Here is a 115,343-nt window from a genome sequence, read left to right as displayed (position 1 = left end):
TTCGTATTTTTTTACAAATCCTTCTGGAAATTGCATGCAGGTTTATTTCCTTTCATAGATATAGGATTGAATCTCATCTTTCATCTCGACTGGCACCATCATAACGGCCTGTCGTGTTTGAAAATCGACTTCCTCACCAGCAATCGTAAGAACCTTATAACCCAAACTCTCACCGAGGATGCTTGCAGCTGCATAGTCCCAAGGTTGTAAATAAGTGATATAAGTTAAAAGTCGACCTGACAGCACCTTTGCAAAACTAATAGCAGCACTGCCATACACTCGTGTCCCAAGTGCAGCATTTCCCAAATCTGCCAAGCCCCATTCGTTGCTTTCTAGCATACCAGAATTACCAGCTACCAAAAATTCTCTCAAGGGTTTCTTTTTAAAGACTGGCAAAGGTTGATCATTACGACAGGGCGGAAAATCTCCTCCACCATGATAGCAGTCACCTTTCATAACATCATAGATAATCCCAAATTTCCCAACACCATCCTCAAAATAGGCTAGCATAACGGCAAAATCTTCACCTTGTGCAACGAAGTTGTTGGTCCCATCAATGGGATCGATAATCCAAACAGAACCTTTTTCTACTGCTGCAAGCAGGCAACCTTCTTCTGCACAAAATAAATCATCGGGATAACGAGATCGAATTTTCTTAATGAGTAAGGCTTGAACTTCTTTATCTAACTTAGTGACCAAATCTGTAGGCGAAGATTTTCTCTCAACATGGAGATCTTCTTTCATATGCTGGAGAATATACTCTCCAGCCTCCCTAACAATTTCTTTGGCAAATGTAAATTTATTTTCCAAGTGAAATCTTCCCTTCTCCTTTTTCTTTTGCCAATTGGACTGCACGGTAGAAAGAATATCCACTAACTGCTTCAAATTCACGTCCCAAACGTTTTTCTTCACTCTTACTTGGAACGACTGACTTGAATATCTTGTAGGAATCTAAAAGATTTTTTGCTTCTACCTTAGTTTCATAGGCAGCTTCAACATCATTAAAAAAAGAAAGCACTGAAGCAAGTTCTTCAGTGCTCCACGACAAATCTAGTGGGTAACTATACTGTTTATTCATCTAATTAATACCAGCTCTCAATGTAGCCTCTTTCAATTCTTGCTTACGATAACTACGAGGAAGAAACGCACGAATCTCATCTTCATTAAAGCCAATCTGCATACGTTTATCATCAATGATAATAGGACGACGCAAAAGACTAGGGTATTGCTCAATTAAACTAAGCAACTCCGTCACCGAGATACTTTCCACATCGATATTTAACTTTTGGAAAATTTTTGAACGAGTTGAAATGATGTCATCGGTACCGTTTTCGGTCAAGGAAAGAATTTGTTGCAACTCTTTTCTTGATAAAGGACTGGTCATAATATTGTGCTCTTGGAAAGGCACCTTATGATTATCTAGCCAGGCCTTTGCCTTACGACATGATGTACAACTCGGTGATAAAAATAGTGTAATCATGCTATTCTCTTCTTTGCATACTTTTCTCACTCTATTATACAAAAAAATAAAGCGCTTGACTAGTTATTTCCGTAAAAAAACCTATTTTTTCAAGAAAAATAGGTTTTTCGCACATTCTTTTAAAACATTTTTATGCATTTATTCTTTTAATTGCCTGTTTTTCGACTTTTAAGATACATAAATCCAAAAATCAATTCATACAAGCAGAAAAATAAAAGAAAGGCATGAAGAAAAAAGTCCTCTGGTAGGATGAGAATGACTGGATCTTTTGCTGGATCAAAGAGCCAAGTATCATCTCCTACAAAAAGAATTTGATGAAACAATGTAAAGAATTGTTCAAAACCAATGAAGACACCAACTAACCCAAGTACCAAAGGTAAAGACAGCATAATCAAGAGGCCTCTGCGATAAAGAGATAGAAAACCTTTCTGAATGACCTGCTTCCAAAAAAGATAGAAAACCGGTAAAGTTGCTACTGCTACGCCTTGGGCTAGATGAAAGAGCCCCTTGACAACTGCAAAATGATGGATGCCTGAAGCAGAAGAAGGAAAATCTGGCATTTTCAATGCTTGATTCAATGGATTGGTCAAATAATCCATCAAAACATTAAAGTTATGCTGGATTGTCTGAGGGTGGAAAGGAACACGACTGGTTAGGTGTAACCAAGAAATTTCCAGAGGGTAAACCAACCAAGCTAGATAAATGGTCAATAAAATAGAAAGCGAAAGGAGGAAAAGGAGACTTCCTCCAAAAATTAACTTAGTTTTCATCGAAATTCCACTCCGCTAGACTTGAGAGAACATGGGTTGGGGCGATTGGTAGGTTTGCTACTTCTTCAGGTTTTGTAAATCCTGTCGTAACCAAAAGGGTAGGAATTCCATTGTCAATACCAGCTCGAATATCAGTCAGGTAATTATCGCCCACCATGACAATTTCTTGGCGCTCAAGTCCTAGGTGTTCAACAGCCTTATCCATAATAATCGCGTTTGGTTTTCCAATATAAACTGGTTTTACGCGAGTTGCTGCTTCTAGAAGAGTAATCAGTGAACCAGCACCAGGTAAAAGTCCACGTTCTGTTGGAATATTCAAATCTGGGTTGGTGCCGATAAAATGAGCACCTTTATGAATAGCTAGGGTTGCCGTAGCAAATTTTTCATAGTCTACTTGCCAGTCCAAACCAACAACAACATAGGCTGGATTTTCTTTATCTTCAACATAACCAGCTGCTTGAATAGCTTCCTTGAGCCCTGCTTCTCCAATCACATAGACTGTCTTTTCAAGCCCTAAATCATTCATGTAATCAATAGTCGCTAAGGTTGCAGTATAAATTGTCGATACAGGTGTGTCGATGTTAAAGTGATTGGCTAACATCTCCTGAACACTCTCAGGTGTACGAGTGGTGTTATTTGTTACAAAGAGATAAGGAATCTCTCTTTTTTGCAATTCATGAACAAAAGCTTCACCTGCTAGGATTCTATCTTTCCCCTTATAGATTGTTCCGTCTAAATCAATTAAATAACCTTTATAAGTCATACATTTCCTTCTAATCTTTTTTAATTTCTTGCCAAGTTATCTTTGCTTGAGCATTGATATCGCCATCACTTGTGACTTGGTGATTGCTTTCTAGTCCATTCAATTCGTAACTAGAAGTGATCATGCCACCTGGTCGAACTTCCTTGACATATTTGAGGTTGATTTTTTTAGGAATATGATTGGTCAGAAAATCTGCTCCCATGACCTCAAAAATCCAATCTAAGTATTTGCTGTTATTGACGTGCCCATTCATATCCAAGTCATAAAAACGAACATGATAGTCCTTGCTAACCTCGTCTTCTAACTCTGTGTATTTTGGTCCACGGACTAGTTTCTTAGAAAACTCAGATTGATAAGGGGCGACAATTTCTGGAACTACAGGATGAACCTTTCGACTCTCACGATCCATAAGGACAAAAGTGGCTACCATGTGAATGATTTCTTGACCATCTTCATCGTAAATGGTAAAGCGGCGGTAGCAAAAAAGACGATTATAAGTCAAGGCTTCCGTTTCAATTGTGATTTCCTCAGCAAATTGAGGTAAACGTACAACATCGATATCATAATCTGTGATAATCCAGACCAGATTATACTGTTCTAAAACATCCTTGTCACTCACTCCCAATTCAATTGACTGCATACCAGATACCTGGAGGGACAACAAGATCACATCTGGCAGCTTGATATGGCCATTCATGTCAGCCATATCAAAAGGAATTTTCATCTTCATTTGATAAGTTAAGCCCATAATTCTACTCCAATATAAATCGTTCTGCTACTGTATCTCCTAAAAAGAGACCTTTTTTTGTCATTCGTATTTGTTGACCTTCTACTTGTAAAAGACCTTGATGACACAAATCTCTTACAACTTGACCATATAAATCTTCAAAAGATGTGCCGAATTTTTCTTCGAATCTTGCTTTTGAAACTCCTGACTTCTTGCGTAGTCCAAGAAACATCTCTTCTTCCATTTGCTCTCTCCGACTCAAGTGTTCTTCATTTATGCGAGCATTCCCCTCTTCTACCGCCTTTAAATAATGGCGGATAGGCCCATGGTTTTTATAGCGAACACCGTTTACATAGCCCGACGCACCTGCACCCATACCATAATACTCAGCATTATCCCAATACATGAGGTTATGACGACTTTCAAATCCTGGTTTTGAAAAATTTGAAATTTCATAATGCTCAAAACCAGCTCGTTCTAGTTCTGCAATGATATAGTCAAACATATCAGCCTCTAATTCTTCCTTGGGAAGAGGTAGTTTTCCTCGTCTCATACGATTCATAAAGACCGTATGATTTTCTAAAATCAAACTATAAAGGCTCATATGAGGAATATCAAGAGCGATTGCCTTAGCGACATTGTCCTTGACCTGGTCCATAGTCTGACCAGGAAGAGCGTATATCAAGTCAATGGAAATATTATCAAATCCTGCTAACTTGAGACGATCAATATTCTCATAGATATCTTTCTCCAAATGACTACGACCAATCTTTTTCAGCATTTTGTCATCAAAGGTTTGGACACCCAATGAAACACGGTTGACTGCTGAATCTTTCAAAACTGCAATCTTTTCCTCATCCAAATCACCAGGATTGGCCTCAATGGTTAATTCTTCTAAAACAGACAAATCCAGATTCTTAGTCAAACCATCCAGCAAAACTTCTAATTGAGAAGCGGACAAGGCTGTCGGTGTCCCACCTCCAATATAAAGAGTACGCAACTTCTGAATATCATAAGAATGAAATTCTTGCAGTAGATGTTCTAGATAGGTGTCTACTGGTTGATTTTTAATAAAGACCTTTGAAAAGTCACAATAATAACAGATTTGTGTACAAAATGGAATGTGCACGTAAGCTGATGTTGGTTTCTTCTGCATAGTATTTATTATACCACAAAGACTTCCCTCAAGAAAAAAATCACCATTCCTGATTCTTTAGAAAATCAAGAATAGTGATTCTATTTTAGTCTTCTTCGATTTCGATGACAATTTCTTGACCATCTTCTTGGTCTTCAACAACTACTTTTTCTTCCAATTGTTCCTTGAGATTATTCAAGGTCTCTTTTGAAGCTTCAGTAGCTTGTTGAGCTAAAGATTTAGATTTTTCAAGAACTGAATCCAAGGTAATTTCGCCTGATTCTACTTGTTCTTTTGTCTTTAGAACAAAATCTCTGGTTTGATCTTTGACTTCTGTCAATTTTTCAAGAGCTTGTTCCTTAGCATATTCTGGATCTTCTCTCAGATCTTCAATAAAGTCTTGTGCCTGACTAGTAACACGTTTCCCTTTTTCACTTGTTAGGAATAAAGCAACAGCAACACCTGAAACAGTTCCTAAAAGGATTGATGATAATTTACCCATGAGTTATCTCCTTTTTATTTTTTAAAAAATTTACTTGCAATACGAACGGCAGACAAACCTGCACTAGTCTTTAATGTTTTTGAACCTGCAGATGATGCTTTTTTACTCAAGACACGAGCCTGCTCATTTAGGTCCGAAACAGAAACAGAAAGGTCTGCAACTGCTGTAAAAAGTGGATCAATGGTTGCAACTTTGACATTGATATCATCAGCAAGAACATTGACCTTTGCAAGCAGTTCGTTTGTGTGATGTAGAGTGACATTCACATCTGAAGTTAGCGTTTTAACAGTATTTTCAGTTTCATCGATTACACGACCAACTTTTTGAAGGGTAATAATCAAATAAACTAAGAATACAACCAAGGCAATAGCCACAATAATATAAGCAACTTCTAACATTTTAATTCTCCTTTTTTACATTATAAAATGGTGCTTTTTTCCGATTTTGATAAACGATAATATAAATACCAAGTCCAATTAATAGAACGGACAACCACTGAGATACTCGAAGTCCAAAGAACATGAGACTATCTGTACGCATACCCTCAATAATCATACGTCCAAAACCATACCAAATTAAGTAAAAGGCCGTGATATGTCCACGACGAATGCCATTTAATCGGCGTCTAAAAATAACAATTAAAGCAAAACCAATCAGGTTCCAGATAGATTCGTATAGAAAGGTTGGTTGACGATAAGAACCATCAATATACATCTGGTTTTTAATAAAAGCAGGTAAATAATCAAGGTTTTCTACTACTGCTCCGTAAGCTTCTTGGTTAAAGAAATTTCCCCAACGTCCTAGACTCTGCGCAATCATAACGCTCGGAGCAGCAATATCCAAGAAATCCCAAGTATTGATTAATTTACGGTCTGCAAAAATATAAAGTACAATCGCTCCGGTAATTAGACCGCCGTAAATCGCAAGACCACCATTCCAGACAGCAAATATCTCCCCTAAATGTTGGCTATAATAGTCAAATTTAAAAATAACATAGTAAAGTCTTGCGCCGATGATTGACAAAGGGAAAGCCACTAAGATAAAGTCCAGAATATCTTCTGATAAAATTTTCTTTTTCGGAGCTTCTTTACTTGCGAGATATACTGCTAAAATAAGACCTGAAACGATACAAAGTGCATACCATCTAATGGCAAATGGACCTATTTGAAAAGCAACTGGATCAATCATTTTGCACCTCGTTCTTTTCAATTAATTTCGTCAATCTTTCTTCAAAGAGACGTGTCGCGTCAAAGCCCATTTCCTTCGAACGATAATTCATTGCAGCTGCTTCAATTACGACAGAAATATTGCGCCCTGTTTTTACCGGAATCCGAATACGCGGAATAGAAACACCTGAAATTTCTAATTCTTCAGCATTGTTCCCCAAACGGTCAAAGACCTTATCTGTATCGTAATTTTCTAGATAGACAGCCAACTGAACCTGTGAAGAATCCTTAACAGCACTAGCTCCATAAAGGCTCATGACGTCAATGATACCCACTCCACGAATTTCTAACAAATGTTTCAAGATTTCTGCTGGCTCACCCCAAAGTGTCATCTCGTCTTTAGCATAAATATCCACGCGATCATCTGCGACTAGACGATGTCCACGTTTGACCAACTCAAGTCCGGTTTCACTCTTACCAATACCACTATCACCTTGAATGAGAACACCCATACCATAGATATCCATCAGTACACCATGCACACTGGCACGTTCAGCCAAGCGAGAGTCAAGATAACTTGACAATTCCCCAGACAGACGACTTGTCGCTGTACGACTTGTTAAAATCGCGATTTTACATTCTCTAGCAGCCTTTAGCATTTCCTCAGGAACCACTAAACCACGCGCAACAATAACAGCAGGTGTTTCTGGTTGGAACAATTTCTTCAAAACCTGATAACGGTTGTGAGAAGACATACTAATGAGATAAGACCACTCCTTCATTCCCAATAATTGGATACGTTCCGGAGTATAGTAATCAAAATAGCCTGTCATTTCAAGACCCGGTCGACAAATATCGCCCGTATTGATTTCCTTTTCAAGTAATTCTGGCTCACCATAGACAATATCTAGTCTGAGCTTATCAATCACTTCTTTGACTAAAACCGACATATATTTCTCCTTCAATAGAGTTCTCCTACTATTATATCAGATTGTCGGAATAAGTTTATATTTTTTACAGTCTTTACGCTATTTATTTGACTGATAATATTTGAACCATACAAAAAGGGACTAGACAATGAAATATTGCCTAATCCCTTCTAATTTTTTAACAGTTTAATTAAATCATAAATAATGGACTTTAGTTATCTTTTTTCTTTAAGCCCAATACTCCAAGACCAGCTACCAAGAGTGCTACACCTGTTGCAAACAATGATTCTTTAGAACCTGTATTTGGTAATTCTTTTTTAGGTTCAACTGTTGTAGACGTAGTCTCAGGTTTTGTTTCTTCAGTTGTTTTGCCTGAAGGAGTTTCTTCACTTGATTTACCTGGAGTTGTCTCAACTGTTGTAGTAGTGGTAGTTGATTTTTCTGTAGTTGTTGTTGGCTCTTCTGTCGTTGTAGTTGTTGAAGTAGTCCTTGGCTCTTCTGTCGTTGTGGTTGTTGAAGTAGTCGTTGGCTCTTCTGTCGTTGTGGTTGTTGTTGGCTCTTCTGTTGTTGTCGTGGTAGTTGTAGTACTAGTTGTTGTCGTAGTTTGTTCAACTTTTTTATACCAGTGGATACGATTTCCTTCACGATCTTTTTCTGTTTTTACAAACTCATAACCATCAATAGTAGCCGGATCTTTCCAACCCTTATCCTGTGGTTTAAGATTTTCTTTTGTATCGATATCTTTGTAGTCTGTGACAAGCGTATCAAGAACTAATTGTGCACCTGCAGAGTCATTAATGATACGGTAAATATAGATACCCTTTGAATCTTTCCCATCAATAGTTGCCGTAGCTACTTTCGAAACATCATATTGCATTTTTTCAAGATCAATCTTAGATTTATCGATGATATTAATACGGTTTTGACCAACACCGAAGAATACACCTAATTCTTTTGGAACATCTCCTGAAATCATTTCCATTGTTATTTTCTTTTCAGAGATAGAAGTTACTTTGAATGTTGGCTCAACACCTGTCGGGAATACATATGCGCCATATTCATTGACTTCATATGTACTATATACAGGCAAGATAAATCTTGAAGTAAATGTATCTCCTACTTTGAGTGCAGTATCACCACTTGTTTTCCACTCGATACCTGAAGCATCATTGAATTCTAACTCAACAGTTGAACCAACTTTCATACCTTCACTTCCACGAACTTGGAATTCTGTATATGTTTCATATGAGCCATCTGCATTGAACTTAATTGTATTTCCAGAAGGTGGCATGTTAATTGAGTTTGTATCGGTTGCAAATTGTTCTACTTTCGGAATATCTACTGTACTTGTCACAGAAGAAGACCCCACTTTAATCACTTGGTTTAAAGTGTAGTCTTTATTTGCGATTACAGCTCCATTATAAGCGTTATCTGATTTAATTTGGAACTTGACTTGTTTCAATACATCTGGTTTTTCAGCTTCAATAGCTTTCGTAAATGTAATTTTTAATGTCGCGCGTGTTGATTCCAATTGAGCTTGTCGCATTTGAGCTGTATCGTTTGAACCTTGACGTGCTTTATTGACGTTTTCAAACGAAACAATTGAAATTTTACCAATTGTCTTACCTTCGTAAGTGACATCCTTGCCATTTAATTGATTTAAGATAGCGACGTTTTCTAATGTAACTGTAACATAGTCGCCTTCTTTCACATCATCTTCTGTAATTGAAAAAGAAAGGTCTACATCTGTATAGTATTCAAAGTATTTAATGTCATGGTTTTTTATGGTACCAGTCACTTCTGCAGCTACTTCTCTAGCTTCACGTGCAGGAGTTTCTGTAGTTGTTACTGCTTCAGCACTTGTTGTAGAAATTTGCTCAGCCGTCGTTGTTTCTTCGGCAGTGATAATTTCTTGACTTTGAAGCGCAGCCAAAAGCACTCCAGTAGACAACAAAGTGATCAATAATTTTCCAAACCTTTTCTGGTTTTTCATCCCTATTTACCTCCGTGTAAAATTACACTATTTTAACATGATTTTACTATATTTTCAATTAATATCAACTAAAACGAATGATTGTTTTAAATATCAAATGAAAGTAAATAGATTTATAATATTCAGTTATTACACCCTTAAGTTTGATTTTTATCCAATTCCTAAATAATCATTGAAACATGTAAAATTATTCGGGTCTTAAGAATACAAAAAAGACTAGACAAGTCTAGCCTTTCGCTTCAATTAGAATTTTTTACGTTTACGAGCTGCTTCTGATTTACGTTTACGTTTTACAGAAGGTTTTTCATAGAATTCACGTTTGCGTGTTTCTTGAAGAGTACCAGCTTTAGTAACCGCACGTTTGAAACGACGAAGTGCATCGTCAAGAGATTCATTCTTACGTACTACTGTTTTAGACATTTTTTTCACTCCCTTCAAGTTCAAGATCTATTCTATTTTACATGGAATGATATGAATTGTCAAGGGGAAGCATACATTTATTCCTATTTTCCAGTTTATTAATTACTTTCTTACCTATACTTTATCAAATCATACAACTTTGTTACTGCTTGTTCAAAAGGTTCAATATATTCCCAATATTCATCAGGAAGATTTGAAATCTTACTCAAGTCATTGCTATCAAAATGATATACCAGATGACGAAGAATTTGATTTTCAATAAAATGCAAATCCCTCAGCTGATCTATACTAATAGAATCGATCTTTTCTACGTAGTGACATAAATCAGCCAGCGACTGCCTATCAAATACTTTTTCCTCGTGTAAATAATAGAGAAAGCTTTCGTTTTCAGCCTTTTTATTATCTTCTATCAAATTCCTATTCTTCATATTCATTCTGATTCCTCCTGTAAAAGATTTTAAAAAAGCTACTTTTTAACAAATCCTTTACGAATTTTATAAAGGATCCACGATCCCTTTCTTTGACTAGTTACGAGCTCAAAGCCTACTGATAACAAGAATCGTCTAAATGCTTCTTCGCTTTGAACCTCTGGTAAAAAGTAAGATAACTTGTTATATTCACAAGCCAGTAAGAGCATCCCGTCTGTTTTGAGTATTCTTCGAATTTCCATAAAAGAAGCCTCTAGATTCTGCCAATGAAAATGAGTTTGAAAGGCTGTGATTAAATCAACACTTTCATCAGAAAAACCTGTCTCCCTAACGTCTCTTCGTTCAAAATTTAGATTAGTCATCTCCCTCTGTTTGGCTTGAGCTATTGCGGTATCTGAAATATCGATTCCAGTTATAGTACTTTGCGGAAAAGTTTCTTTCAGTAGGATGGTTGAACGGCCGTTCCCAACTCCTACATCTAAGATTGCAGGGTAAAATGTCCTATCCAGATGACGAATTGCCCATACAAACATGGGGTGATAGGCTCTATTCCACAATTTCATCATTCGTTTTCCTAGAATACCTGAAGGGTTCTTTGATTGCTGAATGAGACGACAAAACAGTAACATTAAAAGTAAAAAACAAATAAAACCGATTATATAAATCAAAGTTCGAACCTCCTCTGTATAGCTATATTATACCACTTTAGCAGGATAGTGAACATTTGAAGTAAAAAACCACTCACTACAAAGAGCAAGTGGTTGTGAATTTATTTTTCAAGCAAGCTAAGTGCTCCAGCATCCGCGATAATAGTTACGTCCGGATGGTTCTGCAAGCTACTTGCTGGGAGACTTTCAGTAACAGGACCTTCAACAGTTCCTGCAATAGCTTTTGCTTTTGATTCACCGTAAGCAAATAGAAGAATGGATTTCGCATCAAGAATATTTTTAATTCCCATTGAGATAGCCTGCGTTGGGACATCTTCAATCTTATCAAAGAAGCGAGCATTTGCTTCAATAGTTGATTGATCAAGATCTACAAGATGAGTTTCACTATCAAACGGAGTTCCTGGTTCATTAAAGCCGATGTGACCGTTTCGACCAATTCCCAAGATTTGTAAATCTACTGGATGATCTGCAAGAATTTGATTATAACGTTCTACTTCTTCTTCTGCATTATCTTTTACACCACTCGGTAAAAAGCTTTCTTTGAATGGCTTTTTATTGAATAGATTTTCTTGCATAAAGTAACGATAAGATTGTGGGTTATCTCCATCAAGACCTACATATTCGTCCAAGTTAACACTTGTAAGATTTGAAAAATCAAGGTCACTCTTAACGATTTCTCCATAAAACTCAAGCGGACTGCTACCAGTCGCAAGCCCTAATGTTTGAGCACCGTTTGCTAACTTTTCTTTTAAAATTTCAAAAGCTACTTTTCCACCTTCTTCAGGATTTTTTACTTGAATAACTTTCATAATTGTTCCTCCATATTTCTTTATTTCATTATATGGTATAGACCAATTTTTGTCAAGTGTAAACGGTTTAATATTTTAAATTTTATAGGATAAAGTTAAGTAAAAAAAGAAGACTAAACTAGTCTTCTCTTTTTAAACTGTCAGAATGAATTAGTCTTCTTTTTTCTTTCTTGACAAAGCATAACCGGCAGTAGCTAAACCAATAAGTGCTGAATAAGTCATGAATGATTGTTCAACTGAACCAGTATTTGGCAATGATTTCTTAGATGATTCTGGTTTTGATTCTGGCTTAGGCTCTGGTTTTGATTCTGGCTTAGGCTCTGGTTTTGATTCTGGCTTAGGCTCTGGTTTTGGTTCTGGCTTAGGCTCTGGTTTTGGTTCTGGCTTAGGCTCTGGTTTTGGTTCTGGCTTAGGCTCTGGTTTTGGTTCTGGCTTAGGCTCTGGTTTTGGTTCTGGCTTAGGCTCTGGTTTTGGTTGTGGTTTTTCATCTTTCTTGATAACCACAACATTTTTATTCCATTCAACAACTGGTTTTTCTGTTTCTTTTTTAACAGGATCCTTAAGTAACTCAGGTGCTTCTGGTTTAACTGGCTCACTTGGTAAAACAGGTACAGTTTTATATTCTGGTTCTGTTGGTGGAACTGGTTTTTCTTTAACAGTTGGTACTTCTGTCAATTCTGGTTTTTCAGGTTTAACTGGAGGTGTTGGTTCTGTTGGTTTAACTGGCTCTTCACCTGGATCTTGAGGGAAGCCAACGTTTGAGTTGATAGAGAACCAATAGAGAGTTGCTTCGCCTGTTGCGTTAGCACCTTTTGCTGTAAAGTCAAGATGACCATCTTTCAAAATAACAGCAGCACCACCATAGTAAAGGTAAGGGCTCTTAGGATCATCCCAACCCTTAGTTTCACTTGAAGAGTCTGCATTAAATGTAGCACCTTGAGCCATGTATTGGTTTTGTTCTTTAGCAGATACTTCTTTTGTAGATGAATCTTGGTCTACACTTGAATTTGGAAGTTTAATAAACTCTTTGTCACCAATGTTTACAGACTCAACGTGAGGAGTATCTTGGTGTTTCATTTTTGGTGTGTATCTCAAAACACCTGATGTAGCGTCTACAGTGTAAGAACCGATAACGTCTGATTTATCACCAAATGTGTAATCTTCAGTACCAACTGAGTGACCATTTCCGCCACCAGATGCGTTCACTGTTGTAGCATCAACTGTTGTTTCTTCAGTTACTTTAAAGGCATCATCAACCCATGTTGCTTTTTGAGCAACAATTTTCAAAGGATTATCAGCATTGATATCAACTTCTGCACTACCGAAGTCAGCTTTACCGCTTTTCACAACAACGTCTGCACCATCAAGTTTTGGTTCACTTCCATCTGAATATGGATCCCAAGTTCCACGAACTGTATTGCCTTCGCTATCTTTAGCTTCAACAACTAGAGGACGAGGTTTGTCATTTTCAACATAAGATGCACCATTCCAGTGGTTAAGTGAGTTAAGGGCAAGGATTGCATTGTGTTGTGACAAATCAATCAATTGGTCATTTTCATCATAAAACTCAATGTCAACACCAACTGTAACTGGGTTTTCAGTATCAGTTGAGCTACCAATTGTCATTGTAACCGCTGGATCGTTATAAATTTGAACGATTCCTTTTCCATCTGATGATGGAAGGCTCTTCACTTCGTATTTATAAACAACTTTTGCAATACGTTTTTCTTCGCTACCTTTTACAATTTTAGCTTGAGTAAGTCCTGTGTATGTCACATCAAATTTATCTCCGACTTTTACAACTCCCCACTCGATTTCATTGTTAGCATATGGGTTTGTAGTTGTCAAATCAGAATCTTGTAGATTCTTAGTTTCATACATCTTAGTAGCTTTACCATCACCGTACATACGAGCTTGACCTTCTTTTGTCAAGTAAGTTGTTAATCCAGTTGTTTGGTGTGTGATTTTAGTTGTTTCACCATCAGCAAGTTCTTCAGAGAGGAATGTCAAATCTTGTTTGTATTTCTCAGGATTTCCACCACGCTCTGCAACCATCTTATTGAAGGCATCTTTAGCATCATCGTATTGTGCTTTTTTCTTGTTGTAAATTTCGAGCTCAATCAAGTAAGCAGCTTGTGCTTCATCATAAGCAGCTTTTTTAGTCTTGTAGTCAGCTAATTTAGCTTCATATTCTGCTTGAGCTAATTTATTACTTTCAGTAGCTTCTTCATTTGCTTTTACAGATGCATTGTATGCTGCAAGTGCTGTGTTATATTCTTCAAGAGCTTTTTCATAAGCAACACGTGCTTCTTCATTACTCTTTTCTACTGCTGTTTTTTCTGCTGTTTTTTCAGTCAATTCTTTTTCGTAAGCAGTAAGTTTTTCGTTGTAAGCTGCAAGCTCTTTATCGTAGTTTGCTTGTGTAGCAGCATTTTTAGCATCAACTTCAGCTTTTTCTTTTTCGTAAGCTTCTTGATTTGTTGCTACTTCAGCTTTATAATCAGCTACAGTTTTATGAATATCACTAACTTGTTTTTCGTAATCTTTTGCAGCAGCTTCCTCAGAATCTTGCTTTTTAGTTTCAGTTTCTTTAACTTCAAGACCTTCATTCGTTGCAGCAGTTTTAGCTTCTTCCAACTTCTCTGGAACCGCAACTTCTTTTGTTTCTTTTCCAGCTACTGTTGTAGTTGAAGTAACAGGTGTAGTTGCTGATGAAGTTTCATCGGCTGATACAGTGGCAATACCCGCTGCAGCAATCACTGTTGCGACTGCAACAGAACCAAAAGCAACTGAGGTTTTTCTCAAGGCATACTTAATCGTTTTATTATTCTTTAACGATGACATGACAAACTCCTTTTTAAATGTTTTTTTATTTATGCTTCTCAAGCAAAAAGAATTTTTGTTCTTCGAAGTCAGAGAAATCGTATCAAAAATTATTTTAAAAGTCAAGTATTTTTATTTATTTTTTTCAAATTTTTTTCACTTTACTTTCAGGAGTTTTTCATTTTGTTTTCAAAAAGTTTACGTTTTTGTTGACATTTTCCTATGAACTGTCGTATAATTTCAACTAACAAAATATTATGATTGGAGGATATAATGAAATCTTCAAATAACTTTTCTCAAGAAAAAGGTCACGGCTATTTCCGTAAGCGAAATAAAGTACTTGTATCTATGATTACAGTCTTTGGTTCTTTGATGTTAAGTTCTGTTGGTTTGGCAGATGAAGTTGCTTCAACTACAACTTCACCTACAAACGTAACTACATCAAGTCAACCAGCCACTAGTACTGAGACCACTAGTGAGCAACCTACTACAACAACTAGTGAGGAGACCACTAGTGAGCAACCTACTACAACAACTAGTGAGGAAACCCCAAAGACTTCTTCAAGTGAAGAGACATCATCTTTGCCTCAAACTGCAAGTGCAACTGAACCAACAACTCGTAGTATTTCAGCGGCAACAAGTACTTATAACACACCAAAAATTCAAAACGATGTAACATTTAATAAGGCCACATATAAAAGTGGTGAGGATGTAAGCATCTCAATCAATAATCCTGACGTAACTTCGTCTGATTTGACAGTGTCTCATTTAGACAAAGTTATTTATGAGTTGAAAAATGCTCCAGGAAATTCACTTGTCATTCCAAACTCTGTTTTCTCTCCAAATTCTGGTTATCTCATTGACATCATCGGAAAGAATGCTGATGGAAAACAAGAATTTCACAAAGTAGCTGGTCTATCAGTCGAAGATGATTGGACAGTATATCCACGTTATGGTGTTGTAGCAGGTTCAAAAGACAATCACAATTCGATTACCAAAGAGCAAGTGGAAGGATATAAAAATAGTATTGACCAATTGGCCAATATGCACATCAATAACTACTTCTTCTACGACGTTTATAATACACCTGCCAACCCATTCCCAGCAAATGTTGAACGATTCACACAAGATTGGGCTACTTTCTTAATTCCGAAAGGTGAAACTGATCCCGAAAAACGTAAAACATACTTACCAGTTATTGACACAGATGCCGTAAAAGAGTTGGTTTCTCATGTCCATTCAACTGGTGCTAAAGCTATGCTTTATAATATGATTTACGCTGTGTCTCTTGATGAAAAAATCCCAGACCAAGTAAAAAGTGCGATTGTACGCAACTTACAAGATCACTTCAACTTTGGAAAGACTGGTGATATTACAGCAACAGACATCCAACAATTTCTAGACCCAGGAGATCCAAACTGGCAAAACTTTATCATCAATGTGATGTTAAAAGCCATGAAAGAAGGTGGATTCGATGGTTGGCAAGGGGACACTATGGGGACTAACTTGGTTGAAAAAGTTAATGAACCTGGAAAAGCTTTCTCTTTAAGTGACAACTATCCAAAACTAGCCGCAGCTGCAACGGAGGCGCTTAAAAAAGAAGGCTATGACTTTATGATCAACGATATCTCTACTGGAGATGCTGATCGATTAGGAAAAACAAATGTCTCTGCACCATACGCGGAAGTTTGGGGAGATAGCATCGCCCATGATTCTACCTACCAAGCCTTAACACGCTTGACTGAGCGTATGCGAGATTTATACAACGGAAAATCTCCAATTATCGCTGCTTATACACACCGTGAAAAAAATGCAGCAAAACTCAGTAAAGATAATGAATTGCTAACAGATGCAATTATTGCAGCAAGTGGTGGTTATCATATGACAACAGCTGCTCTCAATACATCTCAAGATGCAAAAGGTTTTGGTGTTATTCAGGCTGAATGGTACCTCAATCAAAACTTACCAGTCAATGCTGATTTTGCTAATGCAGAATTCAACTACCAAGAGTTTATCGTTGCCTACCAAGAACTCCTTCGTGGGCGCGAAACCTTAGCACATGATACTCGCCGTATTGGAGACAATACAAATGTTCTTGTAAATGGTAACTTTATCGGTTCTAATCTTGATAATTCAGACGGTGTTCAACCAGGTACCGTTTATACCATCACAAAAGAAACTAAAACTGGTGACCGAATTGCTCATTTAATTAATCTTGTTGGAATTACTGAAAACAAATGGAATAGTGCTGTTAATTCCACTAGCAAACTGACTAACATCCAAGCTTTTGTGCCACTTGGTAAAATTTCAAAAGATCAGGCCGAACATGCGAATATCTACTGGGCTACCCCAGATGCTGTAGAAGGAAAGTATAATATTCAACTTCGTGAAACTACTGCTAATGTATATTATGACAGTGGGGCTGGTCAATGGATGGCTGCAATTGATGTTCCTAGCCTTGATGTATGGGATATGCTCTATGTCAAACTTAATGAAGTTGCCCGTGTTCTTTATCAAGATGAAACTGGTAAAGAACTGGAACGTTCAAGCGACTTTGTTGGACATACTGGTGAAAAGATTGACTACTCAACAAAAGATACGATTGCTAAATATCTGAAACAAGGTTATAAACTAGTTGAGAACGAATTTGATAAAAATGGACCAGCAAAATTTGACCGAGATGCTTCAAACATTAATGGTGATGGCGTACAGGAATTCATTGTTCGCTTTGCACCAAAAATTGTAGATTTTTCTGAAACACAACCAATTCAAGTTGGGCAAGTTGTTCCAGGAGATACAGATGGTAGCCTTTATCCAACTCCTAAAGCTCCAAATGGAAAATCTATTAGTGATCTCAATCATTTATCAGAAAAAGTAACTCGTACTATCACCTATGTTACTGAAGATAAGAATGGTAACAATCGTCAAGAAACTGACATCGTTTCAAAAACAGATAGTTTAAACTTTAGCCGAAAAGGAACTATCAATTTGGTAACTGGAGAAACAACACTTGAAGATTGGGTATCTAAAGACGGTACTACTTTCGCAGATTATGAAAATCCAGTCAAAAATGGATATGTTGTCGTATCCGAAGAATCAAATGCAACATTCTCTCCTGATCTTAAGAAATCTGGAGGTCATACTGGAATCCTAGCTGAATCTGATGACATTTCTGATATTGTTGTCTACCGACCAGTCGGTGTTTATACAATTAGTTATGCATCAGGAAAAGAACCATCAAATGCTATTAAAGAGATTCCATATTTAAATGATTCTTCTAATCCAACTGCTATTTCAGCGCCAACTGCAACTTTACCATATATTGAAGGGTTAGAACCAAAAGATGCAACTGGAAAAATCTTAACCTTTGTAGATCCACTTGATGAAACAAAGGGATACCTTCTTCCAACTGCAACTTCTGCTACTAATGATACATCAATTACTTATACAATTTCTCAAGGATCAGTGACGGTACAATTCCTCATTATAGGCAGTGATACCGAATTACAAGACTCTCAAACAGTTTCTGAAAACGCAGACTTTGGTACGAACTATACTACAGATGCACCAAAAGTAATTACAAAAGACGGTCTAGTCTATAATTTAGTTGGTCATCGTGAGGGTTCTGCTGATGTTTCAGGAACAGTATCTAAGGGAAATAAAACAGTAATTTATGACTACAAACTTGCTTCAGGAAATGTAATAGCACGATTTGTCCTTCAAAACACCACAACTGAATTGCAACCAGCTATCGTTGTTGCTTCAAATGCAGATAACGGTTCTGCCTACATTGCTGTTGCACCGGACGAAATTTCTTATAATGGTCAAAGATACGAACGTATTAGCAATGCACAACAATCAGGCCAAGTCGGAGTAGGAACTACAGATCTGATTTTTGAATACAAAGTCAAAGAATTACCAACTCCTCAACCTAAACCTCAACCTAAACCTAAACCTCAACCTCAACCTAAACCTCAACCTAAACCTCAGCCTAAACCTAAACCTCAGCCTAAACCTCAACCTAAACCTAAACCTAAACCTAAACCTCAACCCCAACCTAAACCTAAACCCCAACCTCAACCTAAACCTCAACCCCAACCTCAACCTAAACCTCAACCTAAACCTCAAACTCAAGTTCAACCTCAAACTCAAGTTCAAGGTTCTGAACGTCAAAAAGAGTCAATACAATCAGAAAGAACTTTGATTAAACCTGGTAGTCAGCTACCTGCAACAGGAGAGCAAAATTCCCAATTAGCATATCTTGGATTTGCTTTTCTCACTGGATTTGCAGGTCTTGTCGGTTATAAAAAGAAACAAGATTAAACTACTATAATTTTAAAAACCCAAGGAATAAGTCCTCGGGTTTTTTTAAGAAAATAACAAAGAGGCCTTGCTCTTACGAGCAAAGCCTCTTCATTTTAGAGCTAAAATTGCTATTTCAATACCAAAATATTGATGTTATTTCAATCTTAGTCTTCACGTCTTTTTGGTTTTGCAATTAAACCAAGACCTACTAGACCAAGTGCTGCACCTAGAGCCACTAATCCAACTTTAGATTGCTCACCAGTATTTGGCAACTCACGACCTTTAGGTTTTTCTGGAGTTGGTGGTGTTACCGGTGTTGGTGGTGTTACCGGCGTTGGCGGTGTTGGTGGTGTTGGCGGTGTTGGCGGTGTTGGCGGTGTTGGCGGCGTTGGCGGCGTTGGTGGTGTTGGCGGTGTTGGCGGTGTTGGCGGTGTTGGCGGCGTTGGCGGCGTTGGCGGCGTTGGCGGTGTTGGTGGTGTTGGTGGTGTTGGTGGTGTTGGCGGTGTTGGCGGCGTTGGCGGCGTTGGCGGTGTTGGCGGTGTTGGCGGCGTTGGCGGTGTTGGCGGTGTCACTTTGTTGTTAAACTCAGTGTCTTCCGGCATTTGTGAAGTAAGGGTCAACACTTTACCATCCTTAGTTACAGTAACTCCAACAGTCGCTACCATCTTATCGTACTCAACTCCAGCCTCTGTACCTTGTACTTCTTCTACGTGATAGATATATGTACCTTCTTCACCACGTTTGAATTCAAGAGCTGAGAACTTGATCTTACCTTCAACATCGTTGCTTACGGTTTCAATCACATTTCCATCCTTGTCTTTCAGTACAAATGTAAACTCGCCAGCCTTAAGTGCACGACCTTCCAATTTCTTAGTGAAGTTGAATTCAACTTTAACCGGAATATTTACAACACGTTTTTCAGTTGGTTTTTCTGGTTTTTCAACTGACTTCTTAGTTGGATCGTATTGGTGAACGATTTGAGAAGCTGTATTTTCAATATCTACACCTTCCTTAGCGCTATCCTTGATTCGTGCAAGAATATCAAATTTGTAGTAACGTCCAAATGCTAATTTAGCAGTGTTGATTACTTGTGTATTCTCTGCATCTCCAAGTGACTTAGTCAAATCAGCTTTAGATGTAGCAGTAATAACACCATCCACAATTGAGATATCAAACTTAGCTGTTACATCTTCACCAGTTACTGAATCGTAAGCTTTAATATCAGCTACATTAACATCCAAGTTTTCACTGTCATATTTATCTGTAATTCCAACAGATTGAATATTGTGAGCTTCTGTAAATTTAGTTGTATCTAACCATACTTGGTAAACAACCTTATCACCCTTATGGAGTGTTTGAGTATTGATATTTTGCTTTTCATTATTATCAACTTTGTCCGCATATGGATCTTTGTTGGTATCAGCTACTTTATCAGTCAACTCTTTATCATCATCCAGAAGTTTAGTTCCAGTAATGTCAAATTTCTCTTCGTTGAGAATGTATTTCTCTGGGTTAAATTCAGGAGTTTCTGGAGGTGTCACAGTGTTGTTAAACTCTGTATCTGGAGCGTCAGTCACTTTCTTAACAAGGACTTTAGCTGTACCATCGTATTTAACTTCAACTGTGATCTCAGCTTTCATGGTATCGTAAGTGACTGTAGCATCAGAACCTTTAACTTCTTCTACAGTGTACTTATGAGTTCCAACTTGGGCTTTAGTGAATTCGAGCTTAGCGAATTTCACCTTACCATCTTTGTCGTTCTGAACTGTTTCGATTTCAGTACCTTTAGAGTCTTTCAACACGAAGCTAAACTCGCCAGCTTTCAATTCACGGCCTTCGAGTTTCTTAGTGAAGTTGAATTCGACTTCAATTGGAACTGAGTTGACACGTTTTTCAGTTGGTTTTTCTGGTTTTTCAACTTTCTTCGTAGTTGGGTTATAGTAGTTTACAATTTGCGCTGCTGTGTTTTCGATGTCTACTCCACCTTCAACGTCTGTTTTAACAGTGGCTGGAATATCGAATTTATAGTAGCGACCAAACTCGAATTTAGTTGTGTCGATCACTTGTGTATCGTCTGCGTCTCCAAGTGACTTAGTGAAGCCGGCTTTAAGAGTTGCGGTCATAACACCATTTTCAACCTTAATGTCGAACTTGTTAGTCACATCTGCACCAGTTACAGAATCGTAAGCCTTGATAGCTGAAGCATCAACATCAACCTTAGTTTCATCGAAGTCATCAGTGATACTTACTGATTGGATGTTATCCTTGTTAGCTGCGTCGAACTTAGTTGTATCCAACCATACTTGGTAAACCAATTTAGAACCACGTTTAACAGTCTTAGTATTCAAGTTTTCTGCTTCGTTGTTGTCGGTCTTATCTGCGTATGGATCTTTATTGGTATCCCCATACTTGTCTGCCAACTCTTTATCATCATCAAGAAGCTTGTCGCCTGTAATGTCGTATTTCTCTTCAGTTACAACGTATTTCTCTGGTTGGAACTTAGGCTCTTCTGGTGGAGTCACAGTGTTGTTGAACTCTTTATCTGGAGCGTCAGTTAGTGTCTTCACAAGTGCTTTAGCTGTACCATCGTATTTAACTTCTACTGTGATTTCAGCCTTCATAGTATCGTAAGTGACTGTAACGTCAGAACCTTTAACTTCTTCCACAGTATACTTATGAGTTCCAACTTGGGCTTTAGTGAATTCAAGTTTAGCGAATTTCACCTTACCATCTTTGTCGTTCTGAACTGTTTCGATTTCAGTACCTTTAGAGTCTTTCAACACGAAGCTAAACTCGCCAGCTTTCAATTCACGGCCTTCGAGTTTCTTAGTGAAGTTAAATTCGACTTCAATTGGAACTGAGTTGACACGTTTTTCAGTTGGTTTTTCTGGTTTTTCAACTTTCTTCGTAGTTGGGTTGTAGTAGTTTACAATTTGCGCTGCTGTGTTTTCGATGTCTACTCCACCTTCAACGTCTGTTTTAACAGTGGCTGGAATATCGAATTTATAGTAGCGACCAAACTCGAATTTAGTTGTGTCGATGATTTGTGTATCATCTGCGTCTCCAAGTGACTTCGTGAAGCCAGCTTTAAGAGTTGCGGTCATGACACCATTTTCAACCTTAATGTCGAACTTGTTAGTCACATCTGCACCAGTTACTGAATCGTAAGCCTTGATAGCTGAAGCGTCTACTTCAACCTTAGTTTCGTCGAAGTCATCAGAAATACTTACTGATTGGATGTTATCCTTGTTGTTAGCGTCGAACTTAGTTGTATCAAGCCATACTTGGTAAACCAATTTCGCACCAGGTTTCACAGTCTTGGTATTCAAGTTTTCTGCTTCGTTGTTGTCAGTCTTATCTGCGTATGGATCTTTATTGGTATCTCCGTACTTGTCTGTCAACTCAGAATCATCATCAAGAAGCTTGTCGCCTGTGATGTCGTATTTCTCTTTAGTTACAACGTATTTCTCTGGTTGGAACTTAGGTTCTTCTGGAGGAGTCACAGTGTTGTTAAACTCTTTATCGGCAATATCTCCGACCTTAGCAACTAAAGCTTTAGCCTTACCATCATGAGAAACAGTGACTGTTACAACAGCTTTCATATTGTCATATGTAACGGTTGAGTCTGTACCAGCAACTTCTACTACTTTGTAACGGTAAACACCGATATCATTGTTTGTGTACTTAAGGCTAGTGAATTTAACCTTACCATCCTTATCATTGGTTGCTGTTTCAAGAACATTGAATTCATCATCGTCTAACAATTGGAAAGTAAACTCGTTGGCTTTCAATTGACGACCTGCAAGAGCTTTCTTGAAGTCAAGTTCAATTTGAATTGGTACGTTGTTTACACGTTTTTCAGTTGGTTTTTCAGGTTTTTTAACTTTCTTAGTTGTTGGGTTGTAGTAGTTGACTACTTGAGCCGCAGTATTTTCGATATCTACTCCGCCAGGAACATCAGCTTTCACTGTTGTTGGGATGTCGAACTTGTAGTAACGTCCGAAGGCGAACTTAGTTGTATCGATCACTTGAGTGTTTTCTGCATCGCCAAGTGACTTCGTGAAGCCAGCTTTAAGTGTCGCAGTAATCACACCGTTGTTCACAGTTATATCGAATTTATCAGTTACTTCTGCGCCTGTTACTGAGTCATAAGCTTTGATCTTAGTAGAATCAAGTTCTAACTTAGTTTCATCGTAGTCATCTGAGATTCCTACTGATTGGATGTTGTCCTTGTTAGCTGCGTCAAACTTAGTAGTATCCAACCATACTTGGTAAACCAATTTATCGCCACGTTCAACTGTCTTAGTATTCAAGTTTTCCACATCATTATTGACGGTATTGTCCGCATATGGGTTCACATTGGTATCTGCGTACTTATCTGCCAACTCTTTGTCATCATCAAGAAGCTTGTCGCCTGTGATATCGTATTTCTCTTTAGAAACAACGTATTTCTCTGGTTGGAACTTAGGTTCTTCCGGCGGAGTTACAGTATTATTGAACTCTTTATCTGGAGCGTCAGTAACAGTTGCTACAATTGCCTTAGCAGTACCATCATGGTCTACCTTCACAGTTACTGTTGCAACCATATCGTCGTAAGTCACTGTTGTATCAGTACCTGCAACCTCTGAAACAGTATAAGTGTATGTCTTGCCAAGATCATCTTTACCAAACTTAAGTGTCTTAAAGGTAATCTTACCTTCTGCATCATTCTTAACAGTTTCAACTGCAACATTGTCTTTCTTAAGAACAAAGCTAAATTCACCAGCTGCTAGAGTACGGCCTTCCAACTTCTTAGTGAACTTGAGATCAACTGTAACTGGTACTGAGTTCACACGTTTTTGAGTTGGTTTTTCAGGTGTTTCTACTGATTTGCTTACTGGATTGTAGACATGAACGATTTGGTTGGCTTTATTTTCAATATCAGCTCCTGCCTTAACTGTGTCTTTAACAGTGGCTGGGATATCGAATTTATAGTAGCGACCAAATTCAAATTTAGTTGTGTCGATAACTTGAGTATTATCTGCATCACCTAAAGACTTGTTCATAGAAGCCTTAGAAGTTGCACTAATAACACCATTTTCAACTTTAATGTCAAACTTAGCAGTTACATCAGCGCCAGTTACACTGTCATATGCCTTAATATCAGCAGCATTAACTGTCACTTTTTCAGCGTCATAAGTATCAGAGATACCAACAGACTGGATGTTATTCTTATCTGAGAAGTTTCTAGTATCTAACCATACTTGGTAAACTAATTTATCCCCACGTTCAACTGTCTTAGTATTGATATTTTCTGCTTCGTTGTTCGTAGTTTTATCAGCATACGGATCTGCATTGGTTTCTGTATACTCATTAGTCAACTCGTTGTCATCATCTACTAATTTTGTTCCAGTGATATCATACTTTTCTTTATTCAGTACAAATTTTTCTGGTTGGAATACTGGTGTTTCTGGAGGAGTAATCTTGTTGTTGAATACTTTATCTTCAGTACCATCAGTTGATGCACCATTATCGTCCACACCTCCAGCAGAAACTACATTAGTTACTGTTGTTAATGCGTGACCTTTTTTAGAAACTTCTACAGTAATCGTAGCCTTCATAGAATCGTAAACCATACCAGCTTCTTTAGCTGCAGGGACAACTTCTTCTACAGTATAAGTGTGACTACCAACTTTAGAGTTGTCAAATGCTATTTCTGTGAATGTTACAGTTCCATCTTTTTTGTTGGCTACAGTCTCAACTTCTTCACCGTCAGAATTTTTAAGAACGAAGTTGAATTCTCCGTCTTTAAGTTCACGTCCAGCCAATTTCTTCGTGAAGTCAAATTTAACTTTTACTGGTGCTACAACATAGTTGTTGAAGATTTTATCATCATCACTTGATTTGAATCCACCTTCAGCACTATATTTAACTGACGCTTGTAAATCACCTTGCTCATTCTCAGTTACAGTAACTGTCATGGTAACAGTCATTGCATCGTAGTCTACGTTTGCATCTGATCCTGGTGTTTCAGTGATTGTGTAAGTATATACACCTGCCTTTTTAAATGTTAATTTACTAAATGTAGCTTTACCATCAGCTTTGTTAGTGACAGTTTCTTCATATGCAGCAATTGACTTGTTTGGTTGTACTTCTTTTAGCTTGAACGTAAACTCACCATTTGCTAAGTTACGTCCTTCCAATTGTTTTTCAACTTCTGGAGTGACTTCAACTGGCTCTTGTTTTACGTAGTAGTAAATAGGTTGTTTGTATGGTGTCAAGGTGTTAAGCAAGTCAACGTTTGTACCAATACCGAAATTTCCTCTTTCCAACTGTACATTTGGAGAAAGGTGTCCAATATTGTCCCCTAAGAATGGTACAAATACCGTTTTCTTAGGGGTATAATTTGCAGCTGTTTGGAAGCCAAACTCAATTTCTTTACCGTTTGGATAGTTTACACCTTTGCTATCTGTGAAAGGAATAGTATAAAGTGGAGACTTCTTAACTACCAAATCTTCGGTATTTGCTTTTCCTGGTTTAATCGGTTTGGTTTCTGCAAGCAACATGTAACCGTCAGTACTTAGTGAACCATCTGAACGTTTGCTTTGTTGTTTTGGATCAAGAAGATAAACACGAACAACTACAGATCCGTCTTCACCTACGATTTCCTTAATACGCTTAATTCCTGCACGCTCAGCGTCCATGAATTTAGTACCAACTTTGTAAGGACGACTTACATAGCCTGATTTATCGTTTGCATCAGCTGTTTGATACAACTTGTAGCCATCAAATTGACGTTCGCCAGACGCAGTAAATTTCTGTCCTTCCATGGCTTTAAGAGTATATCTAGCTAAGTCTACTTCATTACCATTTTCTTTATAATCCTGAACTGTTACATCAGTTTTATTTGCATTGAATGTAGGATTGTTTTTATCAACTACTTTATAGTAAGTTGTTTTATTAATTGCCTCTGGTATTTTAGCATTTGAATCAGTAATTGTACGATTGTTATAAGCTGGTTCAACAACGTTTATAATATCTGTTGTAGTACGAGCGTTATAAACAGCAGTATAAAGTGCTTGTTCAGCTGGTGTAAGTTGGTGTCCTGCAGCTACTAAATCTGTTATACTCTTTCCAACTTCATAACCATTTTGAATAAATGGTTGAGTTGTTTTACCTTTTTCAGCAGTACCAGCTTGATAATCTACTTGGAACGTTAATTGACTATTAGACGCTGTTGTGGTAGTTGTGAACTTTTGAACACCACTTGTAGCTGTAACTGTTTTTGTTTCTACTACATTACCAGTCGTTTTGTCAATCAATTCAACAGTTGTATCCGTCGATTCATCAAATCTCTTATAAGCACGTGCATAGTATTTTGTACCATAACGATTATTAAATTCAGTTAAATCCCAAACCGCATAAGTATAGAAATCTCCTTCTTTAGCAGAATACCCAGATGGCACTGTTTGAGAGCTAACAGTTGCACCATTTGCATCTTTAATTGTTGGAGTTACTTTTTCCCCATCTTTTAAATATGTGCTTACCTCTACCGGGTTAGAATTATGGTCTCCTGATACAGCTTCATTCGTGGTCGCACGACGGCTACGAACTTTAGGTTTATTTGACTCATCTGTAGCTGGTTTTGCTTCTTCTGCTTTTTCAACCGGCTTAGCAGTTTCCTTATTAGCAACTTCAGTCTCAGTTGAAGCAGGTTTTACTTCTTCTGCTTTTTCTGAAGACACTGGTTCAGATTTAACTTCTTCTGTTTTAGCCTCAGAAGCTGCTTTTCCTTCTTCAACCTTGTTTGTATCAGCAAGCTCAGTTGTTGCAACATTTTCTACAATATTCTGTTCCTTTTTAGAGGAATCCTTGCTACTATCCTTTTTCACCAACTCTGTTTTTTCTTCAGAACTTGGTTGTGTAGGAAGTTCAGAAGCTTTTACCGCACCTCCGTTTGCTAACATAAAACTAAGAGTTGTTCCCAAAAATACGGATGCAACACCTACCTTATATTTCCTCAAAGAAAAACGTTGTTGTTCCTTTCTTATCATTTTGATAAGTTCTCCTTTTATAATATTTTACTATCAGCAGAAAAATTATACCATATTTGAATCTAGAATACAATATTTTTCTCTAACCTTAGCCCTTATATCATACCATAAGTCTGACCTAACTTCAAATAATTATGTGCTTCTGTAATCGTTTACTTTATTATATTTTAGGTCTTTTTAACACCCTATGATTTATTATATATACTTATATGTAAACGTTCATTATCCAGAGTTATGTCCAGTTTTTTTAAAATCAATAAATTTAAAATTATACTATTTTTATATATTTAATTAGGTCCAGATTTTGCATTTAATTATTTGTGAAAAATGATAGCAACGTTTTCATCAAAAAAAAGATTCTCTTACGAGAATCTTTTTTATCAGATAGCCTCTGTAACAAAGCTTCTACTTTCTAATACTTTTAACATAGCATCCGCTGTATCCAAAGCTGTAAAGAGAGGAACTCCATGTTCAATAGCTGAACGGCGAATTTGTTCTCCGTCCTCATCTGCTGTCCGTTTGGTACCGACGGTATTGATGATTGCTTGAATTTTTCCTTTGCGGACGTAGCTTGGGATATCGTGTTCATCATGACCGATTTTACCAACAAGTTGAGTCTGTAATCCATGACTTGCAAAGAACTCCGCTGTTCCTGCAGTTGCAAGGATTCCGTAACCAATATTTTGGAAACGACGCGCTAAATCTAAAGCTTCTTCTTTTGCATCGTCTGCGATGGTAAAGACAACATTCCCAAAGGTTGGTAAGTGGAGGTATGAAGCTTCAAAAGCTTTATAGAGGGCTTTTTCAAGAGTGGTATCAGACCCCATAACTTCCCCTGTTGACTTCATTTCAGGACCAAGAAGGCTGTCTACCTTAGCTAGTTTGGTAAAGGAGAAGACTGGTGCCTTGATATGGACGCGAGTACTTTCTGGGTAAAGTCCATCTTGGTAACCAAGTTCTTCGAGACTTTGACCAAGAATCAACTTAGTCGCTACCTGTGCCATAGGGATATTGGTTACTTTTGAAAGGAACGGTACGGTACGGCTAGCACGAGGGTTTACTTCAATGACGTATACTTTCTCATCCTTGATAACAAACTGAATATTCATCATTCCAAGGCAGTTAAGACCAATAGCTAAGCGTTTTGTGTAGTCCGCAATGGTTTCTTGTACCTTTTGAGACAAGGTTTGTGGAGGATAAACAGCCATGGAGTCACCTGAGTGGACACCGGCACGTTCGATATGCTCCATGATACCAGGGATGAGTACATTTTTCCCGTCTGAGATGGCGTCTACTTCACATTCCTGACCGACGATATATGAGTCAACAAGAACTGGATGGTCTGGACTTGCCTTAACCGCAGTACGCATGTAAGAACGAAGATCTTCTTCGTTTTCAACGATTTCCATGGCACGTCCACCCAAAACATATGAAGGACGAACGAGGACTGGGAAACCAATCTTACGAGCTGCAAGCACTGCTTCTTCTTCATTAGTAGCTGTTTGTCCTGGTGGCTGTGGAATATCCAAGTCTTTGAGAGCTTGCTCAAAGAGGTCACGGTCTTCGGCACGGTCTAGGTCAGCAACTTGCGTACCAAGGATAGTTACACCAGCTTTTGCCAATGGTTCAGCAAGGTTGATAGCTGTTTGACCACCGAACTGAACGATAACACCTTTTGGTTGCTCTAAGTCGATAACATTCATAACATCTTCGAATGTCAATGGTTCAAAGTAAAGTTTGTCTGATACAGAGAAGTCTGTTGAAACTGTCTCTGGGTTTGAGTTCATGATGATAGCTTCGTAGCCAGCTGCCTGAATCGCCTTAACTGAGTGAACAGTTGCGTAGTCAAACTCCACACCTTGACCGATACGGATTGGACCAGAACCTAAGACTAGAACAGATTCCTTATCAGACTTGATAGATTCATTTTCCCAACCATAGGTTGAATAGAAGTAAGGAGTTTCTGATTCAAACTCTGCTGCACAAGTATCAACCATCTTGTAAACTGGGACAATCTTGTTTTCCAAACGTAGTTGGCGAACTTGGTCAGCTGTAGTATTCCAGAGTTCAGCAATCTTACGATCTGAGAAACCATTGAGTTTTGCCGTTTTTAGGACTGCTACATCTTGTGGATGTGCGCCCAATTCTTGCTCAATTTCAAAGATATGCAAGAGTTTATCAAGATAGAAAATATCAATCTTAGTCAAATCTGCAATCTCTTCTGGTGTATAACCACGACGAATGGCTTCTGATACGTAGAAGAGACGGTCATCTTGAGCTTTGACAACTTTTTCAATCAAGGCATCATCTGAGACATCTGCAAGTTCAGGCATTTCATTGTGGTGAACGCCAATTTCTAGCGAGCGACAAGCTTTAAGGAGAGATTCCTCGATGTTCCGACCGATGGCCATGACTTCTCCAGTTGCCTTCATCTGGGTACCGAGACGACGTTCACCCTTTTCAAACTTATCAAATGGGAAACGTGGAATCTTGGCAACGACGTAGTCAAGTGCTGGTTCAAACATAGCATAAGTTGAACCTGTAACAGGGTTGATAACCTCATCTAAGGTCAACCCTACCGCAATCTTAGCAGCCAATTTAGCAATTGGATAACCTGTTGCCTTAGAGGCAAGAGCTGAAGAACGAGATACACGAGGATTTACTTCGATGACATAGTACTTAAAGCTGTGTGGATCAAGAGCTAGCTGAACGTTACATCCGCCTTCAATCTTGAGAGCGCGGATAATGCTTAAGCTAGCATCACGAAGCATTTGGTTTTCATAGTCGGACATGGTTTGCGCAGGCGCAAATACGATAGAATCCCCTGTGTGAATCCCGACAGGGTCAAAGTTTTCCATGTTACAAACAACAAGGGCATTGTCAGCTGAGTCACGCATAACTTCGTACTCAATTTCCTTGAAACCAGCAATGGAACGTTCAATCAAACACTGGGTAACAGGTGACAACTTCAAACCATTTTCAGCAATCTCTCGCAATTCTGCTTCGTTGGCACACATACCACCACCAGTACCACCTAGAGTAAAGGCAGGACGGACGATAACTGGGTAGCCAATCGTCGCAGCAAAGGCAACTGCTTCTTCTACTGTGTTAACAATTTCTGATTCAGGAATCGGTTGTTTCAGCTCTTCCATCAATTGTTTAAAAAGGTCACGGTCCTCAGCTTGGTCGATGGCAGACAATTTAGTACCGAGAAGTTCTACTCCCAATTCATCAAGAATACCGTTTTTAGACAATTCCATGGCCATATTAAGCCCTGTTTGACCTCCAAGAGTTGGAAGCAAAGCATCTGGACGTTCCTTACGGAGAATACGAGTCACAAACTCAAGTGTGATTGGCTCGATGTAAACCTTGTCTGCAATTTCCTTATCAGTCATGATGGTTGCAGGGTTTGAGTTTACCAAGACAACCTCGTAACCTTCCTCTTTCAAAGACAAGCAGGCTTGGGTTCCAGCATAGTCAAACTCAGCAGCCTGACCAATAATAATTGGACCAGAACCAATCACCATAATTTTTTGAATATCAGTACGTTTAGGCATTTATAAGATATTAAGGGCGTCAAGCGGACAAAGCTAAAATAGGAGTTATGACGAAGAACTGTCAGTTCTAGGAATAACTATCTTTTTAGCACCGTCCGTAGCCCGTATTCAGTTCAGCAAATACGGACCACCCTTCTCCTTTCTATTCGTCGCCTCACAGAGCGACATTAAATAAATTCTCCGACGATTTCACACTCGTCATTAATTTGTTTGTTTAAAGGCTTCCATCATCTCAATGAACTCGTCAAATAGATAACTTGCATCGTGTGGACCAGGAGCTGCATCTGGGTGGAATTGCACGGAGAAACCTGGTAGATATCTGTGACGTACGCCTTCAACTGACTTGTCATTGATTTCTTCGTGGGTGATAATCAAGTGCTCTGGTAAGTCCTCACGACTAACGGCATAACCATGGTTTTGACTAGTAAAGTCCACTCGCCCTGTAGCAATTTCACGCACTGCGTGGTTAAAACCACGATGGCCAAATTTCATCTTGTAAGTCTTGGCACCATTTGCCATGGCAAAGAGTTGGTGTCCCATACAAATACCAAAGATTGGAATCTTCCCGAGAATACCGCGAATCATATCGAGTGCTTCTGGAACATCTTCTGGATTTCCCGGACCATTTGATAACATGACACCGTCTGGGTTTAAATGTAAGATTTCTTCAGCCGTTGTTGTATATGGAACGACAGTTACGTTACAATCACGTTTTGAAAGTTCTCGTAAAATAGAATGTTTAAGACCAAAGTCTACTAGAACAACACTCAAGCCAACTCCTGGAGCAGGATAAGAAGTCTTGGTAGAAACTTGTCTGATATTGTCAGTTGGTAAAACAGTCGCTTGAAGTTGATCAGCAACGTGATCCATACTATCTCCAGCGTGTGTCAAGGTAGCTCGCATAGTTCCATGTTTACGGATAATCTTTGTGAGAGCACGCGTATCAATCCCTGAAATACCAGGAATTTTCTTAGCCTTCAAGAATTCGTCCAGCGTCATCTGATTACGCCAGTTGCTAGCTCTACGCGCCTCTTCGAAAACTACAACTCCCTTACAAGTAGGGCTGATAGATTCGTAGTCATCACGGTTAATCCCATAATTCCCAACCAGTGGATAAGTGAAGGTCAAGATTTGCCCATTATAAGACTGGTCAGTAATGGATTCTTGATAGCCTGTCATCCCTGTGTTAAAGACAATTTCCCCTGTCACATCAATATCTGCACCAAAGGCCTTACCTTCAAAAATTGTGCCATCTTCTAAAACTAGAAGTCTTTTTGTCATATTTTCACCTCTCGTGGACGCTCACTGGCGTCTTTTAACGTTTTGTGTCTTATTTGGCTTTTCTACTTGCCAATACGGATTCTAAGATTGCCATTCGAACAAAGACCCCATTGGTCATTTGTTGGACAATGCGTGATTTTGGTGCCTCAACCAAGTGGTCAGCAATTTCTACATCTCGATTAACTGGAGCTGGGTGCATAATAATTGCTTCTTCTTTTAAGCGATTATAGCGCTCTTGATTCAAGCCATGTTGAGCATGATAGCCTTCTTTTGAGAAGACCGCCCCACTTTCGTGACGTTCATGTTGAACTCGAAGCAACATCAGAACATCCACCTGATCAACAATCTCATCAATGGTTACAAACTGTCCGTAGTCTGCAAACTCTTGACTTCTCCATTCTTCAGGTCCTGCAAAGTAGAGCTCTGCACCTAAGCGTTTCAAAATCTGCATATTGGATTTGGCAACACGTGAATGATCCAAGTCTCCAGCAATCGCGACCTTGAGTCCTTCAAAATGTCCGAATTCTTGGTAAATTGTCATCAAATCAAGCAAGCTCTGGCTAGGATGTTGCCCTGATCCATCACCACCATTGATAATCGATGTCGTAATGGTTGGACTCGCAATCAATTCTCTGTAGTAATCAACCTCTGGATGACGAATAACGCAGACATCTACACCAAGAGCAGACAAGGTCAGGATTGTATCATACAGTGTCTCCCCCTTGTTGACTGAGCTTGTATTCACATCAAAGTCCAGTCGCTCCAATCCCAATTTAATCTCAGCAACTTCAAAAGACTTATGAGTTCTTGTCGAATTTTCAAAGAAAAGATTGGAAACAATAGGATGGTCTTCGTAGGGTAACTGAGCACCGTTTTTAAACTCGATCCCTCGTTTAATCAATTTCATAACCTGATCCACAGTGAGATCTTCCATGGACACCACATGTTTAAGTGCTTGTTGATTTTCTGACATGGCTACTCCTTTAGCTATTAAGCTTCTTCAGTAATCAAAACTCTATCTTGGCCATCAAGTTCTGTCATCTCAACGATGATTTCTTCAGAACGACTGGTTGGAATATTTTTCCCAACGTAATCTGGTCGAATTGGCAATTCTCTGTGTCCACGGTCAACTAGCACCGCAAGACTCACGCGCGCCGGACGACCATGTCCGACAATGTTATCAATAGCAGCACGGATTGTACGACCGGTGTAAAGAACATCATCCACCAAAATAACTTCACGATCTGTCACATCGACAGAAACTAATGAAGTATCCTCCCCACTTTTGACATCGTCACGGAAAGGTTTGGTATCTAGTTCAACAACAGGAACAGAGATATTTTCCAATTGTTCCAAACGCTCTTGGATACGGTGAGCAATAAAGACACCACGTGTTTTAATTCCCGCTAAAATGATTTTATTCAAATCTTTGTTGCGTTCGATAATTTCATAAGTGATACGCGTAATTGCTCGCTTGACGGTTAATTCGTCAACAACTTCTTTTGTCTTCATGACAAACCTCCAAAAAGAAAAGTCTCCTTACACAAGGAGACTTGAGAATGTATAACTAAGCGAGCCATACTGCAAACAGTATAGACTTACCCTTCTACTTTATCGAGCTCCTTGCCTGCCTCACGGGACAGGTTTAAAGGAATATTTTATTGTCCTTACTATATCACAAAGCCCAGTGCAAAGCAAGTAAAAACATTCAATACTTGGCCTTATAATGAACTAAAATCGTATAATTGTGGATAGTGTTCGCATTCTGGATTTTTCGGATGACAAATAGCACGGCCAAAGTAAATCATAGCCTGATGGGCTGCCAACCATTCTTCTGGCGGCAAGACATCCATGACACGTTTTTCAACTTCAAGTGGTGTAGCAGATTTTTTAACAATACCATGATGTTTGCAGATACGTTCTACGTGAGTATCAACTGCAAAAGCTGGAATTCCAAATCCCACACTTAATACTACATTGGCTGTTTTTCGGCCAACTCCTGCCAAACTCTCTAATTCTTCTCTAGTCTGAGGGACTTGGCCGTCAAAATCGTCTAGTAACTGCTGGGCACATTTCTTAAGAAACTTAGCCTTATTGCGATAGAGACCTAGACGAGAAATATGTTTAGCAATTTCACTCTCACTGGCATCTGCCATAGCTTGAGGCGTTGGAAAAGCTGCAAAGAGGGCTGGAGTTGCTTTATTTACCGCAGCATCTGTCGTTTGAGCAGACAACATGACTGCAACTAGCAATTCAAAATGATTGCGAAAATCTAGACTTGGTTTCGCATCAGGAAAAAGAGCAATGATTTCTTCTATGACATGACGTGCACGTTTTTTGGATAAAACCATCTACTCATCTCCGTCAAACAGCCCTTGCAAGCCAGCAAAAGGACTACTTTCTTCTTTCTTAACTGCTTGTTGAGCTTGATATTCTTCCTCAGTCATGATTTGCCAGTCATCTCCAGAAACAAATCCCTGACCAGCCTCTTCTTCTGCTGTTAAGACCTTTATTGGAATATTTAGCAAGATATTATCTGAAACACTCTCAGCAAGGTCGATTTCTCCATTTTCGATCGGTAAAACCAAGTCATCATCAAGAACTTCTTGGTCCAATTGATTGGTAGCACCTTCCATAAAGACTTCCGTTACTGGATATGATTCTTTCAATTCTACCGGTTCCATACTACGGCTAGAAGCTAAAACGATTGTATAAGATAAGAGATAGTCCAAGAAAAACATACGGTCTTCGTACTGAACCTTCCCTACTGCTTGGATATCTTTTACATCTATAATTTCTTGATTGCGAGCACGTAAGTCAGCTGACAAGTCTAGAGTTTGCTCAAAGTGCAGGCCTTCAGGCTGCTTACGAATTTCTTGAATATTTAATCTCATATTTCCTCCATAAAGATTTACTCACTTGATTATACCATGAAAGGAGGTCGAGTATAGTATCTAAACATTTAAAATATCTTTCTCTAATTTTTGATATATTTATTATGACAATTTTTCTTTTTGTGCTATACTATAGGCATCAATACATGAGCAAAGGAGGACGCTCATATGGAAGACAAAGCTCTTTTAACTGAAGCCTATCAACTCGTTTCCGACTTGAATAAAGCTATCCAAAATTGCAAACAAGGATTGCCTGACGACCTACGCTTACAGCGAAATATAGATGAGATTCTCAGAGAACTTAAAAAAGCTGAGAAATTAGACAATGCTATCTTAATTGAACTGGAAAGCTTTTACCAACGGACTAGTCTTTTGATTGGACTTGGCTCACTAAAACTAAACGATCAAGCTCGCACTGCTTGGAGAAACTATGACAAGTTCCACTTCGATCACGTTAAACATACATTGACACTTTACGGACCTGTTTTTGGTCTTTAAAAATAAAGGATTTTCTGGCTTAATCTTGACAAATATTCTCAAAAAGAGTATGATGATTGCAATAATACTCGGAGGTAAGGGAGACATGAACAACTAAGTCTATCAAATAAAGAACCTTTATTTAGTAGATCTTGTTCTTGTCTCTTTTTGTGTACTCTTTTTTGTGGTGAATTTTCAGCCTTTTTAAAAGAGGATTTTTTGACATAGACGATTGGCTCTACTAGGTAAAGTAGAGCTTTTGTTATGTATTTTGCAAATTTAGAAAGGGAAACATGATGATTAAAATCAACCATCTGACTATCACACAAAACAAAGATTTACGAGACCTTGTTTCCGATTTAAATATCACCATCCAAGACGGGGAAAAGGTTGCTATTATTGGTGAAGAAGGCAATGGAAAATCAACCTTACTGCGAACTTTAATGGGAGAAAGATTAGCTGATTTCACTATCAGGGGAGAAATCAAGTCTGACCTTAGGTCCCTGGCCTACATTCCTCAAAAACTAGCTGAGGACCTGAAAAAGAAAACTCTACATGACTACTTCTTTTTAGAGTCTACAGATTTGGACTACAGCATTCTTTATCGTTTGGCTGAGGAGTTGCACTTTGATAGCGACCGTTTTGCTAGCGACCAAGAAATTGGCAGTCTATCAGGGGGCGAAGCTTTGAAAATTCAGCTCATCCACGAATTAGCCAAACCTTTTGAGGTTCTATTTTTAGATGAACCTTCAAATGACCTAGACCTTGAGACGGTTGATTGGCTAAAAAGGAAGATACAGAAGATGAAGCAAACAGTTATTTTCATTTCCCATGATGAAGACTTTCTTTCTCAAACGGCTGATACTATCGTCCACTTGCTACTGGTCAAGCATCGGAAAGAAGCGGAAACGCTAGTCGAGCATTTAGACTATGATCGCTATAGTGAGCAGAGAAAGGCTAATTTTGCCAGACAAAGTCAGCAAGCTGCTAACGACCAGAGAGCCTATGATAAAACCATGGAAAAACATCGCAGAGTCAAGCAAAAAGTAGAAACTGCCTTGCGTAACACTAAAAATGATGTTGCGGGCCGTCTATTAGCTAAAAAGATGAAAAATGTTCTTTCTCAAGAAAAACGCTACGAAAAAGTAGCTCAGTCCATGACCCAAAAGCCACTTGAAGAGGAACAAATCCAACTTTTCTTTTCAGATATAGAGCCATTAGCAGCTTCTAAAGTCTTAATTCGACTGGAAAAGGAAAATTTGTCTATTGGTGAGCGTGTTTTAGCTCAGGAGTTACAACTAACTGTCCGTGGTCAAGAAAAAATTGGTATTATCGGTCCCAATGGCATTGGCAAATCCACACTTTTAGCCAAGCTGCAGCAACTTCTTAATAATAAGAGAGAAATCTCGCTTGGATTTATGCCACAAGATTACCAAGAAACATTGCAATTGGCTCTATCGCCAGTAGAATTTCTCAGCCAAACTGGACATAAAGAGGAATTACAGAAAATCCAATCCTTCCTAGCCAGTCTCAATTTCAGTTATCCAGAGATGCACCAGCAAATCCACTCCTTATCTGGAGGTCAACAAGGTAAACTCCTTCTTTTGAATTTAGTTCTACGAAAACCGAACTTTCTCCTTCTGGATGAACCCACACGAAATTTTTCTCCAACTTCTCAACCAGAAATCAGAAAACTCTTTGCCACTTATCCCGGTGGTCTGGTTACTGTTTCGCATGATCGACGTTTCTTAAAAGAAGTCTGTGCCAGTATTTATAGTCTGACAGAGCATGGTTTAGAAGTAGTTGATTTACAAGATCTTTAACTTTTGGAAATAAAACATCCAGAGAAAGTTCTCTGGATGTTTTTTTACATTTGTTTCAAACGTTCAATTCGCTCTGAAATAGGTGGATGCGTATAAAATAGTTTTTTCAAGAAACCTGGTTTTTGAGGATCATTGATATAAAGGGCACTACTAGCATCATCTACATGATGACTCATGGGTTGACTATTGTCTAATTTTTGTAAAGCATTGATCATCCCCTGAGGATTACGAGTTAGTTCCACACTTGAAGCATCCGCTAAAAATTCTCGTTGGCGAGAGATAGCTAACTGCACCAAAGTTGCTGCTAAAGGCGCTAGAACAATGGCCAAGAGAGATAGGACCAATAAAATAATCTCAAGTCCTCCACCATCACGGTCATTACTTCTACGACTACGACTAGCTCTACCCCACCACATCATACGACCTGCCATACTCGATAAAAGGGTGATGGCACTGGCAAGAGCAACAGCAATGGTAGAGATTCGAATATCTAAGTTGCGAATGTGACTAACTTCATGCCCGATTACAGCTTCTAACTCCTCACGATTCATGATCTCTAAAAGTCCTGACGTCGCTGCAACAGCAGCATTTTGAGGATTCGAACCGGTGGCGAAGGCATTCAAACCCGGATCATCAATTACATAAACTCGTGGCATAGGAATCTGCGCCACCATTGCCATATCCTCGACAACATGATAGAGAACAGGTTCTTCGTTTCTATCAACCTCACGCGCACCATTCATGCTCATGACAATCTCTGTAGATTGAAAAATCATGGTCAAGGCATAGATGAAACCGATAATCATAGCTACAGTCACGCCCCAGATACCTGAGTTCATGAACAGAAAACCAACAGCATAACCAACCAAGGCTAGCAAAAGAAAGAAGACAATTAAAAGAATCCAAGTTTTACGTTTATTACTAGCAATTTGTTTGTACAGCATCTTAGTCACCTAAACCACTAAAATCAACTCTAGGCACAGCCTTTTCTTCTTCTGGAGTTTGAAGAAAATCCGCTGCCTTGAAGCCAAATATAGTCGCAACCAGATTACTTGGGAAAGTTTCTAATTTAATATTGTAGTTGCTCACGACACTATTATAGAGCTGACGTGAATAAGAAATTTTATTTTCTGTGTTAGTCAGTTCTTCTTGTAAGTGAGCAAAATTGCTACTAGCCTTCAAGTCAGGATAATTCTCTGCAACCGCAAAAATACCATATACCTTACGAGTCAGTGCATCACTAGCTTTCATGGCTTCTGCAGGTGTAGTTGCTGCAGCTACTTGTCTACGGAGTTCAGTCACCTTTTCTAGAGTAGAACTTTCGTATTTAGCGTAACCTTTTACTGTTTCAATTAAGTTTGGTAAGAGATCATTTCGACGCTTCAACTGAACATCAATCTGACTCCAAGCTTCCTTGGTCTGCATACGATTTTTCACCAATTTATTATAGCTGTCAATTACCAAGAAAATAATTAGAGCAAGAAGTCCATAAAAAATCCAATTCATCATAAAGCTCCTTTCTGCCTTTTGATTAGTACAAGTATATCAAATTTCCATGTTTTTGTGGTAAAATAAGATGATATACAAGAAGGATATAACTATGAAACCAGAAACATTTTACACATTACTCGCTGAACAGAATATTAATCTTACTGACCAGCAAAAAGCACAATTTGAGCGCTATTTTGAACTCTTAGTCGAGTGGAACCAAAAAATCAACCTGACTGCAATTACTGAAAAGGAAGAAGTTTATCTTAAACACTTTTATGATTCCATCGCTCCTATCCTACAAGGGTTGATAGAAAACCAAGAAATTAAGTTACTTGATATTGGCGCTGGTGCAGGATTCCCAAGTCTTCCTATGAAGATTCTCTACCCTCAGCTAGATGTGACCATCATTGATTCACTCAATAAGCGCATTAACTTTCTTCAGCTTTTAGCTGAGGAGCTTAATCTAGAAGGTGTTCATTTCTACCATGGGCGCGCAGAAGATTTTGCTCAAGAGAAGAATTTCCGTGCCCAATTCGACATTGTGACAGCTCGTGCAGTTGCTCGCATGCAGGTCTTGTCTGAATTAACGATTCCTTATCTAAAGGTAAGAGGAAAACTTTTGGCACTTAAGGCCAGTAATTCACCAGAGGAATTGACAGAAGCCAAGAATGCCCTCAATCTTCTCTTCAGCAAGGTCGAAGACAACCTTAGCTATACACTTCCAAATGGAGACCCCCGCTACATCACCATTGTTGAAAAGAAAAAGGAAACTCCAAACAAATATCCACGTAAGGCTGGCATGCCCAACAAACGACCACTTTAAGCATTTTTTAAAAGATACCTAAAAAATCAGCCTCGCGTCTTTATTTCCTTGCTCTGGAAAAAATGATTTACAAAATCATGCCTCACTTTTTTGTTTCTTGGCTCGGGAAAAAATAATTTACAAAATCATGCCTCGCTTTCTTATTTCTTGGCTCGGGAAAAATTCGTTTACAAAATCAAACCTCGCTCTCTTATTTCAAGGCTCGGGAAAAAATGATTTACAAAAACATTTTTTTCTGCTATACTATCTTAAGCAAGGGTTTTTAATGTCATCCCGTGAGGTGACGAAGACGCAGAAATATATGAAATTCTTTAAGAATGAGATAATTCTCTTTATAAAGAAGTCTTACTCTGAGAGCCTATTGCTGTAAAATAATGGGCTCTTTTTTGATGCCCAAAAAGTGAGGTATTTATGAAACAAGAATCAACTGTTGATTTGTTATTAGACGTCGACCAACGTCCTTCTGCTGGTAAGGGAATTCTTCTCAGCTTCCAGCACGTTTTTGCTATGTTTGGTGCAACAATTTTGGTCCCACTGATTTTGGGAATGCCTGTATCCGTTGCCCTCTTTGCTTCAGGGGTTGGTACCCTCATCTATATGATTGCAACAGGTTTTAGAGTTCCTGTTTATCTTGGTTCTTCTTTCGCCTTTATTACAGCCATGTCACTTGCCATGAAAGAAATGGGGGGTGATGTATCTGCTGCTCAAACAGGGGTTATCCTAACTGGTTTTGTTTATGTCCTTGTTGCTGCAAGTGTTCGCTTCGCAGGTACAAAATGGATTGATAAACTCTTGCCTCCAATCATTATTGGTCCTATGATTATCGTTATCGGTCTTGGGCTTGCTGGTTCTGCCGTAACCAATGCTGGTCTTGTAGCTGACGGCAACTGGAAAAACGCTCTTGTAGCCGTTGTTACTTTCTTGATTGCTGCTTTTATCAATACAAAAGGAAAAGGTTTCCTTCGTATCATTCCTTTCCTCTTTGCAATTATTGGTGGATATCTCTTCGCGCTAGCACTTGGCTTAGTTGACTTCACTCCTGTTCTTCAAGCTAACTGGTTTGAAATTCCTGGTTTCTACCTACCATTTAATACAGGTGGTGCCTTCAAAGAATACAACCTTTACTTCGGTCCAGAGACAATCGCAATCTTACCAATCGCGATCGTAACAATCTCAGAACACATTGGAGACCACACGGTCTTGAGCCAAATCTGTGGCCGTCAATTCTTGAAAGAACCAGGTCTTCACCGTACCCTTCTTGGTGACGGTATCGCAACATCAGTATCTGCCTTCCTTGGTGGTCCTGCTAATACTACTTACGGTGAAAATACTGGGGTGATCGGTATGACTCGTATCGCTTCTGTCTCAGTTATCCGTAATGCAGCCTTTATCGCAATTGCCCTTAGCTTCCTTGGTAAATTCACTGCTTTGATTTCTACAATCCCTAGCGCCGTACTTGGTGGTATGTCAATCCTTCTTTATGGGGTTATCGCCAGCAACGGTTTGAAAGTTTTGATCAAGGAACGTGTAGACTTTGGTCAAATGCGTAACCTTATCATTGCAAGTGCCATGTTGGTACTTGGACTTGGTGGAGCAATCCTTAAACTCGGTCCAGTTACTCTTTCAGGTACTGCCCTATCAGCAATGACAGGTATCCTTTTGAACTTGATCTTGCCATACGAAAATAAAGAATAAATTTCATTCATAAAAAAATCCACTCGAGTGAGTGGATTTTTTGTTTAAGTTCCCCAAGCAATCAAGAGGTACAAGAGACTTGAACCAAACATATCTGCAAGAGCATGCATAAGAAAGAATGGCAATAAATTCTTGACTACATACTTGTACAAGAAATAATAGAATAGTCCATATACAAGCCCAATAACTAAGGCCCAGAGTAATCCTTGGTAGGTATGAAAAGAAATCCTGATAATTACGGAGTAAACTAGTACTAACCACTTATGTTTTTCTTTGACTGAAGTCAGTAAGCCCAAGAAGAAAAATTCTTCGTAAAAACCATTTAATAAAGCATAACCAATGGCCATTGGTGTTAAAGCCATGAATTTTCTAATAATCTCCATGGGATCTATAAAAGGAATCAACTGAGGATTAAAATAATTGTACTCACCGCTAAGGGTTGTTACAATATCTCCAATTATTCCAACAACTGCAAAGATAAGGGGAACCCAGATGAAAACTGACCAGGAAAAGCGAATTGGAAGCTGCTTAAAATCATAGTTTCGAATCAGGAGGTAGAGCAAGGTAATTCCTAGCATAATCAACTGGAAAGTAAAATTACCCGAATAGGCCGCCCCATCACTTGCTACATTTGTTGTAGTTTCCGCAACACTAGCAAGAGTTGAAGGTGATAGACTCTCCATAAATTGTTGAGTAGAACGGATGATAAACTCTCCAAACATTAAAACAGTGACGATTAAGATATCAAACCATTTTAAGTATCTTAAAGGTTTAGCAGGATGAATACTTTGTATAAAATTCATATTTCCTCCGTTTAGCTTATTTTTGTAACTTTATTATAAACTTTTAATCTTAAAATTATATAAATTAATGCAGAACATAAAAAAACAACCTCTTTATAAGGTTGTTCTGTCTTTAAATAGACTTATGTTTCTTTTCTAGCATTAAATCCTTTAAAGAGATAATAGTCACAGCCAATAAAATCATTGCCATTCCAAGAAAATCTACAGTATAAAAAATATCTCCCATAATCATAAAAGCAAAAAAGACTGCAGAGATAGGCTCAATCGAGGCCAGAAGACTAGATTTGACTGGTCCAACCATACTGGCTCCCTTGAGAAAGGCTGTGTAAGCAAAAACCGTTCCAATAAGAATAATTCCAGCAAAGGCTAGAAAAATATCAAATGACATAGGAATTCTAGCGCCGATAATTCCAGTAAATGGAACTGCCACAAAACCAGAAATGGTCATTCCAACACCAATAACCAAAATGCTCCCCCACTTTTGAATGAGTTTAATGGGTAAAATGATATAAAGTGCATAGGTCAGAGCTGAGAATAAGCCCCAGAAGAGTCCTGCTGGTGTCATAGAAAGCTGATCCAACTGCCCATGGGTTGCAATGAGAAAGGTCCCACCTATAGCCAAAATCATAGAAATAATTTCAGCTATAGTAGGCGCTACCCTATCTTTTATACAAGTATAAGCTAAGATTCCAACTGGACAGACATACTGTAAGACCGTCGCTGTGCCAGCATTTGTCTCCTGAATAGCTGATAAATAGGCCAATTGATTTAAAAAGAGCCCAAACAAAGAAAATAACAAGAGAGAAAACAGACTTGATTTATCTTTTAGAAAAGATATGAATTGCTCCTTAGACTTGATATAGGACAAAAGAACCAAAAGGAGTCCTGCAATAATCAAACGAATATTGGTCAGAACAAGGGCTGAAATTCCATGAGCCATCAGGTACTGACCACTGGTCCCAGATAAGCCCCAGGCGATACCTGCAATTACTGTAAAAAGAGTTCCTTTAAGAGCTTTTGACATAATTCCTCCCTAGTCTGCTTCACGAATTAGGTCCATGACCTGATTGCGGTCTATGATCCACTGGGCACGCTCGTCTTTTTCGTAGGTTCTATTGGACAAGAAAATAGCAGCTTCCTGCTTCTTACGATTCCACATGATAAAGGTTCCAGTATAGCCTGTATGGTCTAGCCAATCTCCTTCAAGATTCCAGGCTAAAGAGCGTTCCTTATCGCTCAAATCTGAGAAATTCTGGCTCAAATCTGCAGCAAAATCATCCTGTAAATAATGCTCTAGGAAGATTTCTAAATCTTTTACGGTTGAAAACAAGCCTGCACTCCCAGCATGTCTACCTAGTAAACGCGCCTTGGGATCATGTACCACTCCTGCTTTCTGTCCCCGAACAGTCGGCACAGCACTGGTTACAGGACCAAACCTCGTTTCCTTCATCTTCCATGGATCCAAAACTTGCTCTTGCAAAATCTGATCCAAGTCCTTATCAAAATATCTTTCCAAGAGAAAACCTAGCAAGAGAAAGTGCACATCTGAATATAGAAAGGCTCGCTTCTCCCTACGATTAAGATGAAACATAGCTTCTTTCAATTCTTCTGCATTCAACTGGTCACGATTGGGAATATAAGGGTCCAAGTCTGTGGCATGAGTGAGGAGTTGACGAATTGTGATATCTTGATAGTCAGAGTCAGGTAAAAATTCCGTCACTGACTTTTCTATATCTAATTCCCCTTGATGCCATAAGAAAGTTAAGACAGTTCCAACTCCGACAACTTTGCTCACACTTGCCAAATCATAGACTAAACCTTGACAAGTCTGCTCTCCAATTTCTGGATCTGCTTCTCCGAGGTAGCAATCAGACCATTCACCATCCCGATAATACGCAAAAGAGGCACCAGGATAAATCCCTGCCTCAATTTGTTGCTTTATTTTTTGAATGATTTCTTGTTTCATACTTCTTCAAACCACAATTCGATATTGTTGGCATCCTTAGTTAGGAAAAACTTCTCAGACTTAGGAATAAAGTAACCTGCAGTTTCAAAACGTTGACGGAGACTAGCCAATTCAAGTTCTTTTACTTGGAATTTCAACATAGACAAATCCCAAGTAACATTATTTTCAACGAGCAAATCACTACCTTGAGCTTGTTTAAAAGCTAGGCTAGTTTCGATTTCCTCTTTTTCAAGCAGGCTCGTCGTTTCATCAGGCAAGTTAATCTCTACTGAAATATCAAATGCTGTCAAATACTGCATCTTCTCATCTTTTGAGAAAGTAACAGTTTCATCAAACTTTCTCAAATCTTTGATGTCATCTTCCGCATGGATAAGGACAAGGTCCCCTTCCGGAGAAAGAGCTTCAAAAGCAAATCCCTTATTTCCTTTATAGAGTTGAGGAAGTTTTTCCATTCTAGCTAGTAAGGCTTCAATCTCGGATGGATTCGCTACTTTTACAATCAATCTAGCTAATTTTTTGATCCCTTCAACCTTACGGCTTCTCATACTTGGTGATTCTTCTAAAACCAATTTTTCAATGCCTGACTGGTCTCCTAGCGATAAGAAAGCCGACTCTTCAAGCAAGGGTTTCATACCCAAGGTTTGGATATAAAACAATTCATTTAATCTTCTATTATTTATCTTTAGCGTCGGGATCATACGCACAATTTGATTTACATTCATAAATTCCTCCAACACTTTTTATTTTAAAGGATTTTATTTCATTTTACAAGTTATTCAACTAAAAACTTTAACTATATTAACCCCTTGAGTAGTTAACCCCCTTCGCATATCCGAAGGGGGTCTTGTTTTATTTTAGTAAAATTATTTGTTAGTTCTTCCAAGAAAGTTCTGCTTGAAGACCATAGTGATCACTGACCTGTGGACTTTGTTTTCCATCAAAGACAACTTGTAATGTTTCTACCTGTATATCCTTTGTCGTAAAGACATAATCAATTCGAAGTGGTTCTGTATTTCCCTTCCAACCATCAATTTCAGGCGGAACAGTGTAACTACCACTTCTTTCTTTTGCAACTTCAAATGCATCTTGTAAGTTTAGTGGACTAGCTAAAATAGCTTGGTAACCCTCTTGGCCTGCAGGATTATTAAAATCACCTGCTAGCAAGAGTGGCTTCTTCAATTCTTTCAGAACTGCTTCAAAGCGCGCCCATTCCTCTTGGAAGCCTTTATCCCACCAAGAGAGATGGACACTCGCAACTGCAAGTTCTTTACCTTCAACTACTGTCTCTGCTAGAGCAACTCGACGAGTGTGGTAATCTGTCGGATCATCTACATCTGAAACCAAAATTTCACGCGCTTCAATTGGTGTTTTAGATAGGATTGCAACACCTTCATGGTAACGATCATAACCAATATGGTTGTAGGCCCAAGTCCAATAATAGTTTTGACCTTGCTCAGCTAAGTGTTCTACCAAGAGACGAACATAGTGGTCTTGATGAATCGGCTCAGCAGATGGTAATGGCTGATAAAGTGCACCAGCTTCTACTTGCGCTGAAGTAATTTCCTGGTTAATTTCCTGAAAACAAATCAAATCATAACTGTTTTCAAGTATATCTTGAAGTAAAAGTTGAAACTTTTGTTCAGGATCTTTTTCCATCCAACTATGAGTATTGAGTGTTAAAAACTTCATGCTTTTCTCCTATTAAACAAGAGGTTGGAAATAGCTTCCAACCTCCTAAATATTACAATTCTACTTTTGCAACTGCTGTTTTAGCTGCAAGAGAACCTGTTTGTTCTAATTTAACTGATTTGATCGCGTCACCATTTGTGAAGACAACTACAGTTGTAGTTTCACGACCAGCTTCACGGATAGCACCCAAGTCAGCTTTGACCAAGAGATCACCAGCAGCGACTGTTTGACCTTCTGAAACCATTACTTCAAATGGTTTTCCTTCAAGACTTACAGTATCAAGACCAATGTGAACAAGAACTTCAAGACCTGCTTCAGTTACAAGACCAAGAGCATGTTTAGTTGGGAAGACGCTTGATACAGTACCAGAAACTGGAGATACAATGTTTCCATTTGCTGGTTCTACTGCAAATCCATCACCCATCATTTTTTGTGAGAAGACTGGATCTTTAACTTGTTCCAATTCAATAACTTGACCATCAGCAACTGAATAAACTTCTTCAGTTACACCTTTGTAGACAACAGCGTCTTTTTGAGAAGCTGCCATTTGACTTGGAAGAGTTTCAGGAATCACTTCACCTGAGTCAAGGATATCTTGGATATCTGATTTCAAAACGTCAGCTTTAGGACCGTAGATAGCTTGGACACCTTGTCCTTTCATGACAAGTCCCATAGCTCCTTCAGCTTTCCATTGTTCTTCAGTTCCGACTTTTTCTGCATCTTTTACAGTAACGCGAAGACGAGTCATACATGCGTCGACATCAACGATATTCGCACGTCCACCGAGAAGGTTGATGATGTTAACTGCTTGAGAAGCTTCTGCAACTTTAGTTTCACCAGCAGATGAAGATTCAGAAGAACCATCTGCATTTTCATAGTTACCGTTACGTCCTGGAGTAGCATAGTTGAATTTCTTAATCATGAAGTTAGCGATGAAGTACATGATAAATCCAAAGAGTACTGTTACCCAGATGAAGTTGACAATATCCATACCAAGACCAGCATTGATAGCTAGCGGAGTACGAGTCAAGAATTCGATTGAACCGAATGAGTGCACACGAAGGTTCACAATATCAGCCATTGCAAAGGCAGCACCTTGAACAAGAGCGTAAACAAGGTAAAGAGGTGTTGCGATGAACATGAACATGTACTCAATTGGTTCAGTTACCCCTGTCAAGAATGTTGCAAGAGCAGTTGCGATCATCATACCTTTGTATTGGTGTTTCTTATCTGGATCAACGTTACGGTAAATCGCAACAATGATACCCATCAAGATACCAAACGAACCAATCATTTGTCCAACTTTGAAACGAGCTGGATGTACTGTATCTAACAAGTGTTGGTATTGAGCCGCGTCAGTACCTTTAAGGTTTACAAGGTCTGTTACCCATGCAAGCCAAAGTGGGTCTTGTCCAAATACTTGAGTTCCTTTTGCTGCACCAGTTAAGACATCATAAGTACCACCAAGAGCTGTATAGTTCATTGGGATTGTCAACATGTGGTGAAGTCCAAATGGCAAGAGCAAACGTTCCAAAGTACCATATAAGAATGGTGCTAGAACTGGAGCTGTTTCTTGTGAGTTGGCAATCCAAATACCAAAGTTGTTGATACCTGTTTGTACAACTGGCCAAGCAACTGAAAGAACAATCGCTGCAATCGCTGAACGAAGGATAACAACAAACGGTACAAAACGTTTTCCGTTAAAGAATGAAAGTGCATCAGGCAATTTACGGAAGTTGTAGTATTTGTTAAAGGCAGTTGCCCCTACAAAACCAGAAATAATCCCTACAAATACCCCCATGTTAAGGGCTGGTGCCTCAAGTACACTAATGAAGTAATCAGCAACCTTGATAGATCCACCAAAGATTGTTGAAACCATAGCGTTAGGATCTTTCAACATATCCCCTGATACACCGAAGATTGTACCAGTGATACGGTTAATAAGGATAAATGCAAGACCTGCCGCAAAAGCACCACCAGCACGTTCTTTAGCCCAGCTTCCTCCAATAGCGAGGGCAAACAAAATATGAAGGTTACCGATAACTCCCCAACCAATTTGCTCTAGTACGCCACCAGTAATAACTAGGGGAGCAAGGTTTGGGTCAATCATTGCAAGTGACTTACCGATTGAGATCATCAATCCAGCCGCTGGCATAACAGCGATAACCACCATTAGAGCCTTACCGAATTTCTGCCAAAATTCGAAAGACAAGACATTTTTGAATGTATCTTTCATCATTCAAATCTCCTTTTATATTTATTAGGCAAACGTTTTACGAAAACGTTTGCACTTGTTTGTGACTTAATTATACCACTTTTTATTTTTTTGTAAAGGCTTTTTTAAAAATTTTTTTCTGTCCAATCATTTCAATATCTCTCACTTATTTGCTGACTTTGAGTTTGCGGGTCTTTTCTGATATAATATTAGCTATGAAATCCTATAATACCTTGAATGATTACTATCGAAATTTATTTGGAGAAAAGACTTTTAAAGTCCCTATCGATGCTGGATTTGATTGTCCCAATCGTGATGGTACAGTAGCTCATGGAGGTTGTACTTTCTGTACGGTTTCTGGTTCTGGAGATGCTATCGTTGCGCCTGACGCTCCTATTCGTGAGCAATTTTATAAGGAAATTGACTTTATGCACCGTAAATGGCCAGATGTAAAAAAATATCTAGTCTATTTCCAAAACTTTACTAATACTCATGAAAAGCTCGAAGTGATTCGTGAACGCTATGAACAGGCTATTAATGAACCTGGTGTTGTTGGAATCAATATCGGTACACGACCAGATTGCCTGCCTGATGAGACTATCGAATACTTGACAGATCTGTCAGAACGAATGCATGTTACTGTAGAGTTAGGTTTACAAACAACCTATGAGGAAACTTCTGAATTGATTAACCGTGCCCACTCCTATGAACTCTACGTGGAAACGGTTAAGCGCTTGAGAAAATATCCCAAGATTGAAATTGTAGCTCATTTGATTAATGGTTTACCAGGTGAAACTCATGACATGATGGTGGAAAATGTTCGTCGTTGTGTGACGGATAATTATATTCAAGGGATTAAACTTCACCTACTTCACTTAATGACCAACACTCGGATGCAACGGGATTACCACGAAGGTCGTTTGCAGCTCATGAGTCAGGATGAATATGTCAAGGTTATTTGTGACCAACTAGAAATTATTCCCAAACATATTGTTATCCATCGGATTACGGGTGATGCGCCTAGGGATATGCTGATTGGTCCTATGTGGAGTCTCAACAAATGGGAAGTTCTAAACAGCATTGAAACTGAAATGAGGCGTCGAGGTAGTGTCCAAGGATGCAAGGCTGTAAAACAGGAGTTTATGAATGAAAAGACCACTTGAATTGGCGCATGATTTTCTTGCCCAAGTCATCACCCCAGAGGATATTGTCGTTGATGCGACCATGGGAAATGGCCATGATACCCTTTTTCTAGCTAAGTTAGCTAAACAAGTCTATGCTTTCGATATACAGGAACAAGCTCTAGAAAAGACTAGTCAACGTCTACAAGAAGCTGGTTTGACCAATGTAGACTTAATCCTACAAGGCCACGAAACTGTGAATCAATTTGTGACAGAAGTCAAGGCAGCCATCTTCAATCTAGGTTATCTGCCTTCTGCAGATAAAAGCATTATCACTCAACCTCAGACAACCCTTGAGGCACTTGAAAAACTCTGTCAGATGCTGGTTAAGGGCGGACGGATAGCCATTATGATTTACTACGGGCATGAAGGCGGAGATATAGAGCGAGATGCTGTCTTAGATTTTGTCAGTCAGTTGCCACAACAAGAATACACTGCTACGATCTATCGTACCCTCAACCAAATCAACAATCCACCATTTTTAGTTATGATTGAAAAATTAGAAAGGTATCGCCATGGATAAACAATACCTACGAGATAAAATAGAAGGACTTCGCCACAAATTCGTTGAATCAACCCAACATGAACGTGCAGTTGGTATGTTAGATGAAGCCCATATGAGCAAGAAGATGTTAAAAATCAAGAAAAAAATGATAACACTTGAAATGGAGCGTTGTCAAAAGAAAATTGAGCACAAGGATTGCTCGAAGATTGATCAAAAAATCCAAGAACAAAAGGAACTTTTTGAAGCTTGTCGCAAACAAAAATAAGGAGGTAGAAGATGAATTTACTTTTTTATCTCCTAGTATTTTTGCTAGTTCTTATTGTTTCTAGCACGACCAATAAACTTCTGCCCTTTTTACCCATGCCCCTGATTCAAATATTGTTAGGGATTGGAATTGGGCTTTGCTTACCCAACAACCAATATCACTTAGATACGGAGTTGTTTCTAGCTTTAGTCATTGGTCCACTACTCTTTCGTGAAGCTCAAGAAGCAGATGTAACCTCTATCTTAAAGCACTGGAGAATCGTTCTCTACTTGATTTTCCCAGTTATCTTTATATCAGCTCTGAGCATGGGGGGACTCGCTCATGTCCTTTGGGCTAGCCTACCATTAGCCGCCTGTGTAGCAGTTGGTGCTGCCTTAGGGCCTACAGACCTAGTTGCCTTCGCTTCCCTTTCTCAACGTTTTTCCTTTCCAAAACGGGTTTCTAATATCTTAAAGGGGGAAGGTCTTCTTAATGATGCTTCTGGTCTAGTAGCCTTTCGTGTGGCTCTCATCGCTTGGACAACAGGAACATTTTCGCTCACCCAAGCCGGAACTTCATTAGCTATTTCCATTGTTGGAGGTTTTGCAGTCGGCCTTATAACAGCCCTAATCAATCGTTTCCTCCATACTTTTCTACTCAGTGTTCGAGCTACTGATATAGCCAGTGAACTCTTGCTGGATCTTAGTTTACCTCTTCTAACCTTCTTCATAGCTGAAGGAATTCATGTTTCAGGTATTATCGCCGTTGTTGTCGCTGGTATTTTAAAAGCTAGTCGTTTTAAAAAGATCAATCTTCTCGAAGCTCAAGTGGATACAGTGACCGAGACCGTTTGGCACACTGTTACCTTTATGCTCAATGGTTCTGTCTTTGTCCTGTTAGGAATGGAACTGGAAATGATTGCGGAACCGATTCTTAAGAGTGCTTTTTATAATAATGTGCTTCTTCTCGTCACAGTCTTTCTTTTAACCTTCCTACTCTTTGCCATCCGCTTTGTGATGATTTACGGCTTTTACGCTTTTCGGATCAAGAAACTTCATAAAAGCTTAGACAAGTATGTCAAAGATATGCTTCTCCTTACCTTTTCTGGCGTCAAGGGAACTGTATCCATTGCCACTATCCTCTTGATACCGTCTAACTTAGAGCAAGAATATCCTCTCCTTCTCTTTCTCGTAGCTGGTGTAACCCTGGTCAGTTTTCTTACTGGATTATTGGTACTTCCACACCTTTCTGAAGAGCAAGAGCCATCTAAGGATCATCTCATGCATATCGCTATCCTAAATGATGTTGCCATGGAGTTAGAGAAAGATTTGGACAATACCAAAAACAAGGTTCCACTCTATGCGGCTATTGACAATTATCATGGACGGATTGAAAACCTCATCCTCAGCCAGGAAAATAAGGAAATTCAGGAAGACTGGGAAGCTCTGAAACTATTGATTCTCAGTATCGAGAACGATGGTTTGGAACAAGCTTACGAAGAGGGTAAAATCAGTGAAAGAGCTTACCGTGTTTATCAACGGTACTTGAAAAGCATGGAGAAAAATATTAAGCGAAACTTTGCTTCTCGCCTAACCTACTACTTCCTTGTTTCTATACGGATTGTGCGTTTTCTCCTTCATGAGTTGCTCACATTTGGAAAAACCTTTCGTTCTTGGAGAGACAAGGAAAACCAAAGACTTCTTGCCATCGATTATGACCAGATTGCAGAACTCTACCTAGCTAATACTGAAATTATCATCGAGAGTTTGGAAAACCTTAAAGGGATTTATAAAAGTTCTCTGATCAGCTTCATGCAGGAATCTCGTCTCCGTGAAACCAGTCATATTACGAGTGGCGCCTTTGTGGAACGGGTTATCAATCGTATCAAACCCAATAATATTGATGAAATGCTCAGGGGCTACTATCTAGAACGTAAGTCTATCTTTGAATACGAGAAACAAAAACTTATTTCAGCCCAGTATGCTAAAAAACTGCGACAAAATGTGAACAACCTAGAAACCTATTCTCTAAAAGAATCAGCCAACACATTACCTTATGATATGATGGAATTAGTTCGAAGAAATTAAAGTCTATACAAAATAAGAAAAACTGGAGGTTTGTGAAATGAAAAAGTTGTGGAAACAGCTGAACGATAGACCATTATTAAAAGCTTTTTTACACTACTATCAAGCCTCTGATAGCGAGCTAACCAGCGTTGCTGTTGCCTACTATTGGTTGATTTCAATCTTCCCTTTACTCATGATAGTGGTCAATATCTTACCCTACTTTCAAATTCCCATCTCAAACTTTCTATTAACCATCAAGGAATTTTTACCAGATACAATCTATGAAGTTGTTGCAAAGATTGTCAGAGAAGTTCTGACTCAACCATCGACAGGTTTACTGAGTTTTGCTATCTTATCAGCTCTTTGGACTTTCTCCAAATCCATGAATTTTCTTCAAAAGGCTTTTAATAAAGCCTATGGAATCGCAAAAAACAGAGGAATCATCTCACATCAGCTGATGAGTCTCTTAGTTAGCTTTGGACTTCAAATTCTCTTTGCGCTTGCTCTATTCCTTAGTATGTTTGGCCATATGCTATTGGATTTGCTTAAAAACTACTGGAAATCCGAGAGTGCTCTGTTTTCTTATCTACAAGATTTTACAGGACCTCTGATTTATGCCTTTCTTTTTGCAATCGTAATCATGCTCTATTATTTCCTACCAAATGTTAAAGTAAGTAAGATTCGCTACGTCATACCCGGAAGTCTCTTTGTACTAGTTACAACGATTGCTTTATTAAACATCTTTGCAGCTTATTTCAACAATTATGTTAACTATCTCGTTGACGTCAGATTTTTCAGTTCGATCGTCGTCGTTGTCATGATGTTCTGGTTCATTATCATAGCCAAGATATTAATTATCGGTGCCGTCATCAATGCCAGTGTTCAAAGTTTGAAGGATCCAGACTTTAAAGCAAATCAATAATTTTTTATCGATTAATACTCAATGAAAATCAAAGAGCAAACTAGGAAGCGAGCCGCAGGTTGCTCAAAACACCATTTTGAGGTTGTGGATAGAACTGACGAAGGCAGCTCAAAATACTATTTTGAGGTTACAGATGGAAGCTGACGTGGTTTGAAGAGATTTTCGAAGAGTATAAACAAATCAATCCTCCAGTCATTTAATACTGGGGGATTTTTGAATTTCCTACTTTATTGTCCACTCGTTAGGGCTTGCAATTCTGTTTTTAGATAGTGAGCTAAATGTTGGTGAGCAAAAATATTAGCATTTTTTTCTGCAGTAGGATTGTAGTTAGTGTTGGTATTTACATCATAAACATAAATATCACCACTCTCTGACTGAACCCATTCAATAGCAGCAACTTCAATCTGAGCATTTTTCAAGAAGTTCTCATAAGCTTCTCTCCGGTCATCTGGTAGAGGTTCTGTAATCTGGAATTTTTCAGACGTTTCTAGTTGCTCTGGTCTCTTGCCGATTTGGCAACCATCTGCTGGACACAGTTGGAAACCATCTGAAGAATCGATAGAAACAGTATAGAGAAACTTCTGATTGATAAACTCTGAACGACGGATACGTCCATCACTTGGCTTGATGTAGGCTTGTAACAAGGTAATCCCGTCCACTGATGGTTCAAAGAGAGGACTATTGACATAAGCTTCAAGTTCTTCTTCATTTTGAAAGAGTTGAACGCCTAATCCCTTACCTGCTCGATTGTGCTTGGTAATCAAAGGATAAATGTTCAATTTTCTTGCTGCTTCAATGATATTTTCTTGACCTAAAACTGCAACTGTCGCAGGAGTCTCAATACCAGACTCGTTTAACTTCAAATATTGTTTGACTTTACTGATTTCTAGGTTGATAGCTCCAGTACCATTCACAACCTTGCGTCCATGTGCCTCCAACCAAGTAATCACCTGCTCTGTAAACTCTGGCGCATAGCGATGTCCTCTGGTGTGAGAAGACGCAGACATACGATTGTAGAAGATACCCTGTGGCGGTGGACTTTGCAAATCCAAAATTCCACTAGACAAATCCCACAGTTCATAAGGGACTTCTAGTTCTTCCAACCATTTGACCAAATGCTGGGTCCATTCAAGATTCTCATGAATCACATAAACTTTTGCTTCACTCATTACTTATCATCTCCTTAAGAAAAGCTGACTGAAAGTTGGCTTTCCTTTTCTTCTTCTAAAATATATCCTTCTGTTTTTTCAATAACGCTGACTGTTAAGATTTGACCCAAAACATTGATCATAGTACGTCCAGCATTGACAAAGAAATCAACTGCAAAGATTAAGGCTACTCCTTCAACTGGCAATCCCAGTTGAGGCGCTGCTGCTAATAGAACCACGATAGCCCCTGATGGCACAGTTGCCGCAGTTTTTCCAATCAAGGTCAAGAGTAAAACAGTAAACAAGAGACTTGATAAAGAAAATTGAATGCCGTAGGCATGCGCGATAAAGATTGTCGCTACTGAGAAATAAACTGCTGCTCCCTCTAAGTTAAAAGTATATCCTAAAGGAACAACTAAATCAATTGTATGCTCGTCATGGCCCTGTTTTTTTAAATCTTTAAGAAGGGATGGCAAGACAACACTAGAACTACCCGTAACAAAGGCCAGAGTCAAGAGACTCCAATTTTCACGAAAGGCTGACAAATACGGTACTTTAAAGAAGAAAGCAATCAAAGGGAAAATAAGCAGAACCAATACAGCGTAAGCCAAGTAAGTTCCAATTACAAATTGGCCAAGCCCAATCAACTTGTCAACACCAGTAGTTGCAACATCTTTAGCGATAAATCCAAAAATTCCAATCGGTGATAGTTTAATAATCACTGCAACAATCTTATAGATGGCTTCAATCCAGATTTGAAAACCTTCGATAATCTTCTGAGATTTCTCAGACTTAAGATTCCCAATTCCGTAACCAAGAAAGATTGCAAAAACGATAATTGGCAATAGAGCGCCATCTGAAAGAGATTTAACGATATTTGATGGAATGAAACCAAGCAAAAATTCGCTAAACTTGACATTGTTGGCAATCCCATCAAGGTTTCCACCAGTTTGACCGATATTCACTCCTTGACCAAAGCCCAAATAGTAACTAGCAAATACAAACAAAAGAGTAATAGCAGTTGTTACGGCAAAAAAGTAAACCAAACTCTTGGTCAAGATTTTCCCGAAAGATTTTTTCCCGATAACTCCAGCTACTGCAACAACGATGGTTGGGAAGATTAGCGGAATGATAACCATATTGATCAATTTAATAAAGGCTTGACCTAAAAATTGATAAAAGCCTGCAAATTGTGGCCAGATAAGGGCAGCGATAACACCCAAGACCAAAGCCACCAATAATTGGATGCCTAGTGAGAGTTTTGACCATAAAGTAACTAATTTCATAAGAAACTCCTTTGTTTTATTTGCTACTCATTCTACTACTATTCTTCTCTCCTGACTAATATATATTTTTTATTGTCACCATAAAAAAGATTTATAATGAACGTTCAAACTATTCCAACTTCACAAAGTAAATCACATTGATGTTTGATATAGTATAAAAGATCAGTTTCTAAACAAAAATTTTTAGAAAAACACTGTTAAATCAAGGAATATGCTTTCCTTTTATTCAAATTTTATGATACAATATTGTTATGATTCTAATGAAACTCGCTTCCGTCTTGCTTTTGGTGTTAACCTTGGCTTTGGCTATTATCTTTAGTAGATTCTTCAAGCTAAAGAAAAAGGGGATTAACTTTGCAGATTTGGCTTTTCCTTTTCTGATTTTTGAATACTATTTGATCACTGGAAAGGTTTATACACACAATCAACTTCCGATATTGGGAGCAGCCTTATCTTTGTTGGCAATCACTCTAGCCTTTTTCTTCTTGAGCAAAAAACGTAGTTTTTATTATCCAAAATTCCTTAAATTCTTTTGGAGAGCTGGATTTCTACTCACATTGCTCATCTACATCGTTATGATTGTTCAAATCTTCATGATGAAATAAAAATAAATCATGCCAGCACCTCAACAGTTGGCGACTAGTTTTTCCACATGAGGTGCTTTTCTAATGACATTTTAAAAAGAGATTATTAAAAAAAATAGGAGATCAAACAAGTGAAAAAAACGCTCTTGGCAAGTGCCATCACCCTTACTTTTCTAGGATTCGCAACAACCCCTGCTTTTGCTGAAGAAAATAACCTAAAAACTACTACAGCAGAAACGACACAAGAGACTACAACTGTAAATAAAGTAGAGAATAACAAACCTTCAACCAAGGAAACTGCTCCTTCAACAGAGGCAAGTTCAAGCCTGCCTACAACATCTACTACAACTCCAAGTACTAGTCCAGCTAAGAAAGAAGAAAGCAAGGCACCTGAAGTCAAAAAAGAGGGTTGGGTATTTGAAGAAAATATCTGGCGCTTCTATGAGGCCAACAAGGCTGCTGTCAATTGGAAAAAAATTCACGGTAAATGGTACTACTTCGATAAGGATGGTATCATGCTCAGTGATACGATTTATGATGGATACATACTGACTAGTAGCGGGGGTATGGTCGATAGTGGCTGGGCTAAAATTAAAGATAAATGGTATTATACTAATCCATCTGGAAAAATCGTTAAACAAGACTGGAAAAAGATTGGCGGTGTATGGTACTACTTTGATAAAGATGGTATCATGCTCAGCAACACCATTTTTGACGATTATATCTTTACCAATAGTGGGGCTATGGCCGAGAGCGCTTGGGTCAAACAAGATGGTAAATGGTACTATGCCCAAGCTTCTGGCAAATTAAGTAAAAATAAGTGGGATAAAATTGGTGGTACTTGGTACTACTTTAATAAAGATGCCACTATGGCAAGTAATCAATGGCAAGGGAGCTACTACCTAAAAGCTAGCGGTGCCATGGCTGAAAGAGAATGGATTTTCGATAAAAACTATAATAGTTGGTTCTATTTAAAATCAGGTGGTACTTATGCAGCACGTGAATGGATTGGTTCATACTACCTCAAGTCAGGTGGTTACATGGCTAAGAGTGAATGGATCGATGACAGCTATTACAATGCCCGTTACTATGTAGATGAAAATGGTGTCTATGTCACAGGAACTCGTAAAATCGATGGAAAAGCACATCAGTTCCAAAGTAATGGAAAATGGATTGGTGAAGTTCCAGTAAGTCGTGGATTTGAAAAAGGAAAATACACGAAAACTGTTTTCTTAGATCCAGGACACGGTGGTAAAGATCCTGGTGCTGTTTACTATAACACGAATGAAAAAGACCTCACCATGCAAGTTTACAAGAAACTACGCAAAGAGCTAGAAGGTCTTGGTTATACCGTTCTTTCTTCGAGAGATAGTGATGTCTATGTTGACTTTATTACTGAACGTTCAAAAATGGTCAACAATACAAACTCAGATATCTTCATAAGTATTCACTTCAATGCTAGTGGCAGCCCTGCTTCTAACCGTTCAGGAATTCAGACCTATTCTTACGAAGACGACCCGGGCTATCGCTCTAAGATTAATCCATACTGGCATAACCATCCTGATCGTATCAGTGAAAGTAATCGCCTGGCTGCTGATATCCACTATTCTCTTCTAGCTGAAACAGGTGCCAAGGATGCAGGTCTCCTCCAAAGTAGCTTTGCTGTCCTTCGAGAAACGGATAAACCAGCTGTTCTATTGGAGCTTGGTTACATTGACAATTTCAACGAAAACCAACAAATTCGTAGCGATGCTTACCAAAATAGATTGGTGGCAGGTATTGTCAAAGGTATTCAAAAATATTACGCAGGCAAATAAAGAAAAAACCTCGAGAAATCTCGAGGCTTTTTTTGTATTATGCTTCTTTCTTATTAGCGTCAGGAAAGAGAAATCCAATTCCCACACAAGCTAGCACACCAGCACCGATTACTAAACCACTTGAAAGTGGCAAGATATCAAGAATGGCATTGGCGATGATAAAGGCAATAATCAAGCTCATGAGACTGGCCTTATAATCTTTCTTGACTAGATTTTCAAGAGTGAAAAATAGAAATAGACCTACTGGAAAGAGTGCCCAGATGTTAACATCCAAACTTGGCCATCCAACTAAACCAAAAAATAAGACTGCTGCTGCAACGACTAAAAATCCGATACCTAATACTTTTTTCATGATATTACCTCATTTTCTATTTTGTTAGGAAGCTTTATCTCCCCTTGACAGTTACTACTATAACAGAAATAAAAATCGCATACAATAGCTTTTGCCTATGTGGTAGTCATGATAGACTATGTGGTCAAAATCTTATTAAAAGAAAAAAAGAAGTCCAAGAGGACTTCTTTCACACTGCCGATTGCAGGGATCGAACCTGTGACCTACGCGTTACGAGTGCGTTGCTCTACCAACTGAGCTAAATCGGCGATTACCCTTATAGTATAGCACTATAAGGAAGGATGTCAAGGAATTTTATCTCCATTAAAAAAAGCCTGTCCTAAGACGAGACTTTGAGTTTCTTCCTTTTATGAACCCGCACTTTCGTAGGCATCCAAGCCCCTGTCCCATAGTTTCAAAGAAATGACAAAGAAGACAAGGGAAATCAGAATCAAACCACCAATATTAAAGAGTCCATCCTTGTCCTGCAAGAAATAGCTGGCAGGATAGTAGGCCGTAAAGGCGAAAGGTACAATAAAGCTAATTAACCAACGAAGGAGCGAATTGTAAATGGAAATCGGGTACTTGGCAAAATCATTAAACATATAGAAAATGTAAATCATGGCACCTGACTGCTTGGTCCAAAAAGCGATGCTGGCTGTCGCAATTTTCAAGGAAGTATAAATCAAGGTCGCAAAAGGAATACAAACTAGAAAAATCAGGAATTTTGGAAGAGTCCAAGCAATGCTAGTCGCCGTTGTCGCTAGTAAAATTCCACCGACCAAAAGTTCACCCAAGGCATCAATCTGAAAGGTCTCAACGAGGATGTGAAAGAGAGGATTGATAGGACGAGTCAGATACTTGTCAAACTCCCCTTTTCGAACTAGTCGTTGACCTAAAGCCCAGAGATTGTCAAAAAAGAGATGATCTAGTCCCTTTGGAATTAAGGAAAATCCATAGATAAAGGCAATTTCTTGAAAAGTCCAACCTTCTAGCGAGGGAATGTGTTGAAAGATGACATTGAGAAACAAGAGGTTCAGGCCTTGAGTCAGAAAGACTCCCAACACACCAACCACAAAATCTACCTTGTATTCCATGATTTGCTTGATGTACTGTCTGATAAAAATCAGATGCATGCGTTGATATTTTTTCATACTAACCTCCCTGAATGGTGATAAATGACTGGACTCGTTTCCAAATCAACTGAGACAAGCCCACCATCACTATAAGCCAGAAAAGCTGAAGCAAAAGTGCTTGAAGAATCTGACTAGCATCGTATTTCCCAACAATAATCATGACCGGAGTGTAAATTAAGGATGAGAAAGGTAAGAAGGACAGAATATCTGAAATGACCTTTGGAAAGAAAGCCAAGGGAATCAAACTTCCAGACATAAAGGCCACTATGGAAGTCTTAAGTAGGTTGGAACCCCAAAGATTTTTAAATACAAAGGCTGAAAATCCAAAGCAGATATTAAAGAAAAAGTTAATCAGATAGGCCAGCGTTAAGCTAAAAAGATAAAGGGTAGTTAGTCCCAGCACTTCTACAATCCCTTGCCCAGATAAGATTTTCATCAAAACAATGACACTTAAAAATGGCAGTCCAACAGAGATAAAAATCAACCACTTGGAGCCAAGTTCAGTGAAAAGGTAAGAGGCCGCAAAATGCACTGGTCTCAGCAAGCGCATGATAATGGAACCATCCTTGACCTCATCACCAATCATAAAGGAAGAATCCGACCTAGTCAGAAGATTAGTCACAAAACTCATGATGATGTAGAGGGTGATATCCGCCATACTGAAGCCCTGAATCAAAGGCTCCTGGGAGGAATCAAAGACAGCCTTCCAGAGATAAAAGGCCACAAAAGCACCCATGACATCGCCAATCCGATAAAGAATAAAGTTGACTCGATAGCTAATCAACTCCTGAATCCCTGCATTGATAAAGGGTTTATAACGTCTCCACAATTTGACCATCTTAGAGCTCCTTTCGGTAGAAGCGACGGATAATATCTTCAATATCCGTATCCACCATCTTCAAATCACGGATTTCAAAATCAGACAGGGTTTGCTTGATAATATCAGCTGACTGGTAGCGAGAACTATCAAATTCAATAGTCAGGTTATTTCCTTGTCTATCAATGGATATATCAGACAAGCCTTCATAATGAGAGACGAGATGACTTTGACCTGGCATCAGCTCAAAGGAAAGAGTCTTCATCTTGCCAAAGGTCTCCTTGAGCTGGCCAACCGTCCCATCAAAAATCTCCTGCCCCTTGTCAATCATAAAAATCCGATCACACAGTTGCTCAATGTCGCTCAAGTCGTGAGTGGTCAAGAGAATAGTGGTCTCTTCCTCCTGATTGATCTGGGTGATAGCCCGACGAATGTTATCCTTGACCGACACATCCAAACCAATAGTTGGCTCATCTAAAAAAAGAACCTTGGGATTGTGAAGCAAGGAAGCCGCAATATCCGCCCGCATCCGTTGACCTAGTGAAAGAGTCCGAACAGGATCCTTGATAAAGTCCTTCAAATCCAAAACTTCATTCAAAAAATCCATGCGCTTGTGAAAGAGCGAGTCCGGGACATCGTAAATCTCCTTCAAAACCGTGTAAGTCTCTTGCAGTGCCAAATCCCACCATAGCTGAGTACGTTGTCCGAAGACAACTCCAATGTCCTTGACATAATCCTGGCGATTATCCTGGGGAATCTTGCCGTTAATCCGACAAAAACCAGATGTCGGTTTCAAAATCCCTGTTAGCATTTTGATAGTTGTCGACTTCCCAGCACCATTAGCTCCGATAAAGCCTAGAATCTGCCCCTTGGGTACTTCAAAAGTCAAATCCTTGACCGCTTCAAAGGTCTGCTTTTCAGGATGAATAAAGGAACGCAAAGCCCCCTTCAAACCTGGCTCCTTTACTGTCTTCACAAAATTTTTCTGAAGATGTTCCACTTCTATCATTGCCATATATCTCTCCCTTTAGTAAGAAATTGTTAAATCAAGCTCCTGAACATTCAAGCACGATTTCTTATCTCTTAAAATCTGCCTTCTTTTTCAACATAAGGAAAGAAAGCTCTAATAACACCCTATTATAGTGCAAATGTCTAAGGAAAACAAGTGTTAATTTATATCGAAAATTTTTATCCCTAAGAAAAGATAAAAAGGTGATGCTGCATCACCTCCCTCTACCAAGTTAAGTCTTCAATCATGCTTCTTACTTGTGAATCAAGAGTCTTATCCTTCTTCAGTTCTCCAACCAAAATCTGAATCTGCCGGACTAGATTTGGATCATTGTCATTATAGCATCGATGAAGCATCCAGATGTTATGCACAGTTGGACTTTTTAGAACTGACTCCATCAATAATTCCTCATAGCCTTGATGATAAAATCGCTCCACAAAGTGAACCAACTCACCTGGAGCTCCAAAATCTACTTCTGGATGCTTGGAAATAAAGTCTAAGACGGGGTCAACCAAATCAAAGGGTTGAGAGAAAGACTCCATGGCATCTACAATCTCGTCTGCCAACTCAAATTCTTGGTCTTCAGTAATTGCATCATGCAAAGCAACTAGCATATCATCTTTAGTAAGCATCTGATTCTCCTTTTCAACTTTTCCATATCGTTATTCGTTTTCGAACTTCTTCTTCACTCATCAAATCTTGTTCGTAAGTAGTTTTCAAACTCCTTTTGGGATAAATCACTAGGAAGTTCAAACACATACTCATATCCTTCATCACAAAAGGAAACCTTCTCTTCAGGTGGAAACCATTTCCGAAGCCAGACGATATAGGAGGCATAATCTTGTAACCTGTTCGTTGAATCAAAGTAATCAATCACAAAAATATTTTTCTTGCTACTCAGTGAACTTTCCAAAGTAAGCTGAGGACTTTGATAATCCCAAGAAAGCGAGTAAGCTTTTTCAGGATTCGTCCTTTCTCTGATCAAAATACCTGGGAACTTTTCTCTCAAAGCAGTACAAAAGGCTTGTAAATCTAGGAATATGGGGTCTTTACTCTCAACAAAGACAAAATCAGCAGTACTCATCAGTCTCTCTCCTTCTTTTTAAAACTGAAAACAGACCTTAACTAACCATCAATGGCAAAATTCTCCAGACACTCAAATGCCTGCCCCTGATAGTCAAAAGAAAAGATATGAATATCATCAAAAGTTTGATCGCAGAAAGTAACGGTTTGTCTTTCTGGCTCGATGATGGGTTTACCCAATTTTTCAGTAGCTTCTTCATCTGTCAAATACCCATAAAATTCTTGTAAACGAGGCAATATAAATGTAAGAATACGAGACCTATTTTTATGGTAATTGGCTGCAAGCAACTGAGCTTCCATCTCAAAGTTTCCACTTGGTCTTTCTTCCCAAGCTACAAGAACATCATCTACTTCATGAACGTAGGCTTGCAAGGACTGATCGAATATCATGGCTATTTCCCTTCTATTCTATTTACAATAACAGAAAATAAAAATCACATAGATTGAGCTAAATGATTACCTAAAAGTATCTGGCATAATTCTTTTCACACTCTCATCTTTGTCCACTAGAAAGCAATCTGGAAAGGTCATCTGTTCCCATTTTTTATAATCAAAATTTGAATCAAAATGATTGATTAAGATTCCTAGCAAATTTCCATGAGAACTCAGTAAAATGGTTTTATCTGAATACCTTTCTTCCAAGTCCGCAAATAAATCTAAAATTCTATTTAATGCTTCTCGATTGGACTCGCCTCCAATGAGAGATTTATCTGGATTTTGCCATAAATATTGAATTGTTTTTTCAAACTCAGTATCTTCAATAAACCTTGAGGATAATTTTCTTTCACGTAAACGATTATCAAGTACTATCTTATCAAATTGAACAGGAGAACTATTTACTGTCTCAAAAGCTCGCTTATAAGGGCTTGAAATAAAGTAATCTATTTTACAAGCATTTAAAAACTCCAACTGTTCAAGAGAAGAAAATCCTATTTCCGACAATGTTCTATTAAAATCATCACTCGAGAATCTTGAATGAGCATGTCTAAGTACAATATAAGTGTTCTTCATAAAATGTCACCTCTCAATTATTGGCATCAGTTCAAAATAACTTTCTAAATCACAGTTACTCTGTTAAAAATTCTTCAATTCGAGAAACAAGTTCATTATTTTGATAATGATAGAGGTCATGTGGTGCATCCACATAGATGACTTGAACATTAGACTGGCCACTAGCAAATGTCTCTGCATAATGCTGCCATTCTGATTGGCTAAAGGTCGTGCCTTCACCGTTAGAAACCAGGAGTAAGGCTGGAATTTTCGGATTAATGCTAGAGGGAACTTTCTTAGCATTTTCCTTTACCATACGAGATTCATGAAGCATAGCTTGTGACATCAACTGCTTATAAGCTAGGAGTTTATATTGTTGTCGTTCACTTCCGGTCAGAGTTGGATTTTTTATATAAAAGGACTCAGGAAAATAACGTAATAAGCCAATCTTGCTAGTCCAATAAGCCACAGTAAGCAAGGCCTGATTATCCTTTAAATCCTCATAACTTGCTGGTAATGCCCAATCCAGACCAATCAAGGCTTTCACTTCATCAGGATACTTTTCCTGCCAAGCCAGACTTTCAAGACTAGCCATTGAATGAGACAGAATGATAAAAGGTCCTGATATATTTGCTTGTGATAGAGCTTGACGTGTCTCAGACAAAACTTCCGTCACATCTCTGGATTGATTATTATCCTCGCTATAACCATAGCCAGCTCTCTCGACTACAACAATCTTATATTTTTTTGATAGAGAATCTGTTAGATTCTTAAAGTCTAATATAGGTGAAGCAATTCCAGCACCTGATAGAACTACTATTGTCTCTGGACCATCCCCTTCAACGTAAACATTCATTTGGTGCCCATTGACAAGAACTTGCTGTCCCACAGGTGTTAGTGAGGCTTGTTCCTTTTCCAAGCTGATACGATGAAAGATGAATGTTGCCCCTAAAAACAAAAGAATGAAACTAAGAAAGCCAAGACTCCATTTTTTCAGTTTTTTCATAGCATTATTGTACAAAAATTAGACTCTTTTAGCAACTTTAGATAGCTTCTTTCCCATCATATTTTCTATAATTTCAAACACAAAAAACCCACCCAATGGGCAGGTTTCTGTTTTATATGGTTAAGCTAGATTAAGCTTTACCTTCTGAACCGAATACATCGATACGTTCTTCAACTGATGCTTGGATAGCTTTTACACCGTCAGCCAAGAATTTACGTGGGTCGAAGAGTTTTTTCTTGTCGTATTCTGCTTCGTTTGCTTCGTAGTCACGAGCAAATTTACGAGTTGCGTTAGCGAATGCGATTTGGCATTCAGTGTTAACGTTAACTTTAGCAACACCAAGTTTGATAGCTGCTTGGATTTGGTCATCAGGAATACCTGATCCACCGTGCAATACGATTGGGAATCCTGGTACAGCTTCAGTCAATTTTTGCAAGTGGTCAAGGTGAAGACCTTTCCAGTTTGCAGGGTAAGGACCGTGGATGTTACCGATACCAGCTGCCAAGAAGTCGATACCAGTTGCAACCATTGCTTTAGCGTCTTCGATTGGAGCCAATTCGCCATCACCGATGATTCCGTCTTCTTCACCACCGATAGTTCCAACTTCAGCTTCTACTGATACACCATTTGCATGAGCAAATTCTACAACTTTACGAGCTTTTTCAAGGTTTTCTTCAACTGGAAGGTGTGAACCGTCAAACATTACTGAAGTATAACCAACTTGAATACACTCAAGTGCATCTTCGTAGTGACCGTGGTCAAGGTGGATAGCTACTGGTACAGTGATACCCATTGATTCTACAAGGTTAGCGATCAAGTTGCGAGCAACTTTATAACCACCCATGTATTTAGCAGCACCCATTGAAGTTTGGATCAAAACTGGAGCTTTTTTAGCTTCTGCTGCGCGCAAGATAGCTTGAGTCCACTCAAGGTTGTTTGTGTTAAATCCACCAACTGCATAACCATTGTCACGAGCTGCTTGGACAAATTTTTCTGCTGAAACGATTGCCATTTTATCAGGCCTCCTGTATATTTTTATGGGATATCCCATTTACATTGTTCATTTTATCACTTTTTAGCAAAAAAAGCTAGTTTTTCCTGTAGTTTAGATTGAATTTCTTCTATCTAAAAATATGGAACTCTCCTCAAAGTCCTAATTTTACAGGTCTTTAGGTAGGTTCATATAAAAGACTAAGTGATCTTCATATCTTTCAAAGCGATAGTCAATTTCTTCATTTTCTAATAAACTTTTGACTACGAATAGTCCCAAACCAGCTCCCTTACTTTGGCGACTAGAAGTCGTAAAGGATTGTTCAAACTTATCTTGCTCTTCTGTTGTACAGGTGTTTTCAATGAAAAACCAGTCATCTTCTGACCCAATTTTTAGATAGCCTCCTTGAACAGAATGTTTCACCGCATTACTAATAAGATTTGAAAGAATCAGCTTGAGTACCGAAGGATTTAGATAAACTTTCTGGTTAGTGACTTGATTATCTACTGTGATTTCTCTCTCTTTGGCTAACAAGTCATAGTCCTTCAATAGAAGATCTGTCATATCAAGAAGGTTGATTTCCTCCTTTTTGTCTCGTAATTCCTGCACGGAGGAAAGGGATAAAATCTGCTGGACATGGTGACTCAAATCATCCACAATACCCAAAGAAACTCCTAGATAATGGTCACGATCTTTATAGCGTCCAATATTGGCTTTCATATTCTCCAAAAGAATCTTTAGACTAGCTAGAGGTGTTTTCAGTTCGTGGGAAGCACCTCGTAAAAACTCAACCTTCATCTTTTCCAGCTGGAGAATGGCCTCGTTTTTCTCATGCAAATCTGCAATCACAGTCAAGAGATGCTGATAAAGGCTGTTGATTTGTTCTTTAAGATCGCCAATTTCATCCTTAGAATCCACGTGCAACCTCACTTCTGCATCCAAATCCATCATACGTCGAGTCACTCGTTTGATTTCCAAAATAGGAGCAACAATGGTTCTAGCATAGATAAAGGCGATGAGGAGCGAAATGATGAAGGAAGCTAATAGCGTATAAGGCAAAAATTGCAGACTGATGTCTTCTGCTTCTTTCTGCAAATCCATAGAAGCTAAAAACTGTAAGGTCATCGTCTGACCATCCTTGGTTTGAACTTCTCTTTCCTCAATAACCAAGGAAGCCGTCTGTCGTTCTTTATCAATGGGAAGATTATCATTGACTTCCAACTTATCCTGAGTCATCTCTCCCTTAACAGCTCCCTTAATATCACTGCTTTGAGAATAAAGTTCAAGGACTTCCTGAATATCTTGACTGTCCTTTCCTTGGAGAGACTGGGCAATTTCTGTAGCCTTTTGCCCGATGCTTTCCTGACGGTGACTGAGATAGGTCAGGGGAAAGAGGAAATAGATGGCTAAATGCAAACAAATGACCAAGGTAGAAAATACCGAGAAGGTATAGATAAAAATTTTTTTAAATAAACCTGAACGTCTCATTTTCTCTCCAATTTATAACCAACATTGCGCACGGTAAGAATACAGTCTAAATCCAATTTTTTCCGTAATTCCTTGATATAGACATCGATCACTCTGTCAAAAGGAACCTCATCTGTCATCTTCCATACAGCATCGATAATCTGCGACCGTGTTAAGGCTCGACCTTCATTTTTAACCAGATAGTCTAAAATTTCTAGTTCTTTTGCATTCACTGTAACTTCTTGACCTGCTACTTTAGCGCTATAACTGTCAAAGTCTACCTGGGTGTCCCTATAGGTAAAAATACGACCAGTATCATAATAACGCTTAAAGATGGCATCCACTCGTACCTTTAATAAAGATAGGGAAAAAGGCTTTTCCAAATATCCATCTGCTAATGCAGCAAAGGCACTCATCTTATATTCTTCGTCCTGAAAGGCTGTCAACATCAAGACCGGAACTTGACTGCTTTTACGGATTTCTGACAAAACCTCTAAACCATTGAGTTTCGGCATTTGAATATCTAAGAGAACCAAGGCAACTTGGTGATTGGAAAATTGTTTTAAAGCCTCAAGGCCATCTGCTGCCTGAATGGTTTCATAGCCACAATCCGTCAAATAATCACTAATTCCCTCACGGATCATGTCTTCATCTTCTACAATTAGAATTTTCATATAAATCCTTTTCTATCAAAAATGCTACCTATATTATATCTCATTTGAATGAGAATAGGTAGCATGTTTTTTATTCACTATCTATCAAAAGTTCTTTTGGTTGTTTAAAGAGGAGATTACTTGAAGCAAGTGCCATAACTAGTACTACTAGAACCAAGCCAAGTACAAAGATGATAGCAAAGTCAGAAGGTTGAATGGAAATATCCAAACTTGAAAGAGTCTTGCTAAAGCCATCAACTTCTGCACCACCACCAAGATTAGAGGCCTGGGCTGCCTTACTAGCTTGCTTAGCCACATCTGATGTGACATTTGCAAGAACTGTATTTCCAATGGCACGAGCAGTATAGTTAGCCAAGAAGTAAGCTGAAATTAGTGCTGGAATTGCAATCATAACTGCTTCTGTGATAAATTGTCCTAGAATACTTGCTTGTTTTAGACCAATTGAAAGGAGAATTCCAACCTCTTTACGACGAGCGTTAATCCATAGTGTCAGTAAGAGAGCCAGTAGAAGAACAGAGAAGCTCAAGCTACCCCAGAAGAGAAGATTAGCCATCTTGTACATGCCTGAGATAGATTGTTCGAGGGCAGGATAGTTAGATGAACTCTTAATCAAGCTATACATCTTCCAGTTGATGCCGTTGATAGACCCTAATTCTTGCATGACAGTATCTAGGTTCTTATCTCCAGCCACAAAGAAGGTAGCATCTCCATAAATAGCTGTATCTTCTGTATAACCATAGAGTTGGGCTGCTGTGTGAATATCTGTGATAGCTGTATTCTCATAGAGTTCTTGTGAATAGGTTACAGCAGATTTGTTGTGTCCATCAAAAAGTCCTTTGATTGTTACTTCTACTGTTTCCTTGGCTCCTTTTTCATTATCTGCATCGTAGATATTGGAGTTCAGTTTGACCTTGTCCCCTACCTTCCAGCCATGTTTAGCAGCCAAGTCTTTGTGCATGAGAATCTGGTATTTGTCATCGTTTGTTAAATGTTCTCCTTCGACTAGTTTGTAAGAGCCTGACACAAACTTGTCTTCTTTAGAAGAGTCATTGACACCTGTTATCATCAAGCTACTTCCAAAACGTTGAGCTCGATCTCCAGTTAGATTTTTCTTGGTTTCAGGCGTTTCAATCAGTTCATAGCCTGTCAAATCACCGATAGCATTAATCCGTTTGATGTAGGATTCAATAGCTTTATTCTCGGTAATCTTTTTGATATCTTCACCCTTGATATTCCCTGCACCACGTGGAGTTCCTTGATTGACCCTACGGTTGATTTGCATGGAGAAACTATTGGTGATATTTTTAAAGGTTTCTTGAGAAGCCTTGGCTGTCGCTCCCTTGATAGACAAGCCGACCAAACTCAAACTGGCCATCAAGAGAATGATAAGAAAGATCACAATAGACTTGAAAAATTTTCTTGTGACATAGGCAAATGCGTTGTGTAACATAAGATTCCTTTCTAGATTTACTTCAGTTTTTAATATGTTTAAAAGTTTTAGTTACTGTTTGTTCTTATTTCAGTCAGTTTCTTATTCTTCAATTCCAGTGTAATATCTGATGCTTGTGCTACTTCCTTACTGTGGGTCACAACGATCACACACTTGCCTGTTTTCTCAGCAAGAGATTTGAGCAAATCGATAATATCTCCAGCAGTCTTAGGATCTAGGTTTCCTGTTGGTTCATCTGCTAAAATCACTGGTGCTTCCGATACAAGGCTACGAGCAATGGCAACCCGTTGTTGCTGTCCACCTGATAATTGGAGAACATTCCGCTTGATTTGACTTTCATCTAAACCAAGTTCAAGAAGGGTATCCTTGCTAGCTTTTTTATTAACCAAGCGGATATTTTCCAATGGAGAAAGATAATCAATCAAGTTATAGTTTTGGAAAACTAGCGAGATATGGTGCATGCGATGATAAGAATAACCTTGTTCACGAATATCCTTGCCTTCGAATAGGATAGCACCTTCGACTGGGCTATCTAGTCCTGCTAATAGAGATAAGAGTGTTGACTTCCCAGCTCCTGATTCTCCGATAATACTATAAAACTTGCCAGGTTCAAAATCGTAATTGATTTTATATAATACTGCTTCTGCAGTGTTCTTGTAACGATAAGTAAGATCTTGTAATTGTAGTAAAGTCATAATTTCTCCTTTATTAACTGATGGATGATAAAATTTCTTTCGGTGATTTTCTAAATAAAAATAGGAAACAAAGTGCAACTGACAAGCAGCTGATTATAAGTAGGAAAATATAAGATTCTCCAAATGATAGAAGACTTGTTGAAAAATTCGTTGCTTTTGCTAGCGTATCTTGTAGGGCAGCTTGGTCACCGCTTGCTAGTACAGTCTTCAAGAGATAGGAAGTAATGGCATTTCCAGCTACAAATGCCGGCAAAATAGATACCAATGAAACTATGATGACTTCTAGGCAGAATTGGCTAAAGATTGCTCCTTTTCCCTTACCTAGTGCCAATAAAATACCAACCTCGTAGACTCTCTCTCGTAACCAAAGTGACAAGACCAAGATCAGCGCTCCTACACCAGCAATCATAATGCCATAGAGGAAAATCTGTAGGAAGGTTTGGAAGGTCGAAACTGAATCCTTTATTTGTTCAAAAGCCTTATTTTCCTTTTCAACTTGATAACCTTTCGTTTCCAGATATAACTTTTCAACCTCTTGAATGATACTATCCATATCTTTTGGATTTTCTAGATAGAAACGAGCGGCGCTAACTTGAGCTTCCTTATTTCCAAGAAGAGTTTGGCTACTTTCGTAGTCTGTATAGACCGTGTTTTCACTAAAGTCTGATGAGAGACCGGTAAATTTCTCTTGTTTTTGACCTGAGAAAATACCTACGATTTCATAGTCTAGCCTTTGTCCACTATTTCCTTCAACTTGAGCAGGATTTAAGCTAATCTTATCTCCTACTTTTAGATTGTTTTTATTTGCTAAATCTTCGTGGATTAAGATTTTTTTACTATCCCCTATTTCGATATGTCTACCTTCTTTAAGGGTAAAGGCAGAACTTGTAAAAGAAACGTCCTTGGAAGAATCTTTCAAAGCAATTAAACTGATGAGATTTTTTTCAGCCTCTGTCAAATCATCTCTTTGGATACTTTGTTCTCCAGTAACCACTTCTTTGTCAGTCAACTTAGCTATTGTCTCAAGCTCTGGGGAAATCTCCTCAAGACCTTTTATCTTTTTAAGCTCGTCTAGTTGAGACAGTTGAAAGGTCTGATCTGCTTCTATTCTTTTAATCGAAAAAGACGTATTCAATGAGCGATAGAGATTATTTTCTACTGTTTTGTTAGACTTCATGAGCGTCAGACAAGCCGATATTCCAGCCAATAAGACAAATAAAATCAGGAATAATATGAGACTTCTCAGTCGTTTTCTGCTGACATAAGCCCAAGCTCTTTGAGTGGGATTCATATAGCACCTCCATATTTGTAAATCCATTATAATATTCAAATATGAAATGTTTATGAAATAAGAAAAATTTTTGAAATAAAATAAGCCAGTATTTCTACTGACTTTATATTTATAAATCCCCCAGATTAAAAAAGAGAAAATGCAGAAACTAAACCAGACAGGATGTTAGCTAGTGCATGTATGATCCAACTTGTTAAAATGGACCCTCCAGATTTTTTCTCATTGACAAAGCCTAAATAAGCAGCGATTACTCCTGTAAACAAGGTAATAAAAAGAGTAATTTCTATAGATACGAGTGAGACAAATAATATTCCATGAAGCAAACCAAAAGCGATAGCCTGTATCGTATTTGCAAAGAAAAATGGCATATGATTAACTAATCGTTTTAATAAAAACCCTCTGAATAAAAGTTCCTCAGGCAAAGAAGTCTGTAAAAAACTATAAATTAGTATACTTGGCAAAGCTTTAAGACCCATATCGGAAAATGCCGAAGTAGCCGTTTCTATACTACGTGTTAGAGGAAAGATAAACATAGAAAAAATTGTAAACAGGAGAAATCCACCAATTATCCATGCGATAAGATAAGAATCTTCAACCCTTTTAATAGCTTTTAAACCAATCCATTCCATAAATGGGACTTTCCCCCTCGCAGTCAGAAACCACCAGATATAAGGTAGTAAAATAATAAAGAGAATTTGAATAAATGCGCTCATTATTCGTTGAAGTTCATTAACCATCGTAATCCTCCTTTACATTTTTGAAATGCCTATTTTAAATCAGGGAATACAAGTCTTTAACCATGAAATCTTTCCCAATAATAACCATTATAAAATAGGATAGATTAAACTTTTCTACACTACTCTCTCTATTTTTTTAATACTGATTTCTTTTCCTTCTTTTCTATCTATATTGTAACACTTTTTAAAAGAAAACAAAAAACATACAAAAAAACTATCCTGTATGTTTTTCAAGATACATCTTTCAAAAAAATAAAAAGCTAGCCAAAGCTAGCTCATCTACTATGCGGAGAGAGGGACTTGAACCCTCACGACCTAAAGCGGTCACAGGATCCTTAGTCCTGCGCGTCTGCCAATTCCGCCATCCCCGCGTCGATTACTTTACTAGTATATCAACTTTGAAAAAAATTGTCAAGACTTTTTTCAGATTTTTTCATCTTGAAATGTATTATTCTGTAATTTCAAGCAAATTTTCATCAACCAATTTCGCACCAAGTGTATTCTTAAAATGTCCAAGTGCAAAGGCATGATTCTCAGGCCAAATGGATGCTACTGCTGGTTTCACAACTTCTATCTGATAACCAAGATTATAAGCATCAATGGCTGTATGCAAGACACAAATATCTGTAAGAACTCCCGTCAAAATGACAGTATCCACTTTACGCTCTCTGAGACGGATATCCAAATCTGTCCCAGAAAATGCTGAATAGTGACGCTTGTCCATCCAGAAAACACGACTATCATCAGCATGTTCCTGATAGAAGTCGGCTAACTTGCCATACAAATTTCGTCCACTAGTCCCAATAATGTTATGTGGCGGGAAGAGTTTACTTTCAGGATGAAAAAAATCATTTTCTTCATGGGCATCGATTGTAAAAAAGATATAATCTCCACGTTCAAAAGCCTTTTTAGTCACCCCATATATATCATCAGATATTGCTTGAGCTGGAGCACCCGCAGTCAGTTTCCCATGATCCGCTACAAAATCTTCTGTATAGTCAATAGAAATTAAAGCCTTAGCCATTAATAGTCCCTCTTTTTCACTTCTTCAAAAATATCTGGGATTAGAACTTTGAGATAAGTTCCTTTCATACCAAGAGAACGACTTTCAATAATCCCTGCTGATTCGAGTTTACGCAGAGCATTGACAATCACCGAACGTGTAATACCGATACGATCTGCAATGATAGAAGCTGTCAATTGACCTTCATTACCATTTAGTTCTCCTAAAATAGCTGATACTGCTCGCAATTCAGAATAAGAAAGGGTATTAACTGCCATGGTTACTGCTGTACGACGACGAATATTTTTCTCATCTTCCTCGCGTTGGAAGTTCAAGAGTTGAATTCCTACTACTGTACTGGCAATCTCAACAAGAATCAAATCATCTTCTTCAAACTTTTTATCATTACGCCAAATAATCAAAGAACCCAAGCGAATACCAGAGACATGGATTGGAGCAATTGTTGTCAAACCATCTGGAAAATCTGAACGACTTTCAGTCGGAAAAATAGTCAAATCATGTTCAACTGGAAGGTTATACTCCGTATCATAAATCATGTTTGCTGCTTGAATATATTCATCAGGGAAAATTTTTGATTGGAAAAATTGCTCTACACGGTCATTATTGGTCTTGTAGCGCATAAAGTATCCCAAGAGGCGTCCTTTACTATTCAAAATGCAGGCGTTGCAATCAATGATATCTGCCAATTGACGCGTGATTGCGTTATAGGGAAGATCATCTTGTAATTTCTCCTCAGAACGCTTTAGGATTGATGTAATTTTTCTTGTTTTTTCTAATAAGTGTACCATTTTTTACCTCGCATATAATCGCTTTCATTATATCACAAAATTCTGACTACTTCAACAATTATCTGAAAATTGTTTATTGAATTGCAATTCAAGTGTATTCGAAATTTTTACCTATTTTTTATTATTTTCTTATTGACAGCTTCCTACATTTTTGATAAGATAATATTACAAGATAACAAATTTATAAATACAAACTTCTCGTATTACTTTTCATATGACTCTCGGTCTCCTTATATATAAAAGCGATCCACCTCAGTGAACCGCTTTTTTTATTATTTATCTCCTTTGTTACGAATAACAAAGCCTGTTTTCTTCTCACTTGAAGTATTGCGTGGTTTTTTATGATCCTTACGGTAACGCTTCTCTTTATCAAATCGATCCTTTGAACGTCCACCTTTTCGATAGTCATCACGACGTCCATTGCCACGGCGATTACGGTCTCGACGGTCATCCACACGACGGCCTCCTCGACTACCCTTGCCTTTTCCGCCCAATCCACCACTAGATGGTTTAAATGGTAATGGTTTTTCACGCGCAATTTCAACTTCTGGAAGACTATCTGGATCCTGAACCGTCAAGCTAAGGATGTACATGGCCAATTCTTCTGGGCTGAATTCTGCAGCCAATTTACGAGCGTCTTTTGCGAATTTGTCAAAGTTTCCACGAATAGCTTCATCAGCAAAGTCACGTTCAATCTTCTTAAGTGCAACCTGCTTCTTAGCTTGGAAGGCTTCTTCTGCTGTCGCTGGTTTCAAGCCCTTCATGCGTTTCTTGGTCAAGTTTTCGATGATTTGTAGGTAGCCCATCTCATTTGGTGCTACGAAAGTAATCGATTGACCTGACTTCCCAGCACGACCTGTACGACCAATACGGTGAACATAGCTCTCTGGATCTTGTGGAATATCATAGTTGTAGACATGAGTCACACCAGAAATATCCAAACCACGAGCCGCTACGTCTGTTGCTACGAGGACATCAAGGTTCCCATTTTTGAAATCACGGAGGACACGAAGACGTTTGTTTTGGTCAAGGTCTCCATGAATGCCTTCTGCACGGAAGCCACGGATCTTCAGACCGCGAGTCAACTCATCCACACGGCGTTTGGTACGTCCAAATACAATTGCCAGTTCTGGTTGCTCTACGTCCATGAGACGAGTCATGGTGTCGAATTTTTCTTGTTCTTTAACTCGGATATAGTATTGGTCAACCAATTCAGTTGTTAATTCCTTAGCAGCAATCTTCACATGCTCAGGGTCTTTCATAAACTGAACCCCGATGCGTTTGATAGCTTCAGGCATAGTTGCTGAAAAGAGCAATGTTTGACGATTTTCTGGGACACGAGAGATGATGGCTTCAATATCCTCAAGGAAGCCCATGTTAAGCATCTCATCTGCTTCGTCAAGGATAAGAGTTTCAATGTCCTGTAGTTTCAAGGCCTTGCGTTTGATCAAGTCAAGAAGACGACCAGGTGTTCCAACTACGATATGAGCTCCTGATTTAAGTGCCTTGATTTGTTTTTCGATACTTGAACCACCATAAACAGAACGGACTTTTACACCCTTGCTTCGACCAAAGCGGAAGAGTTCTTCCTGACTTTGTACAGCTAGTTCACGGGTTGGTGCAATGACCAAAGCTTGAATGGTTCCTTCTTCTGTACGAATTTTTTCAAGGGTTGGCAAGCCAAAGGCTGCAGTTTTCCCTGTACCGGTTTGAGCTTGACCGATAACATCTTTTCCTTCAAGAGCCAAAGGAATGGTTTGCTCTTGGATCGGACTTGCTTCTACAAATCCTGCTTTTTCAATTTCTGCTAATAAATCAGCAGATAAGTTAAATTCATTAAATTTCACGTTATTCTTCTTTCTAAAGATGGTGCGAAGCCATCCTATAGCGCTTAGTTTATACTTTTCTTGTCATGACGTACTTTCATACCTTTTATGAAAGACCGTGTTGCTTCTATTCCACTAAAGAAAAGTACTGCTTTTTTGCAACTTATCTAGTATAACACAAGACCGGGGCAAAAGATAGTCTAACCACCTGATTAAATCATGTAAACGATTTTTCTATCTTATGAGCTCAATTCCCAAAAGCATTCTCGAGACTATTTTGTTTGGATATTTTTTCCCGTAGCAGATTTGTGCAAAAGTTTTTTTCTTGTGCTAGAATGAAAATCAAACAGGAGGATTTAAAAATGTTAACATACGATTTAATTGTCATTGGATTTGGTAAGGCAGGTAAGACGCTTGCTGCCAAACTAGCTTCAGCTGGTAAAAAAGTTGCCCTTATCGAGCGCAACAAAGCAATGTACGGTGGAACTTGTATCAATATTGGTTGTATCCCAACTAAAACCTTGTTAGTCGCTGCAGAAAAGGACTTGTCGTTTGACGAGGTTATGGCTACAAAAAATACAGTTACTACACGTCTCAATGGTAAAAACTATGCGACTATTGCTGGTACAGGCGTTGATATCATTGATGCTGAAGCTCACTTTGTTTCTAATAAAGTCATCGAAATTCAAGCTGGTGATGAAAAACAAGAACTAACAGCTGAAACTATCGTCATCAACACTGGTGCTGTTTCAAATGTATTACCAATCCCAGGTCTTGCTACAAGTAAAAACGTCTTTGACTCAACAGGCATCCAAAACTTGGACAAATTGCCAGAAAAACTTGGAATTCTTGGTGGTGGAAATATCGGTCTTGAATTTGCTGGTCTCTACAACAAACTTGGAAGCAAGGTAACCGTCTTAGACGCTTTGGATACTTTCTTGCCTCGTGCTGAACCTTCTATCGCTGCTCTTGCTAAACAGTACATGGAAGAAGACGGAATCGAATTGCTTCAAAACATCCATACTAGTGAAATCAAAAATGATGGCGACCAAGTCCTTGTCGTAACTGAAAAAGAAACCTATCGTTTCGATGCCCTTCTCTACGCAACAGGACGTAAACCAAATGTAGAACCACTTCAACTTGAAAATACGGATATTGAACTAACTGAACGTGGTGCTATAAAGGTGGACAAACATTGTCAAACAAACGTTCCTGGTGTCTTTGCAGTTGGAGATGTCAATGGTGGACTTCAATTCACTTACATTTCACTAGATGACTTCCGTGTTGTTTACAGCTATCTTGCTGGTGATGGTAGCTACACACTTGAAGATCGTCTCAATGTTCCAAACACCATGTTCATCACACCTGCACTTTCACAAGTTGGTTTGACTGAAAGCCAAGCTGCTGATTTGAAACTTCCATACGCTGTTAAGGAAATCCCTGTTGCTGCTATGCCTCGTGGTCACGTAAACGGAGACCTTCGTGGAGCCTTCAAAGCAGTTGTCAACACTGAAACCAAAGAAATTCTCGGGGCAACTATCTTCTCTGAAGGTTCTCAAGAAATCATCAATATCATTACTGTTGCTATGGACAACAAGATCCCTTACACTTACTTCACAAAACAAATCTTCACTCACCCAACATTGGCTGAAAACTTGAATGACTTGTTTGCGATTTAACCTAAGATACACTTATGAAGAAACAACCTCCCTAGGGTTGTTTTTTCTTATCCAAAATCTCAATTCTATCTTTTCCGTCTTTTATGATATAATAGAAACATGAAATTTAAAACTACTTTGGGCCTTCTTGCTGGGCGTTCTTCTCACTTTATTTTGAGCCGTCTTGGCCGTGGAAGTACGCTTCCTGGAAAACTCGCCCTTCAATTTGATAAAGATATTTTACAACATTTAGCAAAGAACTACGAAATTGTAGTGGTAACTGGTACCAATGGGAAAACCTTAACAACCGCTCTCACTGTCGGTATACTAAAGGAAATTTATGGTCAAGTTTTAACTAATCCAAGTGGTGCCAACATGATAACAGGGATTACAACGACTTTCTTGACTGCAAAATCGTCAAAAACTGGAAAGAATGTTGCAGTGCTTGAAATCGATGAAGCTAGTCTCTCACACATCTGTGACTACATCCAACCAAGTCTTTTTGTCATTACCAATATCTTCCGTGACCAAATGGACCGCTACGGAGAGATTTATACGACCTACAACATGATTTTGGACGCTATTCGAAAAGTCCCTACTGCTACTGTTCTACTAAACGGTGACAGTCCTCTTTTCTACAAACCTGCAATTCCAAATCCTGTTCAGTATTTTGGCTTTGATCTGGAAAAAGGTCCAGCACAACTTGCTCACTACAATACTGAAGGTATTCTCTGCCCAGACTGTCAAAGTATTTTGAAATATGAGCTTAATACTTATGCCAACTTAGGAGCATATATCTGCGAAAACTGTGGATGTAAACGTCCTGACTTAGACTATCGTCTGACAGAATTGGTGGAATTGACCAACAATCGTTCCCGCTTTGTTATTGACGGCCAAGAATACGGTATCCAAATCGGTGGGCTTTATAATATCTACAATGCTCTCGCAGCAGTCGCTATTGCTCGTTACCTTGGAGCTGATTCTCAACTGATCAAACAAGGATTTGACAAGAGTCGTGCAGTTTTTGGACGCCAAGAAACCTTCCATATCGGTGACAAGGAATGCACACTAATTCTCATCAAAAATCCTGTCGGTGCTACCCAAGCCATTGAAATGATTAAACTTGCTCCTTATCCATTTAGTCTATCTGTTCTCCTCAATGCGAATTATGCAGACGGGATTGATACCAGCTGGATTTGGGATGCTGATTTTGAACAAATTACTGAGATGGATATTCCAGAAATCAACGCTGGTGGCGTTCGTCATTCTGAAATTGCTCGTCGTCTTCGAGTAACTGGTTATCCAGCTGATAAAATCACTGAAACAAGCAGTCTGGAACAAGTTCTTAAAACGATTGAAGCCCAAGACTGCAAACATGCTTATATCCTTGCAACTTATACGGCCATGCTGGAATTTCGAGAACTACTAGCCAATCGTCAACTTGTTAGAAAGGAGATGAACTAATGGTTTATACTTCACTTTCCTCAAAAGACGGTAACTATCCTTACCAGCTAAATATCGCCCACCTCTATGGTAACCTCATGAATACCTACGGAGATAATGGGAATATCCTCATGCTCAAGTACGTAGCTGAAAAACTTGGGGCCCATGTAACAGTTGACATCGTTTCACTTCATGATGATTTTGATGAAAATCATTACGATATCGCCTTTTTCGGTGGTGGCCAAGACTTTGAACAAAGTATCATTGCTGGTGATTTGCCTGCTAAAAAAGAAAACATCGATAACTTTATCCAAAATGATGGTGTTGTCCTTGCTATCTGCGGTGGCTTCCAACTATTAGGCCAGTATTATATCGAAGCTTCTGGAAGACGTATCGAAGGTCTAGGTGTCATGGGACACTACACTCTCAATCAAACTAACAACCGCTTTATCGGTGATATTAAAATTCATAACGAAGAATTTGATGAAACCTACTATGGTTTTGAGAACCACCAAGGCCGTACCTTCCTCTCAGATGACCAAAAACCATTGGGGCAGGTTGTCTATGGAAATGGCAACAACGAAGAAAAGGTCGGAGAAGGTGTTCACTATAAAAATGTCTTTGGTTCTTATTTCCACGGGCCTATCTTATCTCGTAACGCCAACCTAGCCTATCGCTTGGTCACTACTGCTCTTAAGAAAAAATATGGTCAGGACATCGTCCTTCCAGCTTATGAGGATATCCTTAGCCAAGAAGTTGCTGAAGAATACGGCGATGTTAAGAGCAAGGCTGACTTTACTTAAAATTCTAATTCCAAGGAGCCTAGCTTTCTTGGAATTTTTTTGTATTCTTTTCTCCTTCTCCCTTGCTTTTTCTCCTATTTTTTGCCAAAATAGAGGGGTAGAAAGAAGGTAGCTTATGTCTAAATTACAACAAATCCTAACATATCTTGAAACAGAAAAACTAGACGTCGCTGTCGTATCTGACCCCGTCACTATCAATTATCTCACTGGTTTTTACAGTGATCCACACGAACGTCAAATGTTCCTTTTTGTTCTTGCAGATCAGGAACCACTTCTCTTTGTTCCAGCACTTGAGGTTGAACGTGCAACTAGCACTGTCTCTTTCCCAGTAGTTGGCTACGTGGACTCTGAAAACCCATGGAAGAAAATCCAAAATGCCTTGCCACAGCTTGATTTCAAACGTGTCGCAGTTGAGTTTGATAACCTTATTTTGACTAAATATCACGGTTTGAAAACTGTCTTTGAAACTGCTGAATTTGAAAACTTGACTCCACTAATCCAACGTATGCGCTTGATTAAGTCAGCTGACGAAGTGCAAAAGATGATGGTAGCGGGTGTCTATGCTGACAAGTCTGTTAAAGTTGGTTTTGACAATATCTCTCTTGATAATACGGAAACTGATATCATTGCGCAAATCGATTTTGCCATGAAACGCGAAGGCTATGAAATGAGCTTTGATACTATGGTCTTGACAGGAGATAACGCTGCAAATCCGCATGGTATCCCTGGAGCTAACAAGGTTGAAAACAATGCCCTTCTCCTCTTTGACCTCGGTGTGATGGTGAATGGTTATGCATCAGATATGACTCGTACAGTTGCTGTCGGTAAACCTGACCAATTCAAGAAAGATATTTACAACTTGACTCTTGAAGCTCAACAAGCTGCCCTTGACTTTATCAAACCTGGTGTGACAGCTCATGAGGTCGATCGTGCAGCTCGTGAAGTGATCGAAAAAGCTGGATATGGTGAGTACTTTAACCACCGTCTCGGTCACGGTATCGGAATGGATGTCCACGAATTCCCTTCAATCATGGAAGGAAACGGCATGGTTATTGAAGAGGGTATGTGCTTCTCTGTTGAACCTGGTATCTACATCCCTGGTAAAGTCGGAGTTCGTATCGAAGACTGTGGTGTTGTGACCAAAGATGGCTTTGACCTCTTTACAAGTACCAGCAAAGATTTGCTTTATTTTGATTAAAAAGTATTTTATAAAAAATAAGATGGAAAAGCTAAACTTTTCCATCTTATTTTTTGATTTGATAATAAATTTTATCAGCAATATAACCTTTTCGTTCAACTGCATTTGGAATCGTCTTCCAAAAAGTCATACCCGCCTTTTCCATAACACAACCAGAGGCAGGATTTAAACTTGCATAGCAAGCATCTACCTGGTCAAAACCAATCTCATCCAAACAGTATGATAAAATAGCCTTCAAGGCTTCTGTCATGATTCCTCGTCCCCAATAGTCCATCCCTAAGATATAGCCAATTTCACAGCTAGATTTTTCTTCATCCATACTGACCAGACTAATATCTCCAATGACATAGTCTGGATTTTCTTTGAGACAAATGGCCCATTTGTAATAGTTAGGATTGTCATAGGATGCTACCCAAGTTCTAATTGAGTTCTTTGTAAAATAAACATTTGGATGAGGATCCCAAGTCACATAGGTTAGATTTTCTGAGCATGAAGCCCAATTATCAAACATTGCTTGAGCATCATCTTCTACAAATCTCCTCAGTATCAAACGTTCTGTCTCAATAGTTTGTGTACCTAGTGCTTTCATAATGGTAACTCTCTTTCTATTTTATGGATGGCTTCAAACTTACATTGACCTATCTCAGTCTCCTATTTCAAGTTATAAAGTGAAAAAGGGCCCCCGGACCTTTTTACTCCCAAAACGTATCAAACACTGTGATTGGTAGGTGGCGTTTGTGTTGCCCTTTGTACCACCATTTTTCAATGGTTGCTTGAGCTTCTGGGTTTACTTGTTTACCTTCGAGGTAATCATCAATTTCATTGTAAGTGACTCCCAAGGCTACTTCGTCTGCAATGCCTGGTTTTTCTTCTTCCAAATCTGCTGTTGGAACTTTTTCATAGAGGGCTGGATCAGCTCCAAGCTCTTTCAAAAGTTGTTTTCCTTGGCGTTTATTGAGGCGATAAAGTGGGAGAATATCTGCACCACCGTCACCAAACTTAGTAAAGAAACCTGTGATATTTTCCGCAGCATGGTCTGTCCCGATAACAGCTCCGCTATGAGCACCTGCAAGGGCATATTGGGCAATCATACGGCTACGAGCCTTGATATTTCCTTTATTAAAATCGGAAACTGCACTCCCTGTTGCTTCAACAGCTACAGCCATAGCATCAGCAGATTCCTTGATATTCACTACCAGGCTGATATCTGGCTGGATAAAAGCTAGGGCTTTTTGAGCATCTGCTTCATCAGCTTGCACTCCATAAGGCAAACGAACTGCGATAAATCTATAACTATCATCGCCTGTTTCTGCTCGCATTTCTTCCATAGCTAGTTGGGCAAGACGTCCTGCTAAGGTCGAGTCTTGACCTCCAGAAATGCCTAATACAAACGTTTTTAAGAAGGGATGCTTCTTTAAATATCGTTTTAAAAAGTCAAGCGAACGACGGATTTCTTCCTTGGCATCAATCACTGGTTTTACACCTAGTTGCTGGATAATGGTCTCTTGCAAACTCATTCTTCTTCTCCTTCGCCTAGAGCTTCCTTACGCATCTTATCAATCAAGTCCATCTTGTCTTGCCATACGTCACGAGCCAAGTCCACAGGATAATGTTGTGGGTTCAGTACGCGTTTGTATTCATCCCAGAGCTTATCAAATTCCTTACGAGCATAGGCTTGAATTTCAGGTAGACTTGGTAAATCATAGACCAGCTTACCTTCCTTGAAAATGTCAACCAAGAGAGGAACAGCATCAAAATTACGAACAGTCTTCTTGATGTAAGTATAGGTTGGATGGAACATCTTGATTTCAGTCATGCTAGCAACATCGACACCATCATAGGTAATGTAATCGCCTTCTGACTTACCTTTTTCACGACTGGTGATGCGCCAAACTTGTTTCTTACCTGGTGTTGAAACTTTCTCTGCATTATTTGAAAGTTTAATGGTATTGCGCATATGACCATTCTCGTCTTCAATAGCAACAACTTTGTAAACTGCTCCAAGTGCTGGTTGGTCATAAGCAGTGATGAGTTTAGTACCTACACCCCAGACGTCAATCTTAGCTTTTTGCATCTTGAGGTTAAGAATGGTATTTTCATCAAGATCATTGGATGCATAGATCTTAGCATCCGTAAATCCTGCCTCGTCCAGTTGCTGACGAACCTTTTTAGAAATATAGGCAATATCTCCTGAGTCAATGCGGACACCAAGGAAATTAATCTTGTCACCAAGTTCACGCGCAACCTGAATCGCTGCTGGAACACCGATGCGAAGAGTATCGTATGTATCTACTAGAAAGACACAGTTTTTGTGCGTTGAGGCATAAGCCTTGAAAGCCTGATAATCATTTCCATAAACTTGTACTAAAGCATGGGCATGAGTCCCTAAAACCGGAATACCAAAGAGCTTCCCTGCGCGTACATTACTAGTTCCATTGGCACCACCAATAACAGCGGCACGAGTTCCCCAGATAGCTGCATCCATTTCTTGAGCACGACGTGTACCGAACTCCATCAAAGGCTCATCTTCAATGACTGAACGAATACGAGCAGCCTTAGTCGCAATCAAGGTTTGAAAGTTGACGATGTTCAAGAGTGCTGTTTCCACTAATTGGCACTGAGCCAAAGGTCCCTCCACTTGAACAATCGGTTCATTGGCAAATACCAAGTCCCCTTCTTGAGCAGAACGTACAGTCAATTCCATCTTGAGATTACGGAGATATTCCAAGAAGGCGCCATGATAACCAAGTGATTCCAAATAAGCAATATCGCTCTCAGAAAAGCGCAGGTTTTCAAGGTATTTCACAATTCGTTCCAAACCTGCAAATACAGCATAACCGTTTTTGAAAGGTTGTTGGCGGAAATAAACTTCAAAAACTGCTTTCTTGTTATGAATGCCTTGGTCGAAGTAAACTTGCATCATGTTAATTTGATACAAATCAGTGTGCAAAGTTAAACTATCATCTGGGTACATATACTGTCCTTCTTCCCTATTTGTAAAAAGATGAAAATGTTTCTTCTTTTCTCATAAATTAGTACTATTATAACACATTTTCTCAATATTGATAAAAAGCTAACAAGCTATTCCATGCTCTCGAGCTTATCCATATCTTTTTCATACTTTTTCTGAGCCCATTCACCATAACTTTTTAATCCTAAGTTTCCAATAAATACCCAAGGGAGATAAAAGACATAGGTAAATACCCAAGCAAAAATGTATTTAAGATGTAGAGGGTTGTGCTGATAAATTTCGATATTGAACTGGTAGTTCTGTAGCATCAAGGTAGCTGTAATCACTAGAGTTAATAATAGGCAACCTAAAATTGTAAAATGAAAACGACTATAGTAAGTCACACCTAGACTTCTAGCACGATTGATAAAGTAAAAATTCCCTATGATAATAATAGCGAGAAGCATGCTAGAATTAAAAAGGCTTGGTGCTAACACTGATATGAAATAAGCTAGAAACAATAATCCGATAGAAATATAAAAACTCTCTGCACCAGCTTTATGAAGTTGTTGCTCTTCTCTTTCGTCTAATAATTGGTAATAATAAAATCTATTTTTCATCTTCTTCCTCCCAAAATAATTGATCTAAAGTTTTTCCTAAGCATCTGCAAATAGACTGGCAAAGCGAAAGCGAGGGATTATACTTTCCAGCTTCTATCAAGCCGATAGTCTGTCGAGTGACACCTACAGCTTCTGCCAAGTCACCTTGTGTCATATCAAGCTCTACTCGAGCTAGTTTTAATTTTAAATTCTTAGCCACTTGTAACCTCCTCCTTAATTTTAAAAGTCGCGCTTCTTTTTTCAACTTCATTATATCATATAATTTACATTATGCAATATATATCTGTCAATTTGTACGATTTTTTTAACAAAAAAACTCTACCACTTACATGATAGAGAGTTCTGTGCTTACAAATCTTTTTGATAATAGTGCCTTTGTCCAGTATAGGGATAGTCTTTCAAAGTAAAAACTTCCTTGTAGCCATACTTCTGATAAAAGGCAGGCGCTTGAAACTGATAAGTATTTACAAAAGCAAAGCGACAGTTTCTCTTCTTAGCTTCACTTTCTGCTTGCTGCAATAGTTGGGAGCCAATTCCTTGTCCTCGCAACTCCTCTTTCACAAATAAATACTCGATTTCAAGCCAATTTCCGAAAGTCTCTGCTACTAAGCCAGCCAGGAGTCGACCATGTTCATCTTCGATATACAGATTAAGTGGCTCGCTTTCAGCAGCTTCCCTTTTGGAACGATTATAAGAGCGAACCAACTCTCCGATTTTTTGCGCTTTCTGAGACTCTGTATTCTCCAATCGAATGTGCATCCAAACCTCCTCGAAGACAACTAACGCCTTGATTATATTCCTATTTTAAAGAACTGTCAAACTAAAAAAACTCACCAACCTAAGTTGATGAGCTTCTGACTTATTTTCTAAACTTCCATTGGCTATAAATACCAAAAGCGATAATCCAGATAGCTGAACCTCTAGCTCCCATTACAGTTGACTCTTGTAAGAAGAGTGTTCCAAATACAAAGATAAAGAATAGCATAGTCAGAGGATTTAGCAAGCGATACTGAGGCATGAGATAGCCATCTGCCATAAAGTCTTTAGACTTACGATATTTGAGATGGGCTACCATGATCAAGATGTAGATAGCGATATAAACACCTGATGAAGAAGCTGTAATCAAAGCAAAGGCATCTGATACTCCAGGAAGAACATTGATGAAGGCAGCAAAACCAATCAATACGGCAGAAGCAATGATTGCATTCTGAGGAACGTTGTGGCGTGAGAGTGTATCTGCCTTAATAGCTTTCAAGAAACGATTAGGTGAATCATGGGCAATCTGATACAAGTGACGACCTGTTGAGTAAAGGGTTGAATTCAATGCTGACGCTGCTGAAGTCAAGACAACAAAGTTAATCAAGGCCGCTGCCCACTTAAGGCCAACAAGTTCAAATACCGTTACAAATGGTGAATCCGCTGCTGAAAGCTCACGCCAAGGAATAATAGACATAATAGCTAAAAGAGCTCCACCATAGAAAAAGATAATTCGCAAAGGAATTTCCTTAACAGCCTTAGGCAAGACTTTTCTAGGATCCTTAGTTTCAGATGTTGTAACACCGATAAACTCAATCATCAAGTAAGCAAAGAAAACCATTTGAAAGGCCATGACAAAGTTCATCCCTCCATTTGGGAAAAGGGAGAACTGCTCACTAATATTGGCGAGACTTGCTGAACCATATGGAGTTTCAAAGCCAGTCAAGACTAGAAAAATCCCTGTCGCGATCATGGCGAGAATAGCCACAATTTTAATCATGGCAAACCAAAATTCTACCTCACCAAAGATTTTAACAGCAATCAGATTGACCAAGCCCAAAATTGTTAGGAATACAACCTGAATTAACCAAGATGGCCAAGATGGAAACCAAAACTGAACATAGTGAGCAATAGCTGTAATTTCAGCCATACCAATAAAGACTACTGATAACCAATAAGACCAAACCGAGAAATAGCCCCAGCCCTTTCCAAGATAGCGAGTAATAAAATTGATAAAGGTGTGTTGCTCTGGGTCCTGGTACAACATTTCCCCGATAGCACGCATCATGAGATACATGAAGCCACCTGTAATCATATAGACCAAGACAATCGAAGGTCCAGTTAAACTGATAGACCGACCAGCTCCAAGAAATAATCCCGTACCAATCGTTCCGGCAATGGCCATAACCTGAACATGGCGATTGGTTAAGCCACGCTCCATTTTACTTTTCTTTTTGTGCTTTTTTTCTGAATTCATATAGTCTCCTTATTTTTTAGAATTAAGAAAAGGAGTAATAGGAAACGCTTTCCCTAAATCTACTCCTTCCTTTTTCCTATTAAACGGTTTTTTCAACTTTTAAGATTTTAACATCATAGCTTCCAGCAGGTGTTTCGATTGTAACAACATCACCTTTTTTCTTACCAATCAATGCTTGACCAATTGGGCTTTCATTTGATACTTTTCCTGCAAAGGCATCTGCTCCAGCCGAACCAACGATAATGTATACTTCCTTTTCGTCTTCTCCAACTTCTTGGATTGTTACAGTTTTTCCGATAGCAACTTCATTTTTTGCAACAGCATCGCTGTTAACGATTTCTGCATAACGAATCTTAGTCTCTAGACTTGAGATTTGTCCCTCAACGAAGGCTTGCTCGTCCTTAGCTGCTTCATACTCACTGTTTTCTGACAAATCACCATATGAACGAGCAATCTTGATACGTTCTACAACTTCTGGACGACGTACTAGTTTCAATTCTTCTAATTCTTTTTCAAGTTTTTCCTTTTCTTCCAAGGTCATTGGATAAGTTTTTTCTACCATTTTTCTCAACTTTCTTTTAATTGAATTAATAAATATATGCTTTAAAGCAAAATTATGTGGAAAACCACATAATTTTAGTTTGTGCTATTTGATTGGTTTAGTTTACTATTGATATGTTCTTGAACATTACGATCATGTTCTTCCAACGTTGTTGCATAGTAAACTTTACCATCTTGAACATTGGCTACAAAGTAGAGATAGTCACTCTTTGTCTGATTGATACTTGATTCGATAGCATCCAAGCTAGGGCTATCAACTGGCCCAGGCATAAGACCTACTTTTGTATAATCATTGTACGGTGAATCGATAGAAGTATCAATAGCTGCATCATCAGCAAGACTGATATTTTGACCAAGTTTACCTTCTGCGTAAAGGATAGCGATATTACTTTGAAGTGGCATACCCAGGTTCAAACGATTATAAAATACACCAGCAATCAGCTTGCGATCCTCTGTTTTTGCTCCTTCTTTCTCAACAAGAGAGGCAATTGTTAGGAGCTCATTTACTGTTAAGTTCTTTTCTTTGATTGTAGCATAGTGACTAGATAGATTTTTATCCATAGCAGCTAGCATTTCATCAATTAAACTTTCAACAGTTGTGTTTTCTTTAATCGTATAAGTTGCAGGGAAAAGATAACCTTCTAAACGGTAACGAACACCACTATCTTTTGTAGGTAAGCTTTCAAGAAGATTTGGATATTTGGTTACCTCTTGAGCAATAAAGTTCTCATCTTGAACTTTAGCCAAAAATGCTTCCGCTGTCAAAGGTTCCTTAAAGTTACCTTGAAGTTGACCAACAGTTTGAGCAATTTGCTCTAAAGTATATCCCTCTGGAATAGTCAAGCTTGCAAGTGTAACCTCTTGAGGTTCAGGTGTACCACCTTTTTGCAACTCTTTAATGACATCTTCAACGCTCATACTCTTTTGAAGATTATAATAACCAGATTTTAATTCATTATAGTTTTTATACTTAACATAAAGTGTAAAGACTAAACCGTTTTTAATGACACCAGATTTTTCCAACGTTGAACCAATTTCTTGAGCATTAGATCCATCTGGAATCTGAACAGTCATATATTGTTTAGAACTTGGATCCACTGGTTGCAAGGCTGATTCAGCATAACGAAGTCCAAAGAAACCACCAGCACCAAGTAGAATCAGCAATAGCAATACTGTGACTAAAAATCCTTTCAAGCGGGATTTTTTCTTTTTCTTGACTGGTTTCGCAGACTCCCTACGACTTCTTTTAGGAAGTTCATCTACCTCAGTATTTTTCTGATTAGCATTTCCAGCTGTTAATTCTTCCTGATTAGTGGCAAAACCTACAGTTCCTTTATCTTCATGTGATTTTTCATGAGTACGGTAGGAAACTGAAACCTTAGTCGGTATTGAATTAATTTCATCTTTATCTGAGATTGATTGAGATAAGTCAACTGATGCTTCTTCCACAGCTTCCTCCGCAACTTCCTCTTTAAGATCTGGACGAGGAGGAACAGCAGGTGCATTCTCAATCAATTGTTCAACGGTTGAAACAGAATTAGCAATCAGCTCTTCTTCTGGAGTTATTACTCGTTCTTCTGTTTTTGTATCAGAAGAATTCATCAAATTTGAAAAGAGGTCATCTGTTTGTTCTGTTAAACTTTCCTCTTTCTTTAATCGTTCTAAGTCTCGCAAGATCTGCTCTTTAAAGCTCAACTTTTCTTCATTTGAATTTTCGCTCAAAGGTATTTACCTCCTTGTTGATAATCCTTAATATTATATCTTAAAAACCAGAGAAAAGCAACCTTGGAAGCCTTTCTAGTCGCTAATTCCTATTTTCCCAGACCATATTATACCATTCTTCTCCCGCAAATTGGGATTTAGACTTGCCTTCATTGACAAAACCATGCTTCTCATAGTAATCAATCAGGTAGTCATGGCAGGTCAGATTTATTCCCTCACGTTCATGCTTGAGAGCTACTTCCTTTAAGGCAGTTAAGAGTTTTCTTCCCAGCCCCAAGGATTGAGCTTTCTTTGCAACAGACAGACATGTCACAGATATATACCCACCTTCTTGATGACTGTGATCTTCTATTTCTTCTGTAAAGGATTGGTCCTGCAAATAGCGATGAGGGACTACTGGTCCTTCAATATAACCGAGTATCTCTCCATCTTTTTCAGCCACTAAAAAACTAGTCTTAATCTCTTTTAAGTGAGCTTCAAAAACAGATCGAGGTATGGCTTCTTCAATTGAGAAATTCTCTAATTCAATCTCTAAAATACGGTCTAAATCACTAAGTCTAGCTTGTCGAATAATCATAGTTCCTCCTGATAATAGGGATTTTGCCATCGCATGAGAAAGGCAAATTCACTGCTCCTTTCTCCTTCTATAATCCCTTGTTCCACAAATCCATTCATTTCAAAATAGGCCAGCAATTCATCCTCACAAAGAAGATAAATACCGGGACTATTTTGTTGAAGAACAACTTGTTTGAAGGCTGCTAGCAACAAGGTTCCAAATCCTTGCCTCTGATAATCCGGATGAACAGATAAACCAGCAATCACAAAATTTCTATCACTGATAAGTTCAACATTTGCCACCTCTTCTATCCATCTACTTAGTGAGGAATTAGCAAGATCTATTCCTAAGATATAAGCAATCACCATATCATCAAGACTAGCTAAGAGAAACGTATCCGCATGACTGCGGATACGTTCTTCCATCATTTTTCTATTTGTTATTTCTCGAGAACCTGCTGTGCAATCAGAAATCAAGCAAATTTGTTCCATATCTGATTGCATGGCTTCTCGAATTTTAATTGGAAATTCCATTTTGTTCCTTACTGAACATTACTTGTCAAATTTGACAAGAGACGTTCAAATGAGTATTCATATGACTGAATATCACCTGCTCCCATAAAGACATAAACAGCATTGTCGTGGTCTAAGAGAGGGGACACATTTTCAACAGTGATAACTTGATGTTTTTTATCAATCTTGGCTGCTAAATCCTCAACCTTAACATCACCATGGTCAACTTCACGAGCAGAACCATAGATTTTTGCTAAGTAAACTGCATCAGCCTGGTTCAAGGCTTGCGCAAAATCATCCAACAAAGCAATTGTACGAGTAAAGGTATGTGGTTGGAAAATAGCAACGATTTCCTTGCTTGGGTATTTTTGACGTGCAGCATCTAGAGTTGCGATAATTTCAGTTGGGTGATGCGCAAAATCATCGATGATAACAGTATCATTGACAATCTTTTCTGTAAAGCGACGTTTCACTCCTCCAAAAGTTTTCAAGTGTTCACGCACTAAATTCAAGTCAAAACCAGCAGTATAAAGCAAACCAATCACAGCTGTTGCATTCATGATGTTGTGGCGACCAAAAGTTGGAATGTGGAATTGACCCAACTCTTGACCACGGAAGTGAACTGTGAAAGTTGAACCTGTAGTAGAACGAAGCAAGTCACTAGCTACAAAATCATTGTTTTCTGCTTCAAAACCATAATAGTAAATTGGAGCATCAGACGTAATCTTACGCAACTCAGCATCTTCACCATAGACAAACAAACCTTTGGTGATTTGTTTCGCATAATCATTAAAGGCATTGAAGACATCCTCTAAACTTGTGAAATAGTCTGGATGGTCAAAGTCGATGTTGGTAATGATAGAGTATTCTGGATGATATGGCATGAAATGGCGTTCGTACTCATCTGATTCAAAGACAAAATACTTGGCATTTTCAGAACCACGACCTGTACCATCACCAATTAGATAGCTAGTATCAGTAATGTGTGACAATACATGAGAAAGCATCCCGGTTGTTGAAGTCTTACCGTGTGCACCAGCAACTCCCATGCTGATAAAGTCACGCATAAAGCTGCCAAGAAATTCATGATAACGTTTATAGCTTAGACCATTCTTGTCTGCATAGGCAATTTCAACATTGTTATCTGGACGAAAGGCATTCCCAGCGATGATTTCTAAATCCCCTTGAAGATTGTTTTCATCAAAAGGCAAAATTTTGATACCTGCTTGCTCCAATCCACGTTGTGTAAAGTAATATTTCTCAACGTCAGATCCTTGGACCTTATGCCCCATTTGGTGCAACATCAAGGCCAAGGCACTCATCCCTGATCCTTTAATTCCGATAAAATGATAGGTTTTTGCCATCTTTTTCCCCTTTACTCTGTCATATTTGTCAAGTTCAACTCTTGAGCAATTTTACGTTCTTTTTCTGATTGATTTTCTTTTTTGTTATAAATCTGGCTTTTCTTTAGAAAATCATAATTATTTTTCTTTGGTTCCAGATGCTCTTCTTTACTTGTTTGTTGCATCTGTGGAGCTATTTCAGCCAAAATATAATGGCTTTGTTTGAGTTTGTCACTATATTTAGTAAGCTCCCCAGGATTTTCCTTTTGGAAAGGAGCTGTTGGCTGATTTGCCTGTCTTACTAAATTATTTGAAGGTTTATAACGTTTCGTAAAACTAACATCTTGAGTCAAATATTTTGCTGAACGTTTCCGTTTTAGATCAGCTCTTGCTTCTTCACGAGCAAGTTCAGCATAGGATTTTTCCTTCTTTTTAGGTAGCTTATCTGATGCTTGAACCGGTGACTTTTTTTCGGTAGTAATTGGTGACCATTCCAAGTAGTTTTTGTCCTTGTAGTCTCCCTTGATATTACTGATGAGATCCGACTCATCATATAAATCCATAAATGGCATCTCTGTCAGTATGATCTCATCATCTGACACTATTGGAAATCGTACTTGTTTCATTTTTATTCCCTTTCAATACTCCATTATAACGTAAAGTCTTGATTTTTCAAGTCTTGGCTTCAGAAATTCCTAATATTTCTTGAATTTCACTAAGTGTGAGACTTCCACGAGACTCTGTTCCGTCCAAGACTTCAGAGACCAGATTTCTTTTCTGTTCCTGCAACTCTTGAATTTTCTCCTCGATTGTACCTCTAGTTACCAGACGATAAACCTCAACAGCTTGTTCTTGTCCCATACGGTGGGCCCTGCCAATAGCCTGCGATTCAACCGCCGGATTCCACCATAAGTCTACCAGAATAACTGTGTCTGCACCAGTAAGATTGAGACCAACTCCACCAGCTTTTAGAGAAATCAAAAACACATCGCGCTCACCTTGGTTAAAAGCCTTGGTCATTTCTTGGCGTTCCTGTGAAGGAGTTGAACCTGTAATCTTAAAGGAAGTTAAGCCAAGTTGTGGCAACTCCTCTTCGATGCGGTCAAGCATCCCCCTAAATTGGGAGAAGATGAGTACACGATGATTTCCTTCAGCAATTTGACTCAGTAGATCTCGTAAACTATCAAGTTTCCCGCTATCTCCCTTATAATCCTCCATAAATAGGGCTGGAGTATCACAAATCTGACGAAGACGCATGAGTCCTGTTAGAATTTCAACTCGATTTCGTTGAAATTCTGCATCGGTCACCTGACCCAAACGCTCTTGCATTTGTTGAAGTTGAGCTAGATAGATGACCTTTTGCTGGTCTTCCAGTTCATTCTTATAAACAACTTCTATCAAATCAGGTAGCTCTGTAAGAACATCCTCTTTTTTTCGACGCATGACAAATGGTTTGATAAACTGTGCCACTCTCTCAGCAGGCAATTTCATAAAGTCTTTTTTTGCTGGCAAAAGTCCTGGCAATACAATCTGAAAGATAGACCACAATTCGCCAAGGTTATTTTCAATCGGTGTTCCTGATAGTGCAAAGACAGATGGAACCACAAATCGTCGTAAACTTTGAGCAATCTTCGTTTGTGCATTTTTCATCACTTGAGCTTCATCTAGAAAAAGAAAATCAAAAGATAGGTCTCGATAAATTTCACTATCTTGACGGAAAGTAGCATAGCTTGTCACATAAATCTGATGATTTTCTGCCAAAATTGACTCTCGATGAGATTTTAAGCCATGCACAACCGCGACATCCAAATTTGGAGCAAACTTTTGAAATTCATCAGCCCAGTTATAGATTAAGCCAGACGGAGCAAGGATTAGGACACTAGTATCTGCTTGAACCTGACTACTTAAAAAGGCGATGGTTTGCAAGGTCTTCCCAAGTCCCATATCATCTGCTAAAATCCCACCAAAGCCATAATGGTGAAGCATCTGAAGCCACTGAATTCCCTTTTTCTGATAGTCTCTAAGTTCTGCTTGGATATTCAGCTCTTTCATCGGAAAATCTTCTGGATGCGTCAAATCATGGGCCAGATTGCGAAATTCTTCGGTGAAAGAAATTTGATCCTGATCCTTAAATAGATGAGATAGGGTATAAGCTAGGGATTTACGAGCTCGAAAAGCTCCATCCTGTAGGTCCTCTATCCCTAATTCTTCTAAATCCTGACGGATACGCTTGGTCTGATCATCGAAATAGTAAACCTGATTCGAAGAGCTGATGTAATAATCCTGCTTCTCAACTAGCGCTTTCATCACTCGATTGATTTCTTCTTGATCTATATCTTGAAAATCAAATTGAATTTCTAAAAGACTCCCCTTGGATGAGATATGAATTTGAGGTTTCTGAACCTGATAAAGATTTTGCAAGCTCTCAGAAATCTTTAATTCTCCTAGTGCTTCAAAGGCTGGTAATACTTCCTGAAAGAACGTATGGACTGCTTCGGATTTCAAACTCTGACGCCATGAACGAAAATCTGCTTCAAATCCAGCAGATAAAGCCAACTGAAAAATCTGTTTTTCTAGTTGAATATCACTTGCAAAAGGGAGATTCTCTAGTTCATTTCGAGTAGTTACTAAGCAAGTTTCATATTGGAACTGCATATCTAAACGAATAGATCCGTCCTCTTCTCGTTCCATGTAGAAAGACGGGCGGAAAGATTGAATTTGAAGCGACTCAGGAGCCTCTACTTTTCCAAGCTCTTTAAACTGGGACAAGGTCGAAGCTAAGAGATCACGATCACTAGTATCAAACTGTAAAATCTTCCTACCACTATGATCTAAAGGAACTTTTCTAAGAGCATCTAATAAACTAGCCTGTTTTTTCGACATCAGGAAAAAATTCCCCTTGGAGAATAATACTTGTCCTCTGTAAAAGAAATTAAGCCCTGCCTGTTCGAAAATTTCCATTTCAAAATAGTTGGATTTTTCTTCAATTCTAAATGAAAATAAACCTGTTTGGCCATCAAAGTCTTGGAAGAGAAGATGATGATAACTCGAAAGTTGGTGGTCAAACTGAAAGGCATCTAAGCCCATCAGTAGACTAGCCCCCTGCTCAAAAAAGGTTTTAGGGAAATAGAGATGTCGTCCTTGATTTGGAAAAAAAATATTGTAGTCAATCTTCTCTTCAACCAAACCTAATAAGAAATTAAAGACTTCTTGACTGGCTTTATCAAATTGTTCAAGTTTTAATGAAGACTCATAATGCTTCCCTATCATGTAAGGTTTGGAAAACTCTATGACTTTTAAGAAAAGAGGGATATCCCTAATCACATAAAACTTTTCTTGCTTAGAAAGACCAATTCTTAAGGTCCAGATAATACGATTAGTTCCTGCTTCCACCTGTCCTTGAGCAGAAAGCTGATAGAGGTCAGACTGACTAGGTACTTGGATAGACTTCAAGAATTTTCCTCCGAAAGTTACTTGTGTCTCAACAGTCTCTTTCTCTTCCTGATTAGCCTCCAGATTGAGCAAGATTTCCTGTCCTAGCTGATCATTTTTAAAGTAATATTCCAGTGCTGCCAAATGAACACAGTAGCCTCTTTTTTTGAAAAAATCACAGCCACAAAAAATCAAATCGTCATCCAAACTATAGCGAATTTCTTCATCCGCTACACGCGCATAGATGCGATGGTCTTGTTCTTTGATGATTTCAATCTGACCAGTTTCGTAGAGTTCTACTCCCTCCATTCGAAGCTTTCCTGGAATCAATTTAGCCATAGTGTCCCCTTTACTTTATCTCTTAATTATACCATATTTCTGCCTATGAAAATAGCCTTCTAGGAAGACTTTTCTCCTAAAAGGCTAGTTTTTAATGATTTGAAAAAGTGGCAATGATTCGTTGGCAAACTTCTTCCAACACAGATGTCGGCATGGCTACATTCAAGCGAGCGTGAAGGGCTCCTTCCTCACCAAAGTCCAAGCCCCTATTCAGGATAACCTTGGCTTCGTCTCTCAAGAGTTTTCTTAGTTCTTCATCGCTAATATCATAGGCTGAAAAATCAAGCCAAATAAGATAGGTCCCTTGAGGTTTCATGACCTTGATTTTAGTTTCTTTACCAAACAAATCGACTACATAATTAATGTGCTTCTCGATTAGTTCTTTGAGTTCTGTCAACCAATCTTCACCATAGCGATAGGCAGCTTCTGTTGCTAAGTATCCTAATCCTGAAATTTCATGTTGATTATTCGCAAGCTGGCGTTTTTGGAAAGCAAGTCTCAACTTAGGATTTTCGATAATAGCGTAGGAATTCTTGGTTCCTGCAATATTGAAAGTTTTGGTAGCACTACTTAAAATCAGTGAAAATTCTTTGAAGTCTTTATTTACCGTGTTGAATGACTGGTGTTTATGTCCAAACAAGGCCAAGTCTTGGTGAATCTCATCTGAAACTAGCAAGACTCCATGTTTTTGACACAGTTGTCCAATCTTCTCTAAGACTTCCTTCTCCCAAACACGTCCACCAGGATTATGAGGATTGCAGAGAACATAGAGTTTCACTTCCTCTTCGACAAAATCTTTCTCCAATTGATCAAAGTCAATTTCAAAAAGTCCGTCTTTTTCTACTAGAGAGTTGGTGATTAGTCTACGATTATTGAGCTTAATACTGCGAGCAAAAGGAGGATAAACCGGTGTGTTAATGAGGACTGCTTCACCTTCCTTGGTGAAAGCTTGAATGGCTGTTGAAATGGCAGGTACTACTCCTTCGATAAAGACTAGAGCATCCTTATCAAAGCGATATCCATGATGTTTTTCCTCCCAGTTTTGAACAGCTTCAATCAACCCATCACTAGCATAGGTATAGCCATAGACTAATTGCTCAGCGTAGTCATGAACAGTCTGACGAATCTCAGGTAACACTTCAAAGTCCATATCAGCAATCCAGGCTGGCAATACTTCTCGGTCATTCTCTGCTTCTTTCCATTTGTAGGTATGATGTCCAAAACGATTGGGCAAGGTCGTAAAATCATATTTTCCCATAGTTTTATCATCCTTCCAAGGCTTGACGCAAGTCTTCAATCAAATCTCTAACATCCTCAATACCAATAGACAAGCGCAAGAGATCGTCTGTTAGACCATAAGAATGACGAACCTTTGCAGGAATGTCAGCATGGGTTTGAGTAGTTGGGTATGTAATCAGACTTTCAACCCCACCTAAACTTTCAGCAAAAGAGAATACTTTCAAGGTATTTAAGATATGAGGAATACGCTTCTCATCTGCTACTTTAAATGAAATCATCCCCCCACGTCCTGTATACAAGACTTCTTTGACAGCAGGCGATTGTTCTAGAAAGGCTACGATTTCTTGAGCATTGGCTGTTGAGCGCTCCATACGAAGTGACAAAGTTTTAAGCCCACGAATCAATTGATAACTATCAAATGGTGATAAAACAGCCCCTGTCGTGTTGAGATTGTAAAAGAGTTTTTCGTATAAATCAGCACTATCTGTCACAACTACACCAGCTAGAACATCATTATGTCCTGCAAGGTATTTTGTCGCTGAATGAAGGACTATATCTGCCCCGTATTCAATTGGACGTTGATAGATTGGACTGTAGAAGGTATTGTCCACGACAACTTTAGCACCCTTAGCATGAGCTAATGTTGACAATTTTTCAATATCAAATTCCAACATCAAAGGGTTGGTTGGTGTTTCAATATAGAGTACATCCACATCCTTTTCTAGCTCAGCAATCAACTCTTCTTCTGTGTTTGCATAGGTAAAATGGAAGCGACCTTCCTGTTCCACTTGATTGAACCAGCGGAAAGAACCACCGTAAAGGTCACGGACAGCCAAAACCTTACTTCCTACTGGAAAGACACTAAAGGCCAACACAATCGCAGACATACCTGAACTAGTCGCTAAAGCATACTTGGCTGATTCAATAGCTGCCAAGACTTCCTCTGCCTTGCTACGAGTTGGATTTTTTGTGCGGGTATAGTCAAATCCCGTTGATTGACCAAATTCTGGGTGCTGATAAGTCGTTGAAAAGTGAATTGGTGTTACCAAAGCACCTGTTGCTTCATCAGACTTGATCCCTGCTTGGGCTAAAATTGTGTTGATATGAAATGATTTGCTCATACTTTACCTCCAAATCTATAGTAACTATTGTACCACTTATTTTGGATCCTTCGTTTTCTTGTTTTCAAGAGCTAGTTATAGTTTCAAACTATACAAAAACGATAGCTTCCTGAGAAACTATCGTTTTTCCTGTTGAATAGACTGATTATTTAACGTGTTTTGCTAATTCTTCTTGGGCTTTTTTATTAGATTCTTCTTTTTCTTTCAGCCATTTTTGTCTAGCTTCTTCATACTCAGCCGTTGTGACAACCTTATCTTGCAACTTAACGTATTTATATGATTCAACACCCTTGTTACCCGCTTGAGAGAAAGCAGCAGAGAATGGAACTGTTTTTCTGATTCCTGGTGTTCCACCAAGAGATACGTTTGGAAGTGTGAGAGAGCTATCCACCAACCAAGCTTGTGCTTCAGCGTATTTGTCATAACGTTTGATCAAATCTTGTTCAGCATTGGCTTCTTCTAGCATCTTAGTGTAGGCATCCAAGCCAACCGCAGTTGCTTTAGCATTACTTTCACCAGGTTCTAAGCCAAGGTTTTGCAATGAACCACCATTTGTTAGGTTAAGTGTATCAAGATAAGTTGATGGGTCCTGGTAGTCAGGGCTCCAACCACCATTGTAGAGGTCATAATCTTTTTGGGCAGCTGTGTTAGCAAGATAACCAATGCCATCCATTTCTTCTGTAGTCAGCATTTGAATATCGATGACGACATTATCTGCACCCAAGACGGACTCGATAGATTGTTTGAAGGAACTTGCCTCTTGGACACCCTTCTTATATGATTGGTCTACTGGCAAGTCTAGATGAATAGGGAATTGTACGCCTTTAGCTTCCAATTCTTTCTTGGCTTGTGCAAAAGCTTCTTTGGCCTTATCAGCATTATAATAGGCATCTTGTGCATCCGCAAAGTTCACATTTTGCCATACTTGGCCGTAGTTAACCATCTTAGAAGCGACGACATCCCCAAAATCTTTACCATCAAGAGTTACAAATGAAGGTGGAACGAGCAAGTTTCTGATAATCTTTGTTGCTCCCTCTTCCCCTTGTGACTGAGCTCCATAAGCTGTACGGTCATAGGCAAAGTTAATGGCTTGACGGAATGATTTGTTTAAAACTGCTTCTTGTTGAGCTGTCTTTTCAGCGTCTGTCGTTTTTGATGTGTGGTTATAAGATTTTCTATCTAAGTTAAAGTTAAAGTAGAAAGAAGTCGCAGTTTGCATACTGTAGATAATATTATCCTTGTATTTCTCTTGCACACCTGCAAAACTTGAACTATTTGGATAGAGACGGGCAAAACTATAGACACCTTCACTAAAGTTACGAACAAGCGCATCTTGGTCGCTTCCATCATAGTATGTCAACTTGACATCATCTACAAATACATTTTTTGCATCCCAATAGTTTGGATTTTTCTTGTATTCAAGTACAGATTTAGATGTGAATGATTTTAGGATGAATGGACCATTATACAAGATATTTGCTGGATCCACCTTACCAAAATCATCCCCTTTTGAGTTCAAAAAGTCCGCATTTACTGGGAACAGAATAGTTGCAGTTGTTTTTGAATTCCAATAAGGTTCTGGTTGAGTCAAAGTATATTGAACAGTCTGGTCGTCAATAGCTTTTACTCCAACTGTTGAAAAGTCTTTAGTTTTTCCGCTAACATAGTCTGCCAAACCAGCAACAGAATCTTGCACTAAATACAAGGCTTCTGAATTTTTATCTGCAGCATATTTCAAACCTGTCACAAAATCTTGTGCTGTTACAGGCGCATACTCTTCACCATCTGCTGTGTACCATTTGGCGTCCTTACGAAGTTTGTATGTATAAGTCAAACCATCTTGGGAAACAGACCAATCTTCTGCCAATGAAGGAATGTAGTTCCCATATTGGTCATTTTCCATCAAGCCATCTACCAAGTTTGTGACAACATCACCTGTTGTTGCACGGTTTTCTACTAGATAGTTAAGACTAGAAGGATCGTTACTGTATACATAATTGTAAGTCTTTGTAGAACTAGCTGAACTACCACAAGCAGTCAATAGTAAACCAGCACTTAAGACGACGCCTGCCAACGTCAGATATTTTGCCTTAGACTTTTTCATCTCCAGAACCTCCAAATTTAAATATTTGTATCATTATACAGTTAAAGTTTTTTTTAGTCAAGCATTTATGTGTTAAAAATTTACATTTTTCTACATTTTTTATATTTTTTTATATTTTTTAAAGAAAAAAAGAACAATCTAAACTTTTTTTCTTTAAAAGTTCAAACTGTTCGTTTTATTTATAAAGCATTATGATAATTTTAATCGTGCTCTCAACTGGTCAGCTTTTGCCTTTCCAATAACCTTATCCAAGAGTCGAGTATAAAGACTCATGATTCCGTAGAGGCCACCGCCGATTACAGCAATAAAGGCGACATAGATAAAACTCCAGAAACGTCCAGTTGGATGGAAAACAAATCCAAGAATCCACTGCAAGAATCCAACTAGGATGAACATCACTAAAGTCAAAATTGTGACTAAAATTGTTCTCTTCAAGATAATCTTATGGCGAGCACCAGTAATCTGACAGATTTCACGGTACATTAAAACAATTGGGATAATGAGACCGATGGTCGTTGAAATTAATGGTCCATAACTGTGGAAAATCGCTATTGATGGTAGTTGTAAAACGATCTTAGCAAGTGAACCATAGACAAAATATAAAACTGCCTTACGGTTACGGAACATAGCCTGAAGCATTGGAGACAAGACCATGTACAAACCTAGAATTGTTGACTGCAAGACTGCAAAGACAAACAAGCCCAAAGCCAAACTATCAGGTTTACCGTAAAAGACTGTATAGAGGGGTTCCCCTACCATGACTACTCCAACCGTTGCAGGTAGTAGGAATAAGAAGAGCATAGTAATACTATCTTGCACCAACCGAGAAGCTGCTGGTAAATCACCCTTGACATAGTTCTCGGTCAAGAGGGGCAAACCAACGCTACCGATTGATACTCCTACGGAAATCAAAATCATGGTGATTTTATTAGGATTGGCAGAGAAATAAGAAAACATGACAACCAAATCTTCATTACTGTAGTTGGTAAACCACTTCATGCTATTAATGAAGGTCATTTGGTCCAAGATTTGGAAAAGTTGAATAGCTGAACCTGTTATAATAAAAGGAATAGCTTCCTTAATCGTATCAACCAGTAGACTCTTACTATCAATCTTATCTCGAGTTTCAAATACTTTTTGAAGCATACCTTCCTTGTAAAGGAAATAAAGTAAGACAGCGAAGCTAGCTACCATTCCCACAAAAGCCGCAAAGGTAGATTGGGTAACCGCCGATAGATAATCTCTTGAACCAAGTTTCATGATGATAAAGGTTGCTAAGAGCATCCAAATAACACGGATAACTTGCTCCGCAATTTGACTCATTGCATAAGGCTTGAGATTACTCATTCCTTGGAAAAATCCACGGATAACACTCATAGATGGGAAAATCAAGACCGCCCAAGCTAGACTTTGCATAATGGGAATCAAGTCCTTCCCTACACCGGAAAGATCTGCCAACCAAGGCGCAAAGAGATATAAAACCAAAGCAAAGGCAAGACCCAATACAGTCATAAAGCCTAAGAAGCTCCGAATCAGGGCAAAACTATGCTCTTCCTCATGCATGGTATTGTATTTAGCGACCTGCTTAGCAACTGCAACTGGAATACCTGCTGTCGAAATCAACAAGAACCAGGCGTAGATATTATACCCCATGGTAAAGAGACCGTTAGCCGTTGCAGCATATGTTCCCATCCAAATATACCAAGGGATAATGTAAATAGCCCCGAGCAAGCGACTGATAAAGTTACTAGCTGTAAGCCAGGCAGTCCCGCGTAACATCTGGGCCTGCTGATGATTATTTTCGTTAGACATAACTTCCTCATTCATTTTTAATAACTAGGAAATGTTCCTTATCTTCCATTATAAACTTTTCCTTGTTACTTGTAAAATTCAGACTTTCAGTTTACAATAGAAAGTATGATAAAGATTGAAACCGTATTAGATATTTTAAAGAAAGACGATCTCTTCCGTGAGATTATCGACCAAGGACATTACCACTATCATTTTAATGATGTAACTTTTGATAGCATCTGCTACGATAGTCGAAAAGCAAAAGATAATAGCCTCTTTTTTGTTAAGGGAGCTGCTTTCAAGAAGGAATTTCTTCTTTCAGCAATAGAACAAGGACTCGGTTGGTATGTAGCCGAGCAGGACTACGAAGTAGGCATTCCTGTTATTGTCGTTAGCGATATTAAAAAGGCTATGAGTTTGATTGCCATGGAATTTTATGGTAACCCGCAGGAAAAACTAAAACTTCTTGCTTTCACTGGTACTAAAGGAAAAACTACGGCAGCTTACTTTGCCTATAACATCCTAAATCAAAAACATCATCCAGCTATGTTATCAACTATGAATACGACTTTGGACGGAAAAACTTTCTTCAAGTCTGCTCTGACAACACCTGAAAGCATCGACCTCTTTGATATGATGGCCCAGGCTGTTAAGAATGGAAGAAGCCACCTTATTATGGAAGTTTCTAGTCAAGCCTACTTGGTGAAGCGAGTCTACGGCCTCACTTTTGATGTTGGTGTCTTCCTCAACATTAGTCCTGACCATATTGGTCCTATTGAGCATCCGACCTTTGAAGATTATTTCTATCACAAACGTCTCTTGATGAAAAATAGTCGAGCAGTTGTCATTAATAGCGATATGGATCACTTCTCTGTTCTGAAAGAACAAGTTGAGAACCAAGACCATGACTTCTACGGTAGCCAATCAAGTAATCAAATTGAAAACTCTAAAGCCTTTAGCTTCTCAGCTACTGGTAAATTAGCTGGAGATTATGATATTCAGTTGATTGGGCACTTCAACCAAGAAAATGCAGTCGCTGCTGGACTTGCTTGCCTTCGTTTAGGTGCTAGTCTTGAAGCCATCAAAAAAGGGATTGCGACTACTCGCGTACCTGGTCGTATGGAAGTTCTCACTCAGAAAAATGGTGCAAAAGTTTTCATTGACTACGCCCACAATGGTGACAGTCTTAAAAAACTTATTTCTGTCGTTGAAACTCATCAAACTGGAAAGATTGCTTTAGTACTTGGTTCAACTGGAAACAAGGGAGAAAGCCGTCGTAAGGACTTTGGACTTCTCCTCGATCAACATCCTGAAATTCAAGTTTTTCTAACAGCTGATGATCCAAACTATGAAGATCCACTGGCCATTGCAGATGAAATCAGTAGTTATATCAACCATCCTGTTGAAAAAATTGTCGATCGCGAGCAAGCCATCAAGACTGCGATGTCTGTTACAAGTCAAGAACTGGACGCTGTGATTATCGCTGGTAAAGGAGCTGATTGCTACCAAATCATTCAAGGTAAGAAAGAAGACTATCCAGGGGATGCTGCTGTTGCAGAACGTTATCTATAATAAATAAAAAGAAGGCTAGGAAATTTCCTAGTCTTCTTCTATTATTTTATAAAGATGAGTCTTTCCTTATCAAATTCTACAGCCAACTCATATTTCCCATCTTCATTTTGAACGATGTAACCTAATAAGATTAGACTATCAACAAAGATATCACGGCGTTTCTGTATAAGCTGGTCTTTTTTGAGAAATTTAAGCAAAAAGGTTGTCATATACTTAAGGGCATACTCAGGATTGACATCCCCCAAAACAGTATAGAGTTTCTGCTGATCTTCTGTCAGCGGATAATGGTGCTTAACCTTATAAAAGTAATTAGACAAGGTCATCTGCTCCCTAGCAAAATCTGTATACTCTTCTAGGATAGCTGCATTGGTTTGATTGTGCAATTCAGTCTGAAAATCTTTCTCCAGGATTTCTTGATAAACAGGACTATCATCCCTCACAAAGACTTCTTGGTCTAGTTCAAGAGAATCTGTAGATTCTAGAAATGGGAGATTGAGAGAATAGCGTTTGTTTTCTCGAAGGATGAAACCAGCTTTAATGTATTCCTCCAAGTACTTGTCAACTGCAACCCCTGGAAACTGAGCCTTGATTTCACGTAGAATAACATCATCATGCTGATCAAGATAGTCAACCAAATCTCTAAAGAATGGTTGTCGTGTCAAACGAGATGGATTAAAAATCTGAATCATGAAGATTCCTTTCTTTAAAAACTAAAAGTGGAGATGCCGCTAATTGACTAGGGTTAGTACCAGGCTGATTCAAAGGTACAGCTAGCCCTAGTTCTCTATAATATTCACTCCAGAAATCACTGATTTCCTGTGTATCATCTCCAAACTTCATCGGAATGGTCTCAAAAATAGGAAGTAGTTTAGCAATGAACTGGGAACAATAGAAACCATCTCCATCTGGGTAAAAGGAAGCATTGTAAGGCGAACCCAAAAGGCTCTCTGCCTGCTTTTTAACCTCTGGGCAATCAATCTTCGCATAGCGATAAAGGTCATAGACTTTCTCAGCTTCAAAGAAATCTTCAGGGAATTGGGCAATGACGCCACCTTCCACCGTAGCATGATAGACCTGTCCGTCCAAAAAGATAGCCACGTGACTGTAGTTACCAGTAGATTCCTGGATGGCCTGCCCCATATCTGACAGGTCCTTTACAAAAATCAAATCGCCATTTTCCAACATACTTCTCTCCTAGCAAAAAAGGAGCCGAAACTCCTTTTTAACAATGGGCTTTCCCATCTATGATTATGCATTAAAGCTTTCAGTCAATTGTGGTACCACTTGTTTCTTACGTGAAACAGCACCTGGAAGGAAAGCGTGGTTGTTTTCAAGTTTGAAGTTGAAAGCTGCTTCAACTTTGTCCATGTTAGCACCAAGGGCCAAAATTTCTGAGTTTGAGTTGACGATGTCTGTAATCATCAAAACAAAGTCAGAGTAACCGTTAGCTGCGTTTGCTGCTTGGATAGCTGCTTCAATTTCAGCTTGGCGTTCCAAGACTTCCGCAATATCAACTGTGTTCACTTGAGCCACACGAACATTGTTTCCGTTCAATTCAAAAGTCTTGGCATCGATGTCAATTAATTCTTCTGCTGATTTGCTTGCTAAGTTTGTACCAGCCTTGAGCATTGCAAGACCGTATTCTTCCAAGTTAACACCAGCCAATTCAGCCAATTCAGGTGCAATCACTTTATCAGATGGGTGGGTAGTTGGAGATTTCAAAAGAAGGGTATCTGAAATCAAACCTGAAAGCATCAAACCTGCGATTTCTTTTGGCACTGCTACACCATGTTCTTTGAACATGCGGTATACGATAGAAGATGCTGATCCAACTGGCTCCAAGCGCATATAAAGTGGGCTCGCCGTTTCAAAGTTAGCCACACGGTGGTGGTCCACAACACCATAAACTTCTACTTCAGCGATATCTGATACTGATTGTTGGAATTCATTGTGGTCCGTTAAGATGACTTGCTCTGCACCTTCTGCTTTAACTGATGTGATCACGCGTGGTGCTTCCACACCAAAATAGTCCAATACGAAAGCTGTTTCTTCATTTGGAGTACCAAGAGCTACTGCTTCTGTATCCAAACCATAAGCTTCTTTTGCAAGATAAGCAAAGGCTACTGATGAACCAATAGCATCTGAATCTGGGTTTTGGTGACCAAATACTAGAATCTTAGACATGATAATACCTCGTTTCTTTATTCTCCTTATTGTAGCATTTTTTTCAATTTTTGACAAAAGTAAGAGGAGTCAAAGGACTCCCCCTACTCTTCAAAATGACTGAGTAAATTTTTTTCTTGGTTTTCAGATAAAAATCTTTCTTTTTGCGCTCTCTTCTTACGTTTGAGAAGGGCTTCAGCCGACATGGCTTCTTCTTTACTATCGAAACCTTGAGCATAGATGAGTTTTACCGGTAATCGAGCTCGTGTATATTTGGCTCCTTTGCCACTATTGTGGACAGCAACTCGTTTCTTCACATCTGTTGTATAGCCTGTATAGTAAGAACCATCACGACACTCAACTACATACATATAAGCCTTATGATCCATAATAAATCTCTTGAATTTCTGGTGTGTAGGAACCATCACTATTATGAACAATGAGTGGTGGTAAAACCTTAAAGCCACTAGTGGAGCCGTCTTTGATAGCCTCAATCAAAAGCATATTGGCTTCCTTTTCCCGTTTAGGGTAGACAAATTGCAGCCGCTTTGGAGCTAAATTGTGTTGTTGAAGGGTTTCTAAAATATCTAACAAACGATCAGGACGATGAACCATGGCTAGACGCCCATTTGATTTGAGAATACTCTGAGCACTACGACAGATTTCCTTAAGATTGGTCGTAATTTCATGCCGAGCTAAAAGGTAATGCTCGCTTTCATTTAGATTAGAATTTGGATCTACCTTAAAATAAGGCGGATTACATAAAATCAAATCAACCTTGCTCCCCTGAATGTAGCTAGGCATGTTCTTCAAATCATCACAAATAACCTGCATCTGCTCTTCCAAGCCGTTTAAACGCACTGACCGTTCAGCCATATCAGCGAGACGTTCCTGAATTTCTACAGATAGAATTTTAGCTTTGGTACGACTACTGGCAAAAAGTCCAACAGCTCCATTGCCCGCACAAAAATCCACAATTAACCCATTTTTAGGAAAACGAGGAAAGCGTGACAAAAGTACACTATCCACCGAATAGCTGAAAACCTCTCTATTTTGAATAATCTTGATATCTGTAGAGAAGAGTTGATTAATGCGCTCTCCTGATTTTAATAATTGTTCTTCGTCCATACTTCTATTATAACAAAATATAATAACATCACAATGTTTTGAGGGATATCAATTACTGTTTTTCTTTAAATGCTCCAAGGCTTCTCGAGTCCAAACAGGCATCATGCGGCCAAGTGGCGCGAATCCATGTTTGATGCGATCATTCGAAAACCGTCTCCGTCTAGGAAGTTGATGTTTTTCTTCTTCCAAGGTACGAATGGAAAGGCTAGCCTTCCCTGTATATTCATCAAAATCTACCACCTGCACCTGGACTTCATCACCGATCTTTAAAACCTCGTAAATATTTTCGATAAATCCTGTCCGAATCTCTGAAATATGGATCAGTCCAGTCACTCCTGTTTCTAACTCAACAAAAGCTCCATAGGGCTGAATCCCAGTAATACGGCCATTTAGCTTATCACCGATTTTCATTTTAGTCCTCAATTTCAATAGTTTCAATGACTACGTCTTCAACTGGCTTGTCCATTGCACCTGTTTCGACACCTGCAATTGCATCAAGAACTTCATAAGAAGCTTCATCCGCAAGTTGACCGAATACAGTGTGACGACGGTCTAGGTGAGGAGTTCCACCTTGTTCAGCATAAATTTCCGCAATTGGTTCTGGCCAACCACCACGAGCAATTTCTTTCTTAGAATATGGCAAGTGTTGATTCTGCACGATAAAGAACTGGCTACCATTTGTATTTGGCCCAGCATTAGCCATAGAAAGGGCTCCACGGACATTGTAAAGTTCTTCTGAAAACTCATCCTCAAAAGATTCTCCATAGATTGACTCACCACCCATACCAGTACCAGTTGGATCTCCACCTTGAATCATAAAATCTTTAATAATACGGTGGAAAATCACACCGTCATAGTATCCATCTTTTGACAGAGCAATAAAGTTGGCTACTGTTTTAGGAGCATGTTCAGGGAAGAGCTTAATACGCAAGTCTCCGTGATTGGTCTTAATGGTCGCGATAGGACCTTCTACTGTTTCAATGTCTACTTGTGGGAAATGCAATTCTTTTTCTACCATACCAAATCCTTCTAAGGCATCAAAGATGCCATCTTCTTCTAATGTTTTTGTAATATAATCTGCTTTTTCTTTGATTTTATCATGAGAAATTCCCATAGCAACACTAATGCCTGCATAATCAAAGAGTTCTAAATCGTTAAGACCGTCCCCAAAAACCATAACGTTTTCAGGTTTTAAACCTAATTGGTCCACAACTTTTGCAACCCCAGCTGCCTTTGAACCGGAAATCGGCACAACATCTGATGAATGTTCATGCCAGCGTACCATACGCAAAGTCGATGCTAAACTGTCAGGCAAAGTCAAGTCATCTCCCTGCTCCTCAAAGGTCCACATCTGATAAATATCTTCATTTTGATAAAAATCACGGTCCACCTCTAAATTAGGATAAATCGGGTCAATTGCCTGGCTAATCATCTCTGTTCGCCTTGATAGTTTAGCAGCATGACTTCCCACCAAACCGTAATCAATCCCAACTTCCTTGGTCCAAGCAATATACTCTTCTACCTTATCCTTAGCAATTTTGTTACTATAAATGACATTGCCCTTTTTATCCTCAATATAGGCACCATTCAAGGTTACAAAGAAATCAGGATTGAGGGCTTTAATCTCTGGTACCACACCGAAAATGCCTCTACCAGTCGCAATTCCTGTCAAGATTCCTTTTTCACGTAATTGTTTAAAAACCCTTGGAATAGTACTTGGAACAAAACCTGTCTTTGAATTTCGTAAAGTATCATCTATATCAAAAAAGATAATCTTAATCTTCTTAGCCTTGTATCTTAACTTGGCATCCATTATAATACCTCCTTCAATTCACTCTTTCCATTATACCATAAAGTAGAGAATTCCCCTATCTTCAAAGAAATTTGCTACCTCTTATTCGAATTCCTTAGACAAGTACAAAACTAAATCATCATTGTTTTGACTAGTAGCGTTCATTTCCAAGGGTTGATTTCTATACCAAACACCCGTCCCATCTGGAATATAGCCTCGTTTGATGTACAATCTTTGGGCGGGTCCATATCCTGAGTGCAAGCCTACGCCTAGACTTACCTTGATCGAAACAAGCTCGACTCGTTTTTCTGCTTCTTCTAGCAGTTGACTCCCAACTCCTTGATTTCGAAAAGGCTCAAATACATTAAAATCTGATAATTCTGGATAGACTTCTGCAAAAGGACCATGTTTAGCAGAGGGCAAAATGGTAATGTAGCCCGCTACAGCACCCTCAACCTCTGCAACTAAGACCTCTCTCTCCCCACTTTCTTGCTCCTCAAAGTATCGAGTTAAAACCTCCTCTCTACTTGGCCAACCTTGTCTGATAAATCCTCGAGATAGATATTTTATGTCAGATTCTTGCATTTTTCTAATTGAACATGTCGTCTTCATAAGCTTCTCCTTTATAGCTTTCTCCTACCATTATAGCACGATAATAAAGATTAAAAGAAAAAACCTAGTAAGACAAAAGAATCTTACTAGGTCAACAGGGAGTCCTGTAAAAGTCTGATAAAAGACACGCCTGAACAAAAAAAGAGGTCCACTGGACCGAAAAAAAGACCCGTAAGGGTCTTTTCTTTAATCTTCGTTTACGAAAGGCATCAAAGCCATTACGCGAGCGCGTTTGATAGCTGTTGTTACTTTACGTTGGTTTTTAGCTGAAGTTCCAGTTACACGACGTGGAAGGATTTTCCCACGTTCTGAAACGAAACGGCTAAGAAGCTCAGTATCTTTGTAATCAACATATTCAATTTTGTTTGCTGCGATGTAATCAACTTTTTTACGGCGTTTGAATCCGCCACGACGTTGTTGAGCCATGTTTTTTCTCCTTTATAGTATTAATTGTCCATTAGAATGGTAAATCATCATCTGAGATATCCAAAGGATTTGTTGCTCCGAATGGATTTTCATCTCGTGAAAAGTCAGGTACTGATTGTGTAGGTGCTGAATAATTTGAACTTGGTGCAGAATGACCTCCACCAGTTTGACCTTCACGCACGCTACGGCTTTCCAACATTTGGAAATTTTCAGCTACGACTTCAGTCACGTAGACACGTTGTCCTTGCTGGTTATCGTAACTACGAGTCTGGATACGACCTGTAACCCCGATAAGTGAGCCTTTTTTAGCCCAGTTAGCAAGGTTTTCAGCCTGTTGGCGCCACATTACGACATTGATAAAATCAGCCTCACGTTCACCATTTTGACTCTTGAATGTACGGTTTACTGCAAGAGTAAAAGTCGCAACTGCTACATTCGATGGGGTATAACGCAACTCAGCGTCACGTACCATACGCCCTACAAGTACAACATTGTTAATCATAATCTACCTTCTTACGCGTCAAGTTTGACGATCATGTGACGAAGAATGTCAGCGTTGATTTTTGAAAGACGGTCAAACTCTTTAAGAGCTGCGTCATCGTTTGCTTCAACGTTAACGATGTGGTAAAGTCCTTCACGGAAATCTTGGATTTCGTATGCAAGACGACGTTTTTCCCAATCTTTTGATTCAACAACAGTTGCACCATTGTCAGTCAAGATAGAGTCAAAACGTGCTACCAAAGCGTTTTTCGCTTCTTCTTCAATGTTTGGACGAATGATATAAAGAATTTCGTATTTAGCCATTGATATGTTCCTCCTTTTGGTCTAATGACCCCAAGTCTTTGCATGGGGTAAGTGAGGTTTGCTCACAATAAACTATTATACTAGAAAAAAATTTTTTTCGCAAGTATAAAACAATGATAGTTTATTTTTTAGAGTTTTTTTGCTGCAGTTTTGGTAATTTCATCTACGAAAATATTCTCTTCTTCAAATTTCTTCTTCAAGGAACTAAGATCAACCGTTCCCTCAATTTGGACTTCGATAACAATCTTACCATCTTTACGTGGAATATTAACAGTATGAGAAATATTAAGATTTTCCTCAACGATTAAAGAAACAATCTTACCGAGTACCCCAACTTCATTTTCTGTGATAAAACGAACACGGATTCCCTCTTCACCATAACCAGCAATTTCAAGAAAGGCTCCGAATACATCTCGATCTGTTATAACGCCATACAATTGACCATTATCAACAACTGGTAAGATACCAATCTTATTTTTGAGCATGAGATAGGTTGCATCTTCTAAACTTGCATAGCCTGAGACAGTAACAACATCTCGAATCATGACGTCTTTTACTTTTGTCTTATTAAGCAGATAATTCATCTCGAAGATTGAAAGACTAGTCGCTTTTGAAGGACTAGCTTCAGCGATTGTACCTTCTGTTACCAAGCCTACTAATTTATCATTCTCAATAACAGGGAGACGGTGCAAGCCTTGTTCGCGCATCAAATCTGCTGCGTGTGCAACAGTTGTATCAGGACTGATATAAACGACCTTGCGTGTCATAAAATCTTTAACTGCCATAGGAAATCTCCTTTATGTTTATAGTTTTATTATACACTTTTTACGGAAAGCTATCAAACGCTCTCATTTCTTTTTCAAGATTCAGAAAAATCTGAAGGACTTTACGAAAAAGAGCTCAACTTAGAGCCCTTGATTTTATACTTATGTAGATTGTATGATTGCTGCCGCAATCTCTATCCGCCGACTAAAAAGGTCTTCTGGACTAATGTGGATTGCTGGCGCAATCTTTATCTTTCGACTAAAACAATCCACTGGATTTGATGATTGCCAAGCAATCTCTATCCGCCGACTAAAAAGGTCCCCCGGACTAATGTGGATTGCTAGCGCAATCTTTATCTTCCGACTAAAACAATCCACTGGATTGTTTTAGCCACCTAGATATGCTTTTCTGACTTCATCTGATGCTGCGAGTTCTTTTCCTGTTCCTGATAGGACAATCTTTCCTGTTTCAAGAACATATCCTCGGTCAGCGATGGCTAGTGCTTTATTAGCATTTTGCTCAATTAAGAGAACGGTTGTTCCTTGTTTTTGAATATCTTGGATGATATCAAAAATTTCTTGGATAAAAATCGGAGCAAGCCCCATTGATGGTTCATCTAATAGAAGAAGTTTAGGAGTTGACATAAGCGCACGTCCCATGGCAAGCATCTGTTGTTCACCTCCAGATAGGGTTGCTGCATCCTGGTTTTTACGTTCTTCCAAACGTGGAAAACGTGAAAAGACTTTCTTCAAATTTGCTTGGTTCTCTTCACGGTTCTTCTTAAGAAAGGCTCCCATCTCCAAGTTTTCCATAACTGTCAAACCAGGGAAGACGTGACGTCCTTCTGGTACTTGAGAAAGTCCTGATGCCACAATTTTTTGTGCAGGCATCTTTTGGATTTCTTGTCCCAAAAATTCAATTTTACCAGAACTTGGACGAACAAGTCCTGATAGAGTACGAAGGATGGTTGTTTTACCTGCACCGTTAGCACCGATTAGAGAAACAACTTCTCCTTCATTGACTTCAAAGCTTACATCACGTACAGCTTGAATCATACCGTAGTGTACTGAGAGGTTTTCAACTTTTAACATAGACATTAGGCTTCACCTCCAAGATAAGCTTCGATAACGCGTTTGTTGTTCTTAATTTCATCTGGTGTTCCATGAGCAATCAAACGACCATACTCAAGAACATAGATACGCTCTGTGACCTCCATGACCAAGTTCATATCATGTTCAATCAGCATGATAGTAATATTGAATTCATCTTTGATACGACGAATCAACTCAGTCAATTCTGCCGTTTCTTGTGGATTCATTCCCGCTGCAGGCTCATCCAAGAAAAGAATTTTAGGTTCTGTGGCAAGAGCACGAACAATCTCCAAACGACGTTGTTGACCATAAGCTAAGTTTTTAGCTAAAGTTTCAGCATCACCATCTAAATCAAAGATTTTTAGTAATTCTAAAGCTTTGGCTTTCAATTCTTCTTCATTCTTATAGAAAGCTGGCAAGCGCAAGAAACTAGCAAATACATGTTGTTTATGATGATTGCTAAATGCGATGAGAACATTGTCCAAAACTGTCAGGTCTTTAAAAAGACGAATATTTTGGAAGGTACGCCCTAAACCAAGGGATGCGATTTTATAAGGTTGCTTCCCATTTAGTAAGTGTCCATCCAAAGTAACAGTTCCTTCACTCGGTTCATAAACTCCTGTCAGCAAGTTGAAAAGAGTTGTTTTGCCCGCTCCATTCGGTCCAATCAAGCCAACAAGTTCACTTTCATTCAATTCGAGAGTTACATCTCCAACAGCCGTCAAACCACCAAAATGTTTGGTTAAGTTTTTTACTTCAAGTAATGCCATTAGTTTTGTCCCTCCTTCTTACCTTTTTTAAAGAGACGTGATAGGCTCAATTCCCATGTACCAAGGAGTCCACCTGGTCTGAAAATCATAACAAGTACCAAAGCCAAAGCATAGATAATCATACGAACGCTAGCAACGTCTTGGAGTAACATATTCAAAATACCAAGAACAATGGCCGCAACAATTGATCCTGTGATTGATCCCAAACCACCAAATACAACGATGATCAAAACGTTGATAGAGTTGATAAAACTATAATCTTTTGGTACAACTGAACCGACAAATCCTGCTTGGAGTGATCCTGCAATACTTGCAGTCATAGCTCCAAATACAAAAGCAATAATTTTGATTTTTGTTGTATTGACCCCTACTGACTCAGCCGCAATTTCATCTTCACGAACAGACAAGGTTAAACGACCGATTGGACTACGTAAAAAGTTCAGTGTTAAAATAGTTGTAATCACGGCAAAGATATATACCATTTGCCAGTTAGTGAAGCTTGGAATCCCTAAAATACCTGCAGCTCCATTTGTAAGATTACCGCCATTGACAATTAAGATACGAATAATCTCAGCAACCCCAAGTGTCGCAACTGCAAGATAGTCTCCCTTCAAACGGAGGGTAGGAATTCCTACGATGAGGGCAACCAAACCAGCAATGATGGCGCCGAGCAACATAGCTCCAAAGAAGGCACCATAAGTTGGAGATTTTGAACCGATAATAGCTGCAGCATAAGCACCGATAGCCATAAATCCAGCATGTCCAAGTGAAAATTGGCCAGAGAAACCAACGATTAGGTTAAGTCCTACTGCAAGAATAATGTTGATACCGATTTGCTCCAGAATTTGAATATGGAAAAGGTTTAAAATACCAAGTGAAACTAAGAGGCTAATCATACCATATCCAAGCAACAAAAGGAATATCCAGAGAATATTAGCTTTTACATTTACTTTCATTGTTTACACCTTCTCTTTCACATTCTTACCAAGGATACCAGCTGGACGAACAATCAAGATTAAGAGCAAGATTCCATACACGATGGCATCACGGAAATCTGACAATCCAAAAGCGATTGCAAAAGTTTCCAATAGACCAATTACAAAACCTCCAAGAGCTGCACCAGGTATGATACCGATACCACCAAGAACGGCAGCAACGAAAGATTTAATACCTGGAGTCATTCCCATCAATGGTTCGAGAGAGTTGTAATAAAGGGCAATCAAGACACCTGCTGCACCAGCCAGAGCTGATCCTAAGGCAAAGGTGAAACTGATTGTACGGTTTACGTTGATCCCCATCAACTGAGCTGCATCACTATCTACAGATACGGCACGCATGGCCTTCCCCATTTTTGTTTTTTGCACGATGAGTTGCAAAAGAATCATCAAGACAATCGAAACTGTCAAAATCAACAATTGAATATTTGTTAGACTGATTGGACCCAAGTCATAACGAACTGTTTGGATTGCTTGAGGGAAGGCACGTGTATTGGCACCTACTAGATAGACCATTCCATACTCAAGCAAGAAGGATACCCCAATAGCAGTAATCAATACAGAGATACGAGTTGAATGTCGGAGTGGACGGTAGGCTAGAAACTCGATGATAACACCGAGAATAGCTGAGCCAATCATGGACAAAATTAAGGCTAAAAAGAAATTTAAATGGAGGGCATTAATCAAGAAATAACCCATGAAAGCACCCATCATATAGATATCACCATGGGCAAAGTTAATAAGCTTGATAATTCCATAAACCATGGTATAACCCAGGGCTAGTAGCGCATAAACACTCCCTAGGATCAAACCATTGACAAGTTGTTGAAGCATATGGTTCACTCTTTCTAAGTTTTATTTTTAGGATTTTTCTAAAAAAATAATCCCTTTATAAATACCGAAACAGGGAGTGAGTAAAAGCTCATTCCCCATTTACGATATCTATAAGATTAAGGTTTTACGACTTCTGCCGCTTCTACTTTACCATTATTCATGGTCATCATGAAGGCTGTTTTCACAGTGTTGTGATCTGCATCAAAGCTTGTTTGACCTGTAACACCTTCGAAGTTTTGTGTTTTAGCAAGATTGTTCTTGATATCAACTGAAGTTTTTGCACCTTTTGCTGCATTTGCTACAAGGTAAACTGAGTCATATGCAAGAGCTGCAAAAGTTGAAGGCTCTTCATTGTATTTCGCACGGTATGCTTCAAGGAAAGCTTTCGCCTTATCTGACACATCAACTGTTGATGAGAAACCAGAGATGAAGTAAATGTTTGATGCGCGTTCTGCTGTTGCTTGTTGAACAAACTCTTCACCATTAAATCCATCACCACCGATGATTGGTTTGTCAATACCCATACCACGAGCTTGGTTTACAATTTTACCTGCTTCAGTGTAGTAACCTGGTAATACGATTGCATCAAATTCTTTATCTTTGATTTTTGTAAGAGCTGCTTGGAAGTCAGTATCTCCTGATACAAATGTTTCATCAGCTACGATTTCACCTGAGAATGAATCACGGAAAGCTTTTGCAACACCTTTAGCATAGTCACTTGAGTTATCAGTATACAAAACAACTTTCTTAGCGTTCAATTTGTTTGAAACGTAGTTTGAGATGATTTTTCCTTGGAAACTATCTTGGAATGTTCCAATAAATAGGAAGTCTTGTCCTTTTGTCAAACCATCTTGAGTAGCACTTGGCGAGATTAATGGCACACCAGCTTGAGTAGCGTTTGCCACTGCAGCAGCAGTTGCTCCAGAAGTCGCAGGCCCTACGATAGCTGCTACTTTTGATTGAGTAACAAGGTTTGTAGAAACTGAAGCCGCTTCAGCAGTTTCAGATTTGTTATCTTTATCTACAACTTCGATTTGTTTTCCATCAACACCACCAGCAGCATTGATTTGATCAACTGCAAGTTGAGCACCCTTTTGTTCAGATGTACCGTAAGCAGCTACTGCTCCAGTCTCTTCGAAGTTGAAACCAATTTTTACAACTTTTTCATCAATTGGGTTACCAGTTGTGTTTGAAGCTCCTGACTTCACTTCCCCACAAGCTGCTAAGAGTGCTGTACTTGCAAGAGCTACGAGTGACAATGCAAATTTTTTCTTCATGTTTATCTCCTTTTAATGTTCAATTTAAATTACATGTTAAGAATATACCGAATTATCAGAAAATTGTCAACAAGTTTCTCTCACTTTTTTAAATGATAACGTTTTCGCTAGTTTTATATAGGTTCCCTACGAAAGGAGTTTCCAATTCTTGGATATGACAAACTCTCACTTTTTTGATAAATTTCTCTTTTCCTAAACGATTTACCAGCTCTTCCACTTCTTCTGTTGGGACATAAAGTTGTAGGTAACGATGTTTTTTTGAGTGGTAACAAATATCACCATAATTTGCGAGTTTTTTAGCATCGCGATTATAGTATAAATAGATAATCAGACCAGACCGATTCTCTTTTTGAAACATAATTCAACTTCCTTCTAACAATCTTCCTTCTATTATATCAAAAAAAACAAGCTCAGTCGAGCTTGCTTTAGTAGTTTAATTCAAAGAATTATTAGCCATAATTTCGTCAATAAAACCGTATTCAAGAGTTTCTTGAGCGCTCATCCAGTAATCACGTTCAGCATCTTTATGGATTTGCTCAACTGACTTGCCAGAATTATCTGCAAGGATTTGCTCTAAAGTCTTACGAGTTTTAAGCAAGTGTTCAGCAGCGATGGCCATATCAGTCTGCTGAGTACCACCACCTGTACCACCCATTGGTTGGTGAATCATGTACTCTGCATTTGGAAGCATGAAACGTTTGCCTTTTGCTCCACTTGAGGCAATAATTGTTCCCATTGAAGCTGCCATCCCCATAA

General features: G+C 38.8%; 108 protein-coding genes and 2 tRNA genes (2 of these 110 cut by a window edge). 17 read left to right on the top strand and 93 right to left on the bottom strand.

All coding sequences use genetic code 11. The features are described from left to right. From QM810_RS00785 to QM810_RS00700, 18 genes are all read right to left on the bottom strand, one after another. Positions 1 to 36 carry the start of an RsmF rRNA methyltransferase first C-terminal domain-containing protein gene (locus QM810_RS00785; RefSeq protein ID WP_414253500.1) on the bottom strand. The gene continues 1,278 nt to the left of window position 1, outside the view, so 36 of the gene's 1,314 nt are visible here — the first part of the coding sequence; it begins with the start codon at positions 34 to 36; the stop codon falls past the left edge of the window. Between the two features lie 6 nt (positions 37 to 42). Further along, positions 43 to 810, bottom strand: a complete 768-nt coding sequence (locus QM810_RS00780; protein WP_414253499.1) for an inositol monophosphatase family protein — start codon at positions 808 to 810, stop codon at positions 43 to 45. After that, positions 800 to 1,078 (bottom strand): UPF0223 family protein, encoded by a 279-nt coding sequence (locus QM810_RS00775; protein ID WP_414253498.1) that lies wholly within the window; start codon positions 1,076 to 1,078, stop codon positions 800 to 802. The genes QM810_RS00780 and QM810_RS00775 overlap by 11 nt, the downstream gene beginning before the upstream one ends. Further along, on the bottom strand, positions 1,079 to 1,480 hold the full coding sequence (locus QM810_RS00770) for a Spx/MgsR family RNA polymerase-binding regulatory protein (protein ID WP_373115371.1): 402 nt from the start codon (positions 1,478 to 1,480) through the stop codon (positions 1,079 to 1,081). 146 nt (positions 1,481 to 1,626) lie between these two features. Further along, positions 1,627 to 2,250 (bottom strand): TIGR01906 family membrane protein, encoded by a 624-nt coding sequence (locus QM810_RS00765; protein WP_414253497.1) that lies wholly within the window; start codon positions 2,248 to 2,250, stop codon positions 1,627 to 1,629. After that, positions 2,240 to 3,013 (bottom strand): TIGR01457 family HAD-type hydrolase, encoded by a 774-nt coding sequence (locus tag QM810_RS00760; protein ID WP_414253496.1) that lies wholly within the window; start codon positions 3,011 to 3,013, stop codon positions 2,240 to 2,242. Before QM810_RS00760 ends, QM810_RS00765 begins: the two co-directional genes overlap by 11 nt. Positions 3,014 to 3,023: 10 nt before the next feature. Beyond that, the gene (locus QM810_RS00755) at positions 3,024 to 3,761 is read right to left on the bottom strand and encodes an acyl-ACP thioesterase domain-containing protein (protein ID WP_414253495.1); all 738 of its coding nucleotides are present in this window, start codon (positions 3,759 to 3,761) and stop codon (positions 3,024 to 3,026) included. A 4-nt stretch (positions 3,762 to 3,765) separates the two neighbouring features. Then, positions 3,766 to 4,896 (bottom strand): radical SAM family heme chaperone HemW, encoded by a 1,131-nt coding sequence (gene hemW, locus QM810_RS00750; protein WP_414253494.1) that lies wholly within the window; start codon positions 4,894 to 4,896, stop codon positions 3,766 to 3,768. Positions 4,897 to 4,981: 85 nt separating this feature from the next. Then, complete coding sequence (locus QM810_RS00745) at positions 4,982 to 5,377, bottom strand: YtxH domain-containing protein (RefSeq protein ID WP_414253493.1); 396 nt, start codon at positions 5,375 to 5,377, stop codon at positions 4,982 to 4,984. Positions 5,378 to 5,391: 14 nt separating this feature from the next. Further along, complete coding sequence (locus QM810_RS00740; RefSeq protein ID WP_414253492.1) at positions 5,392 to 5,775, bottom strand: DUF948 domain-containing protein; 384 nt, start codon at positions 5,773 to 5,775, stop codon at positions 5,392 to 5,394. 1 nt (position 5,776) lies between these two features. Next, positions 5,777 to 6,565 (bottom strand): prolipoprotein diacylglyceryl transferase, encoded by a 789-nt coding sequence (gene lgt / locus QM810_RS00735; protein WP_414253491.1) that lies wholly within the window; start codon positions 6,563 to 6,565, stop codon positions 5,777 to 5,779. Beyond that, positions 6,558 to 7,493 carry an HPr(Ser) kinase/phosphatase gene (gene hprK / locus QM810_RS00730; protein ID WP_414253490.1) on the bottom strand — a complete coding sequence of 312 codons (936 nt, stop codon included), beginning with the start codon at positions 7,491 to 7,493 and terminating at the stop codon, positions 6,558 to 6,560. Before hprK ends, lgt begins: the two co-directional genes overlap by 8 nt. A 190-nt stretch (positions 7,494 to 7,683) precedes the next feature. After that, the gene (locus QM810_RS00725) at positions 7,684 to 9,465 is read right to left on the bottom strand and encodes an LPXTG cell wall anchor domain-containing protein (RefSeq protein WP_414253489.1); all 1,782 of its coding nucleotides are present in this window, start codon (positions 9,463 to 9,465) and stop codon (positions 7,684 to 7,686) included. A gap of 243 nt (positions 9,466 to 9,708) precedes the next feature. Beyond that, a complete protein-coding gene (gene rpsU / locus QM810_RS00720; protein ID WP_000048054.1) occupies positions 9,709 to 9,885 on the bottom strand; it encodes a 30S ribosomal protein S21 in 177 nt (58 codons plus the stop codon). Between the two features lie 110 nt (positions 9,886 to 9,995). Continuing rightward, positions 9,996 to 10,319 carry a hypothetical protein gene (locus QM810_RS00715; protein ID WP_414253488.1) on the bottom strand — a complete coding sequence of 108 codons (324 nt, stop codon included), beginning with the start codon at positions 10,317 to 10,319 and terminating at the stop codon, positions 9,996 to 9,998. 32 nt (positions 10,320 to 10,351) lie between these two features. Further along, entirely contained in the window at positions 10,352 to 10,981 is a 630-nt protein-coding gene (locus QM810_RS00710) for a class I SAM-dependent methyltransferase (RefSeq protein ID WP_414253487.1), read from the bottom strand. Between the two features lie 101 nt (positions 10,982 to 11,082). Continuing rightward, positions 11,083 to 11,790 carry a glucosamine-6-phosphate deaminase gene (locus QM810_RS00705; RefSeq protein WP_414253486.1) on the bottom strand — a complete coding sequence of 236 codons (708 nt, stop codon included), beginning with the start codon at positions 11,788 to 11,790 and terminating at the stop codon, positions 11,083 to 11,085. Positions 11,791 to 11,940: 150 nt separating this feature from the next. Beyond that, the gene (locus tag QM810_RS00700; RefSeq protein ID WP_414253485.1) at positions 11,941 to 14,634 is read right to left on the bottom strand and encodes a GbpC/Spa domain-containing protein; all 2,694 of its coding nucleotides are present in this window, start codon (positions 14,632 to 14,634) and stop codon (positions 11,941 to 11,943) included. A gap of 252 nt (positions 14,635 to 14,886) precedes the next feature. Here QM810_RS00700 and QM810_RS00695 point away from each other — a divergent pair, with 252 nt between their 5' ends. Continuing rightward, positions 14,887 to 18,936 (top strand): glycoside hydrolase family 66 protein, encoded by a 4,050-nt coding sequence (locus tag QM810_RS00695; protein ID WP_414253484.1) that lies wholly within the window; start codon positions 14,887 to 14,889, stop codon positions 18,934 to 18,936. A 146-nt stretch (positions 18,937 to 19,082) separates the two neighbouring features. On the opposite strand, the gene QM810_RS00690 is transcribed toward QM810_RS00695, so the two are convergent. From QM810_RS00690 to QM810_RS00660, 7 genes are all read right to left on the bottom strand, one after another. Further along, complete coding sequence (locus tag QM810_RS00690; RefSeq protein ID WP_414253483.1) at positions 19,083 to 26,951, bottom strand: SspB-related isopeptide-forming adhesin; 7,869 nt, start codon at positions 26,949 to 26,951, stop codon at positions 19,083 to 19,085. Positions 26,952 to 27,331: 380 nt separating this feature from the next. Beyond that, complete coding sequence (gene carB / locus QM810_RS00685) at positions 27,332 to 30,508, bottom strand: carbamoyl-phosphate synthase large subunit (protein WP_414253482.1); 3,177 nt, start codon at positions 30,506 to 30,508, stop codon at positions 27,332 to 27,334. A gap of 201 nt (positions 30,509 to 30,709) precedes the next feature. After that, entirely contained in the window at positions 30,710 to 31,789 is a 1,080-nt protein-coding gene (locus QM810_RS00680) for a carbamoyl phosphate synthase small subunit (protein WP_414253481.1), read from the bottom strand. A 49-nt stretch (positions 31,790 to 31,838) separates the two neighbouring features. After that, the gene (locus QM810_RS00675; protein ID WP_414253480.1) at positions 31,839 to 32,762 is read right to left on the bottom strand and encodes an aspartate carbamoyltransferase catalytic subunit; all 924 of its coding nucleotides are present in this window, start codon (positions 32,760 to 32,762) and stop codon (positions 31,839 to 31,841) included. 17 nt (positions 32,763 to 32,779) lie between these two features. Continuing rightward, complete coding sequence (pyrR, locus tag QM810_RS00670) at positions 32,780 to 33,301, bottom strand: bifunctional pyr operon transcriptional regulator/uracil phosphoribosyltransferase PyrR (RefSeq protein ID WP_214262110.1); 522 nt, start codon at positions 33,299 to 33,301, stop codon at positions 32,780 to 32,782. Positions 33,302 to 33,510: 209 nt separating this feature from the next. Beyond that, the gene (gene nth / locus QM810_RS00665) at positions 33,511 to 34,140 is read right to left on the bottom strand and encodes an endonuclease III (protein ID WP_414253479.1); all 630 of its coding nucleotides are present in this window, start codon (positions 34,138 to 34,140) and stop codon (positions 33,511 to 33,513) included. Next, a complete protein-coding gene (locus QM810_RS00660; RefSeq protein WP_414253478.1) occupies positions 34,141 to 34,683 on the bottom strand; it encodes a YceD family protein in 543 nt (180 codons plus the stop codon). It abuts the gene before it with no gap. A 168-nt stretch (positions 34,684 to 34,851) separates the two neighbouring features. Here QM810_RS00660 and QM810_RS00655 point away from each other — a divergent pair, with 168 nt between their 5' ends. Together QM810_RS00655 and QM810_RS00650 are read left to right on the top strand one after the other, a co-directional pair. Beyond that, positions 34,852 to 35,181, top strand: coding sequence for a helicase BlpT (locus QM810_RS00655; RefSeq protein ID WP_414253477.1), 330 nt, complete (start codon positions 34,852 to 34,854; stop codon positions 35,179 to 35,181). A 275-nt stretch (positions 35,182 to 35,456) separates the two neighbouring features. Continuing rightward, entirely contained in the window at positions 35,457 to 36,983 is a 1,527-nt protein-coding gene (locus QM810_RS00650) for an ATP-binding cassette domain-containing protein (RefSeq protein WP_414253975.1), read from the top strand. A 44-nt stretch (positions 36,984 to 37,027) separates the two neighbouring features. On the opposite strand, the gene htpX is transcribed toward QM810_RS00650, so the two are convergent. Together htpX and QM810_RS00640 are read right to left on the bottom strand one after the other, a co-directional pair. Further along, a complete protein-coding gene (gene htpX, locus QM810_RS00645) occupies positions 37,028 to 37,927 on the bottom strand; it encodes a zinc metalloprotease HtpX (RefSeq protein WP_414253476.1) in 900 nt (299 codons plus the stop codon). Between the two features lies 1 nt (position 37,928). Further along, positions 37,929 to 38,489 (bottom strand): LemA family protein, encoded by a 561-nt coding sequence (locus QM810_RS00640; RefSeq protein ID WP_414253974.1) that lies wholly within the window; start codon positions 38,487 to 38,489, stop codon positions 37,929 to 37,931. A 94-nt stretch (positions 38,490 to 38,583) separates the two neighbouring features. Between QM810_RS00640 and rsmG the strand changes: the two genes are divergently transcribed. Next, positions 38,584 to 39,297, top strand: coding sequence for a 16S rRNA (guanine(527)-N(7))-methyltransferase RsmG (gene rsmG / locus QM810_RS00635; RefSeq protein ID WP_414253475.1), 714 nt, complete (start codon positions 38,584 to 38,586; stop codon positions 39,295 to 39,297). 411 nt (positions 39,298 to 39,708) lie between these two features. After that, complete coding sequence (locus tag QM810_RS00630; protein WP_414253474.1) at positions 39,709 to 40,992, top strand: uracil-xanthine permease family protein; 1,284 nt, start codon at positions 39,709 to 39,711, stop codon at positions 40,990 to 40,992. 44 nt (positions 40,993 to 41,036) lie between these two features. On the opposite strand, the gene QM810_RS00625 is transcribed toward QM810_RS00630, so the two are convergent. The 6 genes from QM810_RS00625 to QM810_RS00600 form a co-directional block, all read right to left on the bottom strand. Beyond that, positions 41,037 to 41,795 carry a CPBP family intramembrane glutamic endopeptidase gene (locus tag QM810_RS00625; protein ID WP_414253473.1) on the bottom strand — a complete coding sequence of 253 codons (759 nt, stop codon included), beginning with the start codon at positions 41,793 to 41,795 and terminating at the stop codon, positions 41,037 to 41,039. A gap of 112 nt (positions 41,796 to 41,907) precedes the next feature. Continuing rightward, positions 41,908 to 42,819 (bottom strand): DMT family transporter, encoded by a 912-nt coding sequence (locus QM810_RS00620; RefSeq protein WP_414253472.1) that lies wholly within the window; start codon positions 42,817 to 42,819, stop codon positions 41,908 to 41,910. A 9-nt stretch (positions 42,820 to 42,828) separates the two neighbouring features. Beyond that, entirely contained in the window at positions 42,829 to 43,761 is a 933-nt protein-coding gene (locus tag QM810_RS00615) for a serine hydrolase domain-containing protein (RefSeq protein WP_414253471.1), read from the bottom strand. Then, on the bottom strand, positions 43,758 to 44,483 hold the full coding sequence (locus tag QM810_RS00610; RefSeq protein ID WP_178895189.1) for a CppA N-terminal domain-containing protein: 726 nt from the start codon (positions 44,481 to 44,483) through the stop codon (positions 43,758 to 43,760). Before QM810_RS00610 ends, QM810_RS00615 begins: the two co-directional genes overlap by 4 nt. A 148-nt stretch (positions 44,484 to 44,631) precedes the next feature. Then, entirely contained in the window at positions 44,632 to 45,450 is an 819-nt protein-coding gene (locus QM810_RS00605; protein ID WP_414253470.1) for an endonuclease/exonuclease/phosphatase family protein, read from the bottom strand. A 52-nt stretch (positions 45,451 to 45,502) separates the two neighbouring features. After that, complete coding sequence (locus QM810_RS00600; RefSeq protein WP_414253469.1) at positions 45,503 to 47,689, bottom strand: PTS transporter subunit IIBC; 2,187 nt, start codon at positions 47,687 to 47,689, stop codon at positions 45,503 to 45,505. Positions 47,690 to 47,880: 191 nt separating this feature from the next. On the opposite strand from QM810_RS00600, the gene QM810_RS00595 reads away from it, so the two are divergent. The 5 genes from QM810_RS00595 to QM810_RS00575 are packed head-to-tail and all read left to right on the top strand — an operon-like array spanning position 47,881 to position 52,583. After that, positions 47,881 to 48,828, top strand: coding sequence for a TIGR01212 family radical SAM protein (locus QM810_RS00595; protein WP_414253468.1), 948 nt, complete (start codon positions 47,881 to 47,883; stop codon positions 48,826 to 48,828). Then, entirely contained in the window at positions 48,812 to 49,369 is a 558-nt protein-coding gene (locus QM810_RS00590; protein WP_414253467.1) for a class I SAM-dependent methyltransferase, read from the top strand. Before QM810_RS00595 ends, QM810_RS00590 begins: the two co-directional genes overlap by 17 nt. Then, the gene (locus QM810_RS00585) at positions 49,362 to 49,616 is read left to right on the top strand and encodes a hypothetical protein (RefSeq protein ID WP_006150587.1); all 255 of its coding nucleotides are present in this window, start codon (positions 49,362 to 49,364) and stop codon (positions 49,614 to 49,616) included. The genes QM810_RS00590 and QM810_RS00585 overlap by 8 nt, the downstream gene beginning before the upstream one ends. Before the next feature lie 11 nt (positions 49,617 to 49,627). Next, positions 49,628 to 51,682: a cation:proton antiporter gene (locus QM810_RS00580; RefSeq protein ID WP_414253466.1), complete on the top strand. Its 2,055-nt coding sequence runs from the start codon at positions 49,628 to 49,630 to the stop codon at positions 51,680 to 51,682. 37 nt (positions 51,683 to 51,719) lie between these two features. After that, positions 51,720 to 52,583, top strand: a complete 864-nt coding sequence (locus tag QM810_RS00575) for a YihY/virulence factor BrkB family protein (protein ID WP_414253465.1) — start codon at positions 51,720 to 51,722, stop codon at positions 52,581 to 52,583. 227 nt (positions 52,584 to 52,810) lie between these two features. Here the strand turns inward: QM810_RS00575 and QM810_RS00570 are convergent, their stop codons facing one another. Beyond that, positions 52,811 to 53,752 carry an ATP-grasp domain-containing protein gene (locus QM810_RS00570; RefSeq protein ID WP_414253464.1) on the bottom strand — a complete coding sequence of 314 codons (942 nt, stop codon included), beginning with the start codon at positions 53,750 to 53,752 and terminating at the stop codon, positions 52,811 to 52,813. 14 nt (positions 53,753 to 53,766) lie between these two features. Then, positions 53,767 to 55,017, bottom strand: a complete 1,251-nt coding sequence (locus tag QM810_RS00565; protein WP_414253463.1) for a dicarboxylate/amino acid:cation symporter — start codon at positions 55,015 to 55,017, stop codon at positions 53,767 to 53,769. A 245-nt stretch (positions 55,018 to 55,262) separates the two neighbouring features. Between QM810_RS00565 and QM810_RS00560 the strand changes: the two genes are divergently transcribed. Together QM810_RS00560 and QM810_RS00555 are read left to right on the top strand one after the other, a co-directional pair. After that, complete coding sequence (locus QM810_RS00560) at positions 55,263 to 55,622, top strand: DUF3397 domain-containing protein (RefSeq protein WP_281137969.1); 360 nt, start codon at positions 55,263 to 55,265, stop codon at positions 55,620 to 55,622. A 110-nt stretch (positions 55,623 to 55,732) separates the two neighbouring features. Further along, complete coding sequence (locus QM810_RS00555) at positions 55,733 to 57,418, top strand: N-acetylmuramoyl-L-alanine amidase (protein ID WP_414253462.1); 1,686 nt, start codon at positions 55,733 to 55,735, stop codon at positions 57,416 to 57,418. Positions 57,419 to 57,455: 37 nt separating this feature from the next. Here the strand turns inward: QM810_RS00555 and QM810_RS00550 are convergent, their stop codons facing one another. The 21 genes from QM810_RS00550 to QM810_RS00450 all read right to left on the bottom strand — a co-directional run bounded on the left by QM810_RS00550 (position 57,456) and on the right by QM810_RS00450 (position 74,754). Next, positions 57,456 to 57,770 carry a hypothetical protein gene (locus QM810_RS00550; protein ID WP_414253461.1) on the bottom strand — a complete coding sequence of 105 codons (315 nt, stop codon included), beginning with the start codon at positions 57,768 to 57,770 and terminating at the stop codon, positions 57,456 to 57,458. Positions 57,771 to 57,945: 175 nt separating this feature from the next. Further along, positions 57,946 to 58,018, bottom strand: a tRNA-Thr gene (locus tag QM810_RS00545). Between the two features lie 99 nt (positions 58,019 to 58,117). After that, the gene (locus QM810_RS00540; protein WP_003017328.1) at positions 58,118 to 58,903 is read right to left on the bottom strand and encodes an ABC transporter permease; all 786 of its coding nucleotides are present in this window, start codon (positions 58,901 to 58,903) and stop codon (positions 58,118 to 58,120) included. 1 nt (position 58,904) lies between these two features. Further along, positions 58,905 to 59,723, bottom strand: coding sequence for an ABC transporter permease (locus QM810_RS00535; protein WP_003017344.1), 819 nt, complete (start codon positions 59,721 to 59,723; stop codon positions 58,905 to 58,907). A gap of 1 nt (position 59,724) precedes the next feature. Further along, the gene (locus QM810_RS00530; RefSeq protein WP_414253460.1) at positions 59,725 to 60,717 is read right to left on the bottom strand and encodes an ABC transporter ATP-binding protein; all 993 of its coding nucleotides are present in this window, start codon (positions 60,715 to 60,717) and stop codon (positions 59,725 to 59,727) included. 218 nt (positions 60,718 to 60,935) lie between these two features. Beyond that, on the bottom strand, positions 60,936 to 61,343 hold the full coding sequence (locus tag QM810_RS00525) for a hypothetical protein (protein WP_414253459.1): 408 nt from the start codon (positions 61,341 to 61,343) through the stop codon (positions 60,936 to 60,938). 53 nt (positions 61,344 to 61,396) lie between these two features. Next, positions 61,397 to 61,795 (bottom strand): hypothetical protein, encoded by a 399-nt coding sequence (locus QM810_RS00520; RefSeq protein ID WP_414253458.1) that lies wholly within the window; start codon positions 61,793 to 61,795, stop codon positions 61,397 to 61,399. Between the two features lie 41 nt (positions 61,796 to 61,836). Next, the gene (locus tag QM810_RS00515) at positions 61,837 to 62,184 is read right to left on the bottom strand and encodes a hypothetical protein (protein WP_414253457.1); all 348 of its coding nucleotides are present in this window, start codon (positions 62,182 to 62,184) and stop codon (positions 61,837 to 61,839) included. Positions 62,185 to 62,250: 66 nt separating this feature from the next. Beyond that, positions 62,251 to 62,805 carry a histidine phosphatase family protein gene (locus QM810_RS00510; RefSeq protein ID WP_414253456.1) on the bottom strand — a complete coding sequence of 185 codons (555 nt, stop codon included), beginning with the start codon at positions 62,803 to 62,805 and terminating at the stop codon, positions 62,251 to 62,253. 55 nt (positions 62,806 to 62,860) lie between these two features. Beyond that, positions 62,861 to 63,790, bottom strand: coding sequence for an alpha/beta fold hydrolase (locus QM810_RS00505; RefSeq protein WP_414253455.1), 930 nt, complete (start codon positions 63,788 to 63,790; stop codon positions 62,861 to 62,863). Positions 63,791 to 63,920: 130 nt separating this feature from the next. After that, positions 63,921 to 64,802, bottom strand: coding sequence for a class II fructose-bisphosphate aldolase (locus tag QM810_RS00500; protein WP_001019005.1), 882 nt, complete (start codon positions 64,800 to 64,802; stop codon positions 63,921 to 63,923). A gap of 147 nt (positions 64,803 to 64,949) precedes the next feature. After that, entirely contained in the window at positions 64,950 to 66,269 is a 1,320-nt protein-coding gene (vncS, locus tag QM810_RS00495) for a sensor histidine kinase VncS (protein ID WP_414253454.1), read from the bottom strand. Continuing rightward, complete coding sequence (gene vncR / locus QM810_RS00490; RefSeq protein ID WP_414253453.1) at positions 66,266 to 66,922, bottom strand: response regulator transcription factor VncR; 657 nt, start codon at positions 66,920 to 66,922, stop codon at positions 66,266 to 66,268. The genes vncS and vncR overlap by 4 nt, the downstream gene beginning before the upstream one ends. A 70-nt stretch (positions 66,923 to 66,992) precedes the next feature. Beyond that, positions 66,993 to 68,372 (bottom strand): ABC transporter permease subunit Vex3, encoded by a 1,380-nt coding sequence (gene vex3, locus QM810_RS00485; RefSeq protein WP_070677914.1) that lies wholly within the window; start codon positions 68,370 to 68,372, stop codon positions 66,993 to 66,995. A 47-nt stretch (positions 68,373 to 68,419) separates the two neighbouring features. Continuing rightward, the gene (vex2, locus tag QM810_RS00480; RefSeq protein WP_070677916.1) at positions 68,420 to 69,067 is read right to left on the bottom strand and encodes an ABC transporter ATP-binding subunit Vex2; all 648 of its coding nucleotides are present in this window, start codon (positions 69,065 to 69,067) and stop codon (positions 68,420 to 68,422) included. Between the two features lie 13 nt (positions 69,068 to 69,080). After that, positions 69,081 to 70,358, bottom strand: coding sequence for an ABC transporter permease (locus QM810_RS00475; protein WP_414253452.1), 1,278 nt, complete (start codon positions 70,356 to 70,358; stop codon positions 69,081 to 69,083). Between the two features lie 125 nt (positions 70,359 to 70,483). After that, a complete protein-coding gene (locus tag QM810_RS00470; protein WP_414253451.1) occupies positions 70,484 to 71,095 on the bottom strand; it encodes a CPBP family intramembrane glutamic endopeptidase in 612 nt (203 codons plus the stop codon). Positions 71,096 to 71,380: 285 nt separating this feature from the next. Further along, positions 71,381 to 71,466: transfer RNA gene (locus QM810_RS00465), tRNA-Leu, on the bottom strand. Positions 71,467 to 71,543: 77 nt separating this feature from the next. Then, positions 71,544 to 72,119, bottom strand: coding sequence for a cysteine hydrolase family protein (locus tag QM810_RS00460; RefSeq protein ID WP_414253450.1), 576 nt, complete (start codon positions 72,117 to 72,119; stop codon positions 71,544 to 71,546). Then, positions 72,119 to 72,907 (bottom strand): GTP-sensing pleiotropic transcriptional regulator CodY, encoded by a 789-nt coding sequence (gene codY / locus QM810_RS00455; protein ID WP_178895208.1) that lies wholly within the window; start codon positions 72,905 to 72,907, stop codon positions 72,119 to 72,121. The genes QM810_RS00460 and codY overlap by 1 nt, the downstream gene beginning before the upstream one ends. 272 nt (positions 72,908 to 73,179) lie before the next feature. Further along, positions 73,180 to 74,754 (bottom strand): DEAD/DEAH box helicase, encoded by a 1,575-nt coding sequence (locus QM810_RS00450; RefSeq protein WP_414253449.1) that lies wholly within the window; start codon positions 74,752 to 74,754, stop codon positions 73,180 to 73,182. Between the two features lie 341 nt (positions 74,755 to 75,095). Between QM810_RS00450 and QM810_RS00445 the strand changes: the two genes are divergently transcribed. From QM810_RS00445 to QM810_RS00430, 4 genes are all read left to right on the top strand, one after another. After that, positions 75,096 to 76,412 (top strand): FAD-containing oxidoreductase, encoded by a 1,317-nt coding sequence (locus tag QM810_RS00445; RefSeq protein ID WP_414253448.1) that lies wholly within the window; start codon positions 75,096 to 75,098, stop codon positions 76,410 to 76,412. 99 nt (positions 76,413 to 76,511) lie between these two features. Then, the gene (gene murT / locus QM810_RS00440) at positions 76,512 to 77,855 is read left to right on the top strand and encodes a lipid II isoglutaminyl synthase subunit MurT (RefSeq protein WP_414253447.1); all 1,344 of its coding nucleotides are present in this window, start codon (positions 76,512 to 76,514) and stop codon (positions 77,853 to 77,855) included. Then, positions 77,855 to 78,637, top strand: a complete 783-nt coding sequence (gene gatD / locus QM810_RS00435) for a lipid II isoglutaminyl synthase subunit GatD (RefSeq protein WP_414253446.1) — start codon at positions 77,855 to 77,857, stop codon at positions 78,635 to 78,637. The genes murT and gatD overlap by 1 nt, the downstream gene beginning before the upstream one ends. 115 nt (positions 78,638 to 78,752) lie before the next feature. Next, a complete protein-coding gene (locus tag QM810_RS00430; RefSeq protein ID WP_414253445.1) occupies positions 78,753 to 79,835 on the top strand; it encodes a M24 family metallopeptidase in 1,083 nt (360 codons plus the stop codon). Between the two features lie 46 nt (positions 79,836 to 79,881). Here QM810_RS00430 and QM810_RS00425 read toward each other — a convergent pair whose 3' ends face one another. From QM810_RS00425 to QM810_RS00340, 18 genes are all read right to left on the bottom strand, one after another. Next, positions 79,882 to 80,424 carry a GNAT family N-acetyltransferase gene (locus tag QM810_RS00425; RefSeq protein WP_414253444.1) on the bottom strand — a complete coding sequence of 181 codons (543 nt, stop codon included), beginning with the start codon at positions 80,422 to 80,424 and terminating at the stop codon, positions 79,882 to 79,884. 103 nt (positions 80,425 to 80,527) lie between these two features. Then, positions 80,528 to 81,352: an ammonia-dependent NAD(+) synthetase gene (gene nadE, locus QM810_RS00420; RefSeq protein WP_414253443.1), complete on the bottom strand. Its 825-nt coding sequence runs from the start codon at positions 81,350 to 81,352 to the stop codon at positions 80,528 to 80,530. Further along, entirely contained in the window at positions 81,349 to 82,809 is a 1,461-nt protein-coding gene (locus QM810_RS00415; protein WP_414253442.1) for a nicotinate phosphoribosyltransferase, read from the bottom strand. Before QM810_RS00415 ends, nadE begins: the two co-directional genes overlap by 4 nt. 107 nt (positions 82,810 to 82,916) lie before the next feature. Then, positions 82,917 to 83,405 carry a DUF6773 family protein gene (locus QM810_RS00410; protein ID WP_414253441.1) on the bottom strand — a complete coding sequence of 163 codons (489 nt, stop codon included), beginning with the start codon at positions 83,403 to 83,405 and terminating at the stop codon, positions 82,917 to 82,919. Further along, positions 83,395 to 83,604, bottom strand: coding sequence for a helix-turn-helix transcriptional regulator (locus QM810_RS00405; protein ID WP_001107501.1), 210 nt, complete (start codon positions 83,602 to 83,604; stop codon positions 83,395 to 83,397). The genes QM810_RS00410 and QM810_RS00405 overlap by 11 nt, the downstream gene beginning before the upstream one ends. Before the next feature lie 149 nt (positions 83,605 to 83,753). Then, positions 83,754 to 84,164: a GNAT family N-acetyltransferase gene (locus QM810_RS00400; protein WP_414253440.1), complete on the bottom strand. Its 411-nt coding sequence runs from the start codon at positions 84,162 to 84,164 to the stop codon at positions 83,754 to 83,756. Positions 84,165 to 84,264: 100 nt separating this feature from the next. Further along, complete coding sequence (locus QM810_RS00395; protein ID WP_414253439.1) at positions 84,265 to 85,638, bottom strand: amino acid permease; 1,374 nt, start codon at positions 85,636 to 85,638, stop codon at positions 84,265 to 84,267. Between the two features lie 79 nt (positions 85,639 to 85,717). Further along, positions 85,718 to 86,200, bottom strand: a complete 483-nt coding sequence (gene greA / locus QM810_RS00390) for a transcription elongation factor GreA (RefSeq protein ID WP_006154262.1) — start codon at positions 86,198 to 86,200, stop codon at positions 85,718 to 85,720. A 74-nt stretch (positions 86,201 to 86,274) separates the two neighbouring features. After that, positions 86,275 to 87,921, bottom strand: a complete 1,647-nt coding sequence (gene mltG, locus QM810_RS00385) for an endolytic transglycosylase MltG (RefSeq protein WP_414253438.1) — start codon at positions 87,919 to 87,921, stop codon at positions 86,275 to 86,277. An 82-nt stretch (positions 87,922 to 88,003) separates the two neighbouring features. Further along, a complete protein-coding gene (locus QM810_RS00380; protein ID WP_414253437.1) occupies positions 88,004 to 88,498 on the bottom strand; it encodes a GNAT family N-acetyltransferase in 495 nt (164 codons plus the stop codon). Then, positions 88,495 to 89,010 carry a GNAT family N-acetyltransferase gene (locus QM810_RS00375; RefSeq protein ID WP_414253436.1) on the bottom strand — a complete coding sequence of 172 codons (516 nt, stop codon included), beginning with the start codon at positions 89,008 to 89,010 and terminating at the stop codon, positions 88,495 to 88,497. Before QM810_RS00375 ends, QM810_RS00380 begins: the two co-directional genes overlap by 4 nt. Positions 89,011 to 89,018: 8 nt before the next feature. Then, the gene (gene murC / locus QM810_RS00370) at positions 89,019 to 90,353 is read right to left on the bottom strand and encodes a UDP-N-acetylmuramate--L-alanine ligase (RefSeq protein WP_414253435.1); all 1,335 of its coding nucleotides are present in this window, start codon (positions 90,351 to 90,353) and stop codon (positions 89,019 to 89,021) included. An 11-nt stretch (positions 90,354 to 90,364) separates the two neighbouring features. Further along, positions 90,365 to 90,958, bottom strand: a complete 594-nt coding sequence (locus QM810_RS00365) for a cystathionine gamma-synthase (protein ID WP_414253434.1) — start codon at positions 90,956 to 90,958, stop codon at positions 90,365 to 90,367. A gap of 46 nt (positions 90,959 to 91,004) precedes the next feature. Further along, the gene (locus QM810_RS00360) at positions 91,005 to 94,103 is read right to left on the bottom strand and encodes a DEAD/DEAH box helicase (protein ID WP_414253433.1); all 3,099 of its coding nucleotides are present in this window, start codon (positions 94,101 to 94,103) and stop codon (positions 91,005 to 91,007) included. A gap of 91 nt (positions 94,104 to 94,194) precedes the next feature. Continuing rightward, a complete protein-coding gene (locus QM810_RS00355; RefSeq protein WP_235083964.1) occupies positions 94,195 to 95,361 on the bottom strand; it encodes a MalY/PatB family protein in 1,167 nt (388 codons plus the stop codon). A gap of 7 nt (positions 95,362 to 95,368) precedes the next feature. Further along, a complete protein-coding gene (locus QM810_RS00350; protein WP_235083963.1) occupies positions 95,369 to 96,463 on the bottom strand; it encodes a cystathionine gamma-synthase in 1,095 nt (364 codons plus the stop codon). Positions 96,464 to 96,608: 145 nt separating this feature from the next. Further along, the gene (locus tag QM810_RS00345) at positions 96,609 to 98,567 is read right to left on the bottom strand and encodes a peptide ABC transporter substrate-binding protein (RefSeq protein WP_263393835.1); all 1,959 of its coding nucleotides are present in this window, start codon (positions 98,565 to 98,567) and stop codon (positions 96,609 to 96,611) included. A 189-nt stretch (positions 98,568 to 98,756) separates the two neighbouring features. Then, a complete protein-coding gene (locus QM810_RS00340; RefSeq protein ID WP_263393836.1) occupies positions 98,757 to 100,379 on the bottom strand; it encodes a polysaccharide biosynthesis protein in 1,623 nt (540 codons plus the stop codon). 105 nt (positions 100,380 to 100,484) lie between these two features. Here QM810_RS00340 and QM810_RS00335 point away from each other — a divergent pair, with 105 nt between their 5' ends. Further along, entirely contained in the window at positions 100,485 to 101,930 is a 1,446-nt protein-coding gene (locus QM810_RS00335) for a UDP-N-acetylmuramoyl-L-alanyl-D-glutamate--L-lysine ligase (RefSeq protein ID WP_414253432.1), read from the top strand. Between the two features lie 41 nt (positions 101,931 to 101,971). Here the strand turns inward: QM810_RS00335 and QM810_RS00330 are convergent, their stop codons facing one another. The 19 genes from QM810_RS00330 to clpP form a co-directional block, all read right to left on the bottom strand. Then, positions 101,972 to 102,619, bottom strand: coding sequence for a DUF1803 domain-containing protein (locus QM810_RS00330; protein WP_414253431.1), 648 nt, complete (start codon positions 102,617 to 102,619; stop codon positions 101,972 to 101,974). Continuing rightward, the gene (locus QM810_RS00325) at positions 102,603 to 103,115 is read right to left on the bottom strand and encodes a YiiX/YebB-like N1pC/P60 family cysteine hydrolase (RefSeq protein ID WP_414253430.1); all 513 of its coding nucleotides are present in this window, start codon (positions 103,113 to 103,115) and stop codon (positions 102,603 to 102,605) included. The genes QM810_RS00330 and QM810_RS00325 overlap by 17 nt, the downstream gene beginning before the upstream one ends. A gap of 63 nt (positions 103,116 to 103,178) precedes the next feature. After that, positions 103,179 to 104,114, bottom strand: a complete 936-nt coding sequence (locus QM810_RS00320; protein ID WP_254726236.1) for a manganese-dependent inorganic pyrophosphatase — start codon at positions 104,112 to 104,114, stop codon at positions 103,179 to 103,181. Between the two features lie 83 nt (positions 104,115 to 104,197). After that, the gene (locus QM810_RS00315) at positions 104,198 to 104,482 is read right to left on the bottom strand and encodes a GIY-YIG nuclease family protein (protein WP_006150413.1); all 285 of its coding nucleotides are present in this window, start codon (positions 104,480 to 104,482) and stop codon (positions 104,198 to 104,200) included. Then, the gene (locus QM810_RS00310) at positions 104,472 to 105,221 is read right to left on the bottom strand and encodes a tRNA1(Val) (adenine(37)-N6)-methyltransferase (RefSeq protein ID WP_414253429.1); all 750 of its coding nucleotides are present in this window, start codon (positions 105,219 to 105,221) and stop codon (positions 104,472 to 104,474) included. Before QM810_RS00310 ends, QM810_RS00315 begins: the two co-directional genes overlap by 11 nt. A 48-nt stretch (positions 105,222 to 105,269) precedes the next feature. Beyond that, positions 105,270 to 105,632: a S1 RNA-binding domain-containing protein gene (locus QM810_RS00305; protein WP_004252382.1), complete on the bottom strand. Its 363-nt coding sequence runs from the start codon at positions 105,630 to 105,632 to the stop codon at positions 105,270 to 105,272. 1 nt (position 105,633) lies between these two features. Further along, entirely contained in the window at positions 105,634 to 107,034 is a 1,401-nt protein-coding gene (locus QM810_RS00300; RefSeq protein ID WP_414253428.1) for a bifunctional Cof-type HAD-IIB family hydrolase/peptidylprolyl isomerase, read from the bottom strand. An 81-nt stretch (positions 107,035 to 107,115) separates the two neighbouring features. Beyond that, the gene (locus QM810_RS00295) at positions 107,116 to 107,625 is read right to left on the bottom strand and encodes a GNAT family N-acetyltransferase (protein WP_414253427.1); all 510 of its coding nucleotides are present in this window, start codon (positions 107,623 to 107,625) and stop codon (positions 107,116 to 107,118) included. 186 nt (positions 107,626 to 107,811) lie between these two features. Then, a complete protein-coding gene (gene rpsR / locus QM810_RS00290) occupies positions 107,812 to 108,051 on the bottom strand; it encodes a 30S ribosomal protein S18 (protein ID WP_000068664.1) in 240 nt (79 codons plus the stop codon). A 31-nt stretch (positions 108,052 to 108,082) separates the two neighbouring features. Continuing rightward, positions 108,083 to 108,553, bottom strand: a complete 471-nt coding sequence (gene ssbA / locus QM810_RS00285) for a single-stranded DNA-binding protein SsbA (protein ID WP_414253426.1) — start codon at positions 108,551 to 108,553, stop codon at positions 108,083 to 108,085. A gap of 11 nt (positions 108,554 to 108,564) precedes the next feature. Continuing rightward, positions 108,565 to 108,855, bottom strand: a complete 291-nt coding sequence (rpsF, locus tag QM810_RS00280; protein ID WP_002896497.1) for a 30S ribosomal protein S6 — start codon at positions 108,853 to 108,855, stop codon at positions 108,565 to 108,567. A 128-nt stretch (positions 108,856 to 108,983) separates the two neighbouring features. Then, the gene (locus tag QM810_RS00275) at positions 108,984 to 109,640 is read right to left on the bottom strand and encodes a CBS domain-containing protein (RefSeq protein WP_178895253.1); all 657 of its coding nucleotides are present in this window, start codon (positions 109,638 to 109,640) and stop codon (positions 108,984 to 108,986) included. Positions 109,641 to 110,006: 366 nt separating this feature from the next. Then, positions 110,007 to 110,717: an ABC transporter ATP-binding protein gene (locus QM810_RS00270; protein ID WP_045763246.1), complete on the bottom strand. Its 711-nt coding sequence runs from the start codon at positions 110,715 to 110,717 to the stop codon at positions 110,007 to 110,009. Beyond that, on the bottom strand, positions 110,717 to 111,481 hold the full coding sequence (locus QM810_RS00265) for an ABC transporter ATP-binding protein (RefSeq protein WP_414253425.1): 765 nt from the start codon (positions 111,479 to 111,481) through the stop codon (positions 110,717 to 110,719). Before QM810_RS00265 ends, QM810_RS00270 begins: the two co-directional genes overlap by 1 nt. Beyond that, positions 111,481 to 112,437 (bottom strand): branched-chain amino acid ABC transporter permease, encoded by a 957-nt coding sequence (locus tag QM810_RS00260; protein WP_178895256.1) that lies wholly within the window; start codon positions 112,435 to 112,437, stop codon positions 111,481 to 111,483. The genes QM810_RS00265 and QM810_RS00260 overlap by 1 nt, the downstream gene beginning before the upstream one ends. A gap of 3 nt (positions 112,438 to 112,440) precedes the next feature. Further along, positions 112,441 to 113,310: a branched-chain amino acid ABC transporter permease gene (locus tag QM810_RS00255; protein WP_178895257.1), complete on the bottom strand. Its 870-nt coding sequence runs from the start codon at positions 113,308 to 113,310 to the stop codon at positions 112,441 to 112,443. Positions 113,311 to 113,426: 116 nt separating this feature from the next. Beyond that, positions 113,427 to 114,587, bottom strand: coding sequence for an ABC transporter substrate-binding protein (locus QM810_RS00250; RefSeq protein ID WP_414253424.1), 1,161 nt, complete (start codon positions 114,585 to 114,587; stop codon positions 113,427 to 113,429). 88 nt (positions 114,588 to 114,675) lie between these two features. Further along, positions 114,676 to 114,945, bottom strand: a complete 270-nt coding sequence (locus tag QM810_RS00245) for a YlbG family protein (protein ID WP_004252368.1) — start codon at positions 114,943 to 114,945, stop codon at positions 114,676 to 114,678. Between the two features lie 75 nt (positions 114,946 to 115,020). Further along, positions 115,021 to 115,343 carry the 3' portion of an ATP-dependent Clp protease proteolytic subunit ClpP gene (clpP, locus tag QM810_RS00240; protein ID WP_414253423.1) on the bottom strand. 304 nt of this gene lie beyond the right edge of the window, so the window shows 323 of its 627 coding nt (coding positions 305-627); its start codon lies off the right edge, out of view; it ends in the stop codon at positions 115,021 to 115,023.

Origin of the sequence: Streptococcus infantis (genome assembly GCF_047464155.1) — a bacterium.
GTDB classification, from domain to species: domain Bacteria; phylum Bacillota; class Bacilli; order Lactobacillales; family Streptococcaceae; genus Streptococcus; species Streptococcus infantis_U.
The sequence above is the reverse complement of the archived record's forward strand: the minus strand, read 5'-3'. Positions and strand labels throughout refer to the sequence as shown.

Coding starts and splice junctions, on each gene's coding strand:
- QM810_RS00775 (WP_414253498.1), bottom strand. CDS start 1,078: ATGAATAAACAGTATAGTTACCCACTAGATTTGTCGTGGAGCACTGAA.
- QM810_RS00770 (WP_373115371.1), bottom strand. CDS start 1,480: ATGATTACACTATTTTTATCACCGAGTTGTACATCATGTCGTAAGGCA.
- QM810_RS00765 (WP_414253497.1), bottom strand. CDS start 2,250: ATGAAAACTAAGTTAATTTTTGGAGGAAGTCTCCTTTTCCTCCTTTCG.
- QM810_RS00760 (WP_414253496.1), bottom strand. CDS start 3,013: ATGACTTATAAAGGTTATTTAATTGATTTAGACGGAACAATCTATAAG.
- QM810_RS00755 (WP_414253495.1), bottom strand. CDS start 3,761: ATGGGCTTAACTTATCAAATGAAGATGAAAATTCCTTTTGATATGGCT.
- hemW (WP_414253494.1), bottom strand. CDS start 4,896: ATGCAGAAGAAACCAACATCAGCTTACGTGCACATTCCATTTTGTACA.
- QM810_RS00745 (WP_414253493.1), bottom strand. CDS start 5,377: ATGGGTAAATTATCATCAATCCTTTTAGGAACTGTTTCAGGTGTTGCT.
- QM810_RS00740 (WP_414253492.1), bottom strand. CDS start 5,775: ATGTTAGAAGTTGCTTATATTATTGTGGCTATTGCCTTGGTTGTATTC.
- lgt (WP_414253491.1), bottom strand. CDS start 6,565: ATGATTGATCCAGTTGCTTTTCAAATAGGTCCATTTGCCATTAGATGG.
- hprK (WP_414253490.1), bottom strand. CDS start 7,493: ATGTCGGTTTTAGTCAAAGAAGTGATTGATAAGCTCAGACTAGATATT.
- QM810_RS00725 (WP_414253489.1), bottom strand. CDS start 9,465: ATGAAAAACCAGAAAAGGTTTGGAAAATTATTGATCACTTTGTTGTCT.
- rpsU (WP_000048054.1), bottom strand. CDS start 9,885: ATGTCTAAAACAGTAGTACGTAAGAATGAATCTCTTGACGATGCACTT.
- QM810_RS00715 (WP_414253488.1), bottom strand. CDS start 10,319: ATGAATATGAAGAATAGGAATTTGATAGAAGATAATAAAAAGGCTGAA.
- QM810_RS00705 (WP_414253486.1), bottom strand. CDS start 11,790: ATGAAAGTTATTCAAGTAAAAAATCCTGAAGAAGGTGGAAAAGTAGCT.
- QM810_RS00700 (WP_414253485.1), bottom strand. CDS start 14,634: ATGTCATCGTTAAAGAATAATAAAACGATTAAGTATGCCTTGAGAAAA.
- QM810_RS00695 (WP_414253484.1), top strand. CDS start 14,887: ATGAAATCTTCAAATAACTTTTCTCAAGAAAAAGGTCACGGCTATTTC.
- QM810_RS00690 (WP_414253483.1), bottom strand. CDS start 26,951: ATGATAAGAAAGGAACAACAACGTTTTTCTTTGAGGAAATATAAGGTA.
- carB (WP_414253482.1), bottom strand. CDS start 30,508: ATGCCTAAACGTACTGATATTCAAAAAATTATGGTGATTGGTTCTGGT.
- QM810_RS00680 (WP_414253481.1), bottom strand. CDS start 31,789: ATGACAAAAAGACTTCTAGTTTTAGAAGATGGCACAATTTTTGAAGGT.
- QM810_RS00675 (WP_414253480.1), bottom strand. CDS start 32,762: ATGTCAGAAAATCAACAAGCACTTAAACATGTGGTGTCCATGGAAGAT.
- pyrR (WP_214262110.1), bottom strand. CDS start 33,301: ATGAAGACAAAAGAAGTTGTTGACGAATTAACCGTCAAGCGAGCAATT.
- nth (WP_414253479.1), bottom strand. CDS start 34,140: ATGGTTTTATCCAAAAAACGTGCACGTCATGTCATAGAAGAAATCATT.
- QM810_RS00660 (WP_414253478.1), bottom strand. CDS start 34,683: ATGAGATTAAATATTCAAGAAATTCGTAAGCAGCCTGAAGGCCTGCAC.
- QM810_RS00655 (WP_414253477.1), top strand. CDS start 34,852: ATGGAAGACAAAGCTCTTTTAACTGAAGCCTATCAACTCGTTTCCGAC.
- QM810_RS00650 (WP_414253975.1), top strand. CDS start 35,457: ATGATTAAAATCAACCATCTGACTATCACACAAAACAAAGATTTACGA.
- htpX (WP_414253476.1), bottom strand. CDS start 37,927: ATGCTGTACAAACAAATTGCTAGTAATAAACGTAAAACTTGGATTCTT.
- QM810_RS00640 (WP_414253974.1), bottom strand. CDS start 38,489: ATGAATTGGATTTTTTATGGACTTCTTGCTCTAATTATTTTCTTGGTA.
- rsmG (WP_414253475.1), top strand. CDS start 38,584: ATGAAACCAGAAACATTTTACACATTACTCGCTGAACAGAATATTAAT.
- QM810_RS00630 (WP_414253474.1), top strand. CDS start 39,709: ATGAAACAAGAATCAACTGTTGATTTGTTATTAGACGTCGACCAACGT.
- QM810_RS00625 (WP_414253473.1), bottom strand. CDS start 41,795: ATGAATTTTATACAAAGTATTCATCCTGCTAAACCTTTAAGATACTTA.
- QM810_RS00620 (WP_414253472.1), bottom strand. CDS start 42,819: ATGTCAAAAGCTCTTAAAGGAACTCTTTTTACAGTAATTGCAGGTATC.
- QM810_RS00615 (WP_414253471.1), bottom strand. CDS start 43,761: ATGAAACAAGAAATCATTCAAAAAATAAAGCAACAAATTGAGGCAGGG.
- QM810_RS00610 (WP_178895189.1), bottom strand. CDS start 44,483: ATGAATGTAAATCAAATTGTGCGTATGATCCCGACGCTAAAGATAAAT.
- QM810_RS00605 (WP_414253470.1), bottom strand. CDS start 45,450: ATGAAGTTTTTAACACTCAATACTCATAGTTGGATGGAAAAAGATCCT.
- QM810_RS00600 (WP_414253469.1), bottom strand. CDS start 47,689: ATGATGAAAGATACATTCAAAAATGTCTTGTCTTTCGAATTTTGGCAG.
- QM810_RS00595 (WP_414253468.1), top strand. CDS start 47,881: ATGAAATCCTATAATACCTTGAATGATTACTATCGAAATTTATTTGGA.
- QM810_RS00590 (WP_414253467.1), top strand. CDS start 48,812: ATGAAAAGACCACTTGAATTGGCGCATGATTTTCTTGCCCAAGTCATC.
- QM810_RS00585 (WP_006150587.1), top strand. CDS start 49,362: ATGGATAAACAATACCTACGAGATAAAATAGAAGGACTTCGCCACAAA.
- QM810_RS00580 (WP_414253466.1), top strand. CDS start 49,628: ATGAATTTACTTTTTTATCTCCTAGTATTTTTGCTAGTTCTTATTGTT.
- QM810_RS00575 (WP_414253465.1), top strand. CDS start 51,720: ATGAAAAAGTTGTGGAAACAGCTGAACGATAGACCATTATTAAAAGCT.
- QM810_RS00570 (WP_414253464.1), bottom strand. CDS start 53,752: ATGAGTGAAGCAAAAGTTTATGTGATTCATGAGAATCTTGAATGGACC.
- QM810_RS00565 (WP_414253463.1), bottom strand. CDS start 55,017: ATGAAATTAGTTACTTTATGGTCAAAACTCTCACTAGGCATCCAATTA.
- QM810_RS00550 (WP_414253461.1), bottom strand. CDS start 57,770: ATGAAAAAAGTATTAGGTATCGGATTTTTAGTCGTTGCAGCAGCAGTC.
- QM810_RS00540 (WP_003017328.1), bottom strand. CDS start 58,903: ATGAAAAAATATCAACGCATGCATCTGATTTTTATCAGACAGTACATC.
- QM810_RS00535 (WP_003017344.1), bottom strand. CDS start 59,723: ATGGTCAAATTGTGGAGACGTTATAAACCCTTTATCAATGCAGGGATT.
- QM810_RS00530 (WP_414253460.1), bottom strand. CDS start 60,717: ATGGCAATGATAGAAGTGGAACATCTTCAGAAAAATTTTGTGAAGACA.
- QM810_RS00525 (WP_414253459.1), bottom strand. CDS start 61,343: ATGCTTACTAAAGATGATATGCTAGTTGCTTTGCATGATGCAATTACT.
- QM810_RS00520 (WP_414253458.1), bottom strand. CDS start 61,795: ATGAGTACTGCTGATTTTGTCTTTGTTGAGAGTAAAGACCCCATATTC.
- QM810_RS00515 (WP_414253457.1), bottom strand. CDS start 62,184: ATGATATTCGATCAGTCCTTGCAAGCCTACGTTCATGAAGTAGATGAT.
- QM810_RS00510 (WP_414253456.1), bottom strand. CDS start 62,805: ATGAAGAACACTTATATTGTACTTAGACATGCTCATTCAAGATTCTCG.
- QM810_RS00505 (WP_414253455.1), bottom strand. CDS start 63,790: ATGAAAAAACTGAAAAAATGGAGTCTTGGCTTTCTTAGTTTCATTCTT.
- QM810_RS00500 (WP_001019005.1), bottom strand. CDS start 64,802: ATGGCAATCGTTTCAGCAGAAAAATTTGTCCAAGCAGCTCGTGACAAT.
- vncS (WP_414253454.1), bottom strand. CDS start 66,269: ATGAGACGTTCAGGTTTATTTAAAAAAATTTTTATCTATACCTTCTCG.
- vncR (WP_414253453.1), bottom strand. CDS start 66,922: ATGAAAATTCTAATTGTAGAAGATGAAGACATGATCCGTGAGGGAATT.
- vex3 (WP_070677914.1), bottom strand. CDS start 68,372: ATGTTACACAACGCATTTGCCTATGTCACAAGAAAATTTTTCAAGTCT.
- vex2 (WP_070677916.1), bottom strand. CDS start 69,067: ATGACTTTACTACAATTACAAGATCTTACTTATCGTTACAAGAACACT.
- QM810_RS00475 (WP_414253452.1), bottom strand. CDS start 70,358: ATGAATCCCACTCAAAGAGCTTGGGCTTATGTCAGCAGAAAACGACTG.
- QM810_RS00470 (WP_414253451.1), bottom strand. CDS start 71,095: ATGGTTAATGAACTTCAACGAATAATGAGCGCATTTATTCAAATTCTC.
- QM810_RS00460 (WP_414253450.1), bottom strand. CDS start 72,119: ATGGCTAAGGCTTTAATTTCTATTGACTATACAGAAGATTTTGTAGCG.
- codY (WP_178895208.1), bottom strand. CDS start 72,907: ATGGTACACTTATTAGAAAAAACAAGAAAAATTACATCAATCCTAAAG.
- QM810_RS00445 (WP_414253448.1), top strand. CDS start 75,096: ATGTTAACATACGATTTAATTGTCATTGGATTTGGTAAGGCAGGTAAG.
- murT (WP_414253447.1), top strand. CDS start 76,512: ATGAAATTTAAAACTACTTTGGGCCTTCTTGCTGGGCGTTCTTCTCAC.
- gatD (WP_414253446.1), top strand. CDS start 77,855: ATGGTTTATACTTCACTTTCCTCAAAAGACGGTAACTATCCTTACCAG.
- QM810_RS00430 (WP_414253445.1), top strand. CDS start 78,753: ATGTCTAAATTACAACAAATCCTAACATATCTTGAAACAGAAAAACTA.
- QM810_RS00425 (WP_414253444.1), bottom strand. CDS start 80,424: ATGAAAGCACTAGGTACACAAACTATTGAGACAGAACGTTTGATACTG.
- nadE (WP_414253443.1), bottom strand. CDS start 81,352: ATGAGTTTGCAAGAGACCATTATCCAGCAACTAGGTGTAAAACCAGTG.
- QM810_RS00415 (WP_414253442.1), bottom strand. CDS start 82,809: ATGTACCCAGATGATAGTTTAACTTTGCACACTGATTTGTATCAAATT.
- QM810_RS00410 (WP_414253441.1), bottom strand. CDS start 83,405: ATGAAAAATAGATTTTATTATTACCAATTATTAGACGAAAGAGAAGAG.
- QM810_RS00400 (WP_414253440.1), bottom strand. CDS start 84,164: ATGCACATTCGATTGGAGAATACAGAGTCTCAGAAAGCGCAAAAAATC.
- QM810_RS00395 (WP_414253439.1), bottom strand. CDS start 85,638: ATGAATTCAGAAAAAAAGCACAAAAAGAAAAGTAAAATGGAGCGTGGC.
- greA (WP_006154262.1), bottom strand. CDS start 86,200: ATGGTAGAAAAAACTTATCCAATGACCTTGGAAGAAAAGGAAAAACTT.
- QM810_RS00380 (WP_414253437.1), bottom strand. CDS start 88,498: ATGATTATTCGACAAGCTAGACTTAGTGATTTAGACCGTATTTTAGAG.
- QM810_RS00375 (WP_414253436.1), bottom strand. CDS start 89,010: ATGGAATTTCCAATTAAAATTCGAGAAGCCATGCAATCAGATATGGAA.
- murC (WP_414253435.1), bottom strand. CDS start 90,353: ATGGCAAAAACCTATCATTTTATCGGAATTAAAGGATCAGGGATGAGT.
- QM810_RS00365 (WP_414253434.1), bottom strand. CDS start 90,958: ATGAAACAAGTACGATTTCCAATAGTGTCAGATGATGAGATCATACTG.
- QM810_RS00360 (WP_414253433.1), bottom strand. CDS start 94,103: ATGGCTAAATTGATTCCAGGAAAGCTTCGAATGGAGGGAGTAGAACTC.
- QM810_RS00355 (WP_235083964.1), bottom strand. CDS start 95,361: ATGGGAAAATATGATTTTACGACCTTGCCCAATCGTTTTGGACATCAT.
- QM810_RS00350 (WP_235083963.1), bottom strand. CDS start 96,463: ATGAGCAAATCATTTCATATCAACACAATTTTAGCCCAAGCAGGGATC.
- QM810_RS00345 (WP_263393835.1), bottom strand. CDS start 98,567: ATGAAAAAGTCTAAGGCAAAATATCTGACGTTGGCAGGCGTCGTCTTA.
- QM810_RS00340 (WP_263393836.1), bottom strand. CDS start 100,379: ATGTCTAACGAAAATAATCATCAGCAGGCCCAGATGTTACGCGGGACT.
- QM810_RS00335 (WP_414253432.1), top strand. CDS start 100,485: ATGATAAAGATTGAAACCGTATTAGATATTTTAAAGAAAGACGATCTC.
- QM810_RS00330 (WP_414253431.1), bottom strand. CDS start 102,619: ATGATTCAGATTTTTAATCCATCTCGTTTGACACGACAACCATTCTTT.
- QM810_RS00325 (WP_414253430.1), bottom strand. CDS start 103,115: ATGTTGGAAAATGGCGATTTGATTTTTGTAAAGGACCTGTCAGATATG.
- QM810_RS00320 (WP_254726236.1), bottom strand. CDS start 104,114: ATGTCTAAGATTCTAGTATTTGGTCACCAAAACCCAGATTCAGATGCT.
- QM810_RS00315 (WP_006150413.1), bottom strand. CDS start 104,482: ATGGATCATAAGGCTTATATGTATGTAGTTGAGTGTCGTGATGGTTCT.
- QM810_RS00310 (WP_414253429.1), bottom strand. CDS start 105,221: ATGGACGAAGAACAATTATTAAAATCAGGAGAGCGCATTAATCAACTC.
- QM810_RS00305 (WP_004252382.1), bottom strand. CDS start 105,632: ATGAAAATCGGTGATAAGCTAAATGGCCGTATTACTGGGATTCAGCCC.
- QM810_RS00300 (WP_414253428.1), bottom strand. CDS start 107,034: ATGGATGCCAAGTTAAGATACAAGGCTAAGAAGATTAAGATTATCTTT.
- QM810_RS00295 (WP_414253427.1), bottom strand. CDS start 107,625: ATGAAGACGACATGTTCAATTAGAAAAATGCAAGAATCTGACATAAAA.
- rpsR (WP_000068664.1), bottom strand. CDS start 108,051: ATGGCTCAACAACGTCGTGGCGGATTCAAACGCCGTAAAAAAGTTGAT.
- ssbA (WP_414253426.1), bottom strand. CDS start 108,553: ATGATTAACAATGTTGTACTTGTAGGGCGTATGGTACGTGACGCTGAG.
- rpsF (WP_002896497.1), bottom strand. CDS start 108,855: ATGGCTAAATACGAAATTCTTTATATCATTCGTCCAAACATTGAAGAA.
- QM810_RS00275 (WP_178895253.1), bottom strand. CDS start 109,640: ATGGCAGTTAAAGATTTTATGACACGCAAGGTCGTTTATATCAGTCCT.
- QM810_RS00270 (WP_045763246.1), bottom strand. CDS start 110,717: ATGTCTATGTTAAAAGTTGAAAACCTCTCAGTACACTACGGTATGATT.
- QM810_RS00265 (WP_414253425.1), bottom strand. CDS start 111,481: ATGGCATTACTTGAAGTAAAAAACTTAACCAAACATTTTGGTGGTTTG.
- QM810_RS00260 (WP_178895256.1), bottom strand. CDS start 112,437: ATGAAAGTAAATGTAAAAGCTAATATTCTCTGGATATTCCTTTTGTTG.
- QM810_RS00255 (WP_178895257.1), bottom strand. CDS start 113,310: ATGCTTCAACAACTTGTCAATGGTTTGATCCTAGGGAGTGTTTATGCG.
- QM810_RS00250 (WP_414253424.1), bottom strand. CDS start 114,587: ATGAAGAAAAAATTTGCATTGTCACTCGTAGCTCTTGCAAGTACAGCA.
- QM810_RS00245 (WP_004252368.1), bottom strand. CDS start 114,945: ATGTTTCAAAAAGAGAATCGGTCTGGTCTGATTATCTATTTATACTAT.